This window comes from Brucella anthropi ATCC 49188 (assembly GCF_000017405.1).
GTDB classification, from domain to species: Bacteria; Pseudomonadota; Alphaproteobacteria; order Rhizobiales; family Rhizobiaceae; genus Brucella; species Brucella anthropi.
The window spans coordinates 288,358-403,700 of the sequence record NC_009668.1; the positions used below are offsets into that span (position 1 = coordinate 288,358).

The following is a 115,343-nucleotide window of genomic DNA, read 5'->3' on the forward strand; positions in this document are numbered from 1 at the left end:
CTCGACCCGATGGTATCCACTGCCGATCTTGTGGGTATCGTCACGCAGCATATCTTCGAAACGCTCTATACCTTCGACAAGGAATGGAAGCCGACGCCATTGCTGGCAGAAAGCCTGCCTGAAATCAGCGCGGATGGAAAAACCTATACGATCAAGCTGCGTTCCGGCATCAAGTTCCATGACGGTAGCGACATGACGTCGGAAGACGTGGTTGCGTCGCTGGAGCGCTGGACGAAGCTGGCTTCGCGCGGAAAGCAGGCGTCAGCCTTCATCGAAAACATTGCCGCTACCGATCCGGCTACGGTGACCATAACGCTCAAACAGCCTTATGCGCCATTGACCTCTTTGCTTGCCTTCAACAATTCTGCGGCGATCATCATACCGTCAGAAAAGCAGGCTGAGCCGATGAATGAATTTATCGGTACCGGTCCCTATATGCTCAAGGAACGAAAGGCAGACCAGTATATTCAGCTCGTGCGTTTCGATGGTTACAAGTCGCGCGACGGTGAGAGTGATGGTTACGGTGGCGCACGCCATCAATATCTAGACGAAATCCGTTTCGTGTCAGTCCCGGATGCTAACACCCGTGTCGAGGCAGCGGTTTCCGGACAGTATGATTATGTCGATTCCATTCCGGTTGAATCATTTGACAAGATCAAATCTTCCACAGCTTCCCAGCCATTGCTTCTCAAGCCCTTCGGCTATCCTGTCTTTGTTTTTAACACCAAAGAAGGTGTGGCGTCGAAACTGCCGGTCCGAAAGGCCGTGACACATGCGTTGAGCATGGAAGACATGCTTGCAGCGGCACTTGGCAGCACGGAATTCTATGCATTGGACGGCGCTTTCTATCCGTCCAATTTTGTCTGGAATACAGAAGCTGGCGTCGAAGGGAACTACAATGTGGCCCAGCCGGAAGCTGCGGCGGAAGAATTGAAGGCGACCGGCTACAACGGCGAGCCGCTGCGTATTCTGACCAGCCGCCAGTACGAGTTCCATTACAAGATGGCACAGGTGGCTGCCGAATATCTGAAACTTGCCGGTTTTACAGTGGATTTGCAGGTTGTCGATTGGGCGACACTGACACAGCGCCGCGCAGATCCCAAGCTCTGGGATATCTACATAACGCACAGCCCCTTCCTGCCCGAGCCTGCTTTGATGGGCTCTCTGTCGACCAGCTCGCCGGGTTGGTGGGACACGCCAGCGCGTAAAACCGTAGTCGATGCTTTCACGTCCGAATCCAATCCGGAAAAGCGCGTTGCGCTGTGGGCGGACGTTCAGAAGACCATCTATGACGAACTGCCCCTGATCAAGATCGGCGACTTCAATGCCGTTGCAGCGATGTCCACCAAGCTGGAGGGCGTCGAGCCAGCGCCGTGGCCTTACTTCTGGAATGCTTCGTTGAAGAAGTAACTTCCAGCAAGGCGAATGCCGTCCGTCTGGTCGGCATTTGCTGAATTGTTCAATCTGGAGAATCTGATCGCATGGTGCGCTACATCCTTCAGCGGTTTGTCGGCATGGCTGTCGTCATGTTTCTGGTCGTAACGATCGTATTTGTGATCGTTCGTGTGACGCCCGGCGATCCTGCCGCCGTCATGCTTGGGCCGGACGCATCGGCGCAGGACATTGCCGATCTGCGCGCTCGGCTCGGACTCGATCAGTCGCTGGTCATCCAATACTTCTACTACATCGGTCAGCTACTGAAGGGCGATCTCGGTCAGTCGATCTTCCTCAACATGCCGGTTGGTGCAGCATTGCTCGACCGGGCTGAGCCGACCTTCTTTCTGACCGTTCTTTCGCTTCTGATTGCCTGCATCATTGCGCTACCGGTTGGAGTTTATGCAGCTTATCGGCGTGGTTCTTTTGTCGATCAGGCGGCGACAACGGTCGCTATGCTTGCAGCGAGCATACCGAGCTTCTGGCTCGGTCTCATCCTCATGCAGTTTTTTGCCGTCCGGCTGAACCTGTTTCCGGTATCCGGCTATGGCGGGCCGGGTTCGAGCTTCATCGATCGAATGTACCATCTGATCCTGCCAGCCATCGCGCTGGGGCTGGTTTCCTCCGCTCTGATCCTGCGTTTCACGCGCGCCTCAATGCTTGATGTTCTTGGTGACGATTACATCCGCACGGCGCGCGCAAAGGGGTTGATCGAGCGGCGCGTGATCATGAAGCACGCATTGAAGAATGCGCTTATCCCTATCCTCACAGTCGTCGGTCTCACTGCTGCTGTTCTGATCTCCGGCGCTGTGGTGACGGAGACTGTGTTCGGCCTGCCGGGGGTTGGCAATCTTGTCGTGTCTGCGGTCCTCCGACGGGATTATCCGGTAATTCAGGGCGCGCTGCTCGTCATCGCGGGGCTCTATGTCCTGATCAATTTCATCATCGACATGCTCTATCTGTTCGTAGATCCGAGGGTTCGTTACTGATGGCCGATCTTGTTACGACCACGCAAAAAGCCCCTTCGGAACGCGCTTTGTTCATCCGTCGGCTGTTCAAACGCAAGACGGTGGCGGCAGGCATCATTGTGCTTGCCGTCTTCGCTATCCTCGCGCTGCTGGCACCCTGGATCGCGCCTTATTCACCGTCGAAGCTTTCTATCGTCAACCGGCTCAAGCCACCAAGCGAGATGTTCTGGTTCGGTACGGATGAGTTCGGGCGCGATGTCTTTTCACGCACGATCTATGCCGGGAGGCTGTCACTTATGGTGGGCGCGGCGGTCGTTGTCCTGTCGGCGATCATAGGGGTTACGCTCGGATTGCTCGCAGGCTTCTTTCATCGTCTGGATACACCGATCGCTCGCCTGATCGATGCGATGATGGCATTCCCCGACATTCTGCTGGCCATTGCGCTGGTCGCGGCGCTCGGCCCGTCGCTGGCGACGGTCATCGTTGCGCTGTCTGTTGTTTATGCACCGAGGCTGGCGCGCATTGTGCGCGCCTCAACGCTGGTCATCCGTGAGCTGCCCTATGTCGAAGCGGCCCAATCGCTTGGAATTTCGACATTCCACATCATGACGCGGCACGTGCTGAGAAATCTAATCTCACCGATCATCGTGCAGTGCACTTTCCTTTTTGCGAGCGCAATGCTCGCCGAAGCGGGGCTCTCCTTCCTCGGTCTCGGCGTTAGCCCCGAGATTCCAACCTGGGGAACCATGATTGCGGCAGGACGCCAATATATCGGTCAGGCCGACTGGATGACCTATTTCCCCGGCTTCGCCATCATTCTTTCCGTCCTCTCGCTCCAGATGGTGGGGGATGGACTACGCGACATGCTCGATCCAAGACTGCGAAGGGATTTGTAATATGATTTCCGGTGAACAGGCGAAGCCGCTTCTTATCACCAATGTCAAACCGGTAGCCTTCGGGGTGGAACACTCCGACGCGACGACCGATATTCTGGTCGGAAAAGACGGTAGTATCAGCGCCATCGGCAAGTCGTTGAACGCACCAGCCGATGTGGAGCGTGTCGATGGCAAAGGAGCCTGGATTTCGCCGGGTTGGGTCGACCTGCATGTCCATATCTGGCATGGCGGTACGGATATTTCGATACGCCCTTCAGAGTGCGGCGCTGAACGAGGAGTGACGACGCTCGTCGATGCCGGTTCGGCAGGAGAGGCCAATTTCCATGGCTTCCGGGAGTATATCATCGAGCCGTCCAAGGAACGGATCAAAGCCTTCCTCAACCTCGGCTCAATCGGCCTTGTTGCCTGCAACCGGGTTCCGGAACTGCGAGACATCAAGGACATTGATCTCGACCGTATTCTCGAATGCTACGCAGCCAACAGCGAGCATATTGTTGGGATCAAGGTTAGGGCCAGTCACGTCATAACCGGGTCATGGGGCGTTACACCGGTCAAGCTTGGCAAGAAGATCGCCAAGATACTCAAAGTGCCCATGATGGTGCATGTGGGCGAACCGCCGGCGCTCTATGACGAAGTTCTGGAAATCCTTGGGCCAGGCGATGTGGTCACGCATTGCTTCAACGGCAAATCCGGCTCCAGCATCATGGAAGACGAAGATCTCTTCAATCTCGCGGAACGCTGCTCAGGCGAGGGCATCCGGCTGGATATCGGCCATGGTGGGGCATCCTTCTCGTTCAAGGTCGCCGAAGCGGCAATTGAACGCGGTCTCCTTCCATTTTCGATCTCGACGGACCTGCATGGCCATTCGATGAACTTCCCTGTTTGGGATCTGGCGACAACCATGTCCAAACTGCTGTCGGTCAACATGCCGTTTGAAAATGTCATCGAAGCCGTCACACATAATCCGGCGTCGGTGATCAAGCTCTCGATGGAAAACCGGCTGTCGGTTGGGCAACGTGCTGATTTCACGATCTTTGATCTGGTTGACGCCGACTTGGAAGCGACGGATTCCAATGGCGATGTGTCTCGCCTGAACAGGCTATTTGAACCCCGCTACGCCGTCATCGGTGCCGAGGCCATTACGGCCAGCCGCTATATACCGCGTGCGCGCAAACTCGTTCGCCATAGCCATGGCTATTCGTGGCGCTGAAACTGTCGGCGCAGCATTGAATTTGCGGGAACGTCCCGTGACGAAATGATGAGGAAAATTCGTGTCTCATTCTCCCCAAACGACCGAAGTACAGCATTCTCCCTACGACCGGCTGGCTTCACTTGGCATAACTTTGCCGCCACCGCCGCCGCCTATCGCGAATTTTGTCACGCATGTTCGGGAAGGCAATATCCTCTATCTTTCCGGGCAAGGGCCGCGGGAAGAGAGCGGATATTTGCGTGCGGGTAAAGTCGGTGGCGACATCGGCGTGGATCAGGCTTATCAGGATGCACGTCTGACGGGTATCAATCTGCTGGCCGTCATGCACGAGGCGCTTGGTGACCTTTCCCGTGTCAAGCGGGTCGTGAAGCTATTGGGTATGGTCAATGCCGTGCCAGATTTCGAACTGCACCCCAATGTCATCAATGGCTGCTCCGATCTTTTCATCGAAGTATTTGGCGCTGCCGGCCAACATGCGCGTTCAGCCGTCGGCTTCGGTTCATTGCCGGGCAATATCACGGTTGAAATCGAAGCGATCGTCGCCCTGAACGACTAGGACAGCGTCAATGATTGCGCCAGCCCATCAGCTTTTCGATCTTCGCTGCCGAAGCACGCACCTGACTGGTGTAGCGGCTTTCGTCGGAAAGCACCTTCTGTTCGGGAAGCACGATGGAAATGGTCGCAACGCATTGTCCATCGCGGTCGCAGATCGGGGAAGCAATACAGGCCACCGCATAGTCGGATTCCGCAATCTGGATCGAGAGCCGCTCATCGAAGGCTTTCGCTGCAGCCTCCGAGAGACTTGTGGCGTCGATTTCGGCCCGACCGGTTGGAGAAGTCCGGGCGCAGCGCTTGAAAAGCTCGATCCGTTCATTCGCAGCCAAATGACCGACCAGAAGGCGTCCGGACGCGGTCCAGTTCAAAGGCACTCTTGTGCCGACACGCGAGGCAACCTGAAACGGGCTTGGTCCGTCCGCCATGGCCAGAACGAGCATATGATCTCCGTCCCGGCCGCAAAGCTGCACCGCTTCGTTTGCTTCGCGGCAGAGATCATGCATCTCGTGCGTAGCGACGCTCATGAAATCAAGCGACCGCGCATAGGCAAGACCGTAGTGGTAGAGCCGCGCGCCGAGCCAGATTGCACCATCCGCGTTGCGGGCGAGCATGTTCTTTTCAACGAGATCGTCGATGGTCACATAGACTGTCGACAAAGGCGCCTTGATCGCTTTTGCAATCGCATAGGGACCAGCTGGAGCGCCGGTTTCATAAAGATAATCAATCACTTGCAGTGCGCGGTCTATGCCGCTCACGCGCGAGCGGCGTGTCGACTTGTTTTCAAGGTCGTCCGCAGGGGACGTTTCGGCGGGGACGGTGGGTGATGATGTGCTCACTCAAGTGCTCCATGTGAAACTCAAGAAGTTATTACATTATTATGGCATATTCGTCTATGCCCGAGGCAGTGAAAGAAATGGGAGAAATGAAATGACCGATGATATTCGCCGCAAGATCGGGCTTCGACCGGTCATCAATGTTTCTGGTACGATGACATCACTTGGTGCATCCATCGTTGTGCCCGAGGCAGTAGAGGCGATGGCGGCCATCTTGCCACAATTCGTCGAGGTCAATGATCTGCAGCGTAAGGCGAGCGAAGTGATCGCACGATTGACAGGTGGCGAAGCTGGCTTCGTCACCGCGTCCTGCTCATCAGGCATTACGCTTGCCGTTGCCGGAGCTATGACAGGCAACAACCTCCTAGCGATTGAACGATTGCCGGATATCACGTCGGAAAAGAACGAAGTTCTGGTGCAGACCGGTCACGTGGTCAGCTACGGCGCGCCGGTCGATCAGGCAATCCGGCTTGCGGGAGGCAAAGTCGTCCTGATCGGACAGGCAACATCGACCCACCGTTATCACATGGAACATGCGATTACCGAAAAGACGGCTGCGGCGGTTTATGTCGTATCGCATCATGTCGTGGACTACGGCCTTCTCCATCTCAGCGAGTTTGTCGAGATCGCACATGCCAAGGGCGTGCCGGTGATCGTGGACGCTGCATCTGAATATGACCTGAAGCTGTTTCTGGAAAAGGGCGCAGATATCGCAATCTATTCGGGACACAAGTTTCTGGGCGGCCCGACCTCTGGCATCGTTGCAGGCAGGAAGGAACTTGTCCGTAATGCTTTCCTGCAGAATCTTGGCATCGGGCGAGGCATGAAAGTCGGCAAAGAGAGCATTTACGGCGTCATGGCAGCGCTGGAAGCGTGGGAAAAGCGTGACCATGCTGGAATTCGCGAGAGGGAAACCGGATATCTGGAACTGTGGAAGAAGACGCTGGATGGTCGCCCCGGTATCACGGCTCTGATCGAACCAGATCCGACCAACAATCCGCTCGACCGCCTGCGAGTAATTGTATCAGCTGCTGATGCCCACATCACGGCCTGGGATTTGGTAACCGCTCTTGCGCGAGGGAACCCACCGATCATCACACGTGACCATGAGGTAGAGCACAACTATTTCTATCTCGATCCCTGTAATCTTCATCCCGGTCAGGAAACCGTTGTTGCGCAGCGTCTTGGTGAGGAGCTCGATAAAGCCCGGGCGTCTAATGAGATTATCGCCACTCCTTTTGAGGACCGAAGCAGACATCGTTTCGACGGTTTGCTGCGTTGGCCGGATTGATACTCGGAAGAGCCTGAGTAAAGCGGAGGAACATCATGACGTCTGAGAAAATAGCGACGGTTGGAAAACACGAACCTGTTTTATCCGTTCTAGGACTAACCACTTCTTTTCTGGTCGATGGTGTCTGGAAGCCTGTTGTCGATGATGTTTCCTTCGATGTCCACCCCGGAGAAACGGTGGCAATCGTCGGGGAATCCGGCTCGGGCAAGAGCGTAACCTCGCTGTCGATCATGCGGCTTCTGCAGAAGGATACGAGCCGCACCGAAGGCAGTATCAGGTTGGGAGATCGGGAGCTTCTGACGCTCCCGGAAGAGGAAATGCGCCGGATACGCGGCAATGAAATCTCCATGATCTTTCAGGAGCCGATGACCAGCCTCAACCCGCTCTTCACAATCGGAGACCAGATTTCGGAAGCATTGCTCTGCCATTCGCAAATGTCGAAGGCAGATGCGCGCGCTGAGACGATCCGCTTGCTTGAAAAGGTCCGTATCCCGTCGGCTGCTTCCCGCTTCGATGAATATCCGCATCGCTTTTCAGGCGGTATGCGTCAGCGTGTCATGATCGCGATGGCTCTGGCGTCGAGACCCAAACTGCTGATCGCCGACGAACCGACAACGGCATTGGATGTGACCATTCAGGGGCAGATACTCGATCTTATCAAGACATTGCAGGAAGAAGAGGGCACGTCCGTTCTTTTCATCACGCATGACATGGGCGTGGTGGCCGAAATATCGGATCGCACAGTCGTCATGTTTCGGGGAAAGCAGGTTGAGACAGGGCAGACTGCCGATATTTTCCGGCAGAGCCAGCATCCTTATACGCGAGCACTTTTGTCGGCGGTTCCTGTACTGGGTTCAATGCAGGGCTATCAACGTCCTCTGCGGTTTCCGATAGTAGACAATGCTACTGGCCTTTCGGAAACGCCGGTCGAGGTGGCGGATACGGTCGACAAGATCGATGTACCCGTGTTGGAAGTGAAAGGGCTTACCAAGCGCTTCGAGATTTATTCGGGCTTTATGTCTCGCCTGAGCGGGCGTGTTCATGCCGTGGAAAACGTGTCCTTCGATCTTCGCAAGGGTGAAACCCTTTCGCTGGTTGGTGAGAGTGGGTGTGGGAAATCGACGACCGGGCGCGCCATCATGCGGCTGAGCGAACCGGATTCCGGTGAAGTTCTGGTTGAAGGCCGAAACATTCTGTCCCTTGACAAACAGGCTATGCGCGAGATGCGACGGTCGGTTCAGATGATCTTTCAGGATCCCTATGCATCGTTGAACCCGCGCATGACAGTGGGTGCCGCGATCGCGGAACCCTACATTGAACACCGGCTGGGGAGTGTGCGGGACGCGAAGGATGTTGTCGCCGATATGCTGGAGAAAGTTGGCCTCACGCCTGATATGGCAAAGCGCTATCCGCATGAATTCTCTGGCGGGCAAAGGCAGCGTGTCTGTATCGCCCGCGCGCTTGCCTTGAAACCTAAAGTCATCGTGGCAGATGAGAGTGTGTCGGCGCTCGACGTCTCGATCAAGGCGCAGGTCATCAATCTCATGCTCGATCTTCAACAAAGTCTCGATCTAGCGTTTCTGTTCATCTCACACGATATGGCCGTCGTCGAGCGTGTAAGCCATCGTGTGGCCGTCATGTATCTGGGCGAGATCGTAGAAATCGGACCGAGATCGGCGGTATTTGAGAACCCTCAACATGATTACACACGCAAGCTGATGGCGGCTGTTCCTGTTCCTGATCCTGATCGACGCGGGGTGAAGCTTTCAAGCGAAACGGGAGAACTCAAGAGCCCAATCCGTCCTGCGGATTTCGTTGTGCCTTTGCGCGAATATCGAGAGGTATCGCCGCAGCACTTCGTGGCGTTGTAGAGAATGCAATTCATTATGGTGCGCCGAGACGATCCAGTGCAGTGCGAAGCGGAGTTTCGGAAATGTGGATCAGTCCGGCATAGGGGCTCGCCATATCTGAAATCACGAAAATCGCGCCGGCAACGGACAATGAGCATACGATTATTATCAGTATGACAGTGCTGTTTAGCGGGGCCTGTAGGCCAAAAGTTGCGAATAAAAGCGCCAGCCATGAAATCAGCACGATGAGAAATGGGACAGGCAGCCCTTCATCTGTCGTTTCCACTAATTGCCAGTGACCTTCTGCAATCATGCCGCTGACTTCAAGCGCGCGTGTTTGGAGAGAGCCTTGCGCGGCGTCCTTCGGGTTCAACGCGCGCAGACTGTCCTGAATATCCTCAATATCCTTGAACTCCGGCAAAGCTCCATTGGAGAGCTCATCGGCCCGCTCGGCATTCCATGCCCGATCGAGACGTTTCTGGATTATTTGCTTGAGTACGGTACGTGGATGCTCCGTTTCAGGACCATAGCGGGCCATGATCCGGTCCAGGAGAACAATACGGGCCGCCGATGTCTTCATCTCGGCTTGCGCATTGTCATAATCGGATTTTGCTGAAGCAATCAGAAGTCCGAGAGCGAGAGCGGAAAGTGTCCCGACAACAGCGGTGGCAAGGCGTATGACATCCTTGGACTCGGAGTTGAGATGATGCTCGGGCAAACGCGATCGAGCGAACATGCCAAGCATAGTCGCCAATATCAGGATGAAGAATACCAGTGCGCCAAGCAATAAAGAGTTCAACTTCGCCTTCCGCGACTTGCTCTCGAATGATCGCTCATTGAAACTTAGTATATCATCTGTGAGTTGAGATGCAGCTTCACCAAAAGGGTGGTGTTTTCGGCTCGATATGGCCCGGTATGCGAAGAAAGTGCATTCAATAAATTACGCTGCGATCAGATGAAAAAGGTCGGCACATATGGCCGACCCTTTGTTATCAAAACTGCTTTCAATCAGTTCTCTGTATGTTGCTGCTTGGCGAGGTCCTCAACGCTCATGTCCGGTTCGTTACGGGTTTTATACAGCGAATAAAGCACACCGCTTGCGAGGATAGCCAGCGTTACGACAAGCGACAGCAGCGTGTTGATGTGAACGCCCAGCGGTACAAGGAAAATCTTGATGCCGATCAGTACGAGAATGATAGCAAGCGAAACCTGTAGATAGCGGAACCGGTTCATCGCCGCAGCCAGCGCAAAATAGAGCGCGCGCAAGCCCAGAACGGCAAAGATGTTCGAAGTGTAGACGATAAACGTGTCCTGAGTGACTGCGAAGACGGCGGGGACAGAGTCGACTGCAAAGATCAGATCGACAGTTTCCACCATGATGAGCGCGACCGCCAAAGGGGTCAACCAGGTGACCATCTTGCCAGTTTTGGGATGTGGCTGTTTGACCGTGAAGTTGCGACCATGCAATTCGCGGGTGATATTGAACCGGCGACGAAGGAACTTGAAGACAGCGTTCTGCTCGATGTCGGGTGTCTCGTCCTGATGGCCGAACATCTTGAAGCCGGTGAAAACGAGAAACGCGCCAAAGAGGAACAGAATCCAGTTGAACTCGTGCACAAGGGCTGCACCAAGTCCGATCAGGATTGCCCGGAAGGCGATAACGCCGAGAATACCCCAGAACAAAACACGATGCTGGTAAAGACGAGGAATGCCAAGAAAGCCGAAGATCGTTGCGATAACAAACATGTTGTCCATCGCAAGACTCTGTTCGATCAGATAGCCGGTATAAAATTCCAGGCCGGATTCCGCTCCGCGCTGCCACCACACCCAGCCACCGAAGGCGAGTGCGATCAGAACATAAAAGCCATAAAGCAGGAGGCTTTCCTTGGCTTCGATCTCGTGTTCGTCACGATGGAGAATGCCGAGGTCGAAGACAAGCAAGCCAACGACGACGACGATAAACGCCGCCCAGAAATATACAGGTGTGCCAAGAAAATCGCCCGAAAGGGCTACAATAAGCGAATCCATCGCCGGACCATCTCCATTTGAACAAGTGGAGCAGCCCCGACATCGCCATAGCGGTAGCCATGACCAGAGGGGCCCGGCGCTGCATTTCTTCAAATGTGTATGGTTTTGCCAAGTTCAAGAGTGGAACCTGAATTTTTTGTAATGTTCGATCCGGTATGTGTCCCGTTTTGAAAACTCTTAATGCGGGTTACGATATCTAAGTTGGGTACTGGAAGTTGGTTGCCGCTAAACGCGACATGAAAAAAGCCAGGAAGTATCCGGGCTTGTTGTCTATAACATTGATTTTCTTGAAGAAAGTATTGGCTGGGGAACCTGGATTCGAACCAAGACTAGCGGAGTCAGAGTCCGCTGTTCTACCCTTAAACTATTCCCCAGCAGGAATATGCAAATGCCTTCGATCTAGAGGCCTGCAAGCGCGATAAAGCGTCAGCTCATTCGCGACGGCTTCCATCTAGCGAACTCAAACACCGAACGCAATACTTTTCTTCGAAAAAAATCAAAGCGATTTAAGTTATCCAGCAATTGCTGATTTCATGCGATAGGGTCGCTGCAAATTGATGCGCTGAGGAATGGTTTCTGGAAGCCGGCGCATAAAAAAGCCCGGCCAGCGGAGGAGCGGCCGGGCAAAGGGCAGGCTGACCGGGAGGGGACCCGGTATGTGAAGGTGGCGCCTGCCAGATGATTTGTCTGCGGGCTCAAAAAGGCTGCGCCTTACTTACCCGAAGATATGTTGGTTCAGCAGATCAGGCGTGTAGCCTTGATCTGCAACCGAGCGTCTGCCAGCTCACTCAGAACCCGCGTAGGGTCTTCCGTGCCGCGATAATGAGCTGCCGTGTAAATATCCTCACGGCGAAGTCCGATATCGCGCAGCATGTGGTCGTCAAAGCTGCTCAGGTTCAGCACTTGCCGTCGACCATTGGAAAACGTCCAGCGACGCATGATCGACGTAAATACGGTCTTTACCATTTGCACGAACGTGGAGGTTTGTCCGCTTATTGCAGGTAAATGCGTTGTCGTTATCTTGCTTGTCGCTGTCATGTCCGCTCTCCTTTGATCTGGCGGGGCTAAGTGATCCTTATCGTCAGGGTCATTCGCTTTCGCGGCTCCTTTTCCTTTACGATGGCGGCTTTATCCAACAATCGAATTGATTGTTCCAACGAATGTTTTTAATGTAATTCTTCAATAATAATGATGGATGACGCCGATGAGCACGCCTCTGGATCTCGATCAGTTGCAGACCTTCATAGCGATAGCGGATGCGGGCAGTTTTACGCGGGCAGCCGATGCCGTTTTCAAGACGCAATCCGCTGTTTCCATGCAGATGCGCCGGCTGGAAGAGCGTATTGGTAAACCGTTATTTGAACGTGATGGACGGACCAATCGTCTTACTGAAGAGGGTGAGCGGCTTCTGCTTTATGCACGCCGCATGATGCAGCTCAATGGTGAAACCATCGCTGCGTTTGATGACACTCAACTGGAAGGCCACGTGCGTATCGGTACGCCGGACGATTATGCCGATCGGTTTTTGCCGGAAATCATGGCGCGTTTTGCGCGATCAAACCCGCGCGTCGAATTGTCGGTTGTGTGCGAACCGACCGTCAATCTGGACGAGATGATCCGCCGCGGAACACTGGATATTGCTCTTGTCACCCAGTGCGATGATAAGCGTCGCTCCGAGGTCGTTCGTACAGAACCACTGCTATGGGTGACTTCTGCCAATCATGCGGTGCATGAAGAGGCTGTCCTGCCGCTTGCTGTCGGGCGCCCGACCTGTATCTGGCGACATGCAGCCATTGATGTACTGGAAGCGGCCAGACGAGATTATCGCATCATCATCACAAGCTGGTCAGCGACCGTTCTGGCGGCGGCGGTTCTCTCCGGCCTTGCGGTCTCGGTTCTTCCAGAATGTGCACTGCGTCCCGGTATGCGGGTCCTGGGTGAAGCAGATGGGTTTGGAAAGCTGCCGGAATTCGGCATTGGCATCATGCGCGGCCATACAAAACAGAATGCCGTTGTCGACGCACTTGCACAGCATATTATTGAAAGTCTAGACAATATATCGTCACCGCAGCCCGGCGCGATGGCTTCGGCGGAAATTTCGCCGTTTCCGGCGGTTCGTACGAGGAGGGTGCGAGCCAACGAATTGCTGCCAGGATGGTGACGACTCCGTAAATCGCCGCATGGCTTCTTGACCAGCCATGCCACCTGGTTGCCTATGATGGGATGAGCATGGGTTCCGATTCGAGTTTTACCGGCGCATCGTCTAATGTTGCCGAGTATAGCGTTTCCGAGATTTCCGGCGCGTTAAAGCGCACGGTTGAGGATACGTTCGGGCATGTGCGCGTGCGCGGCGAAATTTCCGGCTATCGTGGTCCGCATTCGTCGGGGCATGCCTATTTCGCATTGAAAGATGATCGCGCGCGTCTCGAAGCCGTCATCTGGCGCGGTTCGATGAGTCGCCTCCGCTTCCGTCCCGAAGAGGGGATGGAAGTCATTGCTACAGGCAAACTCACGACCTATCCGGGCTCGTCGAAATACCAGATTGTCATCGAACAGATGGAGCCTGCCGGGGCTGGCGCCTTGATGGCGCTTCTGGAAGAACGCAAGCGACGGCTTGCTACTGAAGGGTTGTTTGATCCAGCAGTAAAGCAGCTTCTACCCTTTATGCCCCGTGTGATCGGAGTGGTGACTTCTCCGACCGGTGCCGTCATTCGTGATATTATCCATCGCATTGCTGATCGTTATCCGCTGCATGTCATTGTCTGGCCCGTGCGCGTGCAGGGCGAGACAAGTGGACCTGAAGTGGCCGCCGCGGTGGACGGTTTCAACGCTTTGCCCGACGAAGGGAATATTCCGAGGCCGGATGTGCTGATCGTTGCGCGGGGTGGCGGCAGTCTGGAAGACCTTTGGGGCTTCAATGACGAAATCGTCGTTCGTGCCGTTGCTGCATCGCATATACCGGTAATTTCTGCGGTCGGCCACGAAACCGACTGGACTTTGATTGATCTTGCAGCCGACATTCGTGCTCCCACGCCAACAGGCGCGGCGGAAATGGCGGTGCCTGTAAAGGCGGACCTGCTGGCAACGCTGGCGGGGCAATCCGCGCGGCTTTCGTCGGCCATGTCCCGCTTTATCGACCTTAAACGGCAAGCCCACCGTTCGGCAGCGCGAGCTCTTCCGTCGGCTGACCAGTTGCTGGCTTTGCCGCGTCGGCGTTTCGATGAAGCCGCTGCGCGCCTCACGCGGGCTCTGTTCGTCAATACGCAAAAGAAGCGGGTCCACTTTGACGGTCATGCGCGACAGTTATCGCCGCGCCTCCTTCAACGCCGGTTTACGGAACTGCAGCGCGATGTTTCCGCTCTTGGACAAAGACTGCCTCGTGCGCTCGAGGCATTCCTGCGTGAACGACGAACGGCTTTCATTCATCGGGCAAATCGCCTTTCGGCGGAGCCGATACTGCGGCGAACAAAACTTACGAGCGTTGCAATAGAACAGCTGGATCGTCGTCGCGATCAAGCCGTCCGTCTTCTCATTGAACGAGCTAAACGGCGTGGGCAGGAACTGGAGCGTCTTATGCGCACGCTTTCTTATGAAAGCGTTCTAGAGCGCGGTTTTGCGGTTGTCTTCGATGAAGAAGGGAAACCGGTGAAGCAGGCTGGATCCGTATCGGCTGGCGATGCATTGTCTATTCGGTTTCGCGACGGTGAGGTTGCCGTCGTTGCGGGTGATGAGGACGAGAGCGAGCCCGCAAAGCTTGTACAAACAAAAAAGGTTCAGTCTCCCGGCTCTGGCAATCAGGGATCGTTATTTTAGCAACAGTCAGTCGCTGTATTTTCCGTTTTCTGCTGAGATTGTTTGGCCTTAAGGCTGGCTTAAGCTTGGACGTCTTTTTCTCGCGCATCTGTCATTGTTAGAGATTCAGGATGTCGCGTAAAAAATCCCAGGACGACCTCACAAATGGCTTTGCGAAGGCTGCTTTCAGCCGTCGCGGCTTTCTTATAGGTGTAAGCGCGGTTGCGTTGTCGGGCTGTGTTTCCACGACGCAACAGCCACCTCAACCGGTGAAAAAACTGCCTGAACCTGCACCGTCGCGACCTGTGCCGCTGATGTACCAGGCGCTGCCGGAAGAACAGTTCCCGATCCCGGCTGTCGATACGAGCAAGGTTGATCCAAAATTCTGGCGGCAGGAAGTGGATTATCCAACGGACGAAGTCAGAGGCACTGTTATCGTCGATACGCCGAACAAGTATCTCTACCATGTACTCGGCAATGGGCGGGCCATGCGCTACGGTATCGGTGTCGGGCGCGATGGTTTTGCATGGGCCGGACGCGCCAAGATCGCTTATAAGCGCCAATGGCCGCGCTGGACGCCGCCGGATGAGATGGTTGCACGTCAACCTGCGCTGGAGCCTTACAGCATCGCCAATGGCGGGATGCCTCCTGGTATCAAGAATCCGCTGGGTGCAAGAGCGATGTACATTCACAAGGATGGGCGCGATACGCTCTATCGCATTCACGGATCGCCGGAAGCATGGAGCATCGGTAAAGCCGTGTCGTCGGGGTGCATTCGCATGCTCAATCAAGATGTGATTGATCTTTACAATAATGTACGCGATGGCAGCACGATTGTCGTGATACCCGATCCGAGCAAAGGCCAGCAGGTCACAAGCTGACTAAAACGAAAAGGGCGCGGATACCGCGCCCTTTTTGTTGGATGTGTTTTGCGGCTCAATGCTCAATAGGCATATTCGAGAAAGATTGGATCGACCGACCCTGCCCATACGCTGTTATATGCCTTCAGCATGCGCTCGGCATCCGTGACGCCCGCTGCTACGATTTCTTCAAGCGGCGCAAGGAAATGCGTTTCGTCATGGCCTTCGCTGTTGAGCTTGCTACGGTTCAAAAGACCGAGCCGGGAGATTTTCAAAGTCTCACGAGCGATCTGTTCCAGCGGCTTGCCCCGGAATGTCGTGTTCAAAGCTTTAGCGGGAACCTCGTTACGAAGGGCAAGGACCTCTTCGTAAGTCCAATCCTTGGTGAGAAGCTCGGCAGCAGTCAGAGCCTCTTCATCATAAAGCAGGCCGACCCAGTAGGCTGGAAGCGCACAGATGCGGCGCCACGGACCTCCATCAGCTCCCCGCATCTCAAGGAAGCGTTTCAGACGGACTTCGGGGAAAAGCGTGGAAAGGTGATTGGTCCAGTCGCCCATATTGGGAACCGGGTCGCTCACTTCACCTTTCAGCGCACCATTCATGAACTGACGGAACGTGACATGCGTACAGTCGTGATAATGGCCGTCGCGCAGGATGAAGTACATCGGTATATCAAGCGCCCATTCGACATAATCGGCAAAACCGAAGTTCTCCGAGAAGACGAACGGCAGCACGCCCGAACGCTGGTTATCGGTATCGCGCCAGATATTTGAGCGCCACGACAAAAGGTGGTTTGGCTTGCCTTCGGTGAATGGGGAGCTGGCGAAAAGTGCGGTGGCCACAGATTGCAGCTTCATCGAAACCTGCATCTTGCGGCGCATGTCGCGTTCCGAGCTGAAGTCGAGATTAACCTGAATAGTCGACGTGCGGTACATCATGTCCAGGCCTTCATGCCCGACTTTTGGCATATAGTTGGTCATGATCTTGTAACGCGATTTCGGCATGACAGGTGTTTCAGCCAAGGTCCATTTTGGACTGCCACCAACACCTAAAAATTGGATGCCCAGAGGCTCGGCAATTTCGCGGACCTGGGACAGATGCGCATTCACTTCACGACATGTCTGGTGAATGGTGGAAAGCGGTGCACCGGAAAGCTCAAACTGGCCTCCGGGTTCCAGCGAAATGGCACCCTGTCCGGTTGGCTCTACCAAGCCGATGATATTGCCTTCATCGATAATAGGCTCCCAACCAAGCGTGGCCTGCATGCCTTCGAGTATGGCTTTGATACCGCGCGGCCCCTCATAGGGAACGGGACTGTTATCGGCTGTGTAAAATGGAAATTTCTCATGCTCGGTGCCGATACGCCAGGCATCCTTGGGCTTGCATCCGCCAGCCAGATAGTTCGCCAGTTGTTCAACGCCCGTCAGTGCCGTTTCGTCAGTTGTATCGCGCGCCATGCAGTCTATCCCTAGCCTATTTTTCGCTTTTCAGCGTGATTGGACAAATTTGTCAAATCACGCAAGTCAATTCCATTGAACGTCAGATTTCGAGAACGTCATCCTGCATTCCGCCAGTCTCCGAGCACAGATTGTACCAGAGCCATCGCAGCGACAGCAGCTGTGTCGGCACGCAGGATTCGAGGGCCGAGCGGAATAGCTGTCACGAAGGGAAGATTTCGGAGCGTTTGACGTTCGTCTTCTGAGAAGCCACCTTCGGGACCAATCAACAACGCGACAGGGCCGGGCGCCATTTTCTGCAAAATGGTCAACGGATCGTCCGATTCGTACCCTTCATCGCAGAAGATCAAATGTCGGGATTTGTCCCATTGCTCAATGAAGCGGTCAAAGCGAATGGCCTCACAACATTCCGGTATGGAAAGTACGCCGCACTGTTCCGCAGCTTCTATCGCATTGGCCTTGATGCGATCGGCCCCCAGCCTTGGTACCTGAGTGTGCTGTGTGATGACAGGTTGCAGTATACCTGCGCCCATCTCGACAGCTTTCTGGACCATATAGTCCAGCCGCCCCTGTTTCAGAGGGGCGAAGCAATAAACAAGATCACTCGCTAAAGGCTGCGGACGCGTCTGTTCGAAGGGCATGAGAAACAGACGCTTTTTACCCTCCGGCTTCAGCCGTGATTTCCATTCGCCGTGGCGTCCATTGAATGCGAGAATTTCATCGCCATCTTTCAAGCGCAGGACGTGGGTGAGATAATGTGCGGCCTGCGGGGCGACCTCAATCTGGTCGCCGTCGTCGAGGTCGTTTTCAACGTATAGTCTCTGCATTTTGTAGTTTGCGCGCATGACAGCATCGATGGCAGAGGGCAGGGGCGGCGGTCAAGCGCTTTGGTAATGCATCAAGAGACAATTAATTAGCATTCCTACACAAACAATTGATGGGAAATATCATGGCAGTTGCATTTAATTAGATTGTATCCATATAGGTATGAAGCTATCTATTTGAATGGAATTGATGTGATGAAACAAACTTGGGTCGAATTCGCACCGCTTCTTGCAAGCACCGCCAGAGGATGGCGGAAAGCTTTCGATGCAGCGATGGCGGAACATGGTCTTTCCGACGCGAAAGCCATACCGCTGATGATCCTGTTGCGGCACGGAGATCGTATTCCCCAAGGTGTGCTGGCCGAACGGGTCGGTATCGAGGGAGCAACGATTGTCCGGGTTGTCGACGAGTTGGAGAAGGATGGCCTGATCCAGCGGGTTGCCGACGATGCTGATCGTCGCGTCAAGCTCATTCAACTGACAGAGGACGGTCGCGCCCTTGCCGCCAAGGTGGAAAAGTCTGCTGCCCGTCTTCGCGCCATTTTCCTCGGTGATTTCGATTCCGATGCGGTCGACATCGCCATGGAAGTGCTGCGCAAGCTGAATGAGAAGTTTCAAACACAATCTTTCTGATCGGTCGCGCGACCGGAAAGATGCGATGCATTCAACCGGTGCCCTCACAGCCATGACGAAGCCAGTCGAAACAACTCCGAAGTTCTGGGACGTAGTCTTTTCACTGAAGACTTTCGCTGCAGCCATGCTTGCGCTGTGGATCGGCCTGATGGCCAATTTGCCCAATCCTTACTGGTCCATTGCGGCTGTCTATATTGTTGCGCATCCGCTCTCAGGTGCGACGACATCAAAGGGTTTTTACCGTCTGATCGGTACGATTATCGGCGGAGCAGTGACCATTCTGTTCGTGCCGCATCTGGTCAATTCCCCTGAAATACTGACGCTGGCGATCGGTCTTTGGATGGGGCTCTGCCTTGCGATCAGCCTGCTTGATGGTACGCCGCGCAGTTATTTGTTTATGCTGGCTGGCTATACGGTGGCTATCGCGAGTTTTGCCGTTGTTTCCGTGCCTGAAACGACTTTCGACTATGCCGTGGGTCGTGTGGAAGAGATCGCAATCGGGATTATTTGCGCTGCTGTCGTCAATCGACTTGTTTTTCCACGTCACAGCGGCCCGGTGCTCGTCAGTCGTATCGATAATTGGCTGCGTGACGGCTCAAAGCTGGCGCTGGCAAGCATGCGGGGTGAAGGTGCTACACCTGAATTTCTTCGGGATCGCCAGCGTCTTGCAGCCGATGCGCTCGAGCTGCGCAATCTGACGACGCATGTTGCCTATGACACTTCATCAATCAGAAATGTCGGAACGCAGCTTCACGTTTTGCAGCAGCGTATGGTGGCTGTTCTTCCGATCATATCAAGCTTGCACGATGTGCTGGCGATGAAGCCTGGTGAAAACGAAAAGTCCTGGCATCCAGCGGTGCAGAAACTGTTGGACGAGGCCTGTGACTGGATCGAGAGCGGCGAAAACCTGACAGAGGAACGCCGTGCTGTTTTCTTGCAGTTGATCGACGAAATCGACCGGCATGGGAAGGATGCGACAAGTTGGGGTGAATTGCTGCCGTTCAATGTGGCTGCGCGCGTTCGCGATCTGGTTCAGATATGGAGCGATTGCATCACATTGCGTCAGGACATTGTTTCCGGTTCCCGACATTCGCTGCGCTGGCGTCGCTACGACGCACACTTGAAAGCTCGCCCTATGCATCGGGACTACGGCATGGCCTTCCTGTCTGGCTTTTCCGCCTTTCTGGCAACTTGTGTAGCGACTGCATTCTGGATTGCGAGCGGCTGGTCTCAAGGCAGTGCTGCAGCCATGATGGCCGGTATTTTCTGCTGCATCTTCGCAACCATGGATGATCCGGTGCCGGTCATGCGCAAGTTCAACTGGCTGCTTTTGATTGTCATCGTTGCCGCCTTCATTTTTGAGTTTGCGTTGCTGCCACTTGTGGATGGGTTCTTCCCGCTGGTTCTGGTGCTGGGACTGTTCCTCATCCCGGCAGGCTTGCTGCTTGCCATTCCTTCGCAATTTTTGCTCGGCATGGTGCTCTGCGTGAACTTGCCGAACATGCTCATGCTGCAGGGCCATCTGACCCACGATTTTGTCAGCTTTGCCAATGCCAATCTGGCCACCGTAGTGGGGATCGTAATCGCTGCCGTAGTGACTTCAATTGTCCGGTCTGTCGGTGCTGAATGGAGCGTACGCCGCCTGATCAAGGCGGGTTGGAACGATATTGCACTTGCTGCCGAACGGCGTCCTGGACGTTATCGTCGCCAGCGCATGAATCGCCTTTTGCTCCGGATGATCGACCGTATCGGCATGATGACCCCGCGTCTCGCGCTGGTCCCGGCGGCAGATGTCGCGAAGGTCGATCTGTTGCGCGATCTGCGAAACGGCATGAACACGATTGATCTCCAGCAATACCGCTCCAAACTGCCCGAAAACTGTCGGCCAGCTGTCGATGAAGTGCTGGATGGTGTTGGCGCGCATTACCGAGCCTTGGCCAACAAGCCACAGGAGGCAGGTGAAATCGACAGAAACCTGCTCACCTCCATTGATACGGCAATCACGACCATTATCGAGAGCGGATCGCCAGCAATAGCCAAACGTACGCGAATGGCGCTGGTCGCCCTTCGCTTCAATCTGTTTCCGAAAGCGCCACCTTTTGCCTTGCCGCCGCGTCCACTCATGGAACTCCCGCAAGCAGCCTAAGACAACGATGTGATTTGTGATGCAACCTGAACTCGATATCTACGGAATTTACATTCCGACCCTCGGCGTGCTGGCGCTTGGCGCTTATTTTGCAAATACGGTCATGCAACGCCTTTTGGCGCGGGCACGCCTTTATCGTTTCGTCTGGCATCGGCCTTTGTTCGATGCTGCGATGTATTTTTGTATTCTCGGTGTCGCCGCCGTCATTCTCAATGGAATACCGCTATGAAAAAGCTCTTTGCACATTCAGGCCGTGTCTTTGTAACCGTCGTCATGGTCACGATGGCAGGGCTCCTCGGTTGGCATTTGTGGGATTACTACATGAACGCGCCATGGACACGCGATGGCAAAATTCGTGCCGATGTCGTGCGCGTTGCGCCGGATGTCTCGGGCCTTGTTGGCGAAGTGCTCGTCCACGACAATGCGACTGTTCATCAGGGCGACGTTATCTTTCGCATCGATCAGGCCCGTTACAAGCTCGCCCTGCAAACAACGGAAGCAAAGGTTGATAGCAGCAAGGCGGCACTTGATATGGCAAACCGCGATCTGGTCCGCTATCGCCAGCTTAACGACACGACCGTGACACGCCAGAAACTGGAGCAGATTGAAACGACGGCCCAGCAAGCGGAAGCTTCCTATCGGCAGGCGCAACTGGATCGCGATCTTGCAGCACTCAATCTCGATAGATCGTCGGTAAAAGCGCCCGTCAACGGTGTGATTACCAACTTCTCGCTTCAGCCGGGTGATTACGTCTCCGCAGGCTCAGCGGTGACTGCCTTGGTGGATACGGACTCGTTCTACGTTTCTGGCTATTTTGAAGAGAACAAACTCGAGCGTATCCAGATTGGTGACCCGGTAGTGGTCGATATCATGGGCAGCAAAGTGCAACTCAAAGGAAAGGTTGAAGGCATCGCTGGAGGTATTGAAGATCGTGAGCGTAGCGATTCTTCCAGCTTGCTTGCGAATGTTTCGCCGACCTTCAACTGGGTGCGTCTGGCACAACGTGTGCCAGTGCGTGTGAAACTTGAAGAGGTGCCGGACAGTGTCCATCTCGTTGCTGGCCGAACGGTCAGCGTTTCGGTGGTGAACTGATTTAAAGGCCCGGCTGTCGTCCGGGCTTTTTCCATGTTAGCAAAGACAAAAGCGGTTGGGGATTTCTCATGGGTGTGCTGGTTGTCCAGAACTACGATGGGTCCGGATTGGGGCAGATCGAACCAATTTTGTCGGATGCTGGGCATTCGATTGATCTGCGTCATCCCTACAACGGCGATTCACTACCCTCCGATGACAATGGCTATCAAGCCTTGATCGTTCTTGGTGGTGAGCAAAATGCGCTTGCCGACGATGAGTGTCCTTATTTCCCCCATTTACTCGAGCTTATACGCCAGTTCGGCGGTCGCGATAAGGCCGTTCTGGGCATTTGTCTGGGCAGCCAGCTCGTGGCTCGTGCTTATGGTGGGGAGAATATTCTGGATCGCCCGATGGAATTCGGCTGGCAAGAAATTCGACTTACCGAGGAGGGTAAAAGCGATCCGGTCTTGTCTGCCGCGGGTGACATCTTTCCAATCTTTCATTGGCATCGCGATACGTTTTCGCTTCCGAAGCAAGCTTTGCATATGGCGATAAGCGATATGACACCTCATCAGGCTTATCGCATTGGACGCGCAGTCTATGGCACGCAATTCCATTTCGAGGCGAACACGCAGCTTGTGGCGGAGTGGAATGACCAGCTAAGCGAACTGATCGCGGGTTTCGCGCCGGATTGGGCGTTACAATATCCAGAGCTTGCAAAGAAGTTCGGAGCGCAGGCGGATGCCGCAGGTGCTGCATTAGCCAAGGCGTGGGTAAACCAAATCTAGAGGCCTCGTAACTGCGTCTTAACCTTAAGTCGAAGTATCGCGTTGCCGCTTTGCCACAGCGTTCAACCAATTCGGTTTTTCAAGAGAAAAGCGGTGGCTTGGCTGGAACCGTTCAGTTGCGGGTAACTTTTTTCGGGTGTAACTGAACGCCGTCTCCCCCGGGCAGCAACCGAATGAGCAAGGCTGATCGCCATGCTCTCAAGTGGCGGCTCGTCTACCGAACTTTATCCGGCCACCGTCGAAAGAGTTTCCGAATATGACCGCCAAGCATGCCGCTCTTCTCACCGTCCTGATGGTTTCCGCGATTGTATTCATGGCGGTCGGCATATTCACCGTCGATGCGGGCAACAACGCGATGTCTACTGACGGTTATGGCATTTCCAGCGCTCATTGAGCGCGTACTAGCTAGCTTCAATAAAACGTTTTTCAGAGCCGTCGATCACGATGGCTGATAGCTGCCCACTTCTCCATGCATATGTATCGAGATTGACCCTGTTGGGTTGAATATCGATAGCGCTTTGCGGTGTATGCCCGTGGATGATGACCTTTTCGAAGGGCTCAGTCCATTTGAGGAAAGCTGTGCGAATCCAGATCAATTCTTCCGGGTCTTGTGCATCCAGCGGCACGGCAGGGTTTATGCCTGCATGACAGAAGAAGAATTCGCCAAAAGCGACTGAGCGCGGCATGGCGCGAATGAAGTCGATATGGTTTTGGGGGACGGCCTCGACGAGCGCGGCATGACCTCGGTGCGCTGAATCTGCATCAGTAAAATCAATTTCTACACTGTAGGAGCGGGCGGTATCAATGCCACCGTGGAGTGCGAATATCCCGGCAACATCTCCCGTTGCTAGATAGGTAAGAAAACCGTCGTCGTGATTGCCCAACAGCGAAAGGACGCGCTTATCCCGACGTGACACATCAGTCAGAAAATCCAGCACTTCTTTCGAGCGCGGACCGCGATCGATATAATCACCAAGATGAATGATACGCCAGTCGTGAGCGGGGCGGTGGTCAAGGTCGGCGCGGATCAGCCCGTGCATATCCTGCAACAAGTCGAGGCGGCCATGTACGTCGCCGATGGCATAAAGGCGGATACCGTCGGGTCCTTTGGCATCCTTGAAAACTACGCCGTTCATTCGCTATCATTTTCCTTCATGTCCTTGCCTGACTTCGCACCCGCCCGCTGCCGATAGCGCAGACGCGAGACACGTTCGCGTTCTTCGTGAAGCTCGCGATCATGCGTGGCCTGTTCCACGAAACGAATGTGCTTTCGAACCGCTTCGCGTGCTGCTTGCGGATTACCGGCCATGACGGCATCGTAAATGGCGCGGTGCTGCGATAGAAACATGTCGGCGACACCGGGATAGCTGTAAATTAGGCTGCGATTGTAAAAAACGCCATCCTTCAGAAGTTGATAGCAAGACCGCAGGGTGTGCAGCAGAACGATGTTGTGTGCTGCTTCACCAATAGCATTGTGCAATTCCACATCGAGGCGTGCCTCCGTGTCGAAGTCGCTGACGCCATGAGCCTTTTCCATGGCCTCCATGATCTCGGTCAAAAGCGCTTTGTCAGCTGGTGTAGCTCGAAGTGCTGCATATTCTGCGGCAATGCTTTCGATTTCCCGGCGATATTCGAGATAGTCTGCGGTCGCCTTGCGATGATCGGCAAAAAGCTTGACCACGGGGGCGCTGAATACCTGTCCGATCACGTCTGCAACGAATGTTCCTCCACCATGACGAGAGATGAGGAGTTCGGCAGTCTCAAGCCTTTTTAGAGCATCGCGCAATATCGGGCGAGATATATCGAACTGGCGCGCCAGTTCACGCTCGCCGGGAAGCCGGTCGCCACCGCGCAGAACACCTTCGAGAATGAGCGTTTCGATCTGATGCACAACGTCGTCTGCCGTGCGGCTTGCCTGTATGCGTGAAAAAATTGTTTCGGCCATGCCGTCTGAAGCCCTCTCCATAACGGCGGCAAATTAGCCTTTAGGTCGATGCCCGGCAACGGAATATATTGAAAAGGAAAGTCCGATCGATGATGCGACCGGGCTTTCGGAATATATGATCAAAAAAATGATCAGGCTTTTTTGCGCTTGCGTGTAGCTACGAGTACGAAAAGACCTGCGACAAAGCCGTACATAGCCCATTTAAACGGGAGAGCGTCAGCGGTTTCGCTGCGGATCGGAAGTACAGTCACAGTGCCGGGGCGGCTTTCTACGCCCGATTTGCCTTCGGCTTTAGCTTGTTCGATCTGTTGTGGAGAAACGACCCATTCGGCGCCACGTGATTTGTCATAGAACATGAAACCACAGCCGACGATAACGGCGACGATGATTGCTAGAATAAAACGTAAAGGTGTGTTCATCATTTTTCCCAGAAAATCAGGACAACGGGAGAAAATCATCCGATTCGCTTGAATAACGGATTGCGGAATATTTAAGCCTTTTAGAATCAAAAGCTTAGTTAGCTTTATATGCTGGCACACTAATATAGCGCGCGCGACTTATTAACCGACGAATGAAAGCCAGTCTATTTCTTTGCTACTTCGTGCGGAGATGCGCCGCTTTCCCAGTAAGGAACAGGGCCATAAAGATCTGCCAGATAGTCGATGAACAGTCTGACCTTTGCCGGGAGGAACTGTTTCGACGGATAGACGGCATGAATTGCAACGTTGCGAGATGCGGCATAGTCGGGCAGAACCTGCACCAACTTGCCTGCTGCAAGTTCTGGGCCGATATCCCAGGTCGAGCGTTGCGCTATGCCGAGGCCTGCCAGGACTGCCTCGCGTACCATTTCGCTGGAATTGGTTTGCAGTGGCCCCACTGGGCGAATGACGATGGGGCCTTTGGGGCCTTCCAGTCGCCAGGGGTCGTTGTTGTGCGGTGCCAGACAGATATGGTCCTGCAAGTCCTCAATCGTCTGTGGTGTACCGCGTTCCGCGATATAGCCGGGTGAAGCGACGAGAATACGACGCACGGGTGCGAGACGGCGTGCGACGAGGGTTGAATCGGAAAGTTCGGCGATCCGAATGGCAAGATCGTATCCATCGCCCACAATGTCGACCATCTCGTCGGTGAGCTGCATATTGACGGTAAGGTCTGCGTTGGCGCGCATGAACGGCACGAGATAGGGCGCAATGTGCATGCGACCGAAAGTCGTAGGGGCTGAAATTTTCAATGTACCGCGCGCATCGGCAGAACGGCGGGCAACAAAGGCTTCAGCTTCTTCGATGTTGGAGAGAATGGCCAGAACCCGCTCATGATAACCCTGCCCGGCCTCAGTCAACGCGATCTGGCGTGTCGTTCGTTGAAGCAGTCGGGTTCCGAGTCGCTCTTCCAGTCGTCCCAGACGTTTTGAGACGACCGCTGGCGAGAGGCCCAGATCGCGAGCGGCTGCTGACATGCTGCCCGTTGCCACGACGCGGGCAAAGATTTCCATATCCGCCAGACTGCTCATCATGTTCTGCTATCCCACTCATTGCCGTGCTTTGCTAAAGCTTTGGGTTTAAAGCATCTAGCCGAGCGCTAGGAAACTAGGCAAGCAATTATGCCGCAGTGTGAAAACTGTTTAGCCGCTGACTAAAGTGGTAAAAATGATTTACCACTTGACGAGAATGGTGCGGAGTGCACTTTGACCACATAAGTGGTGGAGGAGAATATGAGCGGACTCATCATGCCGGAGCCGGACGCGTCCGTCATGCAGCGGCGCGAGCAGATCGTTGCAGACTTGCGCGACATCGTGCCGGGTGAAGGCGTTGTGGATGCTATCAATGCAATGCGCGTGTTTGAGAGCGATGGCCTGACTGCGCACCGTTCGTTGCCGTTGGTCGTTGTGCTGCCAGAAACGGTTGATCAGGTTTCGCAGGTTTTGCGCTATTGTCACGATAACAACGTTCGTGTCGTGCCACGGGGAGCGGGTACATCACTGTCCGGCGGTTCCATGCCGCTGCAGGATGCGGTTTTGCTTGGCATGTCGCGCTTCAATCGCATTCTTGAAATCGATTATCCGAACCGCGTCGCTGTGGTGCAGCCAGGCGTGACCAATCTCGGCATTACCAAGGCTGTTGAACACGAGGGGTTTTATTATGCGCCTGATCCCTCGTCACAGATTGCCTGTTCCATCGGTGGCAACGTCGCGGAAAATGCGGGTGGTGTGCATTGCCTTAAATACGGTCTGACCGCCAATAATGTGCTCGGCATCGAAATGGTGCTTATCACCGGAGAAGTTATCCGGCTTGGCGGTAAGCATCTCGACAGCGAGGGTTATGATCTTCTCGGTCTGATGACCGGCTCAGAAGGACTGCTCGGTGTCGTGACAGAGATTACGGTCCGTATCCTGCAGAAACCGGAAACGGCGCGTGCAGTCATGGTCGGCTTTCCCTCCAGCGAGCAAGCCGGTCAGTGTGTCGCTGACATCATCGGCGCAGGCATCATTCCCGGCGGCATGGAGATGATGGACAGGCCAGCCATCAAGGCCGCCGAAGATTTCGTGCGGGTCGGTTATCCGCTCGATGTTGAAGCGCTGCTGATCGTCGAACTTGATGGACCGCCCGTCGAAGTGGACTATCTGATAGGTCGGGTCGAAGCACTGGCGCTTACAAACGGTTCCACAACCTGCATTCTGTCGCAGTCGGAAGAACAACGTCTGGCTTTCTGGGCAGGCCGGAAGGCGGCTTTTCCGGCGGTGGGGCGCATTTCGCCCGACTATCTTTGCATGGACGGCACCATTCCGCGCAAAGAGCTGCCGCGTGTTCTGTCCGGGATGCGCGAACTTTCCGAGAAATATGGATTGCGGGTGGCCAATGTGTTCCACGCGGGCGACGGCAACCTGCATCCGCTTATCCTCTATGATGCGAATATTCCTGGCGAACTGGAAGCTGCGGAAGATTTTGGCGCGGACATTTTGCGCCTTTGCGTGAAAGTCGGTGGTGTTCTCACTGGCGAACATGGAGTAGGCATCGAAAAGCGCGATCTGATGCCGGAAATGTTCAACGAGATCGATCTTGACCAGCAGATGCGTGTCAAATGTGCTTTCGATGCCAAGCACCTTCTTAATCCCGGCAAGGTCTTTCCGCAATTACGCCGCTGCGCCGAGCTTGGTCGTATGCATGTGCATCGCGGCGAGCTGGCCTTCCCGGATATTCCCCGATTCTGAGTTGTGGTTTGATCATGAGCGATGCAAATATTCTAAAGCCGCAGGATGAGGCGGGCGTTCTGGAGGCGGTGCAGGATGCACTGGCCAGTTCTACGCCGCTGGAAATCATCGGCCACGGCTCCAAACGCGGCATCGGACACAGGGTTGATGCCGGTCGCGTGCTCGACGTTTCCAAACTGTCGGGCGTGACCTTGTATGAGCCGGACGAACTGGTGCTCTCGGCAAAGGCCGGAACGCCGATGGCCGAGATCGAAAGGCTTTTGGCCGACAACAATCAGTGCTTTCATTTCGAGCCTATGGATTACGGTCCGTTGCTTTCGGGTGAGAGCGGTCGCGGTACGATCGGCGGAGTGCTTGCCGCCAATCTGTCCGGTCCGCGCCGTCTCAAGGCAGGTGCTGCCCGCGATCATGTGCTTGGGGTACGCGTCGTGTCCGGGCGTGGCGAATTGTTCAAATCTGGTGGTCGCGTGGTCAAGAACGTGACGGGCTATGATTTGTCCAAAGGCATGGCTAATTCCTGGGGCACACTGGGCGTTGCCACCGAGGTGACGTTCAAGGTTCTGCCGAAGCCGGAAACGGCGGCAACGCTTGCCGTGCGCGGTCTGACCGACGAACAGGCGGCGCGTGTCATGGCAATGGCTATGGGATCGCGAGAGGAAGTCGCTTCCGCTGCGCATCTGCCACCGACCGTTGCCAATCGCTTCCTTGACGGTAAGCTCGGCTGGGATGCGGCAACCGTGCTGCGGCTCGAAGGCTTTGCACCTTCGGTCGAGCACCGTAGTCGGCAATTGCAGGCGCTGCTGGGCCAATCGGGTGAAGTCGAGATGCTTGATGGGCAGCAGTCGCATCGGCTCTGGCGTGAAGTGCGCGACGTCCTGCCTTATGCCAATGCAGGAGACAATCGCGCCGTCTGGCGCGTTTCGATGACGCCGATGCAAGGCTGGCGTATGGTGGACGAGTTCCGGCGTTATGCAGGTGTCGATGCCTATTACGACTGGCAGGGTGGGCTGATCTGGATGCGGATGGAAGCGGACCCGGAAGCGCAAACTTTGCGCAAGCTGATTACCAAATATGGCGGTGGCCATGCGACGCTCGTGCGCGCATCGGAACATATTCGCGCAAGCAATGCAGTGTTCGAGCCGCAACCGGCAGCACTTGCAGCGCTTTCTCAGCGGTTGAAGCAGCAATTCGATCCAGAAAATATCCTCAATCCGGGGCGTATGCATCCCCGTCAGGCCGGAGCTTGAAGCCATGCAGACCCATTTCAGCCCCGATCAACTGCGCGATCCCGGCGTCAGTGAAGCCGAAAAAATCTTGCGCAAATGCGTGCATTGCGGCTTCTGTACCGCAACATGCCCGACCTATGTGACGCTCGGCAACGAACTCGACAGCCCGCGTGGCCGCATCTATCTCATCAAGGATATGCTGGAAAACGGCCGCCCGGCGGATGAGGAAATCGTGCGCCATGTTGACCGCTGCCTGTCCTGCCTTTCCTGCATGACGACATGTCCTTCCGGGGTCAACTATATGCATTTGGTCGATCATGCGCGGGCGCATATCGAAAAGACCTATAAGCGCCCATTTATGAACCGCTTCCTCCGTGGGGTTCTGGCGCAGGTGCTGCCCTATCCGGGGCGCTTCCGTGCAGCACTAAAGCTTGCGAAGATCGGCAAGCCGTTTGCGCCGCTTTTGCGAAAGAGCCAGGCCTTGCGACCGATGGCGGCAATGCTCGATCTTGCTCCACAAAAGTTGCCAGCCGCCGCCAATGTTGAAACGATCAGTGCCGCCAAGGGCGAGAAGCGAGGTCGAGTGGCGATCCTCAATGGCTGCGCCCAACCTGTGCTCAATCCCGGCATCAACGCTGCAACCTTGCGTCTTCTGAATCGCTTTGGCATTGAAGTCATCACACCGAAAGGCGAAGGTTGCTGCGGTTCGCTGGTCCATCATATGGGCCGCGAGGAGCAGGCGCTTGAACAGGCGCGGCACAATGTCGATGTCTGGACGCGTGAGATCGAAGCGGGCGGTCTCGATGCGATCATCGTCACGGCGTCCGGCTGCGGCACGACGATCAAGGATTATGGTTACATGCTGCGGCTTGATCCGGCCTATCAGGACAAGGCTGCGCGCGTGTCGGCGCTGGCAAAGGACATCACCGAATATCTCACCGGCATCGATCTGCCGGAACCCGATGCGCCGCAGGCGCTGACAGTCGCCTATCACTCGGCCTGCTCGATGCAGCACGGGCAGAAAATTGTGCGGCAGCCGAAAGACCTGCTGTCAAAAGCGGGCTTCACGGTGAAGGAACCGCTGGAAGGGCATCTGTGCTGCGGATCGGCTGGCACCTATAACATCATGCAGCCGGAGATTGCCGCCAAGCTGCGTGACCGCAAGGTAAAGAACATTGAGGCGACAGGCGCCGATCTGATCGCTACCGGCAATATCGGCTGCATGACCCAGATCGCCACTGGCAGCCAGCTACCCATCGTGCACACGGTGGAACTGATCGACTGGGCCTATGGTGGGCCGAAGCCTCAGGGATTGTCACAAATAGCTGCATAAAAAAACCGGGCAATTGCCCGGTTTTGTCTTCGATGTCTGCTCAGCCAGCCGAAAAGGTACTCGGATTCGGGCCGATCCGGCCGTCTGCCTTGTCCAGTTTCGTAATCGCATCGTGATCGGTTCCGTTGAGACGGAAATCGAAAATATCGAAATTTTCTTTGATACGGGCGGGCGTAACGGACTTGGGAATGACGATATTGCCCGTTTCGATGTGCCAGCGCAGGATGATTTGTGCGACCGACTTGCCATGCTTTTCCGCGATGGCCTTCAGCGTGGCATCCTCCAGAATTTTACCCTGACCAAGTGGGCTCCACGCTTCCGTCGCGATGTCGTGTTTGCTGTGGAACAGACGCAACTCGTCCTGCTGGAACTGTGGGTGCAGCTCAATCTGATTGAGAACCGGCGTTACGCCGCTTTCCGTGATGATGCGTTCGAGATCGGCTGTACGGAAGTTGGATACACCAATGGATTTGGCTCGACCCTCTTCTCTCAATTTGAGAAAAGCGCGCCATGTTTCCATGAAAAGATCTTTCGATGGCATCGGCCAGTGGATGAGATAGAGATCCACATAATCCGTGCCAAGCTTTTTCAAGCTGGCTTCGAATGCTTTCAGCGTCGATTCATAGCCTTGTTCACCGTTCCACAGTTTCGTGGTGAGGTAAATGTCGCCGCGCTCGATTCCGGAACTCTTGATCGCCTTGCCGACGCCTTCTTCATTGCCGTAAATGGCAGCAGTGTCGATGTGACGATATCCTGCTTTCAACGCTTCGCTGACAGCGGCCACTGCTTCGTCATTACCTACTTGCCAGACACCGTAACCGAGCTGCGGAATGTGATTGCCGTCGTTCAGTTTAACCGTCGGTACGGTCATGATTTATCCTTTCCCTCCGAAGCATTCAGCGCAAAGGTGGATCCTTTGATGCGCATGAATGCTATTGACCTGCATGCCGGTTCTTTCTCCAGCACGAACTGCCATCTGGCAGCCATTTTCATATCTCTTTGGACTTTGCCACTGTCAGCATATGGGTGTTCGGGGGAAAAGGAAAAGCCCTTTCAATCATGTTTCCAAGTCTGCAATCATTCTTTCTGTACAGAAATTTTGATCTTTTCAGATTTATGAAAACAATACGACCGCCTCCGAGAGAAGGCGGTTGTAAATGGCATAAAAAAGATGGTTCGATTAGCGGACAACCACCTTTGCGCCGACCGGGACACGTTCATAAAGATCGGTGACGTCTTCATTGCGCATGCGAATGCAGCCGGACGACATTGCCTTGCCGATAGTCCAAGGCTGGTTAGTCCCGTGGATACGATAGAGTGTTGAACCGAGATAAAGCGCGCGCGCGCCAAGCGGGTTATTTATCCCCCCTTCCATACGCGCCGGGAGGATACGCCCCTTCTTGCGCTCGCGGGCGATCATTTCCTTCGGCGGTGTCCAGGTTGGCCATTCAGCCTTGCGGCTGATGCGCTGCGAACCCTTCCAGCTGAAACCTTGTTTCCCGACGCCGACGCCATATCGCATCGCTTTACCGCCGGATTGAACGAGATAAAGGAAGCGCTTGCCTGTATCGATGACGATTGTGCCCGGTTTTTCGTTGCCGGAATAGGAAACCGTCTGCGGCAGGTAAGCGGGATCGATCTGGTGCTTTCGTACTGTGGTTGCCGGATTCGCAGCCGGGCGTTGATACGAAACCTGACGATAGCTGGATTTGGCTTTCTGCTTCTGTCTGGCGGCAACACGTGGCGCTGGCTGCAAAGATTGCGGTACGGCCTTTATGCGGGCAGGCTGTCCATGCAATTGAGCTACCCATGGCGCGGAAAGATCAGGACTCACACGTACCGGCGGCAGCGTTGCATAGCGGTCGTTGGCAAAGGCCATGCCCGTGCTGACGATGGAAACGGCAATCGCCGCAAGCGACCCGATTAAAAGAAGATGCCGTGGTTTCATAATCCCGATCCGTATCTTTGCGCCTGAAAATCTTTGTGACGCAGTTGCCCGTTGCAGCTCCTGACATCTGCTGTCAGGAGAGCGACCCTCATGCTCGTGTGGGGATTGTGTGCCGGAATGGAATCGTAAAGGTAAATTTTGGTCGCGTGTTTTGCCTGACGGCCCTTCCAATTAAAGTTGTGGTTAGTGTCAGGTTGCGCGACATAATTAATTATGGATGAAACTTGAGAGGCGGAACAATGAGCGATGTCGCTGAGGCAAAAACCGGTCTGATCGTCGGCGCCGATGGAATGACGCGTTGCTTCTGGCCGGGTGAGTTACCCGATTATCTTGCTTATCATGACAAGGAATGGGGTGTTCCTGTCTCTGACGATTTCCGGCTTTTCGAAAAAATCTGCCTTGAGGGTTTCCAGTCAGGCCTGTCGTGGCTCACGATTTTGCGAAAACGCGATAATTTTCGGGCAGCTTTCGATGGCTTCGACTTTCATAGTGTTGCGCAGTACAATCAAGAAGATGTGGCGCGCTTGCTGGCCGATAAGGGTATCGTGCGCCATCGCGGCAAGATCGAATCTACGATCAACAACGCCAAGCGCGCAATTGAGCTGGTTGCCGAAAAGGGTTCACTTGCGGCCTATTTCTGGTCATTCGAACCGGGCGTAAAAGATCGCCCTACCGTGGTGGACTATCCAACTCTTGTTGCCAATCCGAAGACTGAAACATCAATTCGCATCTCCAAAGATTTGAAGAAGCGCGGCTGGTCATTCGTTGGTCCAACGACTGTCTATGCTTTCATGCAAGCAATGGGGCTGGTGAACGACCATATTGAAGGTTGCCACTGTCGGACACACATTGAAAAATTGCGACAGCGTTTCAAACGACCCAGCTAGAGCAACGATTGCTAAGCCGCATCATTTCTGCGAGAAACATCCATCTTTGAGTATGGGAGACGATCATGGATTTGGTGTCGTTGTTGGCATTTGCCGGTATTCTGGTTGTGGCGGCGGGTACGCCGGGGCCGAATGTCGGCGCGCTGGTGGCGCGCGTCATCAGCCGCGGCCACAAGGGCGTCTTTCCATTCATGTTCGGTCTGTGGCTTGGTGATGCTATCTGGCTTTCACTCGCTGTCTGGGGACTGGCCGCGCTGGCCAACACATTTCACACTGCGTTTCTCATCCTCAAATATGTCGGCGTAGCCTATCTGATCTATCTTTCGTGGAAGATGTGGATCGCACCGGTAGATGAAGTTGCGGATGAAAATGCCATTCCGCGTCAGGGTGAGGCTGGGAAGCTCTTCCTTAGCGCGCTGGCGATAACACTTGGTAATCCGAAGATCATGGTGTTCTACCTCGCCATTCTGCCGACGGTGGTTGATATCACCCATGTTTCGCTGGTTGGTTGGGCTGAATTGCTGGTGGTCATGTTTGCTGTTCTCGCTGCAGTTGATACGGCGTGGGTGGTGCTTGCCGCGCAGGCAAGACGGTTTCTGCGCAGTCCTCGCATGATGCGGATCGCTAACAGAACCAGTGCTGGCATGATGGCGGGTGCAGCCGTCGCCATTGCGACACGCTGAACACGCTTCCTGCACTTGCCGCAACGGACTTGATCGGTTAGGAAACCGGCAACAGAATTGATGCCGGTTCCAATCGGCATGTGTGTATAAATCAGCGATCAGGCAGGAAAAATGGCCGATAAAGCGGACAAGATGAAGGCGCGGTTGCCGCGCGGGTTTGTCGATCGGGTGCCGGATGATTTGCGCGCCGCTGAAAAGATGATGGCGACAATCCGTGAAGTTTACGACCTCTATGGCTTCGAGCCGGTGGAAACTCCGCTCGTGGAATATACGGATGCGCTCGGCAAGTTTCTGCCGGATCAGGACCGCCCGAACGAAGGCGTGTTCTCGTTTCAGGACGACGATGAACAATGGCTGTCGCTGCGCTACGATCTGACTGCGCCGCTGGCACGTTTTGTTGCCGAAAACTATGAGTCGTTGCCAAAGCCTTATCGCAGCTATCGCAATGGTTGGGTGTTCCGCAATGAAAAGCCGGGACCGGGTCGTTTCCGTCAGTTCATGCAGTTCGACGCTGACACGGTCGGTGCGCCGAATGTCTCGGCCGATGCCGAAATGTGCATGATGATGGCCGACACGATGGAGCGCCTAGGCATCAGTCGTGGCGATTATGCGATCCGCGTCAATAACCGCAAGGTTCTTGACGGTGTGCTGGATGCTATCGGTCTTGAAGGTGAGGGCAATGCCGCCAAGCGCCTCAATGTACTGCGTGCCATCGACAAGCTCGACAAGTTTGGACCTGAAGGCGTTCGTCTTCTGCTCGGCGAGGGCCGTCTTGATGAAAGTGGAGATTTCACTAAAGGCGCAAATCTTGATGATGAGCAGATCAAGCGCATGATGAACTTCATCACAGTCGCGGCACGTGATTACGATGATATCAGTCAAAGGAAAGCAATTGATCCCGTATTTCCTTACTTCTCTCCCGAAGGTGGGGAACCCATCGGAAAAACGCTTTTACAAGCTATCCGGGAAAGCGACTTTAATAAAAGCTCTATTATGCTCGAAGGATTGAAAGAACTCGAAGATATTCGAGATTTAGCAATAGCGGCTGGGTACGATGACGGTCGAATTATCATTGATCCTTCTTGTGTGCGTGGTCTTGAATATTATACGGGGCCGGTTTTCGAAGCGGAACTGCAATTCGACGTTACCAATGAAGACGGTCAGAAGGTCGTGTTTGGTTCTGTGGGCGGTGGTGGCCGGTATGATGGTCTCGTGTCACGCTTCCGCGGCGAGCCAGTACCAGCGACGGGCATTTCCATTGGTGTTTCGCGCTTGATGACGGCTTTGAAGAACCTCGGCAAACTTGATGTTTCCGATGTCGTCGGCCCGGTAGTGGTTCTGGTTATGGACAGGGATACAGAAAGCCTTGGCCGCTATCAGAAGATGGTCTCCGACCTGCGTCAGGCGAGCATTCGCGCTGAAATGTATGTCGGCGGGTCCGGCATGAAGGCGCAGATGAAATATGCTGATCGTCGTGAAGCGCCTTGCGTCATCATTCAGGGCTCGCAGGAGCGTGAGGCAGGTGAGGTGCAGATCAAGGATCTGGTCGAGGGCAAGCGCCTTTCTGCGGAGATTGAGGACAATGTAACCTGGCGCGAAAGCCGCCCGGCTCAGATCACGGCCAAGGAAAATGGCCTCATTGATGCCGTCCGTGAAATCCTTGTCAGCCAGGCGCGAGATCGCGCAGAACAGTCGAAGTGACGGAAGCCATGGCTGGATCGAGCTCGTCTGGTGTTTTCAATTCTCTTCGTGCGACGCTTGATATGCGCGAAGCCGAACTTGTCGAAATTCCGCTGATTCAGCCAGCTGATCCATTCCTGGATATGGCGGGCGAGGATTTACGCCGTCGTATTTTTCTCACTGAAAACGAGAACGGCGATAGTTTGTGCTTGCGGCCGGAATTTACCATTCCCGTCTGCCGCAACCACATCGCCCTGAATGCTGCCACGCCGAAGCGCTATGCCTATCTGGGCGAAGTGTTCCGTCAGCATCGTGACGGTGCGGCTGAATTTCTTCAGGCCGGTATCGAAGACTTGGGTGCTTCCGACGAAGCCGCATCGGATGCGCGCTCGATTGCTGATGCGCTTTCCTGTGTTCGTGCGGCGGCTCCTGAAGCAGAGCTTGAGATTGTTCTGGGAGACCAGTCGGTCTTTGCGGGTATGCTGAAGGCGCTAGGCTTGCCACAAGGTTGGCGCAAGAAGCTTCTGCGTTCTTTCGGCGATGCGAATTCCATGGAACAGGTACTTGCTGAACTAACCGGCGCACAACGGCGTGATCCGTTACCGGAAACGCTTGCCGGGCTGGTGGCAGAGGGCGATGAATCCGGACTTGCACGTATGCTGGAAGCGGAAATGCTCGAAGCTGGCATTTCGCCCAGTGCAGGACGTTCGCCGGCCGAGATTGCACGCCGGTTGATCGAGAAGGAAGATCTTGCGGCTACGCGCTTTCCTGCATCCGCGCTTGATCTTCTGAAACAGTTTCTTGAAACGCGCGTCACGCTTGATTCCGCAGCCGTTACCTTGCGGGCATTTGCTTCGGAACACGCCCTTGATCTTGCTGCAGTCTTGCAAAAGTTTGAGGCGCGCAGTGAAGCTATTGCGAATGCGGGCATCGCCACAAAAGATATTATCTACGATGCCTCCTTCGGGCGTCCGCTCGATTACTATACCGGTCTCGTTTATGAAATCCGGGCTCCGGGTGTTGAAAAGGAAGGCGTTCTCGCTGGCGGCGGTCGCTATGACCGGCTTCTGACCATGCTTGGCGCTTCGGAAAACATTCCCGGTGTCGGCTTTTCCATCTGGCTCGACCGACTGCAAATGCTGGTGGGAGAGAAAAAATGAGTGTGACTCTGGCATTGCCGTCCAAAGGGCGCTTGAAGGAACAGACGCTCGCAGTGCTAGACAAGGCAGGTTACAAAGTGATCCTGCCGGATGACTCGCGCAATTACCGGGCTCGTGTTGAGGGCGAAACTGATCTCGACATTCTGTTCCTTTCGGCTTCCGAAATCGCCCGTGAACTGGGATACGGCAGTGTTGATCTGGGCGTTACAGGCGAAGATCTTGTTCGCGAAACATTGGCGCATTCGGAAGAACGCGTGGCCATCGAAGCGGAACTGGGGTTCGGTCATGCTGACGTTGTGGTGGCAGTTCCGGAAGTCTGGCGTGATGTGACCAGCATGGCTGACTTGGACGATGTGGCGGCAGATTTCCGCCAGCGTCATGGTCGCCGTCTGCGCATCGCCACCAAATACTGGCGACTGACACAGCAATTCTTTTCGCAGAAGCATGGCATTCAGGTTTACCGCATCGTTGAAAGCTTGGGGGCTACTGAAGGCGCTCCGGCTGCAGGTTCTGCAGACATGATCGTCGATATTACATCGACGGGTTCAACACTGCGGGCCAACCGCCTAAAGGTTCTGGAAGACGGCGTTATTCTGCGCTCGCAGGCTTGCCTTGTTTCAGCGCGCAGGGCTCGCGAGAATGCACGCGTTACAGAAGTAGCGACCCGTATTCGTAAAGGACTGGGCGGGTAGATAACTTCAAGTTTGTCTTTTATGTTGCGAGTTGCCATTTCACAATTGGAACTCGGAACAGTTCAGATGAATAGTGTGCGGAAATTGATTGGACGTTGTACCTGCGAAGCAGTCCGTTTCACAGTGACGGATGAATTCGAATATGCCCTGAACTGCCATTGCTCATTATGTCGTCGTGCCACTGGCAGTGCATTCAAGGCTTTCGGTGGAATAAAAACCCACGCACTCGAAGAAACGAATAGTAAATCGTCGCTCATGCTTGTCGGCAACGAGATCGATCACGATGTGCGATGCGCTTCTTGTGCTTCTTTTCTATATTCCATCGTTCGCGGGGGCGAGTATGTTCACGTCAATTATGGCGTGTTGGCTGAGGAGCCAAAGCTGAAGCCGTCTGCTCATATTTTCGTCGGCTCGAAAGCTCCATGGTATGACATTTTGGATGACTTACCTCAATTCGAGGAGAATCCTCCTTTTTAACCATTGGCAGCAAGACGCTGGAAATTAAAAACCGCGCCATCTGAATAGCGCGGTTTCTTTATGTTGTGTTGGTGATGTCTGATCAGCGGCGCTTGGCGTCAATCGAAAGCGAACCTGCACCATGCAGGGCGAGGATGAAGAGGCCACCCGCAATTGCGAGGTTTTTCTGCGCCATCATGGCGTTCATGCCTTGCGAGAAGTCCATATGGGCAACAAGCGTCGCGCCGATGGTGAACAGACCGACAATGGCTGCCGCGATGCGGGTCTGAAAGCCGACGAGAATTGCGAGACCGCCGACAAATTCCACCAGACCGACAATGACAGCCGTAACGGTTGGAACCGGAAGGCCGAGACCAGCGAAGTAACCTGCAGTGCCCGAGATGGCGGTAAGCTTGCCGTAGCCGGCAAGAATGAAGAGGATCGAAAGAAAGATGCGGGCGATGAGCGTTACAGCGCCATTGGACTGTGGAGTGATAGAGGACATGCGGGGCTATCTCCTGTTGAACTGAGGCATCAATTAACGACTGCAGACTGTCAAGGAAAGCCGTCTAATCCTCGACAGTTTGTTTACAGTATGAATACCAATTCACTCTGGTGCAATCATTCTCTCTGCCCGCACCAGCCGCTCATAGTCTTCTGCCGACACCAATCCGCTCGCCAATGCTTCTTCACGTAAGGTCGTTCCATTCTTGTGCGCAGTCTTGGCGATCTTGGCTGCATTGTCATAACCGATCGCCGGAGCCAGCGCGGTCACAAGCATCAGCGAGCGGTCCAGCAGTTCCTTGATACGGTTCAGGTTCGGTTCGATTCCCTCCACACAATGATCGGCAAACGACACCATGGCATCACTGAGAATACGGATCGATTGCAGGACATTATATGCGATTACCGGTTTGAACACGTTAAGCTCGAAGTGACCTTGGCTTGCGGCGACCGTAATTGTGGTCTGGTTACCAAACACCTGTGTTGTGACCATAGTCAAAGCTTCTGCCTGGGTCGGATTGACCTTGCCCGGCATGATGGAGGAGCCGGGTTCGTTTTCCGGCAGTGACAGTTCACCAAGCCCGGAACGCGGACCCGAACCGAGGAAACGAATGTCATTCGCGATCTTGAAAAGGTCTGCCGCCAAAGCATTCAGGCTGCCATGGAAATTGAGGATAGCACCGTGGCTGGCAAGAGCCTCAAATTTGTTGGGCGCCGTCTTGAAAGGGAGGCCGGTAATTTCGCTCACGGCTTCAGCAAAGCCCGTATCGAAACCGATTGGCGCGTTCAGGCCCGTGCCGACTGCAGTCCCGCCTTGTGCGAGCAGAAAGACGTCTGCGAGCGATTGCTCGATGCGATGGCGCGCATATTCCAACGCGGCGCGATACCCGGAGAATTCCTGTCCCAATGTAACCGGCGTTGCATCCTGCGTATGGGTACGACCGATCTTGATGATATCCTTGAAGGCCTCTTCCTTGGCCTGGAGCGCCTTGGTCAGATGTTCAACCGCCGGATAAAGCCGATTGACAGCCTCAACTGCCGTGGCAACATGGATTGCCGTTGGGAAGCTATCATTGGACGACTGGCTCATATTCACGTGGTCATTGGGATGGACCGGCTTCTTGGACCCCATTTCACCACCGAGAAGTTCGATAGCCCGGTTTGAAATGACCTCGTTGGCATTCATGTTCGATTGAGTTCCCGAACCAGTCTGCCAGACGACCAGCGGGAAGTGCTCGTCGAGCTTACCCTCGATAACTTCGGACGCCGCCACTGCAATTACTTGGCCGAGAACCGGATCGAGTTTGCCAAGCGCAATATTGGTTTCCGCTGCCGCGCGCTTGACGACACCCAGTGCGTGGACCAATGGAAGCGGCATGCGCTCCCCGCCGATCTTGAAGTTTTGCAACGAGCGTTGCGTCTGAGCGCCCCAGTAGCGGTCTGCAGGAACATCAATCGGTCCGAACGTATCTGTTTCGGTACGCGTAGCGGTCATTTCAGGTCTCCGGGTAATTGGACTCGAAACCGAGCCATCCAAAGCAAATATAGCACCGCCAGGTGCTTGGCGGGCTAATGTTTCTTCGTGAAACTTTTATAACGCAATCATTTGATAAAACATGACTATAAAAGTCAATTTTTGCTGACCGGGACCTCCACGGTCAAGCGTCGTCCTCTTCGTCACCGTTATCCGTTTCGGAAATCCAGGCGGTCGGTTCGATCTTGCGCTGAGTTTTGCTATCGGTGAACGTCCACCAGCCAGTATCTGTCTCATCCCACTGACCGCCACCGGCCTGCAATTGGGCTAGCGTTCGATACTGCGCAATTGACTCATTACGCTGGTCATCTTCATCGGTCCAGACGACTGTTATCTTACGGCCGTCTTTCGGAGCTGAGGCGATAGGAAGTTCTTTGCGCATATGATCATCCATTACATTGTGACTGCGGATAATCATAGGGCATACAATGCTAGCGGCAAGCGGGAACTCTAACGTTCCGGCTTGCCGTCTTATTCAGACGGCACGCGCCGACTTAAGTGCCTTGCCCCACCAAACCAACTGATCCAGCATGTTTTTGGCTGCTTCTGCCAGATGAGGGAAGTCGTCCAGCTTATTCTCGCCTTTGACGACGGCGAGATAATCAGGGAAAAGTATATGAACGCCGGTCTTGACTGACATAGAAGACATTTCGACTGCAATCATCCGCAGTTGTTCGACAGCGCGAGCGCCACCGACGCCACCATAGCCGACAAATCCCATTGGCTTCTGAATCCAGTCACCATAGTCGATGGCGTTTTTTAGAACAGCAGTAGGAGCGTGATTGTATTCAGCCGCAGTCAGGATATAGGCGTCGAACTCGCGCAGCTTGTTTTTCCATTTGTCAGCAGTTTCTGCTTGTGCGGTCGTGGTGGAAGTGTCGCCATAGAAGCCCATCGGATAATCGGCGACATCGAGAATTTCCACGTCCAGTTCCGGGCGTTCTGCCACGAGTTTCGCAATCCACTGAGCAGGGACTGGAGCAAAACGCTGTTCACGTGTACTGCCGACGATGACGGCGACTTTGAGCTTAGACATTGATAGCACCTTTAATTAGAATGGTAACCGTTAGAAACTGACGCTATATAAGTGACTTACCTAGCGCACAAGGAGGCACTTTTATGAAACCCGGTGACTTCAAGGAAACCAGTGCATGCAGGACCGTTGCGGATATTTTGTCTCGCGTGGGCGATAAATGGACGGTGCTTGTGGTGAGCTATCTCGGTAATCATCCAATGCGTTTCAACGAATTGCGTCGAAGCGTAGATGGTATTTCTCAGAAAATGCTGACGACGACGTTACGCAATCTGGAGCGAGATGGTTTCGTCACGCGTACGATCTTTCCGACAATTCCGCCCAAGGTCGAATATGAACTGACTGAAATGGGGAGCGATCTCTTGCGGCCTGTGCGCGCATTGGGTGAGTGGGCGATAGCCAATGAAGCAAAGGTAATGATGGCCCGCGCACGTTATGACGCCTCGATATCAGGAAAGGCGCAGATTGACGCCGCAGAATAGAAGCTGAATTTTTGGAAGTGCAAGTGGAAAGACAGGCCGAAGCCTGCCTTTCCTGTTGCCTGAGACAGGACTTCCAAAGTGCGGGGGCAAACAGGAAGTCCATCTCTGTGTCATTCGGGATTGACCATGATTGGTGGTTATGAGTCAATCAGAAGTTTCTAAAATAAAGACTTCGGTGCAGCAAAGCGCGAGCAGAGTAAATTTTTCATAAATCACAAACGGTTACGCAACGTAAAAAGAAAGGCGGCCCAAGGCCGCCTTTCTCGCATTTTCATTAAAGTAAGCTTGATGGACTTCTTGGAAGTCCATGCCGCCACCCGCACCGCTTTGCGGTGCGAGCTTATTACCTGATGGGCGTGCTTTATGGACTTCTTAGAAGTCCATGCCGCCCATGCCGCCCATACCGCCAGGCATGCCAGCCGGAGCTGCATCCTTCTTCGGCAGTTCAGCGATCATGGCTTCCGTCGTGATCAGGAGGCCGGCAACCGATGCAGCATTCTGCAGGGCGGTACGGACAACCTTAACCGGATCGACAACGCCAGCCTTGATCAGGTCGCCGAATTCGCCATTGGCAGTGTTGTAGCCGTATGTTTCAGAGGCATTCTCAAGGATCTTGCCAACGATAACCGAAGCTTCTTCACCGGCATTGGTCGTGATCTGACGAGCTGGAGCCTGCAGAGCGCGACGAACGATGTTGATACCGGCTTCCTGGTCGGCGTTGATGCCCTTGGCGGAGATCTTGGCCGAAGCGCGGAGGAGGGCGGTGCCGCCACCAGCAACGATGCCTTCTTCAACCGCAGCGCGGGTTGCGTTCAGGGCGTCGTCAACGCGGTCCTTCTTTTCCTTCACTTCAACTTCCGTTGCACCGCCGACGCGGATCACGGCAACGCCACCAGCAAGCTTGGCAAGACGTTCCTGAAGCTTTTCACGGTCGTAGTCCGAAGAAGTTTCTTCGATCTGCTGCTTGATCTGGCTAACGCGAGCGTCGATTTCAGCCTTCTGGCCTGCACCGTCAACGATCGTGGTGTTTTCCTTCGAGATCGAAACCTTCTTTGCACGGCCGAGCATGTCGAGCGTAACGGTTTCGAGCTTGATGCCGAGGTCTTCGGAGATAACCTGACCGCCGGTGAGGATCGCGATGTCTTCGAGCATGGCTTTGCGGCGATCGCCGAAGCCAGGAGCCTTGACAGCAGCGATCTTCAGGCCGCCGCGCAGCTTGTTGACGACGAGCGTTGCAAGAGCTTCGCCTTCGACGTCTTCAGCGATGATGACGAGCGGCTTGGAGGTCTGAACGACAGCTTCCAGAACCGGCAGAAGAGCCTGGAGGTTCGAGAGCTTCTTTTCGTGCAGAAGGATGTAGGCGTCTTCGAGGTCAGCAACCATCTTTTCAGGGTTGGTGACGAAGTAAGGCGACAGGTAACCGCGGTCGAACTGCATGCCTTCGACGACTTCGAGTTCGGTTTCAGCGGTCTTGGCTTCTTCAACCGTGATCACGCCTTCATTGCCGACCTTCTGCATCGCATCAGCGATCATCTTGCCGATTTCGGCTTCACCGTTAGCGGAGATGGTGCCAACCTGAGCAACTTCTTCCGACGTGTTGATCTTCTTGGCCTTGCCGAGAAGTTCAGCAACAACTTCGGTTACTGCGAGGTCGATACCGCGCTTCAGGTCCATCGGGTTCATGCCGGCGGCAACAGCCTTTGCGCCTTCCTGAACGATTGCCTGACCGAGAACGGTAGCGGTCGTCGTGCCGTCACCGGCAGTGTCGTTGGTCTTCGAAGCCACTTCGCGCAGCATCTGTGCGCCCATGTTTTCGAACTTGTCTTCCAGTTCGATTTCCTTGGCGACCGATACGCCGTCCTTGGTGATGCGCGGAGCACCGAAGGACTTGTCGATGACAACGTTACGACCCTTCGGGCCGAGCGTTACCTTTACAGCGTCAGCGAGGATATCGACGCCGCGCAGCATCTTTTCGCGCGCAGAGCGACCGAATTTTACGTCTTTTGCAGCCATTTTACTCTCCTGGGAATTGTCCCGGTCAGATTATGGTGAATTGGTTTGTGGTATATGATCGACTCCGTATGTAGGCCATATTAGCCGACGATACCGAGCCGGAGGCGTTAGCCGACAATACCCAAAATGTCGGATTCCTTCATGATCAGCAGGTCTTCGCCGCCGATCTTGACTTCGGTTCCCGACCACTTGCCGAACAGAACCTTGTCGCCAGCCTTGACTTCCAGAGCGATCAGCTTGCCAGCTTCGTCACGGGCGCCTGCGCCAACAGCGACGATTTCGCCTTCCTGCGGCTTTTCCTTGGCGGTGTCAGGGATGATGATGCCGCCAGCGGTCTTGGCTTCCGATTCAACGCGACGAACGACGACGCGGTCATGAAGCGGGCGGAACTTGATATCAGCCATGGTATAACCCTTGGTGTTATAGACGTTGAACCCTGTTAACGGATCGAGCCGATCCGCGCTTGTTAGCACTCATCATGTGAGAGTGCTAACGTGGCTCTGAGATAGAAGCCGGACCTTATCTTGTCAAGATTGCCTGAGAAATTTGACAGACGAATGATGGTTAATTTGCACCATCCTTAACGCGGAGCGGCCACGGGTTGACTATGTCCGATCCGGCATATGGTGATGTCGTTGGCAATATCAATCCACAATGCGCAAATTGGAGAGTTCGTCGCCGATCTGCCTGAATGTTTCGCTTAGTTCACCGCCGGTTGAGTTCCAGAAAAGCTTGGCTGGTCTGCCGCTCTCCGTGCGAACGCGCGAGTTTGAAGAGCAGGATCTCAACAGATCTATTTGTGCTTTCTCGGTGCTGTTCGTCTCGCTGAGATCCAATGCGACTGTCATAACGATGATATTGGCTGACTTGGCGTTGTCGCAGAGCTTTGCAAAACGCGCATTCATAGCCTTCGTATATGTACTGTTATTTTGCGAAACCGAAACGCCGCTTTCCTGAAATAAACGGGCCTGGCTGTAGTGTTTGGTTATGCGAGCAGTGTAGCCGTGCGCTGAATAGTAGGAAAAGTTTGCAGCTCTGTCGGGACCCGAGCCAGCCAGTCCGTCATATTTATAATAGGTGTTGGCGCCGTCGGTCAGCACGATCACAACTTTATCATTGCCGCGTTCGGTCGAAGGCCGGGCTTCTGTAAACGGTGCTCCTCGGACGATCGTTCGCCAGCCCCAGGCCATAGCCTCGGGAACATTCGTACCGCCGCTTGGTACCATCGCCTTGATTGCGGTTTGAATTGTTTTCATCCCCTGTTCGGTAGTGACGTCCGTCAATGGGGTGAGAGGTGATGATGTGCAGCTATAGTTGGGGCCACCATCATTCGATCTGCCACCTCGGTAAATCTTGTCGAGGGAATCGCGCAGATAGTATTTCTTGAGATCGCTTTGCCGGGGCGAGTAAGCCAAGGATGTGTCGTCTTGCCACCAGCTGTTCAAAACGGTGGAAGTGACGTTTCCCCTGCTATCGGTATTGTAGTACTCGGCCGGGCCGAACATGGGGACAAATAATGTGTCTGGGTTGTTGTCAGAAGGAGGCGTTACATCCAGCGCATAGGTGCCCGGACGAGACTCGACACAACCCTGCCAAGGGAGCCAAGTCTCTTTCGATCGCAGGGAAAGGTCGGCATAAAGTTCTGCACGCGAATAAGGTTTGTTATTGCGTTCTCCCCAGCCAGTTCCGGATTTGTAGTATCGCCCGCTGCCTACCGGCTTTTCTTCTATCTTGCGTGTACTGTCGATGGTGACAGGCAGCGTAAAGTTTTCGAGATTGACGGGAGACCTGCCTTCCGGATCCATCCAGGCTGCGTTCAAATATTGCGGGCCGACATTTACTGAACCAGCAAAGGGAACGAGTGAAAATTGCACAGGGTTTTCAACGTGGGTTATGAGCGTGGATTGCGCGGCCATTGTCTCCACGAGCTGTGAGGCGGCTTCTTTCAGAAGGTCGATGCGCTTTTTTGTCGACCCGCTTCTGGTTTCATCCATGGAGCGGGAATTGTCGAGAACGAGAGCGACTTCAATCGTGTTCTTAAGCCTGACCGAAGAGCTGAGCGTATATTGGTTTTGATCCCAATCATCTCCTGTAAGGCGAGAAGCAATGACACCAAACAGGGACTTATAAGTGAATCCAGCGGTCGCCTGTATCTGTTGATCAGTTGTTTTATCTTTGGGAAAAGCGACGTCGAAATTGACCGCATCTGCGCTCAGTGCGGTAAGGTTGGCGGTAAAAACTTGCGCACCGTAGACCTGCACGACAGTTTGACTTTCGCCAGTGGAAAATCTCCTACCCACAGCAAGTGCCGCAGCATCGAGCGAAGCCTGCACATTGTTGCGCACGCGCATGAGATTGGCGGAGTCGACTGCAACCATGCCGGCAAGCAACAGGGGCACCAGCACCAAAGCCATTATCATCGCAAAATTACCGCGCTCGTCTTTGGCAAAGCGCAGGCTCATGGGTTGAGTCAAATGGCGAAAACTACGCAGCGCAAGACTGCTGGTTTGAGTGATCCAGTTTTTCAATGTAGCCCCCGCCGACGGTTGTGTCTGCGACACATGAAATGAAAGGTTGTATCCGCTCCTACCAGCATCTTTCTAACAGTCAGTCACGAAGCACGGTAAATGATCGGTGAAATCACCTATGGGATAATTGGACGCGCTTTGCCGGTCGGATATCCAGGCCAAAGACCGTGACAGATGTGATTGGCTGCGTTAGATGGAGCGCTGGCTGCCTTCTCGGCAGTCTTAAAGACACCCTATAGCGGTTCTCGCCTTACCGATGGATTATCAAGAGGAAACCATGAAGCAGCTCGAACGCCTCGACGATCTGACCGACCAGTACGATGTGCTCTTCTGTGATGTATGGGGCGTGGTGCATAACGGTGAAGCCGCGTATCCGGCTGCAATCGAGGCGCTAAAGCGCGCGCGCGCCAAGGGTGTTACGGTCATTCTGGTGACGAATTCTCCAAGGCCTCATCCTGATGTCGAAAAGCAGATGTTGGGTCTTGGCGTTCCCGCCGATGCCTATGATCGTGTGGTCACGTCCGGCGATGTAACCCGTGATCTGATCGCCGAAGGTCCGCGCAAGGTGTTTCACATCGGCTGTGAGCGCGAGTTGACCATCTATGACGGTCTCGATGTTGAATTGGTCGAAGAATTCGAAGCTTCGGGGGTCGTCTGCACCGGACTTTATGATGATGAAAGTGAAACACCGGACGATTATAAGGAATTGCTGGTCCGACTACGCTCGCGCAATCTTCCGTTCATCTGTGCCAATCCGGACATTATGGTTGAGCGCGGTACGCGGCTGATCTGGTGCGCTGGTGCCCTTGCGCGCGAATATGGCCAGCTCGGCGGACGCACTCTTATAGCTGGAAAGCCGCATCGCCCGATTTACGAGGCAGCACTGAGGTTCGCTGAAGAGATCCGCGGTGAGACAGTCGAGAAAAGCCGGATTCTCGGTATCGGAGACGGTGTCTTGACCGATGTGAAGGGAGCTGCCGATTTCGGACTGGATGTGCTCTACATCTCCGGCGGAGTTCATGCTGCGGATTATACGACCGATGGCACGGTTGACATTGCCCGAATGGAAGCGTTTCTCCAGAAGCATGGCAATCGTCCGGTTGCTGCGCTTAATGCGCTTGTTTGAGCACGAGCAATCTCGTTACGACCAACGAAGTTCGGATCACAATGACCCCATCCAGCTTTCAGCGCCTTTCTGGAACGGATTCTTTACCGGAACGCCTGCAGAATTGTGTCGTGGCAATCGGTAATTTCGATGGTGTCCATCGCGGCCATCAGGCTGTTCTGGAGCGCGCGCTGGAGATTGCTGAAAAAAGCGATCTGCCAGCAGTAGTCCTGACTTTTGAGCCGCACCCGCGTAGCTTCTTCAAGCCAGATGCGCCGATCGATCGTTTGACCGCAGCAGCAAAGAAGGCTGAGATTCTGCGTCTGATGGGTTTTGATGCGGTCGTCGAGCAACCATTTACCGGTGAGTTCTCGTCTCGCTCTGCGGAGGACTTCGTTGAACACATTCTGGTTGAAAGATTGCAAGCAAGCTGTGTGGTCACCGGTTATGATTTTCATTTCGGCAAGGGCCGGCGCGGAACACCGGAATTTCTTCAGAAAGCTGGAGAAAAAGCCGGTTTCACGGTTACACTTGTCGACGCCTTTTCAGACGAAGGCGATAACCTCGTCTCATCGACCCGCATAAGAAATCTGCTTTGCGAAGGGGACGTCGTTCAAGCAGCGGGACTTCTTGGTTATCGCTATATGGCTTGCGGTAAAGTTATTCACGGCAAGAAGCTCGGACGTACGCTTGGATTTCCGACCGCGAACATGCAAATCGACGCGCAAGCGGGCTTAAAGCACGGAATCTATGCTGTCAGGTTCAGGCGTGAGAACGGCGATCTTTATGACGGGGTTGCGAGTTTTGGTCGTCGGCCAACCGTCGACAGTGACGGTACGCCTCTGCTTGAAACATTTCTTTTTGATTTTTCGGGCGACCTTTATGGTGAGATCGCTTGTGTATCCTTCTTTGGCTTTCTGCGCGGGGAAATCAAGTTTGATGGCCTTGATCCGCTTATCGATCAGATGAAGCGCGATGACGCAGAGGCACGAGCCCTGCTTGCAAGTGCAAAGCCACTGTCAGAACTGGATCGCTTGCTTTCTTTTGAGTGAGGCGAAGTCCTGGTTTCGTTTTCCACTTAAGATTTAAATCAAATTTTACTTATTCTCGACAAAAAGTGATAAATGCCTCAAAATTTGTTGGGGGCGCTTTTTGTTGGAGTTTAATGTGGCACGTATTGTTCCTCTGGCGCTCGTTGCAGGTGCCGCATTCCTAACGAGTAGTTCGCTCGCTTTCTCCGCCGATGTACAGCAAACCGATATTTATGCGGCGGAAACCGTTCAGCCCGCTCGCAAGCATTTCTGGTCCGGCGATTGGTATCTCAAGGTCGGCGCGGCAGGCCTCGTCGCTCCAAAGTTCGAAGGCTCGAACAAATATCGCTTTTCTGCCCAGCCGCTGATCTCACTCGGCCGACAGGGGCAGGCGACGCGCTTCTCATCGCGAAATGACAACGTATCCTTCGCGTTGATCGACAATGACCGTTTCCGCGTGGGGCTCGCCGGTAAGCTGTTGTTCGAAAGGGATGACGATATTCATGGCCTGAAAGACACGAAGTTTGGTGGTGAAGCAGGTGCTTTTGTCGACGTCTACCCGACCGACTGGTTGCGTGTGCGTGGCGAAGTGCGTCACGGTATCCGTGCGCATAATGGCGTCGTAGCCGATATTGCTGCCGATGCATTCTATGATGTTACGCCGACTGTTCGTGTGTCGGGTGGTCCGCGTGCGACTTTCGCATCAAAGGATTACTTCAAAACCTATTTCGGCGTCGATGCCGAGGAAGCGGTTGCGTCGGGACTTTCCGAATATAGTCCGGGCGGTGGCTTCAAGTCAGCTGGTGTTGGTGGTGCAATTACCTGGAAGACAACCGACAAGATCGATACGAGCCTGTTTGGTGAGTACAGTCGTCTGCAAGGTTCGGCAAAGGATTCAAGCATCGTGAAGGAACGCGGCTCCCCGGACCAGTTCATGGTCGGCGTTTCTGCGACTTATCGTTTCGATTTCTCGCTGGACTGACCTCAACGGTATCAATGTGAACACTTTCAGGGGCAGGGATGCAGTTTTATTGCGTCTTTGCCCCTCTGGCCTCTTTATTCCTGCGAAGCTCATTGCTAAAAGCGTGCCCATGATGACGGATTTTCGGCTTATCATGACAGCCATACGAATTATTGGCCCGGTCTCCCGCTTTGCCTGAATGGCTGCTTTGCCAGGCAATATCTGGCGCGGAGGTCCGGGAGCGACCGGCTGTGCTCTACAGCCCCCTGTTTTCTTTGATCCACTTGCCCGCCATCTCCGGCCGGGGCTTCACAGGCGAATACCCTCATGACTGAGACGACCAAAATCGATTATTCCAAAACCCTTTATCTGCCGCAGACCGAGTTTCCGATGCGTGCTGGCTTGCCGCAGCGCGAGCCCCTTTTCGTCGAGCGCTGGGAGGGAATGAATCTCTACAAAAAGCTGCGCGAGCAGGCGAAAGACCGCCCGCTTTATGTGCTGCACGATGGCCCACCCTATGCCAACGGCAATATCCATATCGGCCATGCGCTGAACAAGATCCTCAAGGACGTCATCACCCGCTCGTTCCAGATGCGCGGTTATAACTCGAACTATGTTCCGGGCTGGGATTGCCACGGCCTGCCGATCGAATGGAAGATCGAGGAAAAATATCGCGCCGAGGGTAAGAACAAGGACGAAGTGCCGATCAACGAATTCCGCAGGGAATGCCGCGAATTCGCGACCAACTGGATCAAGGTTCAGACGGAAGAGTTCAAGCGCCTTGCCATCCTCGGCGATTTCGAAAACCCCTATACGACGATGAACTTCCACGCTGAATCGCGTATCGCTGGCGAGCTTCTCAAATTCGCGGCTTCCGGTCAGCTTTATCGCGGCTCCAAGCCGGTGATGTGGTCGGTCGTCGAACGCACGGCGCTTGCCGAAGCGGAAGTCGAGTATCACGATGTCGAGTCGGATATGATCTGGGTCAAGTTCCCGGTCGCCGGCCAGAATGATCTCTCCGGCAGCGATGTTGTGATCTGGACGACCACGCCGTGGACCATTCCCGGCAACCGTGCCGTGTCCTATTCGTCGCGCATCGAATACGGGCTTTATGAAGTCACGGAAGCCGAGAACGACTTTGGCCCTCGCCCGGGCGAAAAGCTCATCTTCGCCGACAAGCTGGCTGAGGAAAGCTTCGCCAAGGCAAAGCTTCAGTTCAAGCGCCTGCGCGGTATTTCGGCAGACGAGCTTGGCAAGATCGTCCTCGACCATCCGTTGAAGGGCTTTGGCGGTGGTTATGAATTCATCGTGCCGATGCTTGATGGCGACCATGTTACCGATGATGCAGGTACGGGTTTTGTGCATACTGCTCCAAGTCACGGCCGCGAAGACTTTGAGGCATGGATGAACAATGCCCGCGAACTGGAAGCACGCGGTATAGATCCAAGTATTCCGTTCCCGGTCGGGGATGATGGCTTTTACACCAAGGACGCGCCGGGCTTCGGTCCTGACCGTGAAGGTGGTCCCGCGCGGGTTATCGACGATAACGGCAAGAAGGGCGACGCCAACAAGTCCGTTGTGGATCAGCTGATCGCACGCGACAAGCTTTTCGCGCGTGGTCGCCTGAAGCATTCTTATCCGCATTCGTGGCGTTCCAAGAAGCAGGTCATCTTCCGCAACACGCCGCAGTGGTTCGTCTATATGGACAAAAACCTTGGTGACGGTACGACCTTGCGTTCGCGCGCGCTGAAGGCCATCGACGATACGCGGTTCGTACCGGCTGCCGGTCAGACGCGCCTGCGTTCGATGATCGAAGGCCGCCCGGACTGGGTGCTTTCGCGCCAGCGCGCCTGGGGTGTACCGATCTGCGTTTTCGTGGATGAAGAAGGCAACATTCTGCAGGATGATGCAGTCAACAAGCGTATCCTCGATGCTTTTGAGGCAGAGGGGGCGGACGCCTGGTTTGCCGAAGGTGCCCGCGAGCGCTTCCTCGGAAGCCGTGCCAATGAAGGCTGGACGCAGGTGCGCGACATCCTTGACGTTTGGTTCGATTCCGGTTCGACGCACACCTTCACGCTGGAAGACCGTCCGGATATGAAGTGGCCAGCTGATGTTTATCTGGAGGGCTCTGACCAGCATCGCGGTTGGTTCCATTCGTCGCTGCTGGAAAGCTGCGGTACGCGTGGCCGGGCACCATATAATGCCGTCGTGACCCATGGTTTCACTATGGATGAGCACGGCAAGAAGATGTCGAAGTCGCTCGGTAATACGGTCACGCCGCAGGATGTCATCAAGGAATCCGGTGCGGATATCCTGCGTCTTTGGGTCATGACGACCGATTATTGGGAAGATCAGCGCCTCGGCAAGAGCATCATCCAGACTAACATCGACGCTTATCGCAAGTTGCGCAACACGATCCGCTGGATGCTGGGCACGCTCGCTCACGATAAAGGCGAAAATCTTCCCTATGCGAATTTGCCGGAACTTGAGCGCCTGATGCTGCACCGGTTGACTGAATTGGATGAAGTTGTTCGCTCTGGATATGATGCTTTCGACTTCAAGCGCATCGCTCGCACGCTTATCGACTTCATGAATGTCGAGCTCTCGGCCTTCTATTTCGATATCCGCAAGGACGCGCTTTACTGCGATGCGCCGTCGAGCGTTCGCCGTAAGGCAGCGTTGCAGACTGTGCGTGAAATCTTTGATCACTTGACGACCTGGCTGGCGCCAATGCTGCCTTTCACCATGGAAGAAGCTTGGCTCGACCGCTATCCGCAATCGGTTTCGGTTCATGCCGAGCAGTTCCGGCCGACACCTGCCGAATGGCGGGATGATGTGCTGGCGGAAAAGTGGCGCAAGGTTCGTGCGGTGCGTCGTGTCGTTACTGGCGCTCTGGAACTGGAGCGTGCGGATAAGCGCATTGGATCGTCGCTCGAAGCTGCTCCGCTCGTCTACATTTCCGACAAGAGCTTGACCGATTCGCTCGAAGGTCTTGATTTTGCGGAAATCTGCATCACCAGCGGTATTTCGTTGAGCGATGCGGCTGTACCGGAAGACGCTTTCACGCTTTCTGATGTGAAAGGCGTTGCTGTTGTGCCCGTACGCGCCGAAGGTGAAAAGTGCGCCCGTTCGTGGCGTTATACGACGGATGTTGGTTCCGATCCCGAGTTTCCCGATGTCTCGGCGCGCGACGCTGCTGCTCTCCGGGAACTCAAGGCACTCGGCAAGCTTGAAGCTTGATGGAGTTCTGAAAGTTTTACCCTCGGCGTTTCATATGTTGGGGGTATTTTCAGAAGGAAACGGGTTGCAATCCTTTCTTCGGACATGGTGAAATACCGATTAACATCGGATTGCCGCATGGGTTGCACTCATGTACAAGGCATTCCTCGGATAATTTCAAGATCTGCCTTGGAGTTGCCGGTTTCTTCAGTCAAGGCTTGCTTGAGCAAATTTTGGTGAAGATAAAATCGGCAAGCGTAAAAGAAGTGGCGCTAATGAAGATTGAAGGACGAGTTCTGGTGCTTATGACAGCGATAGCGGGCGTTTCGCTATCCGGCTGCGTTTCTTCGCCAACCTATGGAACCGACAAGACCGCAGGAGCACAGCTCTTTGACGATGTGTCGAATATGGCGAGCTTCGGACAGGGTAAGAACAAGAAAGAACGGATTGACTACAAGCCTCGCCCCGACCTGGTTCGTCCGGCTCCGGGGGATAAAGGTCAGTTGCCCGCTCCGCAACAAAGCGTTGTTAGCGCCAACGATCCGAATTGGCCAGAATCGCCGGAACAGCGTCGCAAGCGTTTGCGTGACGAGATCACGGCAAACCGCGATGATCCGAATTTCGTGTCGCCGGTCGTTCAGGATGGTCCGGTAGCGTCCAACATTCAGGCAGCATTGCCGCGTGGTAACAGCCGCCGCGAAGATTATGAGTCCCGTACGCCGACATTCGACCCGGCAAAGGTTGCGGCCTACAAGGCTGCACGCCAGCAGCAGGTTCAGGGTTCCTCCACGACACGCCGTTATTTGAGCGAACCGCCGCTTACTTATCGCGAGCCTGCGTCTACTGCAGCTGTAGGCGAATTGGGTACGGACGAGGCGCAAAAGGAACGTGAGCGCAAGAAGGCATCCGGCAAATCCAAGGGCTGGCGCGACTATCTGCCTTGGAACTAATCGTTTGCTGAATTTATTTTCTTGATAATAAGCCGCAGTAAATAGAATTTACTGCGGCTTATTATTTCAGTAGTTTTAGTGAATGTTTAATCTGTTTTCTCGCAGGAAAGATTATTAAATATTTTTAATGTTGGCAGTTCTGACGTATATTTGATTTCAATCAAAGATTTCTTTCATGCAGATCGTATCATGCCAACTTGGGAAGTAAGGTATGATTTGATGAACGATACGAACACTATCTGGGATACGCCGTCGGGATATGGTCTAATCAGTCGATCTCTTCATTGGCTGATGGCTCTCCTGTTTCTTTGGCAGTTTGCGTCAGCAGTTCTACGCGTCGTGGCTAAAGATACGACGATCTACAATATCTTCTGGTCGGCTCATTACCAGCTTGGTTTCGCGCTTCTGGTGCTTGTACTATTACGCGGGGTCTGGGGATTGTTGAACTCAGGTCGTCGTCCGCATAAGTCAGGCCATGTCGGCAAACTGGCTAAACTCGGGCATCTCGTTATCTATGGCCTGATGTTCGCAGTGCCTGCATTGGCTCTGCTGCGCACATATGGCGGCGGGCGAGGCTTCTCATTTCTTGGCATCCGGATTTTCGAGCAGACCGATGTGAAAAATGCCGCGCTGACCGCTCCGGGCAGCGCATTGCATGGTTTGCTGGGTTGGGGCCTGCTTGTGATAATTGCGGGACACGTTCTGATGGCTCTTATTCATCATTTCATGCTGCGAGATAATACGCTGCGCTACATGGCTGGACACAAGGCTCTGAGCAGAAGCTAGCGCTTGTCGCGGAAGAAATCCCGCAGGATTTTCTGTGAATCCCCCTCGGAGAAACCCGCATAAATCTCCGGTACATGGTGGCAGGTGGGCTGCGTATAAAACCGTGGCCCATGTTCAACGCCGCCACCTTTCGGGTCGGAGGCGCCGTAATAGAGGCGACGTATACGGGCGAAAGAAATGGCGGTTGCACACATCGCGCATGGTTCCAGCGTCACATAAAGATCGCAGTCGACCAGACGTTCGGATTGTAGGGCTTTTCCAGCCTCACGAATTGCAAGCACTTCGGCATGGGCTGTTACGTCATTGAACTCACGTGTACGATTGCCTGCTCGTGCAATGATCGTGCCCTGATGCACAATGACTGCGCCAATCGGAACCTCTCCACGTGAACCTGCAGCGCGCGCTTCTGCAAGTGCTATCTCCATGGGGGTAGCCATCTTTGGGTCCGGGATTTTGGCACTCTTATTCATGGCTGTTCCATTTCGTGCATTCTTTCGGAAATTTCGCTCGCAAGCCATGAAGCGATTTGTTACTGCATAATTCCCGAAATCGAAACCGATTTGCGAACGGATTTATACAGCGTTCCTGTTTCCGGCTGTCCCTTGCCTGTCATTAAAGGTGTAAGGTGACACGGCAGCGCTGCTGAAAGGCCAATACCAGATGACTAAAGATGATGACAACAAGGATGGCAAGCGTCCGCATGGCCGTGGAGGGCGCTCCGATCGTCCCGCTCGGCCAGATCGTGACACTCGTCCGCGCCGCGATGACGGCGGACGTGACAAGCCACGTAAATTCGGACCGCGCGACGCCGAGGGGCAAGAGGACACGGGCGAACGTATCGCCAAGCGTCTGGCACGAGCAGGCATAGCTTCACGCCGTGAAGCGGAAACGATGATCGCTGCTGGCCGTATTGCCGTGAATGGCAAGGTGCTTGAGAGCCCTGCGGTCAATGTCAAGCGCACGGATATTATTACGGTCGACGGCAAGCCATTGAAGCAGACCGAGCGTACCCGTCTCTGGCTTTATCACAAGCCTGCGGGTCTTGTGACGACCAATCGCGATCCTGAAGGTCGCCCAACGGTTTTCGAGGCACTGCCTGCCGAGATGCCACGCGTACTTTCAGTTGGTCGTCTCGACATCAATACCGAAGGTCTGTTGCTGCTCACCAATGATGGTGGTCTGTCGCGCGTTCTGGAGCTGCCTTCCACCGGCTGGCTGCGCCGCTATCGCGTTCGCGCCCACGGCAAGGTCACACAGGTACAGCTTGATGAGCTGAAGAACGGCATTGCCGTCGATGGCGTCTTCTACGGCAGTATTGAAGCAACGCTTGAGCGTGAGCAGGGTGCCAATGTCTGGATCTCTATCGGATTGCGCGAAGGCAAGAACCGTGAAGTAAAGAATATTCTGGGCGCTCTTGGTCTGACTGTTGGACGTCTTATCCGCGTTTCATTCGGTCCTTTCCAGCTCGGTGATCTTGAAGAAGGTGCAGTCCGCGAAATCAAGGGACGTATCCTGCGAGATCAGCTTGGTGACAAGTTGATTGAGGATTCAGGCGCGGATTTCGATGCGCCTGTTCTGAACGAGTTTTCCAATGCCGCTGTTCAGGGACGGACTCGTCGCGACGTGGAAGATGAGGGCGAGGAAGGCGAACGCCGGCGTGGCCCGCGCGAACGTGAATGGATTTCCAGCAGTCCTCAGCGTCGTCGCGGTCGCGACGACAAGGGAGCCGAAAAGGTTGAACCGCGTCGTCGCGGAAACGCCAATGTCTGGATGGCTCCAGGTGCGCGTCCAAAGGGCGAAAATGCGGCTGCCAAGCCCGCCCGTGTCGAACGTCAAGTTCCGCATCGTTCAGCGAAATTCAGTGGCGATCTGCAGATGCGCCCGCGTCGGGCTGGTGATGAGGAGCAGGGACGCGACGAAGGTGGTGAACGCCGCTATAACAAGCGACCGGAAGGCCGCTTTGATAAGGACGCTCGTCCACAGCGTCCGCGTCCGGAAGGAAACCGCTCGGAAGAGGGACGTCCAGAGCGCCGTGAGCAGCGTGAGGATGGACGCAAGGAGCGTCGTCCCGGCAAACGCGAGCGTGCAGAATTGCGCGACGCGGAAGGCCGGACTGTAGAGCACGGTAAGGGCGGCTTCGAGGGCCGCAAGACGGGAAAGCCGGGCGGACCGCGTGGTGAAGGCCGTTTTGGTGCATCCGATCGCGATACGCGCTCAGGCCCGCGCAGCAGCGGACCGGGTAATAAATCTCGTCGTTTTGATGATGGTTCGAAGGATGGACCGCGTCGTGGACCAGGAAACAAGCCGGGTGGTAAACCAGGTGGAAAGCCGGGTGGCAGCAAGTCAGGCGGTGGCAGAACTGGAGGCGGTGGTGCGGATCGTCGGCGGTAGGTTCCGCGGGCGTGCGCTCGTAACACCTTCGACCAACGCCATTCGTCCCACCACCGATCGCACACGCGAGAGCCTGTTCAACATCCTCGCGCATAATTTCCCCAACAAGGTAGAGGGCGCACGCGTCCTCGACCTATTTGCAGGGACAGGCGCGCTTGGTCTTGAGGCCCTATCGCGCGGTGCGCGCTACGCGACCTTCGTGGAAGAATCTGCGGAGGGGCGGGGATTGTTGCGTCAGAATATCGAGGCTTTCAGTCTGCAGGGGCACACCAAGATTTTGCGGCGCGACGCCTGTCAGTTGGGTATCGTCGGTACGATGGAGCCGTTCGACCTGGTTTTTGCCGATCCGCCTTATGGGCGGCGTATGGGGGAAAAGGCATTTTTGTCTGCACTTCAAGGTGGTTGGCTTAATCCTGACGCACTTTTGGTGCTTGAAGAAGATGCTGAGGCGGCGCTCGAGCTTGATGAGCGATTCGTCGTGTTGGAAGAGCGCAACTACGGGGGCACGATTATTCGGCTGATCCAGTTGAAAGCCGCCGGTTGAATTAGCGGACGCTTCTGTTCGCATAAAAATTGAAATGCTGCCCGGAAAAACGGGCGGGAATGAAACCGATTGGAGATGTCGCTTGGTGAATAACCCCTCACTCCGGCGCTTGCTGTTGTCCACCGCCTTGGGTTTCGTGCTGGCTTTACCGGTGGCAAGCGGTGCAGTCCGGGCAGAAAGCCAACCTGCCGCTGCCGCCGAAACGCAACCAGCGCCCGTGTCGCCCCCAGTCGCTGAACAAACAGCGCTTCCAGAAATCATCCAGTCGGATGGGGTCAGTCATTTCACATTGCCAAATGGTCTGGAAGTGGTTGTCATCCCCGATCATCGCGCTCCAGTCGTGACCCAGATGATCTGGTACCATGTAGGGTCGGCCGATGAAGCGCCCGGCGTTTCAGGTATCGCGCATTTCCTCGAACATCTGATGTTCAAGGGTACGAAGAACCACCCAGCTGGCGAGTTTTCGGCGAAAGTCGCCTCCATCGGCGGGCAAGAAAACGCCTTCACCTCCTATGATTATACGGCCTATTTCCAGCGGGTATCTCCCGAAGCGCTGGAAATGGTGATGCAGTTCGAGTCGGACCGGATGGAAAATCTGGTGCTCAATGAAGAAGCGGTGAAAACCGAACGGGATGTCATTCTGGAAGAACGCCGGATGCGAGTTGATTCCAATCCGGCTTCCATGCTGATGGAGAATAGCGACGCTGTTCTTTTCTATAACCATCCTTATCGCAAGCCTGTAATTGGCTGGCAGCAGGAAATGGAAAAGCTAAGCCTCAAGAACGCCATCGACTTTTATCAGCAATATTACACACCGAATAATGCAACGCTCATCATCGCTGGAGACGTTTCACCGGAACGCGTACGCGAGCTGACGTTGAAGACATGGGCAAAGGTGCCGAAACGCGCCGAAGTTCTGCCGCGTGAGCGTCCTCAGGAGCCCGCGAAGCACGCCGCCCGCGTCGTGACGTTGCACGATGAGCGTGTAAGCACCCCCTCATTCCGTGTGTCGTGGCTTGTTCCTTCCTATGCGAACGAAAAACGGTTTCCGAATGTAAAACCAGGGGATGCCCCCGCCCTTGATCTACTGAGCGAAATTCTCGGCGGTTCGTTGCGTTCACGCCTTTATCAGGAATTGATCGTCAAGCAGGGTATCGCTGCCAATACTGGCGCGAGCTATGGTGGCGATGCGCTTGATGACGGCACGTTTTCTGTATATGGCGCGCCGCGCAATGGCGCGACGCTTGGCGATGTCGAAAAAGCCGTTGAAGCCGAAGTGGCACGGATCATCAAAGACGGCGTAAGCCAGACCGAGCTCGATCAAGCTCGCAATCGTTTCCTGAAAGCGGTTATCTTTGCACGCGACAGCCAGACAGGTATGTCCCGGATTTATGGCTCGTCGCTGTCTGTTGGGCAAACGGTTGACGATATCCAGAAATGGCCGGAGGTCATCAAGGGTGTGACAGTCGATCAGATCAAGGATGTGGCGACGCGTTATCTCGTTAAAGACCAATCGGTAACGAGTTACCTGCTTCCTCCGGACGCCGAGCCGGAGAGCGCTCGCGAGAACCCGGATGCGTCAGCGGGAAGCGCCGGGGCCAATGGTGCGGGAGGAGCGATCCAGTGAAGAACATTCTTACGTTGAACTTCAGACGTGTTTTCGACTTTCGCTATGCCGGGTCGGCTGTGGGTGTTCTTGCCGCATCCGTGACATTGTTGATCGTGTGCGCCTTGCCGGCGCGCGCAATCGAAATTCAGGAAGTTGTTTCGCCAAAAGGTATTCATGCCTGGCTGGTAGAAGACGATTCAGTCCCGCTTATTTCCATGCGGTTCTCATTCAAGGGTGGCACATCGCAGGATCCTTCCGGGAAGGAAGGGTTGGCTAACCTGATGACAGGGCTGTTCGATGAGGGGGCGGGCGACCTGAAATCGGATGCGTTTCAGGAGAAGATAGACAATCTGGGCGCGGAAATGAGCTTTTCTGCAACACAGGATTCCGTTTCGGGCGGTATTCGCATGCTCGCGGAAAATCGCGACGCAGCCACAAACTTGCTTGCTCTTTCTGTCAACAAGCCTCGCTTCGACCAAGATGCTATTGATCGTATTCGACAGCAGGTGGTTGCGAGTATCGAATCCTCACAACGCAACCCTTCGACGATTGCATCGCGTAAGTTCTCCGAAGTTCTCTATGGGAACCATCCTTATGCACGTCCCGATGATGGCACGGTGAAATCACTGCAGTCGATCACGCGTGACGATCTGGTGAACTTTCACCGCAAGAACTTTGCGCGTGACCGTCTGACTATCGGCGTTGTGGGTTCGATCAATGCGAAGGATTTGGAGGCGTTGCTGGATAAGGTGTTCGGCGATCTCCCCGCGATGGCCGAACTGGTTCCTGTACCCGATGCCAAACTGGCACTTGGCACGACGACCAGCCTCAATTTCGATATGCCGCAGACCTCGATCAGCTTTGTCTATCCGGCTATTCCGCGCAAGGATCCCGAATTCTTTGCAGCCTATCTGATGAACCATATTCTGGGTGGTGGCTTTACATCGCGTCTTTATGCCGAAGTGCGTGAAAAGCGTGGCCTTGCCTATTCGGTATCGTCATCCATGGTCATGCGTGATCATGTTTCGGCATTGATGATTTCGACTGCGACCCGTCCTGACAAAGCGCAGGAATCCCTGAAGATTATCCGCGAGCAGGTTGCTGCTATGGCCGCGGACGGGCCCACGGAAGAAGAACTTGCTGCTGCCAAAAACTTCCTCAAGGGATCTTACGCCGTCAACAATCTGGATTCATCCGCCGCTATTGCTGAAACTCTCGTTAGCTTGCAGGAAGCAGAACTTCCGCGTGATTATATCGACAAGCGCTCGGAGTTGATTGATGCTGTAACGTTGGATCAGGTCAAGGCTATTGCTAAGAAACTGCTTGAAGCGGAACCGGCAATATTGATTTTCGGCCCGGCCCAAAGCTAAAAGGTACCAAATTGGAAAAGGCAGTGCCGTCATCGCCCCGAATTGCCGTCGCTTTCGGCGGAGGTGGGGCACGCGGCATTGCCCACATCCATATTGTCGAGGTGCTCGATGAACTTGGTATCAAACCGGTTGCAATTGCAGGCTCGTCGATAGGTTCGATTGTTGGCGCCGGAATGGCGAGCGGCATGACGGGCAAGGAAGTTCATGAATATATGGCGGCGATTTTCAATCGCCGCTCCGAAGTCGCAAAGCGTATGTGGCAGACCCGCCCTGCGCGCTGGGTAGAATTGCTGAAAGGTGGCTTGCGCGTCAGCCAGTTCAATATCGAAAAGGTGCTGGACGTCTTTTTGCCTGCAAGCCTGCCGATGAATGTAGAAGAGCTGAAAATCCCGATGACTATCACAGCGGCGGACTTTCACGCCGCTCGGGAAATCCATATTCGCGATGGCGATCTGCATTCGGCCATCGCAGCATCCTGTGCCATACCACCAGTTTTCGCACCAGTACGCCGGGATGGCCGCATTCTGGTCGATGGCGGCTTGTTCAATCCAGTACCCTTTGATCTGCTGTTTGATGAGGCCGATATTGTCATCGGCATCGACGTTGTCGGCACGCCGGTCGGACCAGATGACTACATGCCAACCACATTCGAGGCAGTGATCGGGGCGAACCAGCTGACCATGTGCTCCATCATCGAAAACAAATTTCGAATTCGCCCCCCGCATATTTTCATTCGCCCTAATGTCGAGCGGATCGGTCTTCTGGATTTCCTGAAGTTCGAACAGATATTGTCACAGAGCGCCAGTGTTCGCGACGAACTGAAACGTGCTCTCGAACTGACAGTTGAGGGAAAAGTGGTGCCGATAAATTCAACGCTTGCAACCTGAATCTACCGGCTTCCTATACGTTTGCTATTCCGCCGGAACGGGTGATCCGACTGTGTCACTTGACGACGAGGCGGATACGATATCATCCGCGCCTTTGTCGATGCGCTGACCTTCGCGGACAGGTTTGACCAGAGGCTCTGGTGTGACCGGTTTGTTGAAGAGCAGATGGCGACCAGCCATGATTCCTTCCGAAGCCTGCACGTGGAGACGATCTTCGTCGCGCTGGCGAACGTCTTCACGAATTTCGTAGGCTTGGGTTTCGGCTATGCCGAGCCCTTCGAGTGTACGCTGACCAAACAGCAAACCGGATTCGAACGTTTCGCGCAGTTCATACTCGACACCTTGAGCGCGCAGTTGCAGCGTATGTTCCCGATCATATGAACGAACGAACAGCCGCACATCCGGGTATTCGGATTGTATAAGGTTGATGATGTGGTTGGTCGTTTCCTTCTTGTGGGTACAGATGGCAACGATCTTCGCTTTTCTTATACCTGCCGCTTCCAGCACGTCTTTACGAGTACCGTCGCCAAAATAAATACGGAAGCCAAATTTTCCGGCAGCACGCACGCGATTGGGCGAACTGTCAATCACGGTTACGTCGATACCGCCAGCGAGCAGGATTTGCGATGCAATCTGACCGTATCGCGAGAAGCCGATCATCAATACGTCAGAACCGGCACCTTCGAAGTTTTCCTCAATTTCATCGACAGTCTTGTCCTTGATAAGCAGCTTTGAGCCAATCAAAACGGAAAGCGGTGTTAGCGCCATGGATACGGTGACGGCGGCTACAAGCTCTGAACCGAGTGCGCTTGAGACTATGGATGCGGCAGAAGCTGCCGAGAAAAGAACAAAGGCAAATTCGCCGCCTTGCGGCAGAAGAAACGCAATTCGCACAGCATCGTTATGGTTGGACCGGAAGACACGGCACAGCAGATAGATGATCGCGATCTTGGTTGCCATGAAAATGGGAACAGCAAGAAGGATAACCTTCCAATACTGTACGATCACAGTGAGGTTCAGCGAAAGACCAACCGCCACGAAAAACAATCCGAGAAAGATTCCGCGAAATGGTTCGATATCCGCTTCAAGTTCGTGTCGGTAGGATGATTCCGCCAGCAAAACACCGGCGATAAATGCACCCATGGCCATCGAAAGGCCAGCCGCCTGAAGCAGGCTGGCTGATCCGAGCACCACAAAAAGCGCTGCTGCGATCATCACTTCGCGAGCGCCGGTATTGGCGATAATGCGGAACATCGGATTGATGAGATAACGTCCGGCGACCACCAGTGCCGCGATGGCCGCAATTGCTGTGGCAAGGTGGAAACCCGCGCTCGCCTGCGACGGTTCGGTCGGCGAAAGTGCCGGAATAATTGCAAGGATCGGCACGATGGCGAGGTCCTGGAACAGCAGGATCGAAAAAGCACGTTGACCGTGTTTCTGGTTCGTTTCGGCCCGGTCCTCCAAAACCTGCATGGCAAATGCCGTAGACGAAAGCGCGAGACCGAAACCGATGATGATCCCTGCTTCGGGGCTGAGGCCCGCAAAGTAAATGCCAAGAGTAGTGAGGGCTGCTCCACAAAGCAGAACCTGCGCGGTACCAAGACCGAAGATCGATTGGCGCAACGCCCAAAGTCTTGAGGGTTTCAGCTCAAGTCCGATGATGAAGAGAAGAAAGACAACGCCAAGCTCGGAGAAGTGCAGAAAATCTTCTCCGTCTGCAATGAGGCGAGCTACGGGGCCAATCGTGATGCCTGCCGCAAGATAGCCGAGGACTGTACCAAGCCCTAATCGCTTGAACAGCGGCGCAGCGATAATCGCACCGCCCAAAATCATCAGACACTGCAGGTAGAGACTTCCGCCAGTTGCAACCATGCCAAGCTCTTGGAATTTGGAGAAATGTAGGAGGGCTTGCCTTGAAGCCCTAGGATTTCGGCAATATAGAAACAAGATATGGCTGTAATCAGCCCGATGTCGAACAATTTGACGATATTTTTTAGCAAGTCCCGGTTTCGGTCCCGCTGCAAATCGTACTGCGAGGTTGAACCGTGATGAACTTGGGAAACTCGGATTATATAATGATTTCAGATAATTCGGCGGAGAAACTTGTCGATCGCGCAGCCGTTCTCGTGGCTGCAGCCAAACGGGCGGGAGCTGATCAGGCTGACGCAGTCGTGATGCGGGCACGGTCAGTTAGCGTATCAGTGAGGTTGGGCAAGGTTGAGGGAACCGAATCGTCGGAAAGTGATGATTTCGCTCTGCGCGTTTTTGTAGGCCGTCGCATTGCGAGTGTTTCTGCCAATGCGAGCGCCGATCCCGACCGTCTCGCCGAGCGTGCCGTTGCTATGGCACGCGTTGCGCCGGAGGATCCCTATGAGCAACTCGCAGACCCATCGCTGCTTGTTGTTTCGCCTCGTGATCTTGATCTCTACGATTCAACGGAAATCGATTCCGATCGTTTGACGCAGGACGCACTTGCGACGGAAGCAGCTGCACTCGCAGTCAGCGGCGTGACGAATTCAGGTGGAGCTGGTGCCTCGCGCAGCCTTGGTGGTCTGGTGCTGGTCACATCGACAGGCTTTTCGGGGCATTATGCTGCTACACGCTTTGGACGATCGGTCTCGGCCATTGCGGGCGAGGGCACGAAAATGGAGCGCGATTATGATTTCAGTTCGCGCCTGCATTTTTCTGATCTTGATACGCCTGATGATATCGGTCGTCGCGCTGGTGAGCGCGCTGTGCGGCGGTTGGGTGCACGTCAGGCAAAGACGGGGCCTGTCACAGTTATCTACGATCCTCGCCTTGCGCGCGGTATTGCGGGACATCTTGCAAGCGCGATTAATGGCGCTTCTGTTGCACGCAAGACGAGTTTTCTTCGTGACAGTCTCGGTAAACAGGTTCTCAAGAACGGCATAAATGTTACTGACAATCCGCTGCGTGTGCGCGGTTCGTCTTCGCGTCCGTTCGACGGCGAAGGGATTGAGGGGCAATCTTTGACGATGGTGGAGGATGGCGTTCTCAAACACTGGCTGCTTTCTGGATCGAGCGCCCGGGAACTGGGCCTGCAAGGCAATGGTCGTGGTGTTCGTTCGGGCTCTGGCGTTTCGCCTGCTTCAACCAATTTTGCCATCGAGCCCGGTTCGCAGTCGCCGGAGGAATTGATCCGTGCAATTGGCACAGGTTTTTATGTGACAGAGGTGTTCGGGCAGGGTGTTGACATGATCACGGGCCAATATAGCCGCGGCGCATCGGGGTTCTGGATCGAAAATGGCGAACTTGCCTACCCGATCAGTGAAGTGACGATTGCTTCGAACCTCAAGGACATGTTCCTCAATATGACACCCGCCTCCGATATTGATCGAAACTTCGGGATGACAGCACCGACACTCGCAATTGAAGGCATGACTCTTGCCGGAAACTGACAAGCACAACGAAATTGTCAGTGAACTGACGCTTCTGCGTGATGCTGCGCGTGAAGCCGGACGTATCGCGATGCGCTACTTTGGTCGTTCTCCGGAAGTCTGGCTGAAGGATGGTTCATCGCCCGTCAGTGAAGCTGATCTGGCCGTTGACCGCTATCTAAAGGATGTCCTTTTGAAAGCGCGGCCAGATTATGGCTGGATATCGGAAGAGACCGTCGATGAACGGGCAGCTGAAAAACGCAGCCGCGCCTTCGTTGTCGATCCGATTGACGGCACCCGTGCATACATCGCTGGGCAGGATCAATGGTGTATTAGCATAGCCGTTGTGGAAAATGGCCGCCCGTTGGCCGGCGTTCTGGAATGTCCGGCGCGCAACGAGCTCATCGAAGCAGGGAAAGGCGTTGGGGCTTCACAAAACGGTGCTGTCATACGTGTCAGATTACCATTGCCCGGTGAACAGGTGACAATAGCATCAGCCCGCAATATGGTGACGGCACTCCCGGAAAGCTGGCGGGATCGTGCAAAGATTCATCCCTACGTTCCCTCGCTGGCCTACCGTATCGCTATGGTGGCGCGCGGAGATATAGCGGGCACCTTCATTCGGCCAAATTCACATGATTGGGATTTGGCAGCAGCTGATCTGATCCTGAGTGAGTCGGGCGGGGCAATCCTGACAAGCGATGCCCTACCGATCCAGTATGGTGGTCCGACGTTGAGCCATGGCGCTCTCGTTGCCGCCAGCGGAGACCTTCTGCAAGAAATGTTGAGTGTTGTCGCGGGCTGACCCTTGGGTTAATCATGCCGCGAACCAATTTTGTTCAGGGATAATTGTCATGAGCGTCGAAGGCGACAAAAAGCAGCTTCTTCATCTGGTGTTCGGCGGTGAGCTGAAAAAGCTCGGTACCGTTGAGTTCCGCGATCTTGAAAACGTCGATATCGTTGGCATCTACCCGGATTACGAGTCGGCCAAGACCGCATGGAAGTCGAAGGCACAGCAAACAGTAGACAATGCTCATATGCGCTATTTCATCGTGCACCTGCATCGGTTGCTCGATCCAGAAGGCGTGACGCTGAAGGCGGATTGAGCAGTTTGACTGCTCCCGGCCAATATCGGATGCAAAGCGGAGATAGTCCGGGTCAGACCACCGGGCATAAGAAGCAAGGATTCGCGAAGCGCCTCTGGCGACGTATTCGCGGGCCGCTGGCGCAGTCTGCCGTGGTTAAAGCCATGCTGGTCTGGCTGATCACCTCCTACTTCAAGCTTGTCTATTTCACAAATTCTCGCTTGAAAGAATCAGCAGACCCACAGGCGCTGGTGGGTAAGGACGATCCTTTCATCGTGACTTTCTGGCATGGGCAACATCTCATGGGACCGTTCATCTGCCCCAAGGGAATTGAACTTGTCGCCATGTTTTCGCGCAGTGCAGATGCGGAACTGAACGCTCGTGTTGCGGAAAAACTTGGATTGTTGACAGTGCGTGGCTCTGGTGGACGAGGTTCTCGCTCCAAGCCTGAAAAGGGAGGCGCACGCGCGCTTCTGACGTTGAAGAATGCTCTCAAAAACGGGCAATCGGCATCAATTATAGCGGACATCGCTCACGGCAAAGCGCGTGAGGCCGGAGAAGGCATCATTTTATTGGCGAAATTGTCCGGTCGTCCAATAATACCGGTTGCTTATGCTTTCTCGCGGAACCATGTTCTGGAAAAGTCCTGGGATAAAACGACGATTCCGCTGCCCTTTGGGCGTTCGATTATCGTGCGCGGCGACAATGTATGGGTCGACGCGGATGCCGATGAAACGCAATTGGAAGAAAAACGCATGGAGCTAACGCGCCAACTCAACGACGCGACCGTCAAGGCCTATGCTGCGTTGGAGAAAGCGAAATGAGCGAACGCTGGGCGCGCAATATGTTGTCTGCCTACCGTGCACTCGGTTCCGCGGCCTATCCATTTATGGGGCCTTACATCGCCTATCGTGCGTCTCGCGGCAAGGAAGAGCGCATGCGTCGCGGCGAGCGCTACGGCAAATCCGCCATAGCACGTCCGCAAGGACCGGTTATCTGGGCCCACGCGGCAAGCGTTGGTGAAACCGTCGCGATCACGCCATTGATTGAGCGGATCGCTGCGACTGGTATCCATATCGTGCTGACGACAGGTACTGTGACTTCGGCAAAAGTTGTCGCAGATCAGTTAGGTAGTAAGGTCATTCACCAATACGCGCCGCTGGATTTGCAACCGGCGGTCAACAAGTTTCTCAACCACTGGAAACCTGATCTTGCCATCGGTTGTGAATCTGAAGTCTGGCCTGCTACTGTGCTTTCACTCGGCAGTCGCCACACGCCGCAGGTTCTGGTCAACGGGCGCATGTCTGATCGCTCCTTTGCTGTCTGGCAGAAAAGACCGGCTCTGGCCGAAGCGCTCTTTGAAAATTTTGCCTATGTGGTCGCACAGTCGGAACTAGATGCAGATCGCTTTCGTACGCTGGGAGCGCGGCCTGTCAGTGTTTCAGGTAATCTCAAGGTCGATACGAATCCGCCGCCGGCTGATCCACAGGCTCTGGCCGCATTGCAACGCCAGATCGGTGGACGGAGAACGTGGGCCGCAATTTCGACCCATGACGGCGAAGAAGCGATCACAGCAGAAGTTCATCAGATGCTGAAAGTACGCTATCCGCATCTTGTCACGATCATCGTGCCGCGTCATCCAGATCGTGCTGCGGCCATTCAGGCTATGCTGGCTGAAAAGGGGCTCAAGGTTGCGCGTCGCAGCGCCAATGAGCCGATTGAAGCTGACACAGATATCCTGCTCGGAGATACCATTGGGGAGATGGGACTTTATCTCCAGCTCACCGAAATAGCATTTATTGGCAATTCGCTGACCAAGGAAGGTGGACACAACCCTCTGGAACCGGCGATGATGGGAACTGCTGTGCTAACAGGACGAAATGTCCAGAATTTTCGTGAATCCTTCCAACGCCTCATCAAGAATGGGGGCGCACGCATTGTGAAGGATCGCAATATGCTCGCAGGAGCGATCAATTTCCTGTTCAACAACCCTCAGCATCTCCGTGCCATGATCAATGCTGGGGTGAGCACGGTCAGGGATATGCGCGGCGCACTGGATCGTACGCTTGTCGCACTCGAGCCGTTTATCCAGCCATTGATCCTGCAGGCACAGTTACCCGGCAATCGCAATGAGGCTGCCTATCAGACAGGCGGTCACTGAGTATGGTGAGTGAAGCGCCGCCTTTCTGGTGGGATAAACCTGATTGGCGCGCTTTGTCTTTGGCGCCTGCTGCCTGGCTCTACGGAGCCGTGGCGGGCCGTCGGCTTTTGAAAGCGGAACCACCAAAAATTTCTCTGCCGGTTCTTTGCGTGGGCAATTTTACCGTAGGTGGGGCCGGAAAAACACCGACTGCAATTGCTTTTTCTGCTGGCGCAAAAGCACGAGGTCTAAACCCCGGCATCGTCTCACGCGGCTATGGCGGCGCTTACAAGGGACTACACGTTGTTGATCCCGCGCATGACAGTGCGCGTTACGTCGGGGATGAGCCACTCCTGCTGGCACGTCATGCTTCGGTGGCTCTCTGTCCTGATAGGCTAAAGGCGGCTCGACATTTACAGGCGCTCGGTTGCGATTTCATCATCATGGATGACGGTTTCCAGAGCGCACGACTTTTTGCCGATTTTTCGTTGCTGGTTGTGGATGCTGCCCGTGGTATTGGCAATGGAAAGGTCATACCGGCAGGCCCCCTGCGGGCTCCACTGACTGATCAAATGCGTAAGACCGACGCTTTGCTGCGTATCGGCAAAGGTGATGGTGCTGATTTCGTTATCCGTCAGACAGCACGAGCAGGTAGACCGATATATGAAGCCCGGCTTAAGCCGTCGTCTACCACACCAATAGCGGGCAATCGTTGGCTTGCATTTGCGGGCATAGGCAATCCTGAAAAATTCTATGCAAGTGTTGCTGAAGCAGGCGGTGAGATTGTGGAAACATGCTCATTCCCCGATCATCACAGCTTTGCATCAGACGATATTCGCAATCTGACAGACACAGCACGTCGTCAGGGATTGGGATTGATCACTACGGCGAAGGATCAGGTGCGTCTGGCAACGATGATTGGAGTTCCTGCCGGTTTTCTGACGAAACTCGCTGTCCTTAACGTTGATCTCAAATTTGATCGCAACGATGCGCTTGACCACATTCTGGATACGGTCATCGAGCGCTTCAAAAGCCGTGTTACAAGCTGATTTTAAGCCTTCTTTCGGCTACGCATTTCAGGATTGACTTCCAACTCACGTTCAAAAGAAATCAGGCCTGTTGCGTAGGGTTCCTGCCGCGAAACACTCCAATATTTGAGTTCATCGAGCGGGATATGGGCGCCTGTCACCGCACACGCGACATAGGCTCCATGCCTGACGATTTCATAATCACCGTCGAGATAGCGCAGAACAGCTTCGGAAGAACGGGGGGATTCAAATTTATTCATGTGTGTAAAACCTTTGTAGCCGACTCTAGCAAGCGTCGTGCGTTGCGTCCAGCAGTACAACATCATACGTCGTTGTAATTCTATCAGCGCCTGCCAAATAGCCGTTCGATATCTGTCAGTTTCAGTTCGATGTAGGTTGGGCGACCGTGATTGCAGGTGCCTGAGCCGGGGGTGGCTTCCATTTCACGCAGGAGCGCATTCATTTCTTCAGGCTTCAACCGTCGCCCCGAGCGAACGGAACCATGACAGGCCATTGTTGCGGCCACATGGTTCAACATGGCCTTCAATCCTTCAGATGTGTCGTGTTCCGCAATCTCATCCGAAAGATCGCGGATCAGCTGCTGCACGTTCATTTCTCCGAGCATTGCGGGCGTTTCACGCACCGCGATAGCACCTGGCCCGAATTGCTCGATGCCAAGGCCAAAGCGGGCAAGTGTTTCCGCGTGGGTTGCCAGTCGCTCGGCGTCTTCTTCCGGCAGATCCACGATTTCAGGAATAAGCAGCATTTGTCCCGATATGGGACGAGAATGCAGGGCGTTTTTCAACGCCTCATAAACGAGACGTTCGTGAGCCGCATGCTGATCTACAATGACGAGACTGTCTTCGGTCTGGGAGACAATATAGTTCGCGTGGATTTGCGCGCGGGCCGCCCCGAGTGGCTTCTGCTGGAGTTCCACCGGTGCTTCGTCACGCGTCGCTCGGGCATCTGCCGCCAGCACGTTAACGGTGGCGAGCGTCGCCTGGTCACTTTCCTGAAAGGAGGGTGCCGCTCCCAAGTCCAGCGGCCGATGCGCCGGATGTGCGGTCTGCGGTGACCATTCGGTTCTCGGCGAGGAAACTGCGGGGTGCCAGCTCCCCGATGCATAACCAGCCGAAGAAGGCCGCGATGTGAATGATGGTGAGGGCGGCTGGAATCCTTCTGCACGGAACGCTTGCAGCATGGCATCGGCACCGCTGGTCGCAGGCCGAATACCTGATTGCGCCAGTGCTTGTTTGATCGCCCCGACGATTAGCCCGCGCACAAGACCTGGATCACGGAAACGCACGTCAGCCTTGGCAGGATGCACATTAACGTCGACAAATGCCGGATCCAGCGTCAGAAACAATACGGCAACCGGATGACGATCACGTGCCATGACATCCGCATAGGCTCCACGCAATGCGCCGAAAAGCTGTTTGTCCCGCACCGGGCGCCCATTCACATAGGCGAACTGATGCAGGGCGTTGCCACGATTATGGGAGGGGATGCCGACAAATCCGGCCAGACGTACGCCGTCGCGTTCCGCGTCAATGGCAAGCGCATTTTCGCCGAATTCTTTTCCGAGCACCTGATTGATGCGCTCAAGCGTTGCTTCTGCGCCGCTGCCGGTTGCGGCCAGTTCCAGTGGTGTCCTGTCGGTGCCTGCAAGCGAAAAGCGGACATGGGGAAAGGCAATTGCGATGCGCTTGACGACATCGGTTATGGCGGAAGCTTCCGCACGATCCGTTTTCATGAATTTGAGACGGGCAGGCGTCGCGAAAAAAAGATCGCGGACCTCGGCAATTGTCCCGCGATTGAGCGCGGAAGGACGGGGACCGTCGAGATGTCCGCCGGAAACCGATACTTCAAAGCCGGAGTCAGCGTCCTGCGGACGAGATTTGAGGGTCAGTTTTGCGACCGAGCCAATAGATGGCAGAGCTTCCCCACGAAACCCAAGTGCACGAATGTCGTGCACATCGTCCGAAAGCTTGGAGGTACAGTGGCGGGAAACTGCCAATGGAAGCTCATCGACCGGAATCCCCGAACCATTATCCGTCACGCGCAACAATGTCTTGCCACCGCCACCGGTCACGACCTCAATGCGGGTCGCGCCAGCGTCGATAGCATTTTCGACAAGTTCCTTGATAACGCTGGCGGGGCGTTCGATGACTTCCCCCGCTGCGATCTGATTGATGATGGTTTCGCTTAAGTGTCGAATTGGCATGATGGAACTATAGAAGGATTCGCTTCTGTAAAGAACACGCTTCTACAGTCCATCCAGACTGCCTTTTGTGCGTCTGAGGGGCCGCCGAAGTGCACAGTATTGTTAACAGGTAACCACCTTACTGCGGGGCATAATCCTTATATGCTGGCAAATTCAAATCCTTAAGGCTGTCTGCATTGACAACCGCACGTGCCACGGCTTCTGCCATAACAGTCGCTGCAATCGCTCCAATCGCAGTTACATCGGCTTCCACGCTTTTTGCCTTGCCTGTGGAAAGTGCGAAGATCGTGTCACCGTCCCACATAGTGTGGATTGGATTGATAGTGCGCGCAAAACCGTCATGCGCCATGCCCGCAATCTTTTTCAGTTGAGCCTTGTCGAACGGGACGTTGGTCGCTATTGCGCCAATCGTGGTGTTGGCGCCGCCGGACTTGACCACGCCATGGCCCTGCATGATGGCGGACATCGTATCACGGAAGCCCTTGCCGTCCTCGGTCCGCGCACCAGCCAGAATCTGGCGCGAGTTCGGTGCATAGACGTCACCAACAGCATTGACGGCAACAATTGCGCCGACAACGATTTCGGTGCCAGGCACCTTGTAACTGGCTGTGCCGAGCCCGCCCTTCATGGCGTAGTCCATGCCGAACATTTTGCCGACGGTAGCGCCTGCACCAGCACCGATGTTGCCTTCTCCAGAAGCTTCAGCCTTGGCGGCCTGGCATGCCAGATAACCGGCTTCCTCATCGGGACGCACAGAAAAATCTCCGACACCGAGATCCATCAGGATTGCTGCTGGTACAATCGGAACGACGCCTTTGCCGATCTTGAAGCCGAGATTGTTCTCTTCAAGATAACGCATAACGCCAGTCGCAGCCGCCAGACCATAGGCACTGCCGCCGGAAAGCAGAATAGCTTGAACCTGCTGCACATAATTGATCGGATCGAGCAGATCGGTTTCACGCGTACCGGGCGCCGAACCGCGTACATCAACACCCGCGGAAGCGCCTTCTTCGCAGAGAAGAACAGTGCAGCCGGTCGGGCGTTTTGTCAGTGTGTGGTGTCCCAGCTTGATTCCGGGTACATCCGTGATGCTTCCACCCATAAGCTCCAGCATGCCTGCTCCTCCCTCAGTAGCTGCCGATGCCGCATTGACGACAAAGGGCATTGCCCCAAGTCCCGCAAGCGACTTGGCGAATGTTCTGCGATCCATGAACAGTTTTCTCCTCCATTTTCGCTCTATTGAGAGAACGTATTCTTTTCGCGCGCCCGGCGCTGGCGCAGTACGTCTGCCACGTAGTCACGTGACAAAGCATGGTAGAGCGGCTCGTGAGAGATCAGCCGTGCAGTGCCGTAGCCCAGCATCGATGCGCACATGAGTGGAATGACGTTGTTATGATTGCCGGTCATTTCCAGAATGATGACGAATGCAGTCATCGGCGCTTGCACGACGCCAGCAAAATAGCCTGCCATACCGAGAACAGCAGCAAGACTCGCACTGGTTCCAAGAACCAGGCCGATTGTGCTGCCTAGTCCCGCACCGACCGACAAAGAAGGTGCAAAGATTCCGCCCGGTATCCCCGAAATCATGGAAAGGAGACCAGCAAGGAACTTCCCTATGAAATAAAGAGGTGGAAGAGCCAACCCTTCCACGGCGCTCCGTGCCTGATCGTAGCCTGCTCCAAAGGTCGATCCGCCGGACGCAATGCCAATGATAGCGACCAGAAGACCGCAAATTCCCGCGAAAAATACTGCGTTGCGAAGAGGGGCCTTTTGTATGCGGCGTCGCACACGACGTCCTAGTTCGAGTGCGAGCGCACTGAAGGCAGCCCCGAATGCTCCACCAATTACACCGCACGCAATCACCAGAACCCAGTCTTTACCGCTGGAAGCAGTAACGGTGGTCAGCCCGAAATAATTATAGTTTCCAACGAGGCCCAGCGAAGCAAGACCGGCGAGAATAACAGCAGATAATACGAGACCGTTGGTTCGTGCGGCGTAGGCGCGCCCCATCTCCTCAATAGCGAAGACAACACCTGCAAGGGGGGTATTGAACGCAGCCGCTATACCTGCGGCAGAGCCTGCAAGGATGAGACCACGCGCTTGTTCCATGCCGCCGAAACGCGCTGATTGCATCATGATGGACGCACCGATCTGCACGGTTGGACCCTCACGACCGATAGATGCACCACTGAAAAGCCCGGCCAGAGTAAGAATGATCTTACCGATCGCGGTTTTGAGTGAAAGCAGCAGAGTTCGATCTTCATGATCGTGCAAATGGCGTGCGGCAATTGCTTGCGGAATGCCACTGCCTCCAGAATTTGGAAACCAGGATAAGGCTATCCAGGAACAGGCCATAAACCCCACCGGCGTGATAAGCAGGGGAAGCCATGCACGCCAGCCGCTTCCACTTGTGAGGCTCTTGAACCAATCTTGTGCAATGTCCGCAGCTTCGGCAAAGCCTACACTGATAAGACCGATGGCCAGTGCGCCGCACCAGAAGACCAGTCGCGGTTTCCAGACATGTGGTGAGATCCACATGGCTTTTGACCGGCGGATGAGTGGAACGCGTCTATAGGATTTTCTCACTTTGCCCCTGCAAGCCTGCTGCTGCCCGATTTCGATGTGTGCAGAGATTTATCACGTAAATCCTTATCGGTAACTGAAACTTGTCAGCAAAAGGCTTTCCATTTGGTCATAACCGTGTTACCAGCCGGTGCCAATTCAACCTAGCAAACCAGATGTGTCGCTGCTCCCGGACCTATTCCGGAGAGGCGGCTTTTCTCATTCGATAAAATAGGCAAAGGAATTGGCAATGGCTAAAATCGTGGAATCGCCCACTGGCGCTCTCGCTCTCACATTTGATGATGTGCTGTTGCAGCCGGGCCATTCCGAAGTAATGCCGGGGCAGGTTGATCTGCGTACGCGCATCGCCAAGGATATCGAGCTTAACCTTCCTCTTCTTTCTGCTGCCATGGATACGGTGACGGAATCCCGTCTGGCTATCGCGATGGCGCAGGCCGGTGGTATTGGCGTCATTCACCGTAATCTGACGCCGGAACGTCAGGCGGAAGAAGTCCGTCAGGTAAAGAAATTTGAATCCGGCATGGTTGTAAATCCGGTTACCATCGGGCCGAATGCCACACTTGCCGACGCTCAGGCATTGATGAAGGCACATGGAATTTCCGGTATTCCAGTCGTTGAAAATGCTACCAAGGGGCCGGGCCGTCTTGTCGGTATCCTGACCAATCGCGATGTCCGTTTTGCGTCCGATCCGAAGCAGAAAATCCACGAGCTGATGACCCGTGAGAACCTCATTACGGTTCGCGAGAATGTCAATCAGGACGAAGCAAAGCGTCTGTTGCACGCGCATCGTATTGAAAAGCTTCTCGTTGTCGACGATCAGGGCCGTTGTGTCGGTCTCGTTACCGTCAAGGACATTGAAAAATCGCAGCTCAATCCGAACGCCGCCAAGGACGCTCAGGGACGTCTGCGCGCTGCTGCAGCAACGAGCGTTGGTGAAGACGGTTACGAGCGCGCCGAACGTTTGATCGAAGCCGGTGTCGATCTTCTGGTGGTGGATACGGCGCATGGCCATTCGCAGCGCGTTCTTGATGCAGTGGCCCGTATCAAGAAAGCCTATCCGAATATAGCAATTCTTGCAGGTAATGTGGCAACGACCGCTGGTGCACAGGCACTGATTGATGCCGGTGCGGATGCGGTCAAGGTTGGTATCGGGCCGGGCTCGATCTGCACCACGCGTATTGTTGCCGGTGTCGGTGTTCCACAGCTTTCGGCCATTATGTCAGCCGTTGAAGCAGCGCAGAAGCAGAATATCCCGGTAATCGCTGATGGCGGCATCAAGTTTTCGGGCGATTTCGCCAAGGCGTTGGCCGCTGGAGCGGTCGCGGCAATGGCTGGTTCGCTGTTGGCCGGTACGGAAGAAAGCCCCGGCGAAGTCTATTTGCATCAGGGCCGCTCGTTTAAAGCCTATCGCGGTATGGGGTCGGTCGGCGCCATGGCGCGCGGTTCGGCAGACCGCTATTTCCAAGCGGAAGTGCGCGATGAGCTGAAGCTCGTACCGGAAGGCATCGAAGGACAGGTGGCTTACAAGGGGCCGATTTCCGCGGTCCTGCACCAACTTGCAGGCGGTTTGCGTGCTTCCATGGGCTATGTAGGCGCGAAGACGCTGGAGGAATTCCGCGAGAAGGCGACTTTTGTGCGCATTTCCAACGCCGGGTTGCGGGAAAGCCATTCGCATGGCGTTGCAATCACCCGCGAGAGCCCGAACTATCCCGGCGGCATGTAAGGTCAGTTCCCTGTGTACTTATAAAAGGCGGCTTCAAGCCGCCTTTTCATTTTGCGAGAGTTTCTAGTTCCTTTGGATCGATGAGAAGCCCGTTGGCGCTTTCCACGATACAATCACCAAGCGCCTGAAAGTCTTTTCGGCGCATACTCTGTCGCCGCCAGAACAAGGCGATTTCCCGCTTTGGTTGCTCGCCGTCAAAGGGCACGATACGCATATGATTACTGCGTGCTTCTGCGCGCACCGCGATTTCGGGAATGAGAGTAAGGCCCATTCCATGACTCACCATTTGTAGAAGCGTGGTCATGCTGGTGGCACCATATTTTACAAGCTGGCGCTGAGAAGGCAGCGAACAGACGGCCAATGCCTGATCCCGCATGCAATGCCCCTCTTCCAACAGGAGTAAACGGTCGAGAGCGACGTTGTCCTGTGTCATAGGCGAAGCGAGAACCGTTTGATCATTGGTTGAGGTCGCAATCAGGAAGCGGTCGTCGAACAGCTTTCTTTGGGCAAGCCGCTCATCATCAATGGGAAGGGCAGCGACAATTGCATCGATTTCGCCCGCGTGCAGTTCATCAAGAAGTTTCGCGGTTACGCTTTCTCGCAATTGGAGGCGGAATGACGGATGACGTTCGCGCAAAAGAGGGATAAGAACCGGGACCAAATACGGAGCAACAGTTGGAATGATACCCAACCGCAGCCGTGTTTGTAACAATCCCCGGCTTTGCGCGGCAATTTCCTCAAGTGTGTGGAGTTCGCGCAAGATGGTCTGGATACCCGGATAAAGCTGCTTGCCGAGCTCCGTCATTATCACCTGTCGCTGTGAGCGCTCGAAAAGGGGCGCGCCTGCAAGAGCTTCCATTTCCGCGATCTGGGCCGAAAGGGCCGGCTGGGACACGTGTGCCAGTTGCGCGGCTTTGCGGAAATGCAGCGTGGCGGCAAGCGCTTCGAAATAGCGCATTTGACGTACTGTAAACATGATAAGAAAAACTTATCGAAAATAATCGGAAAAGCAATTGGAGATTATGATTGGAATAGGTCTAATCTGAGCCAGTTACCTAGCCACGGCACGACACGGACGAACTGTGTCGTGCTTATAGCAAGGCTAGTTGTATTCCAATATTGGCTTTTCAGGAGGGAATTCCCATGACAGATCGCCCAATTATGACGACGAGTGCAGGCGCTCCGATACCGGACAACCAGAATTCCCTGAGCGCAGGTGAGCGCGGCCCGCTTTTGATGCAGGACTATCAGCTCATTGAAAAACTAAGCCATCAAAACCGCGAACGTATCCCGGAACGTGCCGTTCATGCCAAGGGCTGGGGCGCTTATGGTACGCTGACCATCACCGGCGATATTTCGAAATACACCAAGGCCAAGGCACTGCAGCCGGGTGCCCAGACGCCGATGCTGGCGCGTTTCTCGACCGTTGCCGGCGAGCAGGGTGCTGCTGATGCCGAGCGCGACGTGCGCGGCTTTGCTCTCAAGTTCTATACGGAGGAAGGTAACTGGGATCTGGTCGGCAACAACACCCCTGTGTTCTTTGTACGCGACCCGGTCAAGTTCCCGGATTTCATCCACACCCAGAAGCGTCATCCCAAGACGAACCTGCGTTCGGCGACCGCCATGTGGGACTTCTGGTCGCTCTCGCCTGAAAGCCTGCATCAGGTGACGATCCTGATGTCTGATCGTGGTTTGCCGACCGATGTGCGTCATATCAACGGTTATGGTTCTCACACCTATTCGTTCTGGAACGATGCCGGTGAACGCTATTGGGTCAAGTTCCATTTCAAGACCATGCAGGGCCACAAGCACTGGACCAATGCTGAAGCCGAAGGTGTGATTGGTCGCACGCGAGAATCCACGCAGGAAGACTTGTTCACTTCCATCGACAAGGGCAATTTCCCGAAGTGGAAGGTTCAGGTGCAGATTATGCCGGAACTCGACGCCGACAAGACACCGTACAATCCGTTTGATCTTACCAAAGTCTGGCCGCATGCGGACTATCCGCCGATCGATATCGGTATCATGGAGCTGAACCGTAATCCGGAAAACTACTTCACCGAAATAGAAAATGCGGCTTTCTCGCCGTCGAATATCGTGCCGGGTATCAGCTATTCACCCGACAAGATGTTGCAGGCGCGTATTTTCTCCTATGCGGATGCGCATCGTCATCGCCTTGGCACGCATTACGAAAGCATTCCGGTCAATCAGCCGAAGTGCCCGGTTCATCACTATCACCGTGATGGTCAGATGAATGTCTATGGCGGTATCAAGACCGGCAATCCGGACGCCTATTACGAGCCGAATTCGTTTAACGGCCCGGTTGAACAGCCGTCGGCCAAGGAGCCGCCGTTGCGCATTTCCGGCGATGCCGCCCGTTATGACCATCGTGTGGGAAATGACGATTACTCGCAGCCGCGGGCCTTGTTCAATCTGTTCGATGACGGACAGAAACAGCGTCTGTTCTCCAATATTGCGGCGGCAATGGGTGGAGTTCCGGGCTTCATCGTTGAGCGTCAGCTCGGCCACTTCAAGCTGATCCATCCCGACTATGAGGCTGGTGTGCGCAAAGCCTTGAAGGATGCACATGGTTATGAAGCCAACACGATTGCTACAAATGAAGAGGCAACGGCAGCCGAATAAACCGTGTTTATAAGACATAAAGAAAGCCGGAGGTCGTTGCTCCGGCTTTTTTTGTTTTGATTTGCCGATTGCCTTTTCCCTGTAAGGAAGGCTATGCCCGAGCAGGCATTTGAGAAGGAGACACAATGCGGCTTGGCGGACGCCTGCAGGCGGCTATCGAGGTATTGGATCAGATTGAAGCGGGCACACGCCCGGCTTCTGATGTGTTGAAGGATTGGGGCGCTTCCCATCGTTTCGCAGGCGCGGGCGATCGCGCTGTGATCGGCAACATTGTCTATGATGCACTGCGCCGCAAATTATCCATCGCATGGCGAATGGATGCCGATGACGCACGCGCTCTGGCTTTTGGCGCATTATTGGCCGACGGCGGCATGGATATTGCGGCCATCGACGCTGCTCTCGATGGAGACAAGTTTGCGCCGGAAGTGCTGGAGCAGCCGCGTCGTATTGCTTGGGAAAGCAGGGATGTCACCGAAGCGCCTGCCCATGTTCAGGCGGATGTGCCCGAATGGTGTGCATCGTCGCTTGAGGAACTTTTCGGCGCGCGCTGGGTGGATGAAGGCAGGGCGCTGGCAACGCGACCGCCAGTCGATCTTCGTGTGAACAGTTTGAAGGCGACGCCGGAAAAAACGCTCACAGCACTTGAAAAGGCTGGTGCTGCACCCGCGCCGTTCCTTGCGCAGGCGCTACGCATCCCGCCGATTGAAGCACTTGGGCGCCATCCGAATGTGCAGGGCGAGCAGGCCTTTCTCGACGGCTGGTTCGAGGTCCAGGATTTGGGGTCACAGCTTGCTGCGCTCTTTGCCGGTGCCAAACCCGGCCAGCAGGTACTGGACTATTGCGCTGGAGCTGGTGGAAAGACATTGGCTTTGGCCGCTGCGATGCAAAATAGCGGCCAAATTCACGCCTATGATGCTGAACGCTCCCGATTATCGCCGATGCATGAGCGACTGCAGCGTGCTGGAGTGCGTAACACGCAGGTCCATGGAAATCTCGATGCACTGGACCCACTGACAGGGCAGATGGATCTCGTGCTGACCGATGCACCGTGCACTGGTTCCGGCACATGGCGCCGCCGCCCGGATGCGAAATGGCGGTTGAACGACCAGCAGCTTGAGCGGCGCGTTCAGGACCAGAAGGAAGTGCTGGAATCTGCCAAGCATTATGTGAAACCGGGCGGACTTCTGGCCTACATTACCTGTTCATTGTTCGCAGAAGAAAACACGAGACAGGTTGCACAGTTTCTCACAGGGAATGCTGATTTTACGGAAGTTGCGCCAAAGGCTTTGTGGGATACAATTGTAGCGGACGCTGGTGATGTGAAGCCAGTATTCTCGTCGCACGGCGCGGTATTCTCGCCATTGTCCACTGGCACTGACGGGTTTTATGTGAGCCTTCTGCAGAGATCAAACTAAAGCATTTCCAGCAAAAGTGCGAAGCGGTTTTCCGTTGGATAATGCGTGATAATAGATGGAAAGAAGGGGGGACGATGTCAGCACATCGTGTAGCAGAACCGGATTTCAAAGAGCGCGTCGAGGAAAGTTTTGGTCGACAAGCAGCCATGAAACTGATAGGCGCTGAACTGACACGGTGTGAGCCCGGTATCGTTGAAGTTGAGATGCCGTTTCGTGAGGAGCTGACGCAACAGCATGGCATTCTCCATGCGGGTATGATTTCTGCCGCTCTCGATTCTGCTTGTGGCTATGCGGCACTGACACTGATGCCCTCCGACGCAGCTGTACTGACCATCGAGTTCAAAGTGAATCTGCTTGCTCCGGGCAAAGGGGAACGTTTCCTCTTTCGTGGAGAGGTCACCAAACCCGGGCGGACGATCATGGTTAGTGATGGACAGGCATTCGCCGTAACTGACACGGAAGTGCGCCTGATCGCAACCATGACCGGAACAATGATGGTCGTGCAGGACAGAAAAGGCCTGCAGGGATGATTAAAACTGTCGCCGGAAAGCGTCTCCTCTACGTCATGGCAGTGGATGCCGAATATGGGCGTCATTTGGCGAAGCTCTTTACGCCGGTCATGATCGGGGTAGGGCCAGTCGAGGCGGCTGCCAATCTTGCATATACTCTTGCAGGTCTGGCGCAGGCGGGAGAAAAGCCCGACCTCGTGGTCTCGCTTGGCTCAGCAGGCTCAGCCAGATTACCGCAAGCTGAAGTGTTTCAGGTATCTTCCGTATCCTATCGCGATATGGATGCTTCACCTCTCGGGTTTGAAAAAGGCGCAACGCCTTTTCTCGATCTTCCCAAAGTGATCGAGCTCCCGGTTTCTGTACCAGAAATCCCTGTCGCTTCGCTCTCAACAGGTGCCAATATCGTTTCCGGCAAAGCCTATACGACGATTGATGCGGATATGGTCGATATGGAAACCTATGCCTGTCTGCGCGCATGCCAGCTCGCAGGAATTCCGCTTTTTGGGCTTCGCGGTATCTCCGATGGTGCAAGCGAGTTGCAGCATGTCGGGGACTGGACGCAGTATCTGCACGTTATCGATGAAAAACTGGCCCATGCTGTCGAGCGATTGGAGGCTGCAATCGCGGATGGTCTCCTGTGGGATCCTGACAATGGTATGTCAGTATAGGTGGATTTTTGCCAACGCACTTGTTGAGCATGATGTCTATAACCCATATAGGCATTGCATCCCGGTCACTTTTTAAATAGATGCTGCACATGAGCACCACGGCACATCCCGACACAATCCTAATCATCGACTTTGGCAGCCAGGTTACGCAGCTGATTGCGCGTCGCGTGCGCGAAGCCAACGTCTATTGTGAAATCGTCCCTTTCCAGTCTGCGGAAGAGGCTTTCAAGCGGCTGAAGCCGAAAGGTGTTATCCTTTCAGGCAGCCCCCATTCGACGACTGATATTGGGGCGCCGCGAGCGCCGCAGGCCGTTTTCGAGGAAGGCATTCCCGTTCTCGGCATCTGCTACGGCGAACAAACGATGTGCGCCCAATTGGGTGGTAAGGTCGAAAGTGGCCATGATCGCGAATTCGGTCGTGCTTTCCTGGATGTGCAGGAAGATAGCCCACTCTTCGAAGGCATCTGGGCCAAGGGCACCCGTCATCAGGTCTGGATGAGCCATGGTGACCGTGTTACGTCGCTGCCCGATGGTTTTACCATTATAGGCACTTCGCCAAACGCACCTTTTGCGGCTATCGCTGACGAGAAGCGCAAATATTACGGCGTGCAGTTCCACCCGGAAGTCGTGCATACACCGGACGGTGCAAAACTTCTTCAGAACTTCGTTCATCGTATCGTCGGTGTGAAGCCGGGCTGGACCATGGGCGCCTATCGCGAACAGGCAGTCGAGGCGATCCGGAAGCAGGTTGGTAGCGGCAAGGTGATCTGTGCGCTTTCCGGCGGTGTGGATTCTTCTGTTGCAGCACTCCTGGCGCATGAAGCCATCGGCGATCAGCTGACCTGTATTCTGGTTGATCACGGGCTGATGCGTAAAAACGAAGCTAACCAAGTCGTTGAAATGTTCCGCGAACATTACAACCTGCCGCTCATTCTCGTTGATGCTGCTGATCGTTTCATCGGTGAGCTGGAAGGCGAAACCGATCCTGAAAAGAAGCGCAAGACGATTGGCCGTCTCTTCATCGAAGTGTTCGAGGAAGAAGCAAAGAAGCTCGGCGGTGCGGATTTCCTCGTGCAGGGCACGCTCTATCCGGACGTTATCGAAAGCGTTTCGTTTACCGGCGGTCCTTCTGTCACGATCAAGTCGCACCACAATGTAGGTGGTCTGCCGGAGCGCATGAAGATGCAGCTCGTCGAACCACTGCGGGAACTGTTCAAGGACGAGGTACGCTTGCTCGGCAAGGAACTCGGCCTGCCGGATAGCTTCATCGGCCGCCATCCGTTCCCGGGACCGGGTCTCGCTATCCGCTGCCCGGGCGGTATTACGCGCGAGAAACTCGAGATTCTGCGCGAAGCCGACGCGATCTATCTGGATGAAATCCGCAAGGCTGGTCTCTATGATGCCATCTGGCAGGCTTTCGCCGTTCTGTTGCCGGTTCAGACCGTGGGCGTGATGGGCGATGGCCGTACCTACGAATTCGTCTGCGCACTGCGCGCCGTGACGTCTGTGGACGGCATGACCGCCGATTTTTACCATTATGACATGAACTTTCTTGGCAATGCGGCAACTCGCATCATCAACGAGGTACGCGGCATCAATCGTGTTGTTTATGACGTGACCTCAAAGCCGCCCGGCACGATCGAGTGGGAATGATTTGGGTTCGCCTATCACACCAAATGTGATTTAAATCGCCGAAAACCCTTTGGATTTATGCCCGTCAGTTCTTGCTGGCGGGCATATCATTTTTATAGCTCAGCATTGGCCGCTCCCGATCAAAACAACAACGACGCGATTAAAACTATGAGCGTTTCAAGTTCTGGACCGCGTAGGGATCGAGAGTAATCTTGGCGAATTGAGCGATGCTGACAGTCTGAGGCTGTGACGTGATGTTTACCAGCCAGAATTCGTGCTCTGTTGCAAAGGCCAGAACGTGATCAGGCCGCGACGAAATAAGCTGCCACCAATCCTTTCCTGCAAGTCCGGACAATGTTTTTATCGTGGTGAAGAGTGGACGTTTCCCACCTGCGAGTGTTGGTTCGCCTTCACCTGCAGTAAGTCCGAAAGGTCCGGTGAGGGCTGAAAGTGTAAGGCTGTCGAGACCAGCATTCAGCACCGATATGGCATAGGCCAATGCGAAGCTTTCCGCGAATTTTCCATTATGGCGCGGATCGCGATTGGCCATCGCAATGCGCTTGCCATTCGGGTTTTCCATCGTTCTGCTGCCATAAGGATTCTGGCGCATGGGGATGGTAGACGGCCCGATGCGATAGGGCTTGTCGCCATAGACTGCTCGCACCGAACGGGTAATGAAAGGCAGCGCCTCCAGTGTTTGCATGACGCTTAGATCATCGGCGGCATGAACAATCGGATTGGTGCAATGGGTGACGAAATCAACAAGCTCGCCTGGAACGCACTTGCGATTAAGCTCGGTGAAATAGCTCAGCATTCCGCCACCAAGCCGCGCATTCGGGAAGGCTGCTCTTGCTGCCGCATAGACATCTTCGAGCGGGGGGCAGGTTGGCCATTCGCTGCCGGGTGGTGTCGACTGCCGATCTATAGCCGGTGAAACAATGACCGCATCTGGGTTAAAGCCAGCCGCTTTCATGTCAGAAGCGATTGCTGTCGTCTCTTCGATGAGCGATTTCTCGCAAGGTAATGCAATTTCGAGCGAAACGCGCGCGCTATGCTTCGCAGCCAAGGTCGCGAAATCAGCAAAAGCTGATCCGTTATGACCTGCCATTGGATCGTATTGAAATAACAAATCCTGCGGGTCAATTTCCTGCAACAGATCAATTGCAGCAAGGCTTGCCTTGGCTTCTTCCGGTGTGATGATGATGCCGATATTTGGCAATTTGCCACTTGTGTTGCCGAGCGTAATGCTCACCGGCTCCGCATTCATGCCCGCTTGTAATGCTGCTTTGCGTGTGTCGGAAATGTTGAGCACGATGCGCTGATGCTGAGGTTTGGAGGCTTCGATCTGGTAAGGCCATGGCAAGGCCAGCGGACGTACATAGGTCTTGTAAGATGCATCGGACCAGTTGCGCTGATCTTCCATCTCAAATGTATCGCCTTCCATGCGGCATTCGGCCGTAACGCCAGGCATGGCCTCATGGGTGATCGCACGCATATCCTTGAAAGGCTGCCATGGCTCAATCAGATAGGGCAGCTGTGTTCTATCGAGCGTGCCATCGACATGCTCGACCCTCACAGGCGAACCGGCAACGCCGACGATTGGATGCAGGATGCAGAAGCCGCACCGGTTGGTTTCAAAGCCTGTCGCAGTATTCGCTACGGCGTCGAAAGTGAGCGTACCGCCACTCTTTGCCTGAATGCAGACATCAATGGTGAGTTTGGTCGCATCCGGGCCTTCGCAACGTGCCTGATAGGTGACGATGAAACCGCTGTCGCTTTGCTCGACGTTCAGATCATGGATTTGCGGATTATAGGTCCCCCAGTCGCGATCCCGCACCAGATAGGAGACGGCACGCAGAACTTCGACACCGTCGTAAGTGATGGTGCGAAGATTGCCGTCGTTCAAATCCAGGCTAAGCAAGCCCGCTTTCAGATGCGTCGGCTTAGCTTCGGTTTCACGCGTTCCATAGAGCAGGAAAGGATCGACGTTGCTCATTTGAGCAACGCCGTAATGTCGACGCGGTTGCCGCTTGCGGCACTGTCATAGGCGGCTTCGACAAGCGCGAAAGTCTTGAGATTATCCGCACCCGATGTCGAGGTTTCTTCGCGAGTTTCCAGCTTGTCCACCCAATGCTGCTGAATGGCAAAAACGCTTTCCTGAATATTGTGCCATGGACGTGAGGCCCACGAGAGCAGTTTTGGCGAAACGTCGGAAACCGTGGTGCCGTTCGGCGTAATCACTTCAAGGCGATAACCCTGATAAAGCCGGATCGAACCTTCGGTGCCATCAATTTCAATGAGTGTTTCCGGGAAAGGATCGGTTTCGAGCTTGGTGGCATAGCTTACGTCAACTATGGAAGTAGCACCATTTTCATGGTCCATGAGGATGGTTGCAACATCTTCACCCTTGATCTTAGGGTTCACACGCTTGGTGCGTGCGACAAGGCTCGTAACGTCGCCCAAGATAAAGCGCGCAATATCAAGCGTGTGGATCCCGAGGTCTTCGATGATGAAGCGTTCGCCTTCTGCAAGATATGGCTGCCCGGAAAACACGTCGAAGCCCGAGCGGAAGGAGAAACGTCCCCAGAACGGCGTGCCGATGACGCCACTGTCGAGTGCCTTGTGCACTGCCTGAATAGGCGTCTGCCAGCGGAAGTTTTCATGGACCATGAGCGGAATACCTGCTTCATCGCAGACCTTCACCATGGCCTTTGCATCATCAAGCGTTTTGGCAAAAGGCTTCTGGCAGATTGCTGGCACCTTGTGGGCAGCAGCAAGTTCCACCAGAGCACGATGGCTTGAAACTGTGGTGGCGATATCGACAAAGTCGATGCCGCCATCTGCAAACAGCGCTTGCGCATCCGTGTAGTGGCGTTCGATGTCAAACTGGTCGCCGACAATCTTCAACCGCTCAGGATCGCGGTCGCAGATTGCCACGATTTTGGCACCTGAAACGTCATTCCATGCGTGCATCTGGTTGATTGCGAAGAAACCGCAGCCGATCAGAGCGCCATTCAATTCCGCCATTTACTGAGCCTTTATCCTGCTTTTGCCATTTGCATAAGTGTAACGCGCTGCTGGAGGCGGCGCTGTGCCTGATCAACCACCACGGCAATGATGATGACAAGGCCCTTGATGACCATCTGCCAGAAGGACGATACGCCCATCATAACCAGACCGTCGGAGAGAATACCGATGACGAATGCCCCGATGATTGTACCGCCAATGGTGCCGCGTCCGCCTGACATCGAAGTGCCGCCGAGAACGGCTGCTGCGATGGCGTTCAGCTCGAACGAGTTGCCGGTTGCTGGATGCGAAGACATCAGTTCAGACGAGATGATAAGCCCGGCAATTGCGGCACAGAAGCCCGAAAACATGTAAACGAACATCTTTACGCGGTCGACGCGGATACCCGACATGCGTGCCGCACGCTCATTGCCGCCGACTGCGAAAATCTGGCGACCAAGCGGTGTGTATCGCGCGATATAGGCTGCGGCCAATGCAACGACGATCAGAATCCAGATCGATACCGGAAGACCGAGAATGCTGCCCGATCCGAGAAATGCGAAGCCGGTTGTGCCCAGGTCTTCACGGCCCACGAGGTTCGGGAAGGTTTGGCCGTCCGAGGACAGAAGAGCCAGACCGCGCGCCACATAAAGCGTGCCGAGTGTCGCGATGAAGGGCGCAACATTCAGTTTGGTTATCAATAGCCCGTTTATGAAGCCGACTGCGACACCAACGGCCAATGTGATCAGCGAGATTTCGATGATGTTGAAATAGATCGTATAGCCGATGCCAAGATCGATGCCGTAGATCAGAAGGCCACCGGCAACCATGCCGCAAAGCCCGACAATGGAGCCGACGGAAAGGTCGATGCCGCCTGTGATAATGACGAAGGTCATGCCCATTGCAAGAAAAGCGTTAAGCGCAACGTGCTTTGACATCAGGATCAGGTTGGCGGCTGAAAGGAAGTTCGGTGCCGCGAACGAGAAGAAGATGAACACCGCAAAAAGCGCGATGAAGGTTCTCAGTTTCATCAGCGTCAACAGGGCCGAGCCGCTGTTAAAGGTTGAGTCAGTGGCGGCCGTCGTCGTGTTGGCTGTCATGACGCGCGTTCCCTTGTTTGTTTGTTGTGATCGTTGTCATGTGTGTGCCCGTGGCCTTTGGCCGAAGCGGCAACAATGTCGGCTTCCGTCGCTTTGTCGCGGTCGAATATGGCGACCAGTTTCCCATTGCTGAGCACCGCGATGCGATCGGAGAGCGCCATGACTTCCTCCAGATCAGAGGTTGAAAAAAGAATGGAAAGACCTTCGGCAGCAAGTCTGCGCATGGTGCGGAAGACATCGGCCTTGGCACCGACATCGATGCCGCGCGATGGCTCATCCATCAGAAGAACTTTTGGATTGGTCATCAGCGCCTTGCCGATGACGACCTTTTGCTGATTGCCACCTGACATCGAAGTGACTTCGAATTCGGGGTTTGGTGCCTTGATCGAAAGGTCTTTGATCGCCTGTTGAATGGCCTGCTTTTCACGCTTTGGCGTGATGTGGAAGAAGCGCGCCAAACGATCAAGACTTGCCAGTGTCAAATTGCTGGCAATCGACAAAATCTGTACCAGACCTTCGCGCTGACGATCTTCCGGTATGAGGGCAAGGCCGCGCCGGATGCGACGGGTCGTATCGCGTTCCTTCACTTGCCTGCCATCGATATAGATATGGCCGGTGGAGTGTCCATGCTGGCCCATCACACACTCGAAAAACTCGGAACGTCCCGCGCCCATAAGGCCGTAAATGCCCAGAACTTCGCCTGCGCGCACGGTCAGGGAGACGTCATCAACTGCAAGCCCGCCAGTCGCACGCGGCAGGGTGATGTTTTCAGCGCGAAACCGTTCTGCACCGATCTTGTGGGTCACAGGCTTGGCGAAGTCCTTGGCATCGGAGCCGATCATCGAACGCACAATCCATTGCGTATCGATATTTTTGATCTCTTCCTGGCCGGTGATTTTTCCGTCGCGCAGAACCGTGATGTAATCGCCAATCCGCATCAGTTCTTCAAGACGATGCGAAATATAGACGATTGCAACGCCCTGGCTTTTCAACTCGGCAATCACCTTGAACAGAATATCGACTTCGGCTGCAGAAAGGGCCGATGTCGGTTCATCCATGATGACGATGCGTGCATCGAGCGAAATAGCCTTGGCGATTTCGACAAGCTGCTGCTGACCGATTGGCAGATCGGCGACGAGCGTAGTTGCACTGATGCCTGCGTCAAGGCGGTCGAGATATTCATTGGCCTTGACGACCTGCGCCTTGTGATCAATGCCACGCAAACCGCGTGTGATCTCGCGTGTGGCAAAGATATTCTCGGCCACCGTCATGTTTGAAAACAGGTTCAGTTCCTGAAAGATCATCGCAATGCCGCGCTTCTGCGCGTCGGCAGGGCTGTCGAATGACACTTCCTCGCCATCGAGAATAATCTTCCCCATGGTCGGACGCTCAACGCCTGCGATGATTTTCATCAGCGTGGATTTACCCGCACCGTTTTCGCCGACAAGCACATTGACCGAACCACGGCGCAATTCAAGATTGGCGCGCTTTACCGCGACAATGCCTGAATAGACCTTCGAAACATCCTCAAGCTTGAGGACGATATCGTTTTTCTCGTTTAATTCCGTCTCCATGGCTTACTTCTCCAGAGAGATGGAAACAGGCGTCACAAGAGGAAGCTGGCCCTTCGATGGCAACGGGAAAGCACCTTCGGCCTTCACCTTCATGCCAATGAGTTCTTCGCGTGGCAGCTTGGACAATACGTCATCGTTGATGCGGGTGTTGAAAGCCTTGCCAAATTGCGCCCAGTCGATCTGATTGCGAAACTCGTTGAAGTTCACAAAGGACAGGCTGTCACGGATTGCGCTGCCGCGAACGGTCGGCCCGATCTGCACGCGTGCATCGGCCTTGCCATCGCCATTGCTGTCGACATCGACATAGGCGGCACGTGACTTTGTTTCAGCGGCGACCACTGCGCCTTCAAGCCTGGCTGCAAAGGTCCAGGGGGCATTGCCCTGCTTTTCGCGATGACCGTATTTCGCTCCGGCTGCATCCGCATCTGTGTTTGCTGCCTGCATCACTTCATCAAGCGTTGCGGTTTTCTCGGTAAAAAACGGCTTAACTTTTGAGTCCCAAATGTCGGCAACCGAACGATCGGGATTGAAATTATCGCCGCGTGCTTCTGCGGCTTCTTCTGCTGTCGGAGTCTTGATGATTTTGCAGCCCGAAAGCGCGACACCGCAGGCCAGCAGGATAATGGAAGCTGACTTCAGCACTGACATGAATTTATCCTCGGTATTAGGAGCATTTCGGGAGCGCTAACATTTGTCGGCGCTCCCGATGTCGCAAGCCTTGGGAGTTAGTCCTTCAAAGCGAAAGTTTCGAGCTTGTCTGCGTTGTCAGGATTGATGAGGACGCAGTCCATCAGCTGCTTTTCTTCAGCAGGGCCCTTACCGGTCTTGATGAATTCGTCAGCCTGAACGACAGCCATCTGTGCCTGAGCATAGGCTGGCTGAAGAACCGTTGCCTTGATGCCACCGGCCTTGATGGAGTCGCGGACATCGTTGGAGCCGTCGAAGCCGACAACGATGACGTCCTTGCGGCCTGCAGCTTCAAGCGCTGCCCAGGCACCCATGGCCATGGTGTCGTTGCCGGAAATCACACCCTTAATGTCGGGATTTGCCTGCAAAATGCTCTGCATCTTTGTGAAGGCTTCGGTCTGGCTCCAGTTGGCCGACTGCTGCGCAACCATCTTCATGTCTGGATATTCATCGATGACGTCGTGATAGCCCTTGGAGCGGGTGCCAGCATTGAGGTCGGATTCGCGACCGAGAAGCTCGACATAATTGCCTACTTCGCCCATCAGCTTGACGAATTCTTCCGCACCGAGCTGCGCGCCCTGATAGTTGTTGGAAACAATCTGCGACACTGCAACGCCTGAGGCATTGATTTCACGGTCGATCAGGAATGAAGGGACTTTGGCATCCTTGGCCTTCTGAACGGCGGCAATCGATGCTTCCGAGCCAGCATTGTCGAGAATGATTGCCTTTGCGCCACGACCGATTGCCGTATCGACAAGCTGTGACTGCTTGGTTGGATCGTCGTCATGCTGAAGGATCAGTGTTTCGTAGCCAAGTTCCTTGGCTTTGGCTTCAGCACCCACGGCTTCAGCTTTGTAGAATGGATTGTCGTGCGATGGTGTGATGATTGCGATCAGATCAGCGGCCCATGCTGGCATGACAACACCGCCTGCCAATGTTGCCGAGACGGCTGCAATCGCAAAACCGCGCGCAATTGTCCTGCGTGTAAACTTCATATTTTCCTCCCAAATCAAGCCCCGTTTCCCAAGAGGCGGTAAAAAGGGGAAGGCGCATTGCGCCCTCCCGGATAACGTCACGTAATGCGACGGATGCTTTCTGCGATTTCTTCCGGTTCGAAAACGTTCTTCCAGTCGTCGCGCATCAGCGCAGGAATGCCGAATTCGATTGCCTTGTTGCAGGCATCGGAGAATACGCCCTGGACTTCGCCAAAGATGACGGCGCCGAGAACATTCATGTGGCCGAGCAGGAAGTCGCGCGCTGCTTCTTCAGGAACGCCGCGACGAACGGTTTCATCCATGGCCTGCTTCATGACAACGAGAAGCGAAGCTGCAACGGTTTCCGAGAGGCCCGGCTCGAGAATTGCGAGCTGCTCAACAGTTACGCGATGCGAGCGCATCACTGGTGCCCAGATGACCTTGGCGATTTCTTCGCCCAGCGCATAAGCTTCTTCCGGTCCCTGCATCAGAGCCGAAACGATGTGCTGCTTTGCAAACAGACCGCCGAAGTGGTCCTTCTTTGCCTGCATATCCGTTTCGTCGTTGAAGATCGGCGGATGGCAAGGATGGGTCACGAAATAGGTGAGATCTGCGCGCTCTGGCAGATGACCGGCAAATGGTGCAGCTGCGTCGAGCGCAACAACCATCGTGCCCGGCTTCAGCTTGTCTACGATGCCTGCTGCGACCTTACCGATGATGGTATCCGGCACAGCCAGAATGACGACTTCCGCGCCTTCAAGACCCGCATCAACATCGATGGTATCTATGCCGAGGTCGTTCTTCAGGCGTGCCTTGCCTGCGTCGCTGACTTCGATGTGACGGACGTCAAAGCGCGAACCTTTGAGGTTCTTGGCCAGACGGTAGCCCATCTTGCCGCCCGCTCCGAACAAAGCGATAGCTGTCATGATTGTAGTTCCTTCCCAGACTTTTGGTAGCGTAACTGGTATAACCAGTCAATGAGTATTCCAGATTCAAGCGGTCAGGCCGTCGCGAATCTGACTGAAATAACCGTCAGAACCGACCTGACCGCCCTTGAGGGCAATCTGGAGGCCGTTGGTGGCGGCGTGAGCGCCGTGCGCCGTGCAAAGCGGCGACCCCGGTGTTTGTGGAAGTGGCAAAAGCGTGGTGAGTGCATCGACATGCAATTCACGCAATGCGTGGCTCGAAGTGTCGCCGCCTGCAATGACTGCGCGGGTAAGCCTTTCGCGCTCGACAAGGCTGCGGAGGATGAGGCCGAGGCTGCGGGCCAGCTTGTGGCGGCTGCCTGCAATCTTGTCGATTTCTGTACCTCGGTCAGCCGATGGACCAAGGGCGGTGTTGAGGATAACGCTGTTGCCCTGCTGGAGCGCCTTCTGGCCGTCAGCAATGGCAGCTTCGATTGCCTGATTGCCATTCTCACCCAGCAGATCGAGTGGGTTGAGATCAATGCCGGTAAAGCCTGATGCCGTCGCGTGACAAATTTGACGTTCTGTCGTCGGTGAGACGCTTCCTGAAACGACCGCAATGCGGTCGGCTTTGCCCGGAAGCGGAAACTCTTTTTTTGCACCGATCAGTCCGGCCTTGGCCCATGCGGCCAGAAGCGCATATTCAACACCCGACGAACCAGCAACAAACCAGCCGTCGCGGGAACGCAAACGCCAGAGCTGCTCGCCTGCCTGCAACTGGCTTTCGTGGCTGTCGACGTCAAGCAACAACATGCCGTCAGCATCTTTGACAATTGCGTTTATGCGATCATTTGCATCTGCGGCTGAAAGCGCTACGAGATCAGCAAGCACCGTTTTCAGTGCGGTCTGCTTTGCCAGATGCACGCGCAGGTCTGCTTCATGCATGGGCGTGACCGGATGGCGGCTCATGACGGGATGACGGTCGATACGATGGGTTTCGCCCTGATAGGCGGCAAAGAGATTGCCGAAAGATGTGTAACGCTTGAGCTGCGGCGCACCGACAATCAACGGCACATAGGCCTGATCGAAGATTGCTTTGCCGATTTCGACGGCCTTGCCAATATTGCCTACATGAGGTGCGGAATCGAATGTCGAGCAGACCTTGTAATGCGCAATCGCAGCATTCAGGCTTTTGAGCCACTTGAACGCTGGCGTGAGATTTTCCTGCATCCATTCCGGCGTTTCGCTGCGGCTGGTTCCAGCAAGACCGATAGCCTTGCAGTGCGAAAAGCGTGAAAGAAGCTCTTCATCCGGCACATTCATGAACAGCACAGTGTCGACGCCATTGGATGCCATGGCTTCCATAACATCGGTCGAGCCGGTCAGATCATCGCCGTAATAAGACAGCAGCGATTCGTTGGAAGCCTGTGACATTACTCGTCACCTTTCCCGAATTTCGCGAGCGAAGCTGCAAGTTCGGGGTGATCTGCGGCGTAAGTTTCAAGCGGAATACCCGCAACTGCTGCTTCCCATGCCTGCTGTACGGCGCGAACACCGGCAGCCGGGCCACCCGGATGGCTGACAATGCCGCCGCCGCACAGATAAAGCAGGTCCGTCGTGCGGCCCGTGCGCTCATAGGTTTCAGGTGCCTGTCCACCCCATTGCCCGGAACCGGCTACAGGAAGCGGACAATCGGACGGATCAAACAGGGGCGTGCTGACGGCCTTGAACGAATTGACGAAACTTTCGTCCGGCTCCCAATACTTCACGCGAATACCGTTGATCTGGAACTGATCGACACCGAGCAGACGCCAGAACTGCTGATAGACGCGGAAATCCATACCAGCGCCCGGATTGCGGGTCAGAATATCCCAGCCATTGCGATGGGCATGAAGCACGAGGCCCGAGCGCTTGCGCAGGAAGCTCATGCCGCCAAAGCCGACCGAGTTGATGTTGACCACAGCGCAATTGCCGCCAGCCTCGAGCACCATGTCATGATTGCGCATCATCTCGTCAGGATCAGCATGGGAGATGCCGAAGGCATACATGACCTTCTTGCCGGTCTTCTGTTCGTGATCGAGAATACGCGGCATGATCGCGGCGATGCGCTCTTTAAGCGGCGAGTAGGCCGGGCTCATCAGTTTTTCATCGTCCTTGATGAAATCGACGCCTGACTCAATGAGTTCACCGACGAGTTCTGCCGTCTCATGTGGACGCAGCCCGAGCGCGGGCTTGACGATGGTGCCGATGATCGGACGCTTTTCAACGCCTGTCAGACGACGGCTTCCGGCAATGCCGAACTGTGGGCCGGGATGCGCGTTTTTGAAGGCTTCCGGCAGCTTCATGTCGACAACGCGGATGCCTGTCATGCCCTTGATCGAATAGACGCCGCCAACGGCAATCGTCATCAGTGCTGCAAGATCGGTACCGATTGCATCGAGCGGAAAAGCAATATCGACATCGGCGCGCCTGATCGGGCTGTGTCCGGGCTCAAGCTCCGGCCATGCAGGCACCATTGCGTCTTCAAGCGGGCGAATCTCGAGCACACGTGCTGCAACCCGCGCCTTCAGTTCTTCCGTCTCACCCGGAACGGCGACGAAAGTGCCGGTCGACTGATCGCTCGCGATCTTGGCCGCCATCTGTTCGATGCCGCCGGTTGTCTCAATGCGATAGGTCAAGCAGATGTTCATCGGAATTGTCGTCACTCACGGTTTTCGTTGCGCCTGCAATAAGCGCATGGTGTTTGAGTGCAAACTGGTATAATGAGTATTCCAATATCTGCAAGCGGAAAATTGTTAACCGGTCGCGAGAGTGTGGGTAACGGCTTTCCTCAGAGCATTTGAAGATGCATAAGGGAGAAAAGCTCATGAGCAGTGAGACGCATGACCCAAGCAATTGAACCCATCATTCGCCGCAAACTATCCGACGAAGTTTTCGACCGGCTCGAAAACATGATTACTTCCGGTGAATTGACGCCGGGCGACGAGATGCCGTCCGAGCGCGTTCTGATGGAGCGATTTGGCGTTGGGCGGCCCGCGATCCGCGAGGCGATGCAGTCACTTGCCAAGATGGGGCTGGTCAGCATTTCGCATGGTGAGCGCGCCAAGGTTTTGAAGTTGACGGCAAAGTCGATCTTTCAGCAGGTGGATCCGACTGCGAAGATCATGATTGCGCAATCAATGGACACGCTGGAAGATTTGAAGAGCGCGCGAATTTTCTTCGAACGTGGTATTGTTCGCGAGATTGCACAGAAGACAACGGAAGATGATATCGCCGAGCTGCGGGAGATCATCGAACGGCAGCGGAAATCGCTCGGTGATGCAGAAGCATTCATCGCTGCCGATATGGAGTTTCATGTCCGGATAGCTAGAATTGCTGGCAATCCAATATTGGTCGCAGTAAGCGAAGCTATGCTGGCTTGGCTGAAAGAGTATCACACCCATATGCTTATCTGGACCGGCAAAGAGAAATATACCCTTGTTGAGCACGAGGAAATATTGGATTGCTTGTCGGCTAAGGATGCGGACCGCGCCGAGGCTGCCATGCTCCGACATCTTGAGCGGTCGCGCACGCTATACAAGAAAGAATAGAGCTTCTCGCCTGAAAGCTATTGTCGTTTCATCAGGCAGTAGACCAAAAGCGAGGAGGCGATGGCCACGATTGCAGAAACCAGAATTGCAACCGAGAAGCCGGCAGAATAACCTCGCATGGCAAGTTCGGTTGCGGCGATCCTCGCTGAAGGTGCGACCATACCAAGTGCGTTGGGCAAGTCGCCCGCGACTATCGCGTCAGCAAAATTTTCACGGCATGTCGGATCGTTGCAGCCCGCCTGCATTAAGTGAGTCCGGACAGCACTTGCAAGCACTCCGCTCAGGACCGCGAAGCCGAGCAGAATGCCGGTAAATCGGGCGGTTGTGCTGATGCCCGATGCCATCCCGGCACGGTCGCGTGCAACGGTACTCATGATCGCTTTTTGGGTTTCACCATTCAGCAAGCCGCCACCGCTCCCAATCAGAAACATACCGCACATAACGATAGACCAGGCGCCGGAATGTGCGCCGAAGCTTGTCACAAGACTACCGATACCCACGATCATGAGTCCAAAGGACAGAATTTCCCGTGACGACATTCTCTTTCCGAGAAAACGCCCGACATTGGGGAAGATCAGCATCGCGCTTGCAAATGGAAGCATGGCAAAACCAGCTTGCAATGGCGGCTGACCGAAGCCGTTTTGAAGGAATAGCGGCAGCATGGATGCCATCACCTGTGCACAGGCGGCATAAGCAAACATAGCCCAAACACCACCGATGAAACGAGGATTGCGGAACAGGCTGAGATCGAGCATCGGGCGCTGCTGGATATTCTCCGCAGCCAAGAAAATAGCGAGGCCGGCTAAGCCGCCGACAAATCCTGCAATCGCGGTTGAAGAGGTCCAGCCATGTGCCTGTCCGTTGATAAGTCCCCATGTGAGGCCGAACATTGTACTCGCAAATGCAACGATGCCGATTGGATCAACGCGCCGCGCATTTTCATCTTTTGAATCGGTGATGGAACGCAGCGTAGCCAGTGCCAACACAATGCCGGTAGGTATGTTTATGTAGAATGCCCAACGCCAGCCGAGACTATGGGCGATAAGGCCTCCGATAATCGGTGACAGCACCATGGTCAGGCCCATGATGCCGCCCCAGATTGACCATGCACGGTTACGTTCCTCATCGCGATGGAACGTATGGCCAATGATTGCGAGCGCAGGTGCGAGCTGGAAGGCGGCACTGGCGCCTTGCAACGCGCGAGCAAGGTAAAGTGAAGCGGCTGAATCTGCTACACCGCAAAGCCAGGATGAGAATGCGAACGCACCAATTCCAATCAGAAAAACAGTGCGACGTCCGAACCGGTCGGCTAGAGCGCCAGCCGGCAAGAGCAGCGACGCGAAGCAAAGGACATAAGTGCTGATGACCCACTCTACGTCAGCAAAACTTGCCGAAAATTCCCGTGCAATGGTCGGTAGGACCATCGCGACGACATTTGTGTCCAGCACGGTCATTGCGCAACCGGTCGAGGCTGTCAGCAAAATGAAAGTTGAATTGGTAACGCGCGGCGCGGATGCGAGAACAGTTGTCATTTGGTTGTCAATGCTGCTGCACCAGCTTTCGCAATCTGCTGGTCATGATCGGGTGTGTCGGCTGATACGCCAATGGCGCCAACAATTGTACCATTCACCGTGATTGGAACTCCTCCGCGCATGAGTACGAAACCTCGCGCCGTGATAGCGGCAGGGCGAGCCCCGTTGATAGCATCCTCGAGAGCGCCGCTTTCCCGACGGAAAAGCGCGGCTGTGCGAGCTTTGCCGGGCGCTAGCTCGACTCCAGCAGGTACTGACGCGTTGTCCATGCGTATCGTGAGGATCTGCAGACCTTCTGCATCGACGACTGAGATCACGCAGGGCCAGCCGTTCGCTGTCGCTTCTTTTTCGGCAGCAGCTACGACGGAGCGGGCAGCTTCAAGAGTAAGATAAGGCTTTGTCGGCAATTCGATTGCCAATGCCGGGAAGGCTGCGGCGAGGGTCATCGTTGCGGTCAACGAGGCGAGGATTGTGACAGAACGGGCGGACATTGGACTTCCTTCATTACGTTTGAGGTGCCAATAAACAGGATGTTTGAATTTCTTTCATTCGTGGCATTTTGAGATAATATTAGTTTTTACCTAATTATTGGAGCCACTCATGGAACTCAGGCATCTTCGTTATTTTTTGACACTCGCCGAGGAGCTTCATTTTTCAAGAGCGGCAGAACGGTTGAACATTGCGGCTCCGACGCTCACGGTTCAGATACAGGAAATCGAGCGGCGGCTCGGTACGAAACTTTTCTTCAGAACCAAACGCTCAGTCACAATCACTCCCGCGGGTGAGGTGTTTCTGAAGGAAGCGAGATTGGTGTTGGATCAATTCGATAAGGCGGAAAGTGTCGGCCGCAGAGCTGGACGAGGGGAGATCGGGCGGATCGAAATCGGCTATGTCGGCTCGGCGGCTTATGCCGGGGCCTTGCAGAAGCAAATCAGCCGTTTCTCGCATGATTGGCCTCAAGTGGAGCTTCATTCGCGCGAATTTCCGATGGAGGATCTACCGAAGCTCATTGAGGACGGGCATCTCGACATTGGCTTCGTCCGTATGCCGATGACGCTCCCACCGTCACTCAGCGCTCATGTTTTGCTACAAGACTATTTTTGTCTGGCGCTGCCCTCTGGCCATCGGCTTGCGGTTGCTGAGTTGGAGGATCAGCATGCTCTTCTTGCGGAAAGCCGGTTTATTCTGCCGGAACAGGAGGCGGGCACATATGAGGTCGCGAAACGAGGAGGCTTCACTCCGAGGATCATTGCAAAGCCGGGCGGTCTTCTTGCTGTTCTGACACAGGTATCGCTGGGTGCCGGTATATCGGTCATACCGGGCGTGGTGAGAAACGTCGTGCACATGCCCAATACGGTTTTCCTTCCAATAATCGGAAAGCCGATCATGTCGGAAGTGGTCGCCATTTTCAGAAGTAGGGAATACGCGGGCAGTGTCAAAAATTTCATCGACCAGTTATGCGCTTCGCCACCGATCCAGCTTGACTATAAGCGAAATGAACAAATGGTATGAAATATATTTCATATACTGAATTATATTGACAGTCGCGTTTCTTTGCGATTAGCTATCAATACTGGTCTTCGAGGAGGAGGGCCGGTCTTCATAAAGATCAACGGCGTTTTTGGGACGCTTTCCGCGCGTTTGGGAGGGGCTTCGGCCTCGAGGAGGACACTTGCGCAATTTTCTGAGCACGACCGCAATGGCGGTTCTTGCGGTAACGCTTCTGGCCGGTTCCGCAACGGCAGCCGAGACCGAGAATCCGTTCCGCTGTAAACCGGGCGAAAAATATGTGATGAACGTCATGGTTTCTGGCGTTGAATACTGGTTTCCCGTCTATGAAATGTTCAAGCAGGCTGGCCAGCAGTTCGGCTGCGAGACGGAATATACTGGCACACCGGAATATGACGTGAACAAGCAGATCGCCACGTTCGATCAGGCGTTGGCGCAGAATCCAGCTGGTATTCTTGTTCATCCGATGAACTCTGACCCGTTCATCGAACCCATCAACCGGGCGATCGATCAGGGTACGGCGGTCGTCACATTCGCAGCAGATTCTCCGCTGTCGAAGCGCGTGTCCTTCATCACTTCCGACAACACCCGCGAAGGCACCTATGCGGCTGATGCCATCGCCCAGAAAATGGGTGGCAAGGGCGAGTATGCTGTTCTTGAAAATCCGGGGCAGGATAATCACGACAAGCGCATTGCGGCTTTCATCGCCCGCATGGAAGAGAAGTGGCCTGACATGAAGCTGGTTGGTCGTGCTGCTTCCAATCAGGACCCGACGAAAGCGTATCAGGGGCTGTCGAGCCTCATTCAGGCCAATCCGAACCTCGGTGCGGTTTTCATGCCGGAGGCCAACTCCGCAATTGGGGCTGCGCAGGCGAACAAAGAAGCTGGTGGCAAGGTTCTCGTCATGTGTGCCGACGTCAACGCCAACATCCTCGACATGATCAAGGCTGGTGAAGTCTTCGGTTCGATCAATCCGAACCAGGGCATGCAGGGCTATATGGGCTTCATGCTGCTGTGGCTTGCCAAGCATCCGGAACTGATCGACCCGATGAATGACGCCAAGCGTTCCGGCTTCAACCCGATGAGCATTCCCGTTGTCGATAATGGCCTCTCGATTGTGACCGCAGAAAACGCGGACGACTTCTATTGGGACAAATATCTGAAGCGTCGCGGTACTAAGGGCATTGAGGAATAGGCTCCGTTCAAGAAGCCATCCGCGCCCTGTGGTGCGGATGGTTGGAATGAAGAGGGAGGAAAAAGATGGCTGAACCGGTGCTGACCATCCACGGGGTAACCAAGCATTTCGGAGCGGTGAAGGCGCTGACGCAAGTGGATTTCACGCTTGAACGTGGTGAGGTCCATGCGCTCTGTGGCGAGAACGGTGCTGGTAAATCGACGCTGATGAGCATCATCGCTGGCGTTTTGCAGCCGACCGAGGGAGAAATACGCATCGACGGGAAGATGGTTCACATTGCTTCTCCCGCCGTGGCGCAATCGCTCGGTATCGGTCTGGTGCATCAGGAAATAGCGCTTTGCCCGGATGCCACAGTCGCTGAAAACATGTTTATGGCGACGACCAATCGTCGTCGTTCGCCTTTCATGAATTACCGCGCGCTGGAACGTGATGCACAGATCGTGATGAACCGCTTGGCGGCTATCGATGTTCGGCAAAAGGTCGCCAACTTGCCGATTTCCAGCCAGCAGCTCGTGGAGATCGCCAAAGCGCTGACACTCGATTGCCGTGTGTTGATTCTGGATGAACCGACGGCTGCGCTCACCGAAACGGAGGCACAGCAGCTCTTTTCGATCATCCGTGATCTCAAGGCAAACGGTATTTCCATCATCTATATCAGTCACCGCATGGCCGAGATTTTCAACCTCTGCGACCGGGTGACGGTTTTCCGCGATGGTCGTTATGTATGCACCGATCGCATTGCAGATGTGAAACCCGACGATGTGGTGCGTCGGATGGTGGGTCGCGAGATCACGCAGCTCTATCCCGATAAGCTTGGATCGCAGGAGGCGCCGGGTGAAGTCATTCTTGAAGTTGGTGATATTGGCGATGGGTTGCGTTTCACAGATGTAAGCTTCTCTCTGCATAAAGGTGAAATTCTTGGTGTCGGTGGCCTCATCGGATCGGGGCGAACGGAGATTGCCGAAGGTATCTGCGGCCTTCGCCCACGTACCGCAGGAACAGTTCGCCTCCATGGCAAGACCCAGAAGATCAATTCATATTCCGATGCCGCCAAGGCCGGCATTGTTTATCTTTCAGAAGACCGCAAAGGTTCTGGCGTATTCCTGGAGATGTCCATCGCGCGGAATATTTCCGTGCTGGACCTGAAATCGCTGACCAATGCCGCCGGACTTCTGAACGGTCGAGCCGAGGCCGCACTTGCGGAGGACTTCGCGAAACGGCTCTCCGTGCGCATGGGTGGCATCGAGGCGCCGGTGAAATCACTTTCAGGCGGCAATCAGCAGAAAGTGGCAATCGCCAAGCAACTGGCCGTGAAGCCTAAAGTCATTTTGATGGATGAACCGACACGGGGCATCGATGTTGGCGCGAAGGCGGAAATTCATCGCCTGCTGCGGGAGCTTGCGCGCGCCGGTATCGGCATCATCGTCATCTCATCGGAAATGCCGGAACTGCTTGGTCTTTCAGACCGCGTGCTGGTGGTCCGGGAGGGGCGCATTGCGGGAGAGCTTTCAGCGGATGCCATGTCGGAAGAGGCAGTGATCCTTCTTGCTTCAGGTGTTGGCGCGGAACGGGCATCGCATCATGCCGCATGAAAAGAAAATGGGAGAGGGTGAAATGGCAATCGACACAATGGCAGCGGCTGCGCCAAAAAAATCGTCGATAAGGCGCATAGGAACCATGCGTGAAGCCGGTTTGATTGCGATCATTCTGGCATTGGCCGTGGTGATGAGTTTTGCGTCGCCGCATTTTCTGACGCTCGGCAATTTTCGTGCGATGTTGATGAGCTTCTCGGTGGAAGGCATCGTCGTGGTGGGGATGACGATCCTGTTGATTGTCGGGGGCATCGACCTTTCGGTCGGCTCGGTGGTCTGTTTTTCCATGGTCCTTTCCGGCGCACTCTTTCTGGCCGGGCTCGATCCATGGACGGCTTCGCTTGTCGGTATCGCGACGAGCGCAGCCATCGGCGGTATTATGGGTTTCTTTGTAACCGTCGTTGGCCTCAACCATTTCATCACGTCGCTGGCAGCCATGGTAATTGTGCGCGGTCTTTGCCTTATCATCACCAAAGGAACGCCGCTGTCGCTTTTCACGCTGCCGCCAAGCTTTAAAGCGGTGGGGCAGGGCACATTCTATGGCATCCCCTATGTCATTTTGATTTTCGTCGCCGTCGTCATTCTGTTCGACTTCCTGCTCCGTCGTGCCACGGCCTTTCGCAAGGTGTTCTATACCGGCAGCAATGAGAAAGCGGCGCTCTATTCAGGCATAAAGACGAACCAGGTCAAATTCTGGGTTACGGTGTTGTGCTCGACGCTCGCCGGTGTTGCAGGCGTCATTTATATGTCCCGCTTCGGTGCTGCTACGCCTACTTTTGGTGTTGGCATGGAGCTGAATATTATCGCTGCGGCAGTCATCGGCGGTGCATCGCTCAGCGGTGGTTCAGGTACTATCCTTGGCGCTATTCTCGGCATGGCTCTGCTTTCGCTGGTCACATCCTCGCTGATCCTTCTCAATGTTTCGGTGTACTGGCAGGACATGATCAAGGGCTGCATTCTTCTTGCCGCCGTTTCCATCGACCATTTCCTGCACAAGAGGAAGGCGTCCTGATATGTCCGTTGCCAAACTGAAACCGAGAACAATAGCGCCGCGTGAGGAAATCGTCATTGCCCGCCAGATGCATCAGGCGCTCGTCCTGCATTTTCTGGAAGGGCTGACACAGGCGCAGATTGCGGACCAGCTCGGGATTTCTCACGCAACTGTAAACCGGCTCATCAAACGCGGCCGCCAGCTTGGCCTTGTAGAAATCAAGATCAAGTCGCCGGTCGAGCCTCTTATCGATCTGGAAGAACGATTGCTGGCGCTTGGTGGCATTAGCCGCGCCATCGTTGTGCCGACCGCATCCGACAACCCGCAAACGGCTTTGCTGGCGGTGGGGGAAGCCGCTGCCCGCCTGCTTCTTGAAGAAATCGCCGATGGCGACACAATCTGCATCACCGGCGGCAAAGGTGTCAGCGCCGTTGTCGCAGGCATTCAGGCACCGCGCAACTTCAATGTAGAGGTCATTCCGGCGACGGGTTGTGTGCAGGGAAAGCACTATACCGATGTCAATCACGTCTCGACGTTGATGGCCGAAAAGCTCGGCGGACACTCATATCAGATACATGCGCCTTTGTTTGCAGATGACGCCGGACAACGTGCGATGCTGATGAACATGCGCTCCGTAGCGGAAGTATTCCAGCGGGCACGGGAAGCCAAAATTGCAGTTGTCGGCATCGGGTCCATCGTCAGCACGGATTCGACCTATTACGACCTGCACCCTTCTTCGAGCGGAGATCGCACTGCTATCGAACATTCCGGTGCCAGTGCGGAACTTCTCGCCCATCTGCTCGATGTGGAGGGACGGATTTGCGACTATAGCCTCAACCGTGCGCTGGTCTCGCTAACGCTGGATGAGTTTGCGCATATCCCGACGAAGATCGGTGTAGCAAGCGGATTGAACAAGGCCGAGTCTATCCTGAGTGTTCTCCGCGGCAATCATCTCGATACGCTTGTCACCGACGAAGCGACTGGCGCCCGCATTCTCGAACTTGCATCCCAAGAAGGATATTCCGCATGAGCGGCGAACAGTTGATCCGCGAAATCGGGCGTTCCGGCGTCAGGGCGTCCGCAGTCGGTCTCGGTACATGGGCTATAGGCGGCTGGATGTGGGGCGGAACGGATGAAGCCCAATCCATCGCAGCAATCCAGGCATCGCTGGACGCTGGCGTGACACTGATTGATACGGCGCCAGCCTACGGCCTCGGACGCTCCGAGGAAATAGTCGGTAAGGCGATTGCCGGGCGTCGTGACAAGGCGGTGATCGCGACCAAATGCGGCCTCGTCTGGCACACCCAGAAAGGGCAGCACTTCTTCGATCAGGATGGAAACCCAGTTCATCGCTATCTGGGGCGGGATGCGATCATCCACGAGGTAGAAGAAAGCCTGCGTCGTCTCGGTACTGATTATATCGATCTTTACATCACCCATTGGCAGGACCCGACGACGCCAATCGAAGAGACTGTAGCGGCGCTTGAGGAACTGAAACAGGCTGGTAAAATCCGGGCTGTTGGTGCCAGCAACCTCAACCGACCGGAACTGGAACAATATATCCAGACTGGCGCGCTCGATGCGATCCAGGAGCGGTTCAGCATGATCGATCGGGAGATCGAGCAAGACTTGCTGCCGCTTACCACTGCAAACAACGTATCGACGTTGAGCTATTCCTCACTCGCGCTTGGTCTTCTGTCAGGCATGATCGGGCCGGAACGTGTGTTTTCCGGGGACGATCAACGCAAGGACAATCCACGCTTTTCCGTTGCCAACCGACAGAAGGCAAAGGATTTCGCGACGACAATACAGCCGGTCGCTGATCGCCATAACGCGACGATCGCCCAGATCGTGATTGCTTGGACGCTGGCGCAGCAGGGGGTGACCTTCGCACTTTGCGGGGCGAGAAATCCGGCGCAGGCTCTCGACAATGCGCAGGCAGGAAGGCTCCGGCTTTTGTCCGATGATCTTGCGGCTATAGACACGGCCATTTCGGCACAACTGGTTAACATGGACGGATAACGGACGGCCATCATGAACCGTAAAGAAGTATTGGACGGGCTCCGCCAGAGCCCGAAGGTGGACGTTTGTGTCGTCGGTGGCGGCATCAACGGGCTCAGCGTTTTTCGCGAGCTTGCGCTGCAGGGCGTGAACGTGCTGCTGGTCGAGCAGTCCGATTATTGTTCGGGTGCCAGCGCGGCGCTTTCGCGGATGGTTCACGGCGGTTTGCGTTATCTGGAGAATGGCGAATTCAGCCTCGTGAAGGAATCCCTTGTCGAGCGTGACAGGCTGCTGCGCAATGCTCCCCATTATGTGGCACCACTACCGACAACTGTTCCGATCTTCGATACGTTCTCGGGACTAGGCAATGGGATCGTGCGCTTTCTGGGGCTTACCCGTCGTCCAAGCCGGCGTGGTGCAATCGCTGTCAAGACGGGTCTGAGCATCTACGATTTCCTGACGCGCAAACGGGCATTGATGCCGAAGCACCGTTTTCGCAGCCGCAAGACGACGCTTGCGAAATGGCCTTCGCTTAATCCCGCAATACGCAGTTCCGCGACCTATTTCGACGCCTGGGTCAGCCATCCCGAGCGGATCGGGATCGAGCTTCTTCGCGACGGTCTTTCAGCTGGACCGAATGCCAGGGCGCTGAACTATGCGGCAATTTGTGAAAGTGGCGGTGGTGATTTCCAGTTATTCGACGGTATTTCCAGCGAAACACTCTCTATCCAGCCGCGGCTGGTCATCAACGCGACGGGCGGCTGGATCGATATCGCGAATGGCACACTGTTTCCGAAAGAGGCACTACCTGCCCCGCTGATGGGAGGCACCAAAGGTTCGCATCTCATTGTAGATAATCCTGCTCTCAGTGACAGTCTTGATGGGCACATGATCTATTACGAGAACGAGGACGGGCGCATCTGCATCCTGTTTCCCTATCTCGACAAAGTTCTCGTCGGCTCGACCGATATCCGCGTCGATGACCCTGGCGTGGTTCGCTGCGAGACAGATGAACGGAACTATATCCTGCAATCGCTCACCTTCGTCCTACCGGAGATCAAAATACATCCCGACCAAATTGTCTTTCAGTTCGCAGGTGTGCGCCCGCTGCCAGTTAGCAATGACAGTTTTACGGGGCGTATCCCACGCGACCATTTCTGCACGGTGCTCGAAGGGCAGAACGGGCGTCCGCCGGTCCTCTGCATGATCGGTGGAAAATGGACGACTTTCCGCTCGTTTGGCGAAATGGCTGCCGACATGGTGCTAAAGCGATTGGGTCTGTCACGACGGATCGACACGGCGGAACGCGCAATAGGCGGCGGACGTTCATTTCCGAAAGACAGCAAAAGCTGGATCGGAAAACTGGCTGTCGCCACCGGGCTGCCTGCGGATCGCCTTGAAATCCTCTTTGAACGCTATGGCACCGATGCCGCCGAAATAGCCCGCTTCATTGCCACAGGGGCGGATCACGTCTTGCCCAATACCGACTACAGCACGCGGGAGCTCCTGTATCTCATCCGCACAGAGGCGGTCGAGCGTCTCGATGACTTGCTTTTGCGGCGCACGACATTGGCGATTTCCGGCGAACTATCTCTCGCCATGACCGAGGCTGTGCTTGATTTGCTGGCGACGGAGAAAAGCTGGTCACCAAAGTACAAAAAAGCAGAGCTGACGCGATTTCTAACCCTCATGCGCGAGCGCCACGGCGTCGCCGAAGAAACCCTTTCCGCAAGGAACGAACAAAGGAGTGAATTATGCGAGAAAACCGCAAAGTCCGGATGAACCGGCTGTTCGGCAACGGTCGCTGTCTGGATGTGGCTGTTGACCATGGCGTGTGCAATGAGCCCTCTTTTCTCGACGGCTTGGAGAATATGCCAGCTGTCATCAAGGCATTGATCGACGCTAAGCCTGATGCAATTCAGATGAACTATGGTCAGGCCGATCTGCTGCAGGATATTCCCGGCAAGGATAAGCCAGCGCTGGTTATGCGCCTCGATATGGGCAATCCCTATAACCGCATTCGCCATCGCGACATGTGGGCTGTGCTGCAGAACGAGGCCGATCCGCTGATCGGAGCGCTGCAGATGGATGCGGCCTGCGTGGTGGTGAACCTCTTCATGCTGCCGGACGAGCCAGACCTCTTTCGTCAATGCGTGCAGAACATTTCCCGCGTCCGGGCAGATTGCGAAAAATACGGTATGCCGCTGATGATCGAACCGCTCGTCATGCAGCCAGTCACAGAGCGCGGCGGCTACATGGTCGATGGTGACGCCGACAAGATCGTGACGCTTACGCGGCTTGCCCGCGAAATGGGAGCCGACATCATCAAGGCAGACCCGACAACAAATGCAGAGGATTTCCATCGTGTCGTAGAGACGGCGCGCTGTCCGGTGCTGGTGCGTGGCGGCGGTAAGGAAGATCTCTCCGCCGTTTTTGCAAAATCTGCAGCCTTGATGCAGCAAGGTGCAATGGGCATGGTCTATGGACGCAACATATATCAGCATGCCAATCCAAGCGCCGTGGTGCGCGGGTTGATGGCGATTATTCATAAGAATGCGAGCGGCGAGGAGGCCTACTCGCTTTATCAGCAGGGCTGAGTTACTGGATTGGTTGGACCTTGGGAGGGGTTCTTCATGCAAAAATATCTGTTGGGGCTCGATGCGGGCAACACTGTCATCAAGGCGGTGGTTTTTGATCTTTCGGGACGGGAGCTCGCCCATGCAGGTGAAGAAGGACGTAGCCGCATGCCGCATCCCGGTCACGTCGAGCGTGACCTTGGCGAGCTCTGGTCCAACGCCAAGAGGGTTATTCGGGCTTGCCTCGATAAGGCGGGGATAGCGGCGAGTGATATTGCCGCTATAGGCTGTGCCGGACACGGCAACGGGCTCTACGCGCTCGACCGGGAGGGAGATCCTCTCATAGGCATCCAGTCGCTCGACACCCGCGCGACCGGTCTCGTTGAAGAGTGGACGGCAAAAGGGGTGGGCGCAAAGACCTATCCGATAGCACGCCAGCGTCCATGGCCCTCCCAAACCCCGACGCTGCTTGCCTGGCTGAAGCGCTACCAGCCTGAACTGTTTGACCAGATTGGCACGGTATTTTTCTCCAAGGACTTCGTGGTCAATCGCTTGACGGGCAAACGTTTCAGCGAAGTTTCCGACATGTCGGGGGCAGGCTTGCTCGATCTTGCAACGCGCCGTTACGACAGTGCTTTGATGGAAGCTTACGGTTTGGGCGACTGTATGGATATCCTGCCACCGCTCATCGAAAGCGACAATATTGCAGGTAATGTAACCGAGGCTGTGGCGCGGGAGACCGGGCTTGCGGCGGGTACACCCGTTGTTGGAGGTCTCTTCGATGTCGTAGCTTCGGCGCTAGGTTCTGGTGTCTCACGCACAGGAAGTGCATCGATCATTGCGGGTACGTGGAGCATCAACCAGATTATTGTCGACGGCCCTGATCTCAAGGGGCCGGTCTTCATGACCTCTACTTTTGATCGCAGCCGTTACATGGCGATGGAAAACAGCGCTACCTCTGCGGCGAATCTTGAATGGCTGGTGCGGGAATTTTTCGAAGGAGACCATCATGCTGATGTCTCGCCATTTGATGTTTGTTGCAGTCTCGCCGCAGCCATCGAACCTGCAAGTGATGATCCGCTTTACCACCCTTATCTCTACGGAGCGCAGCAGAACGGCCACGCCCGCGCAGGGTTTTACGGTATCGCGGGCTGGCATACGAAGGGGCATCTGATACGCGCTTTGCTTGAAGGCGTTGCCTTCGGTCATCGCCAGCATGTGGAAACCATCCGAAAAGCAGGCGCGACCTTCGAGGAGGCTGTGCTTTCCGGTGGCGGCTCACGCAGCCGTTTATGGCCCCAGATATTTGCCGATGTACTCGGCGTGCCAGTTTCTGTTGCCGTCTCACGAGAAACAGGCGCACTTGGCGCAGCCATTGCGGCGGGGACCGGTGTTGGGCTGTTCTTCGATTTCACAGAAGGTGCCAATGCCATGGTGCGCGCCGATCGGCATTACAAGCCGAACGCCGCGCTGGATGGACACTATAATCGCCGTTACGCGCTTTATGGAGACATCACAGCTGCAATGACGCCTCTATGGCGCCAGATACAGGCTAAACCGGTACAAAGCGTCCAGTTAGCGGAGACCGTTTAGTCAATCGTGAGTCATCAGGTGGGAATTGCCCAAGCTGCTTTACCCACCTCTTGGCTCGCCGAAACTGGTATAAATATCCGCTCTCGTCTGCGGCACAGCGGAAATGCCGCGTTTGCGTTTTGAAGCCACGGTCTGGTTAATCTGGACGGTGCCTCTCTCAAATGCCAGTGAACATCCCGCAAGATAGAGCAACCAGAGACGCGCTTTTGGATAACCGATTTCGGCAACGGCCTTGTCGAAATTGGAATAAAGTCGTTCGCACCATAACCGGCAGGTGCGGCCATAATGTTCGCGCAGATTTTCGACGTCGTGGACTTCGAACCCGTGTCCTTCGAGGTTTTCTATCGTCATTCCAAGATGATCGAGTTCCCCACCGGGGAAAATATACTTCACAAGCGCCTTATGCTCTGCACTTTTGCGGTTGAAGGATTTCTTGTCCTTCTTCATGCGCCGTGTGATTGCGTGGTGCATGTAAAGCCCACCGGGGCGCAGAAGCCGGTTCACGGCATTGAAATAGCTGTCGTAATTGGCGATACCAACATGCTCGAACATTCCAACAGACGAAATTTTGTCGAACTGCCCGTCAAGCTCTGCATAGGATTTGACGTGGATGGTGATCCTGTCTTCGAGACCTGCCTGCTTGATCCTCTCTCGGGCAAGTGCCGTTTGTGCCTCCGACAATGAAACGCCGGTTCCGATGACGCCAAAGTTTTGCACTGCATAGATCAGGAGGGCACCCCAACCGCAACCGATATCCAGAAGACGGTCACCTGGTTTCAATCGTAGTTTTCGGCAGATGAGTTCCAGCTTGTCCTTCTGGGCCTGATCGATATCATTGGCCCAGTCCGTGAAGTAGCCGCATGTGTAAACCATTCGCTCATCGAGGAATAAGCGATAGAACTCGTTGGACACATCGTAATGATGGGTAATTGCCTCCTTGCTCGACCCACTGACGAAAGGCTCCTTGCCGTCAAGAACCTCGCGCGCATCGGTTTTGCCAGCGAGCAGAAGAGCCGGAAGATCCTTGAGTAGTTGCCATTTTGGCAGCTCTTTCAGCCTGTTCTTCACACTTCCATCGGTTTTGGCATTTGCGAGGTCGAAGATCGTACCATTGCTGATATCCACACGACCGGATGTCCAGATATCGATCAGAGAATCATAGTTGGGCTTGAGGAGAAGCTGTCGAACGATTGTCGGATCGTTGATTACCAATGATGGGCCATCGAATGCACCGATGCGCGTGCCGTCCCATAACTCCACATTGAACTGTGGGCGCAGTGTTTCAACAACTGTCCGAATAATGCGAACGGACCTGGTTTCAACCGTCATGCCATGCCTCTCTATTGAGGTTTCAGAAGATAATCTTCCCGCGCTGACCCTAACCGAAGGCATCTGCGATTGCAGTCATAAAATCGTGACAGTTACTGCTATGCCTTCAACAGGAACAGCACCTGATATGCAGGATTGCTTGCGCGTTGCGTTTCGGTCAAAACAACGCCGTTGATTTACGATTCAGGAAAAGGAGCAGCCGATGGGTAAACGTTCGAATACAACTCGATGGCTTGTAATATTCTCGGCCATATCTTGTATTCTGAGTTTTCCAGCGGACTTGCACGCGCAACAGGCAGCAGGTGCTGAGGTGTCGGCAGGGACTGAAGAGACATCGCATCATTCTGCACCGGCAACCGACACCTTTGGTCAGACCCAGTTCGTTCTGAGTGGCGATCCCGTTGTCCCCCCGCGCGATTATGCCAAAGGGTTGGAGATACCAAATCCTGATGAGTATGATCCTATCGCGTCCGGCACGATTTTTGACATCGTTTATTTGGGCGTCGCCGATGGCAGAATGCGTTTCGAGATTCGCGGTTATACCGCGACTGATCTGCAAAACCCGGATACGGGACAAACAGTCGATTTTCCGGTCGAGCAACAATCTATCGAAATCAGGAATATCCGAATTGACGTGGAGGCTGCTGAGTCGGGAAGCCTGACTTACAAGGCAAACAGATTTTCTGAAACTTCAGGAAATTAGTTCTCTGATGTATCCCAACCTGGGTAGACGCCCGAACGTATGTTGCCCCAGGTCGGATCAATGTCGTGGTACTCGTGATAAAGTCTGATAATCACGGCAGTCACAAGGAAAACTGCGCATAAAGCCAGTATGATTTTAAAGAATAAGTCCGGCTTCAAGCTCTGCCTCGCCCATTGCTAAATGTAGCCCTCAGCGTTTTATATCCGTGCAGATCAATGTTTTCCGTTAACGGGTGCTGTCGAACGAAAGTTTCGTTCAATGCGGCATTGTTGAGAAGTGCCTGCTATATTGAATTGTGAAACGATAGAAATGGCGGGTAACAGCTTGCGATTCGACGAGCCGAAATTTTTGCGCATTGAACCACGTGAAGAGGCAAACGGCATGGAATTTCCCCGTGATATTGAAGATGCGGCCAGAAATTTGTGGCTCGAAGTCTCAGAAACGAACGAAAAAGTTGCACCCATTGATATAATTGCACTTGCTATCCTGAGGGAGAGGCAGCGATGTGCGACAATTGCGCTTTGCGTATTTGATGATGAAGAATGGTCGGATGAATACCGCATGGCAGGTGGATTGGCTGCGGATGCAATACTTGCAGGCAATAGCAATATTTCAGATTAAGCGGTGGCATCGCACGTGAAGCCTGTCGCATAAAGAAACGGAATGAAATGGTATTCGAACGTTTAGGGGCAGGGATTGCTGGCCTGCTGTCAATGACTTTGGTTGGATGCACGACATCGCCGCAGAATTATGCGTCCTCGCTTTCAATTCAGGATCCCAAATGGCAGTCGCCGCAGTGCGAAGAAATTCGTGCCGAGGCCGCGAATTATGAGGCGAGAGAAAAGAAGGTTTCCGACCTGGCTCCCGGACTTCTCATCGGCCCGTATGGGCTGGGTATAGCGGCGGCAATAAAGGAGAATGACGAGAAGCGGCGAAAAGTGTTCGTTCGCGAGATGCACCTGCGCTGCTCAAGTTTGCCTCTTCCGAGAGAGCTCGAAAATACACAAAACGAAACGAACCAATCAAAACCAGCTGATACATTTCGATAGTTTGCGTACTTCTTCGCATAATTCCGATCCGCAATAGCGACGTCAACAGCGAGTTAATGAAGATGCCCGAATTTGTACCTGTCATCGCGTTGCATGGCGGCGCTGGGACCATTCTTAAAGCCAATATGACGCCAGAGAAGGAAGCAGCCTATCATGCCGGCCTGCGGGAATGCCTGCAGGCTGGACTGGATGTTTTGCGTAAAGGCGGCAAAGCACTCGATGCCGTGACGGCATCTGTGATTGCCCTGGAAGAAAATCCGCTTTTCAACGCCGGGCATGGAGCCGTTTTCACGACGGATGAAACGCATGAGATGGATGCGGCTATCATGGATGGTGCAACGCGCGCATGCGGTGCCATCTCCGGAATTTGCGGGCCACGCAATCCTGTTCTGGCGGCACGTGCAGTCATGGAGCAGACCGAACACGTATTTTTCGCAGGCGAAGGGGCAAAGCGATTTTGCGAAGCTGCCGGTCTGGAAATGATGGCGCCGGAATGGTTCTCGACGGAACAGCGTCGCAAGGCCTTGCACGACGAAATGGCACGTCGTCGCAGTGGTGCCGCCGACGATGGCGATCCTGCCCGCAAACACGGCACTGTCGGAGCAGTTGCACTGGATCGTTTCGGTCATCTGGCGGCAGCTACATCCACGGGCGGCATGACCGCCAAGACACCGGGACGCGTTGGTGACAGCCCGGTCATCGGTGCTGGAACCTGGGCGGATGACGAGACGGTAGCGCTTTCCGCCACAGGTCACGGAGAATATTTCATTCGCTGGGCGGTGGGTCACGAAGTGGATGCACGGATGCGCTGGGCAGGGCAATCGCTCAATGAAGCGGCTGGCGCGGTTGTCCGCGAGCTGGGTGAAATCGGTGGCTCTGGCGGTCTTGTTGCGGTGGATCGCAAAGGCAATGTCAGCCTGCCGTTCAACAGCCCAGGCATGTATCGTGCATGGTGCGGTTTGGACGGGGAGATAAATACGGGTATATATAGATAGGGTCGAAGCGCTCGCCTGTTTTTAACAGGGCTTGTTCAACAAGCGTCAGCTTCTCTATTCCAAGTTGGAATGGCAAGTCTAAAATTGCATTGGCCAAAGCCTAAATTTGCTGCCTATAAATTTCAAATAACAAAATTGACAGTCAAGGGAGATTACTCCTCGGCTTTTCTTCAAGCTTCTGAAAAAGCAAGAAGATTGGCTTCGGGTAACGATGACTGGTGCGCCTTTCAAACGAGCGCGAAAATGGGGAAATGAATGACGGAAGCCAAGCGCGTTCTGGAGGGGAAGATTTACCCTTCTGACGAAAAGGCGCAGCTATTCAACAATATGGAGCCGCAAAGCGGTGCCAGTGGAGCGGCAAGTCTTGCGCAACCAGTGCAGGAGTTTCGCTTGCCGGTCAGTGACCTGCATGAACTTTCCGTTTTGGAATATGGCAATCCAAAAGGGATCCCAGCTGTCTTTCTACATGGCGGTCCCGGTGCGGGTGTCTCGGCCAAGCAGATTGCCAGTTTCGATCTCAACACTTATCGTGTCATCACCTTCGATCAACGCGGTGCGGGCCGTTCCACCCCTATCGCGGAAATTGCTGAAAACACCACACAGCATCTGATCGCGGACATGGAGACCCTGCGCAAAAAACTGGGTATCAAGCGCTGGCTTGTGGCCGGAGGCTCTTGGGGATCATGTCTTTCGCTTGCCTATGGAATAGTGCATCCGCAGCACTGTCTCGGGTTTCGGCTGCACGGAATATTTCTGGGCGGGCAGGAGGATGTTGACTGGTGGTTCCATGGCTGCCGTGCCATTTTCCCGGATCACTGGCAGGAATTCGCCGAATTCGTACAGGAAAGTGAGCGCGCCGACCTGCTCGCCGCCTACTATACGCGGCTAACGTCTGGTGATCCGGTACAAGAGCAGGCGGCGGCCCAGAGCCTGCGCGGATTTTCGGCGCGCACGCAGACCTTCGAACCGGACACGAACCACGTCTCCGAACTTCTGAAGCCGGAAGCGGCCTTGGCCGTATCACGCATTTTTACCCACTATTGCATCAACCGCGCTTTCTTGCCGGAGAATTATCTCATCGGGAGTATTGATCGTATTCGTCACCTGCCGGCCGAAATTGTGCAGGCGCGATACGATACGGTGACGCCGATGATGACGGCCTGGAAACTCAAGGAAGCCTGGCCGGAGGCCGGATTCACCGTCGTCACACTTGCCAATCACCAGTCGACGATCGGCCCAATGGCCGATGCGCTGGCAGCTGCATCTGCCCGGCTGGCGCGGCAGTTGGTGTAACCCAGTTCATCAATGTTTGGAATTGAGGACAATTCGATGTTCGATACAAGGACCGCCGATACATCGATTTCGATGACGCACTACGTCGATATCTGCAAGGCGGTGAAGCCCGCCGTGTCGCCGGACGGTGAACTTCTGGTCTATCTCAGCGATGAAAGCGGTACGGCACAGGTTTGGGCGCGCTCGCTTGCAGGTGGCAAGCCACGCCAGCTCACCAATCTGCCGGAACCGGTCGGCAATCTTGCCTTCAATCCCAAGAACCGTGATCTGCTGATCACCACAGACTGGGGTGGCGACGAACGTCACCAGCTGTGGCTGATCGAAGACGCCGAAGGTGAGCCGCGCCTCCTCACCACCGATACTACGGTGGTGCACGCCTGGGGCTGCTGGTCGCCGGATGGCACCCAGATCGCCTATAGCGCTAATTATCGCGACCGTTCGCACATGGATATTCATGTGATGACCGTTGCAACGGGCGAGACGAAATGCGTCTACGAGGGTATCGGCTGGCGCAGCCCGGCAGCTTTTGCGCCCGATGGCAAGTCGCTTCTGGTCAATGATTGCCAGCGTGCCATGACGGATCAGGACTTCTGCCGCCTCGACCTCGAAACAGGTGCCTATGAAAACATTCTGCCGCATGAAGGCCGGGCGCACTATCAGGCACCGAAATTCTTCAAGGATGGCTCCGGTATTCTGTTGATTGCCGATCAGGAACGCGAGTATCTCTCGGTCATGGTCAAGCCGCATAACGCGGCATCGCTGACCGAACTCGCCGCTTTTGAAGGGCAGGATGTTGAAGCGCTCGCAATCTCACCTGATCAAAACAGGATAGCACTCGTCCTGAACCGTCAGGGCTGGAATGATTTGGTTCTGATCGGTCGCGACGGAGCGGTGCTGAAACAGCTAGAGATGCCGGTTGTCGGGGTCGTTGCTTCGATTGCATGGACGCCCGATGGCATGTCGTTGATCATGCCTGTGGAAGGTGCAGCGACGTCGGGCGATATCTGGCGCTGCGATGTTGAAAGCCGTGTTTTTACACGCCTGACAGATGCGCCGAAAGCCAAGGTGAAATTGCCGGCCTTTCTGGAACCAACGGTAACGAGCGTTGCAAGTTTCGACGGTCTGGACGTTCCATATTTCGTCTACAAGCCGGAGCGTGCACCGGGTCGTGATGGTTATCCAGTTATGATCATTGTGCATGGCGGTCCTGAAGCCCAGTGGAAACCGGATTTCCGGGCGGACATCCAGTACATGCTGGCACGGGGCATCATGGTCATCGCGCCGAATATTCGCGGCAGCACCGGTTATGGCCGCGACTACCAGCATCTCGACGATCGTGAACTACGCATGGACAGCGTCGCCGATCTCAAAGCGGTGCGCATGGCGGTCGCGACACGCGGTGATGTGGATGAAAGCCGTATTGGCGTGTTTGGCCGGTCTTATGGCGGATTCATGGTCCTCTCGGCCATGACGGAATATCCCGACCTGTGGAAGCTTGGTGTCGAATATTACGGGATCGCCAATTTTCTCACTCTGCTGCAGACAACGGGACCGTGGCGCAAGGAACTGCGCGCCATCGAATATGGTGATGCCGAAACCATGCGGGATGAGCTGGAGCGGTTCTCGCCCATCAATCGCATAGGCAATATCGCCGCGCCATTGATGATCGCGCATGGTCTGGAAGACCCGCGTGTCACGCCGTGCGAAAGCGAGATGGTTTATTCGTGCCTGCGCGGCCTCGGCAAACCGATCGAATATCTGCGTGTACCGCATGAGGGCCATGGCTTCGCGCGTATCGAAAATCGGCGCCGCGTGTTTGGCGCGCTGGCCCGTTTCATTGACGAGAATCTTTAAGAGCATTGTTGGGAGAGAACACCGTGAAGAATGGTGAAGATATCTGGGATCTGGTGGACGCGAAGAAGGCTGATTTTGAAGCCTTGAGTGACCGCGTCTGGGGCATGCCGGAGATCGCTTATACCGAATATAAGTCCTGTGCCGAGCATACTGCAATGTTGAAGGAACAGGGGTTTCGTATTGCCGAGAACGTAGCGGGCATTCCCACCGCCGTGATGGGTGAAGCCGGGGATGGTGGACCGGTCATCGCAATCTTGGGTGAATACGATGCCCTTCCGGGCCTCAGCCAGGAAGCGGGTATTGCGGAACCCCGTCCGATCCCTGGTACGGGACATGGCCATGGTTGCGGCCACAATCTTCTGGGTTCCGCCGCCATTTTGGCTGCGACGGCGGTTAAGGACTGGCTGGAACAGACCGGCAAGAAGGGACGTGTACGCTATTACGGTTGTCCGGCGGAAGAAGGTGGGGCGGCGAAGTCGTTCATGGCGCGTGCTGGCGCTTTCGATGATGTCGACATTGCCATCTGCTGGCATCCGGCTTCGTTCACCCAGGTAGACGACGCGCAGTCGCTCGCCAATACGCGCATGGATTTCGAGTTTACCGGACGGGCCTCCCACGCCGCCGCGGCACCGCATCTGGGGCGCTCGGCTCTGGATGCGGTGGAGCTGATGAGCGTCGGTTGCAATTATTTGCGTGAACACATCCCTTCTGATTGCCGTCTTCACTATGCCTATCTCAATGCGGGCGGTATCGCGCCGAATGTCGTTCAAGCCAAAGCCAAGGTGCGCTACGCCATCCGGGCAACCGATCTTCCGGGTATGTTCGCTCTCAACGACCGGGTGAAGAAGGTTGCAGAAGGCGCTGCGATGATGACGGAAACGACCGTCAACATCTCCATTATGAGCGCGGTGTCGAACCTGCTCGGTAATACGCCGCTGGAAATCGCGATGCATTCGAACATGGAACGTCTGGGCGGTGTGCCGTTTGACGATGTGGATCGTGCCTTCGCAGCCAAGATTCAGGCAACACTTTCGAAGGAAGACATTGAAACCGATTATCTGCGCGTCGGCCAGCCATTGGCGGAAAACGAGCCGCTATGCAACTACGTCTTGCCGCGCGAACAGAAGGGTGTGCCGATGATCGGTTCCACTGATCTGGGCGATGTAAGCTGGGTCGTCCCGACCGTTCAGGCTCGCGTGGCAACACATGCGATCGGCTCGCCCGGTCATTCGTGGCAGATCACCGCACAAGGCAAGATGCCAGCCGCGCATAAGGGCATGGTCTACGCCGCCAAGGTGATGGCGGGCACTGCGCTTGATGTTCTTCAGAACGAGAAAACCCTGAACGACGCCAAGGCTGATCACAAGGCTCGTACGGCAAAGACGCCCTATACCTGCCCGATCCCGTCAGACGTCAATCCGCCGCTCCAACCGCGTCCAGCAGACTG

At 54.9% G+C, this 115,343-nt stretch carries 104 protein-coding genes and 1 tRNA gene (2 of these 105 only partly in view); 66 read left to right on the forward strand and 39 right to left on the reverse strand.

What is annotated here, in order from left to right:
* The 5 genes from OANT_RS15455 to OANT_RS15475 form a co-directional block, all read left to right on the forward strand.
* Positions 1 to 1,410, forward strand: partial view of an ABC transporter substrate-binding protein gene (locus tag OANT_RS15455; protein ID WP_011982714.1) — the 3' portion only. 117 nt of this gene lie to the left of the window's left edge; the window shows 1,410 of its 1,527 coding nt (coding positions 118-1,527); its start codon lies off the left edge, out of view; the stop codon is at positions 1,408 to 1,410.
* A gap of 71 nt (positions 1,411 to 1,481) precedes the next feature.
* Positions 1,482 to 2,423 (forward strand): ABC transporter permease, encoded by a 942-nt coding sequence (locus tag OANT_RS15460; protein WP_010660949.1) that lies wholly within the window; start codon positions 1,482 to 1,484, stop codon positions 2,421 to 2,423.
* Entirely contained in the window at positions 2,423 to 3,298 is an 876-nt protein-coding gene (locus OANT_RS15465) for an ABC transporter permease (protein ID WP_011982715.1), read from the forward strand. Before OANT_RS15460 ends, OANT_RS15465 begins: the two co-directional genes overlap by 1 nt.
* A 1-nt stretch (position 3,299) precedes the next feature.
* A complete protein-coding gene (locus OANT_RS15470; protein ID WP_011982716.1) occupies positions 3,300 to 4,508 on the forward strand; it encodes an amidohydrolase/deacetylase family metallohydrolase in 1,209 nt (402 codons plus the stop codon).
* A 61-nt stretch (positions 4,509 to 4,569) separates the two neighbouring features.
* Entirely contained in the window at positions 4,570 to 5,064 is a 495-nt protein-coding gene (locus OANT_RS15475; protein ID WP_011982717.1) for a RidA family protein, read from the forward strand.
* Positions 5,065 to 5,071: 7 nt separating this feature from the next.
* Here OANT_RS15475 and OANT_RS15480 read toward each other — a convergent pair whose 3' ends face one another.
* On the reverse strand, positions 5,072 to 5,899 hold the full coding sequence (locus tag OANT_RS15480; protein ID WP_011982718.1) for an IclR family transcriptional regulator: 828 nt from the start codon (positions 5,897 to 5,899) through the stop codon (positions 5,072 to 5,074).
* Positions 5,900 to 5,990: 91 nt separating this feature from the next.
* On the opposite strand from OANT_RS15480, the gene OANT_RS15485 reads away from it, so the two are divergent.
* Entirely contained in the window at positions 5,991 to 7,187 is a 1,197-nt protein-coding gene (locus OANT_RS15485; protein ID WP_011982719.1) for an aminotransferase class V-fold PLP-dependent enzyme, read from the forward strand.
* A gap of 35 nt (positions 7,188 to 7,222) precedes the next feature.
* On the forward strand, positions 7,223 to 9,058 hold the full coding sequence (locus OANT_RS15490) for an ABC transporter ATP-binding protein (protein ID WP_011982720.1): 1,836 nt from the start codon (positions 7,223 to 7,225) through the stop codon (positions 9,056 to 9,058).
* 13 nt (positions 9,059 to 9,071) lie between these two features.
* Here the strand turns inward: OANT_RS15490 and OANT_RS15495 are convergent, their stop codons facing one another.
* The 4 genes from OANT_RS15495 to OANT_RS15510 all read right to left on the reverse strand — a co-directional run bounded on the left by OANT_RS15495 (position 9,072) and on the right by OANT_RS15510 (position 12,103).
* Positions 9,072 to 9,836, reverse strand: coding sequence for a bestrophin-like domain (locus tag OANT_RS15495; protein WP_040128450.1), 765 nt, complete (start codon positions 9,834 to 9,836; stop codon positions 9,072 to 9,074).
* Between the two features lie 209 nt (positions 9,837 to 10,045).
* Positions 10,046 to 11,065, reverse strand: a complete 1,020-nt coding sequence (locus tag OANT_RS15500; RefSeq protein ID WP_010660957.1) for a TerC family protein — start codon at positions 11,063 to 11,065, stop codon at positions 10,046 to 10,048.
* A 300-nt stretch (positions 11,066 to 11,365) separates the two neighbouring features.
* Positions 11,366 to 11,439: transfer RNA gene (locus OANT_RS15505), tRNA-Gln, on the reverse strand.
* A 361-nt stretch (positions 11,440 to 11,800) separates the two neighbouring features.
* On the reverse strand, positions 11,801 to 12,103 hold the full coding sequence (locus OANT_RS15510) for a DUF1127 domain-containing protein (RefSeq protein WP_010660959.1): 303 nt from the start codon (positions 12,101 to 12,103) through the stop codon (positions 11,801 to 11,803).
* A 166-nt stretch (positions 12,104 to 12,269) separates the two neighbouring features.
* On the opposite strand from OANT_RS15510, the gene OANT_RS15515 reads away from it, so the two are divergent.
* The 3 genes from OANT_RS15515 to OANT_RS15525 all read left to right on the forward strand — a co-directional run bounded on the left by OANT_RS15515 (position 12,270) and on the right by OANT_RS15525 (position 15,738).
* Positions 12,270 to 13,226, forward strand: coding sequence for a LysR substrate-binding domain-containing protein (locus OANT_RS15515; protein WP_040128448.1), 957 nt, complete (start codon positions 12,270 to 12,272; stop codon positions 13,224 to 13,226).
* A gap of 68 nt (positions 13,227 to 13,294) precedes the next feature.
* The gene (gene xseA / locus OANT_RS15520) at positions 13,295 to 14,878 is read left to right on the forward strand and encodes an exodeoxyribonuclease VII large subunit (RefSeq protein WP_011982723.1); all 1,584 of its coding nucleotides are present in this window, start codon (positions 13,295 to 13,297) and stop codon (positions 14,876 to 14,878) included.
* A 110-nt stretch (positions 14,879 to 14,988) separates the two neighbouring features.
* Entirely contained in the window at positions 14,989 to 15,738 is a 750-nt protein-coding gene (locus tag OANT_RS15525; RefSeq protein WP_010660962.1) for a L,D-transpeptidase, read from the forward strand.
* Between the two features lie 62 nt (positions 15,739 to 15,800).
* Here the strand turns inward: OANT_RS15525 and OANT_RS15530 are convergent, their stop codons facing one another.
* Together OANT_RS15530 and OANT_RS15535 are read right to left on the reverse strand one after the other, a co-directional pair.
* Positions 15,801 to 17,174 (reverse strand): glutamate--cysteine ligase, encoded by a 1,374-nt coding sequence (locus OANT_RS15530; protein WP_011982724.1) that lies wholly within the window; start codon positions 17,172 to 17,174, stop codon positions 15,801 to 15,803.
* Positions 17,175 to 17,272: 98 nt separating this feature from the next.
* Positions 17,273 to 18,019: a 16S rRNA (uracil(1498)-N(3))-methyltransferase gene (locus OANT_RS15535; RefSeq protein WP_011982725.1), complete on the reverse strand. Its 747-nt coding sequence runs from the start codon at positions 18,017 to 18,019 to the stop codon at positions 17,273 to 17,275.
* A 174-nt stretch (positions 18,020 to 18,193) separates the two neighbouring features.
* Between OANT_RS15535 and OANT_RS15540 the strand changes: the two genes are divergently transcribed.
* From OANT_RS15540 to OANT_RS26925, 6 genes are all read left to right on the forward strand, one after another.
* Entirely contained in the window at positions 18,194 to 18,631 is a 438-nt protein-coding gene (locus tag OANT_RS15540; RefSeq protein ID WP_010660965.1) for a MarR family winged helix-turn-helix transcriptional regulator, read from the forward strand.
* Between the two features lie 52 nt (positions 18,632 to 18,683).
* Positions 18,684 to 20,777 carry an FUSC family protein gene (locus tag OANT_RS15545; RefSeq protein WP_011982726.1) on the forward strand — a complete coding sequence of 698 codons (2,094 nt, stop codon included), beginning with the start codon at positions 18,684 to 18,686 and terminating at the stop codon, positions 20,775 to 20,777.
* Between the two features lie 19 nt (positions 20,778 to 20,796).
* Entirely contained in the window at positions 20,797 to 21,006 is a 210-nt protein-coding gene (locus OANT_RS15550) for a DUF1656 domain-containing protein (RefSeq protein WP_010660967.1), read from the forward strand.
* Positions 21,003 to 21,869 (forward strand): efflux RND transporter periplasmic adaptor subunit, encoded by an 867-nt coding sequence (locus OANT_RS15555; protein ID WP_011982727.1) that lies wholly within the window; start codon positions 21,003 to 21,005, stop codon positions 21,867 to 21,869. Before OANT_RS15550 ends, OANT_RS15555 begins: the two co-directional genes overlap by 4 nt.
* Positions 21,870 to 21,937: 68 nt before the next feature.
* Positions 21,938 to 22,636 (forward strand): type 1 glutamine amidotransferase, encoded by a 699-nt coding sequence (locus tag OANT_RS15560; RefSeq protein WP_011982728.1) that lies wholly within the window; start codon positions 21,938 to 21,940, stop codon positions 22,634 to 22,636.
* Positions 22,637 to 22,892: 256 nt separating this feature from the next.
* Positions 22,893 to 23,030: a hypothetical protein gene (locus tag OANT_RS26925; protein WP_010660970.1), complete on the forward strand. Its 138-nt coding sequence runs from the start codon at positions 22,893 to 22,895 to the stop codon at positions 23,028 to 23,030.
* Between the two features lie 7 nt (positions 23,031 to 23,037).
* Here the strand turns inward: OANT_RS26925 and OANT_RS15565 are convergent, their stop codons facing one another.
* From OANT_RS15565 to OANT_RS15580, 4 genes are all read right to left on the reverse strand, one after another.
* Complete coding sequence (locus OANT_RS15565) at positions 23,038 to 23,772, reverse strand: metallophosphoesterase (RefSeq protein WP_011982729.1); 735 nt, start codon at positions 23,770 to 23,772, stop codon at positions 23,038 to 23,040.
* Positions 23,769 to 24,581 carry an FCD domain-containing protein gene (locus OANT_RS15570; RefSeq protein WP_011982730.1) on the reverse strand — a complete coding sequence of 271 codons (813 nt, stop codon included), beginning with the start codon at positions 24,579 to 24,581 and terminating at the stop codon, positions 23,769 to 23,771. The genes OANT_RS15565 and OANT_RS15570 overlap by 4 nt, the downstream gene beginning before the upstream one ends.
* A 131-nt stretch (positions 24,582 to 24,712) precedes the next feature.
* A complete protein-coding gene (locus OANT_RS15575; RefSeq protein ID WP_010660973.1) occupies positions 24,713 to 25,000 on the reverse strand; it encodes a hypothetical protein in 288 nt (95 codons plus the stop codon).
* A gap of 164 nt (positions 25,001 to 25,164) precedes the next feature.
* Positions 25,165 to 26,094 carry a LysR family transcriptional regulator gene (locus OANT_RS15580; RefSeq protein WP_010660974.1) on the reverse strand — a complete coding sequence of 310 codons (930 nt, stop codon included), beginning with the start codon at positions 26,092 to 26,094 and terminating at the stop codon, positions 25,165 to 25,167.
* 198 nt (positions 26,095 to 26,292) lie between these two features.
* Here OANT_RS15580 and OANT_RS15585 point away from each other — a divergent pair, with 198 nt between their 5' ends.
* Genes OANT_RS15585 through glcF form a run of 3 tightly spaced genes read left to right on the forward strand, consistent with a single transcriptional unit; the run spans position 26,293 to position 30,348 of the window.
* Positions 26,293 to 27,789: an FAD-linked oxidase C-terminal domain-containing protein gene (locus OANT_RS15585; RefSeq protein ID WP_011982731.1), complete on the forward strand. Its 1,497-nt coding sequence runs from the start codon at positions 26,293 to 26,295 to the stop codon at positions 27,787 to 27,789.
* 14 nt (positions 27,790 to 27,803) lie between these two features.
* Positions 27,804 to 29,036 carry a glycolate oxidase subunit GlcE gene (glcE, locus tag OANT_RS15590; protein ID WP_011982732.1) on the forward strand — a complete coding sequence of 411 codons (1,233 nt, stop codon included), beginning with the start codon at positions 27,804 to 27,806 and terminating at the stop codon, positions 29,034 to 29,036.
* Positions 29,037 to 29,040: 4 nt separating this feature from the next.
* On the forward strand, positions 29,041 to 30,348 hold the full coding sequence (gene glcF, locus OANT_RS15595) for a glycolate oxidase subunit GlcF (protein WP_011982733.1): 1,308 nt from the start codon (positions 29,041 to 29,043) through the stop codon (positions 30,346 to 30,348).
* A 40-nt stretch (positions 30,349 to 30,388) separates the two neighbouring features.
* Here glcF and OANT_RS15600 read toward each other — a convergent pair whose 3' ends face one another.
* The gene (locus OANT_RS15600; RefSeq protein WP_011982734.1) at positions 30,389 to 31,219 is read right to left on the reverse strand and encodes an aldo/keto reductase; all 831 of its coding nucleotides are present in this window, start codon (positions 31,217 to 31,219) and stop codon (positions 30,389 to 30,391) included.
* A 309-nt stretch (positions 31,220 to 31,528) separates the two neighbouring features.
* Entirely contained in the window at positions 31,529 to 32,296 is a 768-nt protein-coding gene (locus tag OANT_RS15605) for a L,D-transpeptidase (RefSeq protein ID WP_011982735.1), read from the reverse strand.
* 239 nt (positions 32,297 to 32,535) lie between these two features.
* On the opposite strand from OANT_RS15605, the gene OANT_RS15610 reads away from it, so the two are divergent.
* The 6 genes from OANT_RS15610 (at position 32,536) to OANT_RS15635 (ending at position 37,875) form a co-directional block, all read left to right on the forward strand.
* Positions 32,536 to 33,183 carry a DNA-3-methyladenine glycosylase I gene (locus tag OANT_RS15610; RefSeq protein ID WP_011982736.1) on the forward strand — a complete coding sequence of 216 codons (648 nt, stop codon included), beginning with the start codon at positions 32,536 to 32,538 and terminating at the stop codon, positions 33,181 to 33,183.
* A gap of 65 nt (positions 33,184 to 33,248) precedes the next feature.
* Positions 33,249 to 33,866 carry a LysE family translocator gene (locus OANT_RS15615; RefSeq protein WP_011982737.1) on the forward strand — a complete coding sequence of 206 codons (618 nt, stop codon included), beginning with the start codon at positions 33,249 to 33,251 and terminating at the stop codon, positions 33,864 to 33,866.
* Between the two features lie 111 nt (positions 33,867 to 33,977).
* On the forward strand, positions 33,978 to 35,567 hold the full coding sequence (hisS, locus tag OANT_RS15620; protein ID WP_011982738.1) for a histidine--tRNA ligase: 1,590 nt from the start codon (positions 33,978 to 33,980) through the stop codon (positions 35,565 to 35,567).
* An 8-nt stretch (positions 35,568 to 35,575) separates the two neighbouring features.
* Entirely contained in the window at positions 35,576 to 36,706 is a 1,131-nt protein-coding gene (locus tag OANT_RS15625) for an ATP phosphoribosyltransferase regulatory subunit (RefSeq protein ID WP_011982739.1), read from the forward strand.
* Positions 36,703 to 37,398, forward strand: a complete 696-nt coding sequence (hisG, locus tag OANT_RS15630) for an ATP phosphoribosyltransferase (protein WP_011982740.1) — start codon at positions 36,703 to 36,705, stop codon at positions 37,396 to 37,398. Before OANT_RS15625 ends, hisG begins: the two co-directional genes overlap by 4 nt.
* Positions 37,399 to 37,521: 123 nt before the next feature.
* On the forward strand, positions 37,522 to 37,875 hold the full coding sequence (locus OANT_RS15635; protein ID WP_231771518.1) for a GFA family protein: 354 nt from the start codon (positions 37,522 to 37,524) through the stop codon (positions 37,873 to 37,875).
* Between the two features lie 82 nt (positions 37,876 to 37,957).
* Here OANT_RS15635 and OANT_RS15640 read toward each other — a convergent pair whose 3' ends face one another.
* From OANT_RS15640 to OANT_RS15655, 4 genes are all read right to left on the reverse strand, one after another.
* The gene (locus OANT_RS15640) at positions 37,958 to 38,359 is read right to left on the reverse strand and encodes a DoxX family protein (RefSeq protein ID WP_011982742.1); all 402 of its coding nucleotides are present in this window, start codon (positions 38,357 to 38,359) and stop codon (positions 37,958 to 37,960) included.
* Between the two features lie 102 nt (positions 38,360 to 38,461).
* Positions 38,462 to 39,853 (reverse strand): class II fumarate hydratase, encoded by a 1,392-nt coding sequence (gene fumC / locus OANT_RS15645; protein ID WP_011982743.1) that lies wholly within the window; start codon positions 39,851 to 39,853, stop codon positions 38,462 to 38,464.
* A gap of 163 nt (positions 39,854 to 40,016) precedes the next feature.
* The gene (locus OANT_RS15650) at positions 40,017 to 40,274 is read right to left on the reverse strand and encodes a hypothetical protein (RefSeq protein ID WP_040128759.1); all 258 of its coding nucleotides are present in this window, start codon (positions 40,272 to 40,274) and stop codon (positions 40,017 to 40,019) included.
* Positions 40,275 to 40,367: 93 nt separating this feature from the next.
* Complete coding sequence (locus OANT_RS15655; RefSeq protein WP_010660989.1) at positions 40,368 to 40,928, reverse strand: NADPH-dependent FMN reductase; 561 nt, start codon at positions 40,926 to 40,928, stop codon at positions 40,368 to 40,370.
* Positions 40,929 to 41,011: 83 nt separating this feature from the next.
* On the opposite strand from OANT_RS15655, the gene OANT_RS15660 reads away from it, so the two are divergent.
* Complete coding sequence (locus OANT_RS15660; RefSeq protein WP_010660990.1) at positions 41,012 to 41,407, forward strand: winged helix-turn-helix transcriptional regulator; 396 nt, start codon at positions 41,012 to 41,014, stop codon at positions 41,405 to 41,407.
* A gap of 372 nt (positions 41,408 to 41,779) precedes the next feature.
* Here the strand turns inward: OANT_RS15660 and groL are convergent, their stop codons facing one another.
* From groL to OANT_RS15675, 3 genes are all read right to left on the reverse strand, one after another.
* Positions 41,780 to 43,420 carry a chaperonin GroEL gene (gene groL, locus OANT_RS15665; protein ID WP_010660991.1) on the reverse strand — a complete coding sequence of 547 codons (1,641 nt, stop codon included), beginning with the start codon at positions 43,418 to 43,420 and terminating at the stop codon, positions 41,780 to 41,782.
* 107 nt (positions 43,421 to 43,527) lie between these two features.
* Positions 43,528 to 43,824, reverse strand: coding sequence for a co-chaperone GroES (gene groES, locus OANT_RS15670; protein ID WP_006472506.1), 297 nt, complete (start codon positions 43,822 to 43,824; stop codon positions 43,528 to 43,530).
* Positions 43,825 to 44,064: 240 nt separating this feature from the next.
* Positions 44,065 to 45,948 (reverse strand): pilus assembly protein, encoded by a 1,884-nt coding sequence (locus OANT_RS15675; RefSeq protein ID WP_231771517.1) that lies wholly within the window; start codon positions 45,946 to 45,948, stop codon positions 44,065 to 44,067.
* A 277-nt stretch (positions 45,949 to 46,225) separates the two neighbouring features.
* On the opposite strand from OANT_RS15675, the gene OANT_RS15680 reads away from it, so the two are divergent.
* The 6 genes from OANT_RS15680 to OANT_RS15705 all read left to right on the forward strand — a co-directional run bounded on the left by OANT_RS15680 (position 46,226) and on the right by OANT_RS15705 (position 54,000).
* Complete coding sequence (locus OANT_RS15680; RefSeq protein ID WP_010660993.1) at positions 46,226 to 47,074, forward strand: TIGR01459 family HAD-type hydrolase; 849 nt, start codon at positions 46,226 to 46,228, stop codon at positions 47,072 to 47,074.
* A gap of 41 nt (positions 47,075 to 47,115) precedes the next feature.
* On the forward strand, positions 47,116 to 48,105 hold the full coding sequence (locus OANT_RS15685) for a bifunctional riboflavin kinase/FAD synthetase (RefSeq protein ID WP_011982747.1): 990 nt from the start codon (positions 47,116 to 47,118) through the stop codon (positions 48,103 to 48,105).
* Positions 48,106 to 48,220: 115 nt separating this feature from the next.
* The gene (locus OANT_RS15690) at positions 48,221 to 49,066 is read left to right on the forward strand and encodes a MipA/OmpV family protein (protein WP_231771516.1); all 846 of its coding nucleotides are present in this window, start codon (positions 48,221 to 48,223) and stop codon (positions 49,064 to 49,066) included.
* 306 nt (positions 49,067 to 49,372) lie between these two features.
* The gene (gene ileS, locus OANT_RS15695; protein WP_011982749.1) at positions 49,373 to 52,285 is read left to right on the forward strand and encodes an isoleucine--tRNA ligase; all 2,913 of its coding nucleotides are present in this window, start codon (positions 49,373 to 49,375) and stop codon (positions 52,283 to 52,285) included.
* A gap of 254 nt (positions 52,286 to 52,539) precedes the next feature.
* Positions 52,540 to 53,214 (forward strand): hypothetical protein, encoded by a 675-nt coding sequence (locus tag OANT_RS15700; protein WP_011982750.1) that lies wholly within the window; start codon positions 52,540 to 52,542, stop codon positions 53,212 to 53,214.
* Positions 53,215 to 53,433: 219 nt separating this feature from the next.
* On the forward strand, positions 53,434 to 54,000 hold the full coding sequence (locus OANT_RS15705; protein ID WP_011982751.1) for a cytochrome b: 567 nt from the start codon (positions 53,434 to 53,436) through the stop codon (positions 53,998 to 54,000).
* Here OANT_RS15705 and OANT_RS15710 read toward each other — a convergent pair.
* Positions 53,997 to 54,470: a nucleoside deaminase gene (locus OANT_RS15710; protein ID WP_040128440.1), complete on the reverse strand. Its 474-nt coding sequence runs from the start codon at positions 54,468 to 54,470 to the stop codon at positions 53,997 to 53,999. The two genes, OANT_RS15705 and OANT_RS15710, sit on opposite strands and share 4 nt — an antisense overlap.
* Before the next feature lie 190 nt (positions 54,471 to 54,660).
* Here OANT_RS15710 and OANT_RS15715 point away from each other — a divergent pair, with 190 nt between their 5' ends.
* The 5 genes from OANT_RS15715 to OANT_RS15735 all read left to right on the forward strand — a co-directional run bounded on the left by OANT_RS15715 (position 54,661) and on the right by OANT_RS15735 (position 60,801).
* On the forward strand, positions 54,661 to 56,391 hold the full coding sequence (locus OANT_RS15715; protein WP_011982753.1) for a pseudouridine synthase: 1,731 nt from the start codon (positions 54,661 to 54,663) through the stop codon (positions 56,389 to 56,391).
* Positions 56,372 to 56,935: a 16S rRNA (guanine(966)-N(2))-methyltransferase RsmD gene (gene rsmD / locus OANT_RS15720; RefSeq protein ID WP_011982754.1), complete on the forward strand. Its 564-nt coding sequence runs from the start codon at positions 56,372 to 56,374 to the stop codon at positions 56,933 to 56,935. Before OANT_RS15715 ends, rsmD begins: the two co-directional genes overlap by 20 nt.
* Positions 56,936 to 57,020: 85 nt before the next feature.
* The gene (locus OANT_RS15725; RefSeq protein ID WP_011982755.1) at positions 57,021 to 58,562 is read left to right on the forward strand and encodes a M16 family metallopeptidase; all 1,542 of its coding nucleotides are present in this window, start codon (positions 57,021 to 57,023) and stop codon (positions 58,560 to 58,562) included.
* A gap of 5 nt (positions 58,563 to 58,567) precedes the next feature.
* Positions 58,568 to 59,914: a M16 family metallopeptidase gene (locus OANT_RS15730; RefSeq protein ID WP_231771621.1), complete on the forward strand. Its 1,347-nt coding sequence runs from the start codon at positions 58,568 to 58,570 to the stop codon at positions 59,912 to 59,914.
* A gap of 11 nt (positions 59,915 to 59,925) precedes the next feature.
* A complete protein-coding gene (locus OANT_RS15735; RefSeq protein ID WP_011982757.1) occupies positions 59,926 to 60,801 on the forward strand; it encodes a patatin-like phospholipase family protein in 876 nt (291 codons plus the stop codon).
* A 24-nt stretch (positions 60,802 to 60,825) separates the two neighbouring features.
* Here OANT_RS15735 and OANT_RS15740 read toward each other — a convergent pair whose 3' ends face one another.
* Complete coding sequence (locus tag OANT_RS15740; protein WP_011982758.1) at positions 60,826 to 62,673, reverse strand: monovalent cation:proton antiporter-2 (CPA2) family protein; 1,848 nt, start codon at positions 62,671 to 62,673, stop codon at positions 60,826 to 60,828.
* Positions 62,674 to 62,876: 203 nt separating this feature from the next.
* On the opposite strand from OANT_RS15740, the gene OANT_RS15745 reads away from it, so the two are divergent.
* From OANT_RS15745 to lpxK, 6 genes are read left to right on the forward strand one after another with little or no spacing between them, the layout of a single operon-like run.
* On the forward strand, positions 62,877 to 64,220 hold the full coding sequence (locus OANT_RS15745) for a TldD/PmbA family protein (protein WP_040128437.1): 1,344 nt from the start codon (positions 62,877 to 62,879) through the stop codon (positions 64,218 to 64,220).
* A complete protein-coding gene (locus OANT_RS15750; protein WP_011982760.1) occupies positions 64,207 to 65,004 on the forward strand; it encodes a 3'(2'),5'-bisphosphate nucleotidase CysQ in 798 nt (265 codons plus the stop codon). The genes OANT_RS15745 and OANT_RS15750 overlap by 14 nt, the downstream gene beginning before the upstream one ends.
* 49 nt (positions 65,005 to 65,053) lie before the next feature.
* On the forward strand, positions 65,054 to 65,305 hold the full coding sequence (locus OANT_RS15755) for a DUF4170 domain-containing protein (protein WP_010661008.1): 252 nt from the start codon (positions 65,054 to 65,056) through the stop codon (positions 65,303 to 65,305).
* Between the two features lie 29 nt (positions 65,306 to 65,334).
* The gene (locus OANT_RS15760; protein ID WP_010661009.1) at positions 65,335 to 66,108 is read left to right on the forward strand and encodes a lysophospholipid acyltransferase family protein; all 774 of its coding nucleotides are present in this window, start codon (positions 65,335 to 65,337) and stop codon (positions 66,106 to 66,108) included.
* The gene (gene waaA, locus OANT_RS15765; RefSeq protein WP_011982762.1) at positions 66,105 to 67,445 is read left to right on the forward strand and encodes a lipid IV(A) 3-deoxy-D-manno-octulosonic acid transferase; all 1,341 of its coding nucleotides are present in this window, start codon (positions 66,105 to 66,107) and stop codon (positions 67,443 to 67,445) included. The genes OANT_RS15760 and waaA overlap by 4 nt, the downstream gene beginning before the upstream one ends.
* A 2-nt stretch (positions 67,446 to 67,447) precedes the next feature.
* Positions 67,448 to 68,473, forward strand: coding sequence for a tetraacyldisaccharide 4'-kinase (lpxK, locus tag OANT_RS15770; RefSeq protein ID WP_011982763.1), 1,026 nt, complete (start codon positions 67,448 to 67,450; stop codon positions 68,471 to 68,473).
* A gap of 2 nt (positions 68,474 to 68,475) precedes the next feature.
* On the opposite strand, the gene OANT_RS15775 is transcribed toward lpxK, so the two are convergent.
* From OANT_RS15775 to OANT_RS15790, 4 genes are all read right to left on the reverse strand, one after another.
* The gene (locus OANT_RS15775; protein ID WP_010661012.1) at positions 68,476 to 68,712 is read right to left on the reverse strand and encodes a DUF2093 domain-containing protein; all 237 of its coding nucleotides are present in this window, start codon (positions 68,710 to 68,712) and stop codon (positions 68,476 to 68,478) included.
* 83 nt (positions 68,713 to 68,795) lie between these two features.
* Entirely contained in the window at positions 68,796 to 70,676 is a 1,881-nt protein-coding gene (mutL, locus tag OANT_RS15780) for a DNA mismatch repair endonuclease MutL (RefSeq protein WP_011982765.1), read from the reverse strand.
* 118 nt (positions 70,677 to 70,794) lie between these two features.
* Positions 70,795 to 71,886, reverse strand: coding sequence for a P1 family peptidase (locus tag OANT_RS15785; RefSeq protein ID WP_011982766.1), 1,092 nt, complete (start codon positions 71,884 to 71,886; stop codon positions 70,795 to 70,797).
* A gap of 26 nt (positions 71,887 to 71,912) precedes the next feature.
* Complete coding sequence (locus OANT_RS15790) at positions 71,913 to 73,262, reverse strand: chloride channel protein (RefSeq protein WP_011982767.1); 1,350 nt, start codon at positions 73,260 to 73,262, stop codon at positions 71,913 to 71,915.
* 226 nt (positions 73,263 to 73,488) lie between these two features.
* Here OANT_RS15790 and guaB point away from each other — a divergent pair, with 226 nt between their 5' ends.
* A complete protein-coding gene (gene guaB, locus OANT_RS15795; RefSeq protein ID WP_011982768.1) occupies positions 73,489 to 74,982 on the forward strand; it encodes an IMP dehydrogenase in 1,494 nt (497 codons plus the stop codon).
* Positions 74,983 to 75,028: 46 nt separating this feature from the next.
* On the opposite strand, the gene OANT_RS15800 is transcribed toward guaB, so the two are convergent.
* Complete coding sequence (locus OANT_RS15800; RefSeq protein ID WP_011982769.1) at positions 75,029 to 75,958, reverse strand: hydrogen peroxide-inducible genes activator; 930 nt, start codon at positions 75,956 to 75,958, stop codon at positions 75,029 to 75,031.
* A 167-nt stretch (positions 75,959 to 76,125) separates the two neighbouring features.
* Between OANT_RS15800 and katA the strand changes: the two genes are divergently transcribed.
* The 5 genes from katA (at position 76,126) to guaA (ending at position 81,869) form a co-directional block, all read left to right on the forward strand.
* The gene (gene katA, locus OANT_RS15805) at positions 76,126 to 77,625 is read left to right on the forward strand and encodes a catalase KatA (RefSeq protein WP_011982770.1); all 1,500 of its coding nucleotides are present in this window, start codon (positions 76,126 to 76,128) and stop codon (positions 77,623 to 77,625) included.
* A 125-nt stretch (positions 77,626 to 77,750) separates the two neighbouring features.
* Positions 77,751 to 79,040: an RsmB/NOP family class I SAM-dependent RNA methyltransferase gene (locus OANT_RS15810; RefSeq protein WP_011982771.1), complete on the forward strand. Its 1,290-nt coding sequence runs from the start codon at positions 77,751 to 77,753 to the stop codon at positions 79,038 to 79,040.
* Between the two features lie 74 nt (positions 79,041 to 79,114).
* On the forward strand, positions 79,115 to 79,570 hold the full coding sequence (locus OANT_RS15815) for a PaaI family thioesterase (protein WP_010661020.1): 456 nt from the start codon (positions 79,115 to 79,117) through the stop codon (positions 79,568 to 79,570).
* Positions 79,567 to 80,217 carry a 5'-methylthioadenosine/S-adenosylhomocysteine nucleosidase gene (locus tag OANT_RS15820; RefSeq protein WP_011982772.1) on the forward strand — a complete coding sequence of 217 codons (651 nt, stop codon included), beginning with the start codon at positions 79,567 to 79,569 and terminating at the stop codon, positions 80,215 to 80,217. The genes OANT_RS15815 and OANT_RS15820 overlap by 4 nt, the downstream gene beginning before the upstream one ends.
* Positions 80,218 to 80,306: 89 nt before the next feature.
* Complete coding sequence (gene guaA / locus OANT_RS15825) at positions 80,307 to 81,869, forward strand: glutamine-hydrolyzing GMP synthase (protein WP_040128756.1); 1,563 nt, start codon at positions 80,307 to 80,309, stop codon at positions 81,867 to 81,869.
* Positions 81,870 to 82,014: 145 nt separating this feature from the next.
* Here the strand turns inward: guaA and apnL are convergent, their stop codons facing one another.
* The 9 genes from apnL to oiaX form a co-directional block, all read right to left on the reverse strand.
* Complete coding sequence (apnL, locus tag OANT_RS15830; RefSeq protein ID WP_011982774.1) at positions 82,015 to 83,844, reverse strand: D-apionate lactonase; 1,830 nt, start codon at positions 83,842 to 83,844, stop codon at positions 82,015 to 82,017.
* The gene (locus tag OANT_RS15835) at positions 83,841 to 84,875 is read right to left on the reverse strand and encodes a Gfo/Idh/MocA family protein (protein WP_011982775.1); all 1,035 of its coding nucleotides are present in this window, start codon (positions 84,873 to 84,875) and stop codon (positions 83,841 to 83,843) included. Before OANT_RS15835 ends, apnL begins: the two co-directional genes overlap by 4 nt.
* Positions 84,876 to 84,886: 11 nt before the next feature.
* On the reverse strand, positions 84,887 to 85,954 hold the full coding sequence (locus OANT_RS15840; protein ID WP_010661025.1) for an ABC transporter permease: 1,068 nt from the start codon (positions 85,952 to 85,954) through the stop codon (positions 84,887 to 84,889).
* Positions 85,951 to 87,528 carry a sugar ABC transporter ATP-binding protein gene (locus OANT_RS15845; RefSeq protein ID WP_011982776.1) on the reverse strand — a complete coding sequence of 526 codons (1,578 nt, stop codon included), beginning with the start codon at positions 87,526 to 87,528 and terminating at the stop codon, positions 85,951 to 85,953. The genes OANT_RS15840 and OANT_RS15845 overlap by 4 nt, the downstream gene beginning before the upstream one ends.
* A 3-nt stretch (positions 87,529 to 87,531) precedes the next feature.
* On the reverse strand, positions 87,532 to 88,176 hold the full coding sequence (locus tag OANT_RS15850; protein WP_011982777.1) for a DUF2291 family protein: 645 nt from the start codon (positions 88,174 to 88,176) through the stop codon (positions 87,532 to 87,534).
* 77 nt (positions 88,177 to 88,253) lie between these two features.
* Positions 88,254 to 89,210 carry a D-ribose ABC transporter substrate-binding protein gene (locus tag OANT_RS15855; protein WP_011982778.1) on the reverse strand — a complete coding sequence of 319 codons (957 nt, stop codon included), beginning with the start codon at positions 89,208 to 89,210 and terminating at the stop codon, positions 88,254 to 88,256.
* Positions 89,211 to 89,287: 77 nt separating this feature from the next.
* Complete coding sequence (locus tag OANT_RS15860) at positions 89,288 to 90,115, reverse strand: phosphogluconate dehydrogenase C-terminal domain-containing protein (protein WP_011982779.1); 828 nt, start codon at positions 90,113 to 90,115, stop codon at positions 89,288 to 89,290.
* A 66-nt stretch (positions 90,116 to 90,181) separates the two neighbouring features.
* A complete protein-coding gene (locus tag OANT_RS15865) occupies positions 90,182 to 91,528 on the reverse strand; it encodes a four-carbon acid sugar kinase family protein (RefSeq protein ID WP_011982780.1) in 1,347 nt (448 codons plus the stop codon).
* The gene (gene oiaX / locus OANT_RS15870; protein WP_011982781.1) at positions 91,528 to 92,784 is read right to left on the reverse strand and encodes a 3-oxo-isoapionate-4-phosphate decarboxylase OiaX; all 1,257 of its coding nucleotides are present in this window, start codon (positions 92,782 to 92,784) and stop codon (positions 91,528 to 91,530) included. Before oiaX ends, OANT_RS15865 begins: the two co-directional genes overlap by 1 nt.
* A gap of 192 nt (positions 92,785 to 92,976) precedes the next feature.
* On the opposite strand from oiaX, the gene OANT_RS15875 reads away from it, so the two are divergent.
* A complete protein-coding gene (locus OANT_RS15875; RefSeq protein WP_012092514.1) occupies positions 92,977 to 93,684 on the forward strand; it encodes a transcriptional regulator NanR in 708 nt (235 codons plus the stop codon).
* Positions 93,685 to 93,701: 17 nt separating this feature from the next.
* On the opposite strand, the gene OANT_RS15880 is transcribed toward OANT_RS15875, so the two are convergent.
* Together OANT_RS15880 and OANT_RS15885 are read right to left on the reverse strand one after the other, a co-directional pair.
* Positions 93,702 to 95,216, reverse strand: coding sequence for an MFS transporter (locus tag OANT_RS15880; RefSeq protein ID WP_012092515.1), 1,515 nt, complete (start codon positions 95,214 to 95,216; stop codon positions 93,702 to 93,704).
* Positions 95,213 to 95,707, reverse strand: a complete 495-nt coding sequence (locus tag OANT_RS15885; RefSeq protein ID WP_012092516.1) for a GlcG/HbpS family heme-binding protein — start codon at positions 95,705 to 95,707, stop codon at positions 95,213 to 95,215. Before OANT_RS15885 ends, OANT_RS15880 begins: the two co-directional genes overlap by 4 nt.
* A gap of 109 nt (positions 95,708 to 95,816) precedes the next feature.
* Here OANT_RS15885 and OANT_RS15890 point away from each other — a divergent pair, with 109 nt between their 5' ends.
* The 9 genes from OANT_RS15890 (at position 95,817) to OANT_RS15930 (ending at position 106,673) form a co-directional block, all read left to right on the forward strand.
* Positions 95,817 to 96,728, forward strand: coding sequence for a LysR substrate-binding domain-containing protein (locus tag OANT_RS15890; RefSeq protein ID WP_012092517.1), 912 nt, complete (start codon positions 95,817 to 95,819; stop codon positions 96,726 to 96,728).
* Positions 96,729 to 96,888: 160 nt separating this feature from the next.
* Entirely contained in the window at positions 96,889 to 97,920 is a 1,032-nt protein-coding gene (locus OANT_RS15895; protein ID WP_012092518.1) for a substrate-binding domain-containing protein, read from the forward strand.
* A 65-nt stretch (positions 97,921 to 97,985) separates the two neighbouring features.
* Positions 97,986 to 99,512 (forward strand): sugar ABC transporter ATP-binding protein, encoded by a 1,527-nt coding sequence (locus tag OANT_RS15900; protein WP_012092519.1) that lies wholly within the window; start codon positions 97,986 to 97,988, stop codon positions 99,510 to 99,512.
* A 22-nt stretch (positions 99,513 to 99,534) separates the two neighbouring features.
* A complete protein-coding gene (locus OANT_RS15905) occupies positions 99,535 to 100,524 on the forward strand; it encodes an ABC transporter permease (protein ID WP_012092520.1) in 990 nt (329 codons plus the stop codon).
* Position 100,525: 1 nt separating this feature from the next.
* Entirely contained in the window at positions 100,526 to 101,533 is a 1,008-nt protein-coding gene (locus tag OANT_RS15910; protein WP_012092521.1) for a sugar-binding transcriptional regulator, read from the forward strand.
* Complete coding sequence (locus OANT_RS15915; protein ID WP_012092522.1) at positions 101,530 to 102,525, forward strand: aldo/keto reductase; 996 nt, start codon at positions 101,530 to 101,532, stop codon at positions 102,523 to 102,525. The genes OANT_RS15910 and OANT_RS15915 overlap by 4 nt, the downstream gene beginning before the upstream one ends.
* A 12-nt stretch (positions 102,526 to 102,537) precedes the next feature.
* Entirely contained in the window at positions 102,538 to 104,286 is a 1,749-nt protein-coding gene (locus OANT_RS15920) for a glycerol-3-phosphate dehydrogenase/oxidase (RefSeq protein WP_012092523.1), read from the forward strand.
* Entirely contained in the window at positions 104,259 to 105,101 is an 843-nt protein-coding gene (locus tag OANT_RS15925; protein ID WP_012092524.1) for a class I fructose-bisphosphate aldolase, read from the forward strand. The genes OANT_RS15920 and OANT_RS15925 overlap by 28 nt, the downstream gene beginning before the upstream one ends.
* A 36-nt stretch (positions 105,102 to 105,137) precedes the next feature.
* On the forward strand, positions 105,138 to 106,673 hold the full coding sequence (locus OANT_RS15930) for an FGGY-family carbohydrate kinase (protein ID WP_012092525.1): 1,536 nt from the start codon (positions 105,138 to 105,140) through the stop codon (positions 106,671 to 106,673).
* A 39-nt stretch (positions 106,674 to 106,712) separates the two neighbouring features.
* Here OANT_RS15930 and OANT_RS15935 read toward each other — a convergent pair whose 3' ends face one another.
* A complete protein-coding gene (locus tag OANT_RS15935) occupies positions 106,713 to 108,002 on the reverse strand; it encodes an SAM-dependent methyltransferase (RefSeq protein ID WP_012092526.1) in 1,290 nt (429 codons plus the stop codon).
* 202 nt (positions 108,003 to 108,204) lie between these two features.
* Between OANT_RS15935 and OANT_RS15940 the strand changes: the two genes are divergently transcribed.
* From OANT_RS15940 to OANT_RS15970, 7 genes are all read left to right on the forward strand, one after another.
* A complete protein-coding gene (locus OANT_RS15940; protein WP_012092527.1) occupies positions 108,205 to 108,705 on the forward strand; it encodes a hypothetical protein in 501 nt (166 codons plus the stop codon).
* Between the two features lie 309 nt (positions 108,706 to 109,014).
* Positions 109,015 to 109,326, forward strand: coding sequence for a hypothetical protein (locus OANT_RS15945; protein ID WP_231771515.1), 312 nt, complete (start codon positions 109,015 to 109,017; stop codon positions 109,324 to 109,326).
* A gap of 47 nt (positions 109,327 to 109,373) precedes the next feature.
* Positions 109,374 to 109,754 carry a hypothetical protein gene (locus OANT_RS15950; RefSeq protein WP_010661047.1) on the forward strand — a complete coding sequence of 127 codons (381 nt, stop codon included), beginning with the start codon at positions 109,374 to 109,376 and terminating at the stop codon, positions 109,752 to 109,754.
* Between the two features lie 62 nt (positions 109,755 to 109,816).
* Positions 109,817 to 110,749: an isoaspartyl peptidase/L-asparaginase family protein gene (locus OANT_RS15955; protein WP_040128753.1), complete on the forward strand. Its 933-nt coding sequence runs from the start codon at positions 109,817 to 109,819 to the stop codon at positions 110,747 to 110,749.
* A 255-nt stretch (positions 110,750 to 111,004) separates the two neighbouring features.
* Positions 111,005 to 112,042: a prolyl aminopeptidase gene (pip, locus tag OANT_RS15960; protein ID WP_012092530.1), complete on the forward strand. Its 1,038-nt coding sequence runs from the start codon at positions 111,005 to 111,007 to the stop codon at positions 112,040 to 112,042.
* Positions 112,043 to 112,078: 36 nt separating this feature from the next.
* A complete protein-coding gene (locus OANT_RS15965) occupies positions 112,079 to 113,896 on the forward strand; it encodes a S9 family peptidase (protein ID WP_012092531.1) in 1,818 nt (605 codons plus the stop codon).
* Between the two features lie 23 nt (positions 113,897 to 113,919).
* On the forward strand, positions 113,920 to 115,343 hold the 5' portion of the coding sequence (locus tag OANT_RS15970) for a M20 family metallopeptidase (protein WP_012092532.1). The gene runs 1 nt beyond the window's last position; the window shows 1,424 of its 1,425 coding nt (coding positions 1-1,424); the start codon lies at positions 113,920 to 113,922; only part of the stop codon is in view: it crosses the right edge, with 2 bases visible at positions 115,342 to 115,343.

Coding starts and splice junctions, on each gene's coding strand:
- OANT_RS15460 (WP_010660949.1), top strand. CDS start 1,482: ATGGTGCGCTACATCCTTCAGCGGTTTGTCGGCATGGCTGTCGTCATG.
- OANT_RS15465 (WP_011982715.1), top strand. CDS start 2,423: ATGGCCGATCTTGTTACGACCACGCAAAAAGCCCCTTCGGAACGCGCT.
- OANT_RS15470 (WP_011982716.1), top strand. CDS start 3,300: ATGATTTCCGGTGAACAGGCGAAGCCGCTTCTTATCACCAATGTCAAA.
- OANT_RS15485 (WP_011982719.1), top strand. CDS start 5,991: ATGACCGATGATATTCGCCGCAAGATCGGGCTTCGACCGGTCATCAAT.
- OANT_RS15490 (WP_011982720.1), top strand. CDS start 7,223: ATGACGTCTGAGAAAATAGCGACGGTTGGAAAACACGAACCTGTTTTA.
- OANT_RS15500 (WP_010660957.1), bottom strand. CDS start 11,065: ATGGATTCGCTTATTGTAGCCCTTTCGGGCGATTTTCTTGGCACACCT.
- OANT_RS15510 (WP_010660959.1), bottom strand. CDS start 12,103: ATGACAGCGACAAGCAAGATAACGACAACGCATTTACCTGCAATAAGC.
- OANT_RS15515 (WP_040128448.1), top strand. CDS start 12,270: ATGAGCACGCCTCTGGATCTCGATCAGTTGCAGACCTTCATAGCGATA.
- xseA (WP_011982723.1), top strand. CDS start 13,295: ATGGGTTCCGATTCGAGTTTTACCGGCGCATCGTCTAATGTTGCCGAG.
- OANT_RS15525 (WP_010660962.1), top strand. CDS start 14,989: ATGTCGCGTAAAAAATCCCAGGACGACCTCACAAATGGCTTTGCGAAG.
- OANT_RS15530 (WP_011982724.1), bottom strand. CDS start 17,174: ATGGCGCGCGATACAACTGACGAAACGGCACTGACGGGCGTTGAACAA.
- OANT_RS15535 (WP_011982725.1), bottom strand. CDS start 18,019: ATGCGCGCAAACTACAAAATGCAGAGACTATACGTTGAAAACGACCTC.
- OANT_RS15540 (WP_010660965.1), top strand. CDS start 18,194: ATGAAACAAACTTGGGTCGAATTCGCACCGCTTCTTGCAAGCACCGCC.
- OANT_RS15545 (WP_011982726.1), top strand. CDS start 18,684: ATGACGAAGCCAGTCGAAACAACTCCGAAGTTCTGGGACGTAGTCTTT.
- OANT_RS15550 (WP_010660967.1), top strand. CDS start 20,797: ATGCAACCTGAACTCGATATCTACGGAATTTACATTCCGACCCTCGGC.
- OANT_RS15555 (WP_011982727.1), top strand. CDS start 21,003: ATGAAAAAGCTCTTTGCACATTCAGGCCGTGTCTTTGTAACCGTCGTC.
- OANT_RS15560 (WP_011982728.1), top strand. CDS start 21,938: ATGGGTGTGCTGGTTGTCCAGAACTACGATGGGTCCGGATTGGGGCAG.
- OANT_RS26925 (WP_010660970.1), top strand. CDS start 22,893: ATGACCGCCAAGCATGCCGCTCTTCTCACCGTCCTGATGGTTTCCGCG.
- OANT_RS15565 (WP_011982729.1), bottom strand. CDS start 23,772: ATGAACGGCGTAGTTTTCAAGGATGCCAAAGGACCCGACGGTATCCGC.
- OANT_RS15570 (WP_011982730.1), bottom strand. CDS start 24,581: ATGGCCGAAACAATTTTTTCACGCATACAGGCAAGCCGCACGGCAGAC.
- OANT_RS15575 (WP_010660973.1), bottom strand. CDS start 25,000: ATGAACACACCTTTACGTTTTATTCTAGCAATCATCGTCGCCGTTATC.
- OANT_RS15580 (WP_010660974.1), bottom strand. CDS start 26,094: ATGATGAGCAGTCTGGCGGATATGGAAATCTTTGCCCGCGTCGTGGCA.
- OANT_RS15585 (WP_011982731.1), top strand. CDS start 26,293: ATGAGCGGACTCATCATGCCGGAGCCGGACGCGTCCGTCATGCAGCGG.
- glcE (WP_011982732.1), top strand. CDS start 27,804: ATGAGCGATGCAAATATTCTAAAGCCGCAGGATGAGGCGGGCGTTCTG.
- glcF (WP_011982733.1), top strand. CDS start 29,041: ATGCAGACCCATTTCAGCCCCGATCAACTGCGCGATCCCGGCGTCAGT.
- OANT_RS15600 (WP_011982734.1), bottom strand. CDS start 31,219: ATGACCGTACCGACGGTTAAACTGAACGACGGCAATCACATTCCGCAG.
- OANT_RS15605 (WP_011982735.1), bottom strand. CDS start 32,296: ATGAAACCACGGCATCTTCTTTTAATCGGGTCGCTTGCGGCGATTGCC.
- OANT_RS15610 (WP_011982736.1), top strand. CDS start 32,536: ATGAGCGATGTCGCTGAGGCAAAAACCGGTCTGATCGTCGGCGCCGAT.
- OANT_RS15615 (WP_011982737.1), top strand. CDS start 33,249: ATGGATTTGGTGTCGTTGTTGGCATTTGCCGGTATTCTGGTTGTGGCG.
- hisS (WP_011982738.1), top strand. CDS start 33,978: ATGGCCGATAAAGCGGACAAGATGAAGGCGCGGTTGCCGCGCGGGTTT.
- OANT_RS15625 (WP_011982739.1), top strand. CDS start 35,576: ATGGCTGGATCGAGCTCGTCTGGTGTTTTCAATTCTCTTCGTGCGACG.
- hisG (WP_011982740.1), top strand. CDS start 36,703: ATGAGTGTGACTCTGGCATTGCCGTCCAAAGGGCGCTTGAAGGAACAG.
- OANT_RS15640 (WP_011982742.1), bottom strand. CDS start 38,359: ATGTCCTCTATCACTCCACAGTCCAATGGCGCTGTAACGCTCATCGCC.
- fumC (WP_011982743.1), bottom strand. CDS start 39,853: ATGACCGCTACGCGTACCGAAACAGATACGTTCGGACCGATTGATGTT.
- OANT_RS15650 (WP_040128759.1), bottom strand. CDS start 40,274: ATGCGCAAAGAACTTCCTATCGCCTCAGCTCCGAAAGACGGCCGTAAG.
- OANT_RS15655 (WP_010660989.1), bottom strand. CDS start 40,928: ATGTCTAAGCTCAAAGTCGCCGTCATCGTCGGCAGTACACGTGAACAG.
- OANT_RS15660 (WP_010660990.1), top strand. CDS start 41,012: ATGAAACCCGGTGACTTCAAGGAAACCAGTGCATGCAGGACCGTTGCG.
- groL (WP_010660991.1), bottom strand. CDS start 43,420: ATGGCTGCAAAAGACGTAAAATTCGGTCGCTCTGCGCGCGAAAAGATG.
- groES (WP_006472506.1), bottom strand. CDS start 43,824: ATGGCTGATATCAAGTTCCGCCCGCTTCATGACCGCGTCGTCGTTCGT.
- OANT_RS15680 (WP_010660993.1), top strand. CDS start 46,226: ATGAAGCAGCTCGAACGCCTCGACGATCTGACCGACCAGTACGATGTG.
- OANT_RS15685 (WP_011982747.1), top strand. CDS start 47,116: ATGACCCCATCCAGCTTTCAGCGCCTTTCTGGAACGGATTCTTTACCG.
- ileS (WP_011982749.1), top strand. CDS start 49,373: ATGACTGAGACGACCAAAATCGATTATTCCAAAACCCTTTATCTGCCG.
- OANT_RS15700 (WP_011982750.1), top strand. CDS start 52,540: ATGAAGATTGAAGGACGAGTTCTGGTGCTTATGACAGCGATAGCGGGC.
- OANT_RS15705 (WP_011982751.1), top strand. CDS start 53,434: ATGAACGATACGAACACTATCTGGGATACGCCGTCGGGATATGGTCTA.
- OANT_RS15710 (WP_040128440.1), bottom strand. CDS start 54,470: ATGAATAAGAGTGCCAAAATCCCGGACCCAAAGATGGCTACCCCCATG.
- OANT_RS15715 (WP_011982753.1), top strand. CDS start 54,661: ATGACTAAAGATGATGACAACAAGGATGGCAAGCGTCCGCATGGCCGT.
- OANT_RS15740 (WP_011982758.1), bottom strand. CDS start 62,673: ATGGTTGCAACTGGCGGAAGTCTCTACCTGCAGTGTCTGATGATTTTG.
- OANT_RS15745 (WP_040128437.1), top strand. CDS start 62,877: ATGATTTCAGATAATTCGGCGGAGAAACTTGTCGATCGCGCAGCCGTT.
- OANT_RS15755 (WP_010661008.1), top strand. CDS start 65,054: ATGAGCGTCGAAGGCGACAAAAAGCAGCTTCTTCATCTGGTGTTCGGC.
- OANT_RS15760 (WP_010661009.1), top strand. CDS start 65,335: ATGCAAAGCGGAGATAGTCCGGGTCAGACCACCGGGCATAAGAAGCAA.
- waaA (WP_011982762.1), top strand. CDS start 66,105: ATGAGCGAACGCTGGGCGCGCAATATGTTGTCTGCCTACCGTGCACTC.
- lpxK (WP_011982763.1), top strand. CDS start 67,448: ATGGTGAGTGAAGCGCCGCCTTTCTGGTGGGATAAACCTGATTGGCGC.
- OANT_RS15775 (WP_010661012.1), bottom strand. CDS start 68,712: ATGAATAAATTTGAATCCCCCCGTTCTTCCGAAGCTGTTCTGCGCTAT.
- mutL (WP_011982765.1), bottom strand. CDS start 70,676: ATGCCAATTCGACACTTAAGCGAAACCATCATCAATCAGATCGCAGCG.
- OANT_RS15785 (WP_011982766.1), bottom strand. CDS start 71,886: ATGGATCGCAGAACATTCGCCAAGTCGCTTGCGGGACTTGGGGCAATG.
- guaB (WP_011982768.1), top strand. CDS start 73,489: ATGGCTAAAATCGTGGAATCGCCCACTGGCGCTCTCGCTCTCACATTT.
- OANT_RS15800 (WP_011982769.1), bottom strand. CDS start 75,958: ATGTTTACAGTACGTCAAATGCGCTATTTCGAAGCGCTTGCCGCCACG.
- katA (WP_011982770.1), top strand. CDS start 76,126: ATGACAGATCGCCCAATTATGACGACGAGTGCAGGCGCTCCGATACCG.
- OANT_RS15810 (WP_011982771.1), top strand. CDS start 77,751: ATGCGGCTTGGCGGACGCCTGCAGGCGGCTATCGAGGTATTGGATCAG.
- OANT_RS15815 (WP_010661020.1), top strand. CDS start 79,115: ATGTCAGCACATCGTGTAGCAGAACCGGATTTCAAAGAGCGCGTCGAG.
- OANT_RS15820 (WP_011982772.1), top strand. CDS start 79,567: ATGATTAAAACTGTCGCCGGAAAGCGTCTCCTCTACGTCATGGCAGTG.
- guaA (WP_040128756.1), top strand. CDS start 80,307: ATGAGCACCACGGCACATCCCGACACAATCCTAATCATCGACTTTGGC.
- apnL (WP_011982774.1), bottom strand. CDS start 83,844: ATGAGCAACGTCGATCCTTTCCTGCTCTATGGAACGCGTGAAACCGAA.
- OANT_RS15835 (WP_011982775.1), bottom strand. CDS start 84,875: ATGGCGGAATTGAATGGCGCTCTGATCGGCTGCGGTTTCTTCGCAATC.
- OANT_RS15840 (WP_010661025.1), bottom strand. CDS start 85,954: ATGACAGCCAACACGACGACGGCCGCCACTGACTCAACCTTTAACAGC.
- OANT_RS15845 (WP_011982776.1), bottom strand. CDS start 87,528: ATGGAGACGGAATTAAACGAGAAAAACGATATCGTCCTCAAGCTTGAG.
- OANT_RS15850 (WP_011982777.1), bottom strand. CDS start 88,176: ATGTCAGTGCTGAAGTCAGCTTCCATTATCCTGCTGGCCTGCGGTGTC.
- OANT_RS15855 (WP_011982778.1), bottom strand. CDS start 89,210: ATGAAGTTTACACGCAGGACAATTGCGCGCGGTTTTGCGATTGCAGCC.
- OANT_RS15860 (WP_011982779.1), bottom strand. CDS start 90,115: ATGACAGCTATCGCTTTGTTCGGAGCGGGCGGCAAGATGGGCTACCGT.
- OANT_RS15865 (WP_011982780.1), bottom strand. CDS start 91,528: ATGTCACAGGCTTCCAACGAATCGCTGCTGTCTTATTACGGCGATGAT.
- oiaX (WP_011982781.1), bottom strand. CDS start 92,784: ATGAACATCTGCTTGACCTATCGCATTGAGACAACCGGCGGCATCGAA.
- OANT_RS15875 (WP_012092514.1), top strand. CDS start 92,977: ATGACCCAAGCAATTGAACCCATCATTCGCCGCAAACTATCCGACGAA.
- OANT_RS15880 (WP_012092515.1), bottom strand. CDS start 95,216: ATGACAACTGTTCTCGCATCCGCGCCGCGCGTTACCAATTCAACTTTC.
- OANT_RS15885 (WP_012092516.1), bottom strand. CDS start 95,707: ATGTCCGCCCGTTCTGTCACAATCCTCGCCTCGTTGACCGCAACGATG.
- OANT_RS15890 (WP_012092517.1), top strand. CDS start 95,817: ATGGAACTCAGGCATCTTCGTTATTTTTTGACACTCGCCGAGGAGCTT.
- OANT_RS15900 (WP_012092519.1), top strand. CDS start 97,986: ATGGCTGAACCGGTGCTGACCATCCACGGGGTAACCAAGCATTTCGGA.
- OANT_RS15905 (WP_012092520.1), top strand. CDS start 99,535: ATGGCAATCGACACAATGGCAGCGGCTGCGCCAAAAAAATCGTCGATA.
- OANT_RS15910 (WP_012092521.1), top strand. CDS start 100,526: ATGTCCGTTGCCAAACTGAAACCGAGAACAATAGCGCCGCGTGAGGAA.
- OANT_RS15915 (WP_012092522.1), top strand. CDS start 101,530: ATGAGCGGCGAACAGTTGATCCGCGAAATCGGGCGTTCCGGCGTCAGG.
- OANT_RS15920 (WP_012092523.1), top strand. CDS start 102,538: ATGAACCGTAAAGAAGTATTGGACGGGCTCCGCCAGAGCCCGAAGGTG.
- OANT_RS15925 (WP_012092524.1), top strand. CDS start 104,259: ATGCGAGAAAACCGCAAAGTCCGGATGAACCGGCTGTTCGGCAACGGT.
- OANT_RS15930 (WP_012092525.1), top strand. CDS start 105,138: ATGCAAAAATATCTGTTGGGGCTCGATGCGGGCAACACTGTCATCAAG.
- OANT_RS15935 (WP_012092526.1), bottom strand. CDS start 108,002: ATGACGGTTGAAACCAGGTCCGTTCGCATTATTCGGACAGTTGTTGAA.
- OANT_RS15940 (WP_012092527.1), top strand. CDS start 108,205: ATGGGTAAACGTTCGAATACAACTCGATGGCTTGTAATATTCTCGGCC.
- OANT_RS15945 (WP_231771515.1), top strand. CDS start 109,015: ATGGCGGGTAACAGCTTGCGATTCGACGAGCCGAAATTTTTGCGCATT.
- OANT_RS15950 (WP_010661047.1), top strand. CDS start 109,374: ATGGTATTCGAACGTTTAGGGGCAGGGATTGCTGGCCTGCTGTCAATG.
- OANT_RS15955 (WP_040128753.1), top strand. CDS start 109,817: ATGCCCGAATTTGTACCTGTCATCGCGTTGCATGGCGGCGCTGGGACC.
- pip (WP_012092530.1), top strand. CDS start 111,005: ATGACGGAAGCCAAGCGCGTTCTGGAGGGGAAGATTTACCCTTCTGAC.
- OANT_RS15965 (WP_012092531.1), top strand. CDS start 112,079: ATGTTCGATACAAGGACCGCCGATACATCGATTTCGATGACGCACTAC.